Consider the following 115,343-nt stretch of genomic DNA (forward strand, 5'->3'; position numbering starts at 1 on the left):
GTGAAAATAACGATGGCTTGCAGCATGAACACGAGTCCGAGTGTAATCATTTGCAGTGAAGCATAGCCGTTAACCTCATTGACGAATTGCGGCAGCAAAGCTAGAAAAAACAAGGAGACTTTAGGATTCAGCATACTCATGAAGATGCCTTTCTTATATAAAGAGGCATACGCCAGCTCATCGGCGGTGCCGAGCGCGAGGGCAGATTGCTTTTGCCGAAAAGCTTTATAGGCTAAATAGAGCAAATAGGCGGCGCCGGCATATTTCACGACGGCAAAGGCAGTCGCCGATTGGTAGACGATAGCGGAGATGCCGAGAGCGGCGGCGGAAATATGGGCGAAGAGGCCGGTGCATAGCCCGAGCGTTGTAATAATTCCTGCTTTTTTACCACGGGCAATGCTTTGGGTGAGCACATACAAATTGTCTGGTCCCGGCATTAGGGTCAGCAGCACCGCAACGCCCAGAAACGATATAAGGGAAGCCCATTCCAAGGTCAACACATCCTGTTCTATCAAAAAGTGACTTACTTCCTTTAGTATACTAGGAATAGAGTCCCTATCTCAAACTATACGCTTTAATAGAGTCAGCCACGTGCCAAGCTCCAAGAAATAATAAAGGCAAATAGGGCGTTTCATGATAGTATGGGGACAGCATCAAAGAGCTAATAACCATCTTAATAAAGCGATTAAGCCAGAATTGAAAATTCGGAGGAATGTGGAATGAATCATTCGTCAAATACGCAGTGGCTGGATTGGGTCAAACGGGTTCAAGCCCTTGCCCAGAACGGGCTTGCCTACTCGGAAAATGCTTTCGATATCGAGCGCTATGAGGAGCTTCGCGCAATTTCTGTGGATATGCTCGCATACGCCACTGGCATAGAGCGGGAACAGCTAAGGCATACTTTTGCCAGCGATACGGGTTATGCGACGCCGAAGGTCGGCATTCGCGGCGTTGTTTTTCAGGAGAATCGCGTGCTAATGATTAAGGAGAAGCAGGATCAGGCATGGGCGCTGCCGGGAGGCTGGGCGGATGTAGGCATTTCTCCTTCCGAGGTGGCGGTGAAGGAAATTTGGGAGGAATCCGGCTATAAGGTCAAGCCCAAGCGGCTGCTGGCGGTGTTGGACAAAAAGAAGCATGAGCATCCGCCGGATATTTATCATATTTATGATCTGTTTATTGAATGTGAGATCATTGGCGGAGAAGCCGCGATTGGACCGGAGACGACCGATGTAGGCTTTTTCTCAGAGGATGCGCTTCCTCTGTTATCGGTGCAGCGCAATACCGAGCGGCAAATTAGAATGATGTTTGAATTTTTGAAGCAGCCGAATAAAACGGTCATATTGGATTAGTAGGGGATATACGCGAAAGCGGGCTTGCGAGTAGAGCCACAGCTATCGGTCTGCTAACGACTCTATCCCGCCTCCAATACCGCCGGATACCCTCTTTATTTTTTAATCCAAAGCTTAGAAAAATCCAGCCAGCCGAAGGAGTCGATAGCCAGACCCTGAAGGGCTAGCGGCAGCTGCGTCTGGAACCTCGAATGGTAAAGATACAGCAGCCAGTTGTCCTGCCGCAGCCCTTGCTCGGCTTCCGCTACAATTTGGGAGCGCTCGGCTGCGGAAGGGAGGCTGACGTAGCGGGCGAGGATGCTCCGCAGCTGCGCTTGCTGCTCCGTCGTCAGAAAATGCTGCAAATTGCTGTCTTCATTATAGAAAAGCCGAAGCAGGCCGACTTCTGTATCATTTTCCAGTATCTCAGTTGCCAGCATCAAATGAGCAGCTTGCGCGAGCTTTTGTGGCGAGACCTCTGCAATGACATAAGGATTAAGCTTCAGGCGAAGGCCAATGGCAGCTGCTCGCTGCTGCAGCCAAAGCATGTCCTGCTGCTCAACAGGCCTGCCGTGATGATACAGCTTAATGACTTCTCCGGCATAGCCGCTATCCCGCAGCAGCGCCTCTGCATCAGCAAGCGAGCCAGATTCATAGGAAGCCAGCTCGCTGCTAGCGACAAGAAAGCTGTTTGCGGGCACGGCACGATTTCCTCCGAGCTCCGCAATAAGCAGCTTGCGGTCAAGCAGCAGCCGCAGCGCTTGGCGGAAAGAGGAGTGATGCTGGATGCCCGGAATGTTGAAGTTGAAAATTAAATAACGGCAGCCATCAAGCAAGGAATCCATCGCTCTATTATTTTCCGCAGCATGATCTCCGGATGCGGCATCCATATGCGGCAAGGAAAATTGCCGCTCCCTCGGGGCATCTGAAGGAATATGCCAAATTTCCACAAGGTCAAGCCAGGCCCGCTCGCGAAAATAGTGGTCAAAGGCTTCAAGCCGCAGCACCTGCGCCGCATTTTCCACCAGCTTGAAGGCCCCTGTCCCAAGCAGCTTCTGCTCGGAAAATGCCACATCATGCGGCAAGATCGACATAGTCGCGCAGCTGAGAAAATGCAGCAGAAACGGGTTTGGCTGCCGCAGCCTGAACACTAGACAATAATCGCTGACGATCTCAATGTCGGCAATATCCTCGTATTGCCAGCAGGAGGGAGAATTTACCTCACGCAAACGCTCCAGTGTGAACCGCACATCCTCCGCTGTTAGGAGCAGTCCATGATGGAATCGGACTCCTTTGCGCAAATAAAAGGTCCATGCCGTGTAGTCGTCATTGCTTTCCCAAGCATGAGCAAGCGAAGGAAGGAAGCGCTGCGCCGCCGAATCAAAGTCGATCAGGCGGCTGTAGAGCTGCTCAAGCAGAAACACCTCGGTAACGGTAAAAGCAAAAGCCGGGTCGAAGATGCCGAGCTTTCTCGTCACGGTCACCCGAAGCACATCAAGATTAGCGGCACCAGCCTGCTCCAGCTGGAAGCCCATACGATTTTCAAGCATGGCGCGCAGCTTGTCGCGCAAGGCAGAAGGCAGCTCATGGCTGGAGATGAAATCAATAGCCTCCTTCATTTTCCCCTTCGCCAGCAGCTCGTTAAAATGCTCCGTCAGCACATCCTCCAGCCCGCGGATAACCGTTAATTGCGAAATATGACCGCGCCCCACCCCTGCGCTCCATGCGACAAAGCCTTCCTCCACCAGCCTGCGCAGTACAAGCTTGACGTTGCGAGGCGTACAGTTCAGCACCTCCGTCAGCTCGCTGATCGTAATCGGTATCGTTGTGCCTTTATGCTGTTTGCCAGGCAGCGATAACAGCAGGCTAATATAATGCTCCTTATGTTTCATGTTTTAACCGTCCTTTGCTCAGGCTGGCGCAAGCGCTGCCCATAAAAGGTGAAATTTTAATTTCAATCTTACTCTTTTTATTCTCGTTTTCCCAGCTAAAATTAAGTCTACATAGAGAGGGGAGAACCATCATGTTTATGCAGCTTGATCGCAATATTAAAATTCGGATTTTGACGACCTTCTTGACCCGCTGCGTAGAGGCGATGATTTTGCCGTTTATGGCGATTTATTTTACCCAGCGGCTGGGGGCGGGGATTGCGGGTCTGCTGCTGCTCATTAATTTGCTCGTGCAGATTACAGCGAGCCTATATGGTGGCTATATGGCAGATCGTTATGGACGCAAAAAGGTAATGGCAATCGCCCAATTCATCCGCTTTATTTCCGTGCTTGTCATGACGCTTGCCAATTCGCCCTTTCTTGATTCCACTTGGCTGACCTTCTCCATGATGCTGCTGCTTAGTCTTTGCAATGGCATGTTCAATCCAGCGGCTGAGGCTATGCTGATTGACGTCAGCACGAAGGAAAATCGCGCTTTTATTTATAGCATTAACTTCTGGGCGATCAATTTGTCGATTTCGATTGGCGCGCCAATCGGGGGCTTTCTGTTTGCGACGCATCGGATGGAGCTATTCATCATTATGGGACTGGCGAGTCTGGCTACCCTGCTGCTTACATTATTTTTAATTCGGGAAACCCATTTTCCAGATGCGGAAAGCCGGCTGCAATATAGCAGTAATGGCCCTATTCGCAATATGGTGCTGAATTACAAGCTGGTGGCGCAGGACAAGCTGTTTATTATTTATAGTGTCAGCGGAATGCTCATTCGCTCGCTGGAAATTCACTTATACAACTACATTAGCGTCCGCCTGCAAAAAGAGTTCGAGCCTCAGCAGCTATCCATGCTGGACAATTTTACTTTTGACCTGACAGGTATTAGACTTGTCAGTCTGCTGCAGGTAGAGAACACGCTCATCATCGTCTGCCTAGCGATTTGGGCAGCCAGCTTTGTCCGCCGGTATCGCCCGGCACGAGTGATGTATATTGGCGTTATTTTGTACACGCTTGGCTTTACGGTCGTCGGCTTCAGCAATTCCGTATGGCTACTGCTCATATCCATGCTGGGAGCGACGGTAGGGGAGCTTATGTTTACCCCGATTAGACAAGCTTATTTGGCTGGTATTGTGAAGGATCATGCGCGAAGCTCGTATTTAGCGGTGAATGGCCTGCTGGGGCAGTTCGCTGGCGCCTTCGGCGCTATTGGCATTAGTCTTGGTGCTGTGCTTCACTCCAGCTATATGGCAATGATTATATTCGTAATGGGCATGACCGGGCTGCTGCTGACGTATTATGTATTTCAGCGGTTGGCACCAGGGGAGTCGCGTCGGCAAGGTTCAGCACCTATGGCAGCGAAGATTTAGAAGGGAATAGCTGTTGTAAGCGAAGAATATAGAGGAGGTTGTATGGCATGAGTAAAAAACAATGGGCTGGCGCGATGCCGGCCGTACAATTCAGAGTAGCAAGACCGACGAACCAATTGGCTGAGGTGGCCGCTTTTTATGAACAGGGACTTGGTCTGCAACGAATTGGCTCCTTCGAGGGGCACGCTGGGTACGACGGGATGATGTTCGGCCTGCCGGGGGTGGACTACCATTTGGAGTTTACGCAGCATGTCTCGGGGGCGCCGCTTGCAACACCATCCGAGGATAATCTGCTAGTGTTTTACATGGAGGAGCGCGAGCAGCAGCTATTGATCGCCAAGCGGCTATTGGAGCTGGGCTACCCTGAGGTGGAGCCGGAAAACCCTTACTGGAAGCAAAAAGGCATCACCATCGCCGATCCCGACGGCTATCGTATCGTGCTGCAAAATTCGTCTGGACTGAGCTAATTGCGGACTAATGGAAGGTTGAACGAAAGAAACGGGATTTGGAAAACTCAAAAAAGAAAACCGCACTAAAGCTTTGCTTACTTGTCTAGGAACTGACCCCATAACGTGAGACAAATCAAAACACCTTTAAGTTGAAATGACGAGTGTTGTAAAATACTTGTACAACTTGGAGGTGTTTTTTACGTGGGGACAAGGGTCAGCTATCCAGTAGAGGTGAAAATGAAGGCAATCGAATTGCGATTAGCCGGGGTTCCTGTAAAAGAGGTTATGGAGCAGTTGAACATCATGAATTACACGCAGCTAAAGGTGTGGATGAAATGGTATAAGCAGGGCGAAGCCCATCGACTGGAGCAGCCTGTGGGCAAGCAGTATAGCTATGGGAAAGGGCCTAAATATGATTCAGAGGCAGCAAGGCTGGAAACGGAGAATCGCTTTCTAAGGCAACAAATTGAACTTTTAAAAAAGTACAACACCATGAAAAGGAGTGGGTTGTCCCAGAAATCATAATCGCCTTCATCGAGACTTCCAAGTCACAAATGAGTATTCAAGGCTTATGTGAACTCTTGGGCGTCTCAAGAGCAAGCTATTATCGTTGGAGAAAGCAGCCTGTGAACAAGAGCGATGAGCGTCTTACAGAACGTATTCGGACACTCTGCGTGGAACACAAGTTTCGCTATGGCTATCGTAAAATTACGGCTAGTTTGAGTGAGGAGACCCCTGTCAATCATAAAGCGGTTCAGCGTATCATGCAGCGAGAAGGCTTGCAATGCAAGGTGAAAGTCAAGAAGCGTAAACAAACAGGGGCACCTACCTATGTCGCGGATCATCTGCTCAAACGTCAGTTCAAAGCAGACAAGCCCTTACAAAAGTTAGTTACAGATATTACCTACTTGCCATATGGACCTAAAATGCTGTATCTTTCTAGCATTCTCGATTTATTTAATGGTGAGGTTATTGCTGCAACGATTGGAGATACCCAAGACACAGCGTTTGTCCTGGATACCTTAAGCCAGCTTCCAACTTTGCCAGAAGATTGTATGCTACACAGTGATCAGGGCTCTGTGTATACCTCCGCCGCCTATCAACAAACGGTAAAAGGAAAAGGCATTACCATGAGCATGTCCCGTAAAGGAACGCCCGCTGATAATGCCTGCATCGAATCGTTTCATGCCACCCTCAAGTGCGAAACGTTCTATCTCGACCGATTGACCTGTACAACGACGGCAATCGTTGTACAGACGGTCACAGACTACATTGATTATTATAACAACATTCGTATTCAAACGAAACTAAATAACCAGTCGCCTAGTAAGTACCGGCAACTGGCTGTTTAGTTAAGGTGTTTTGATCCTTGTCTCAAAAACGGGGGTCAGTTCCCTATGGGTGAGCAGAGCTTTTTTTATAGATGAATCAAGATAGTTCTCGCCGCCTGAGTTTCCCCGAAAGACAAGTATTCAAATATGCTGTTAAAGTTGAAAACTTAAAATAAAGGAGATATACTATCATTAATTGATAGTAAAATATATCAATTGATAATTATTCTATCTCATATTTCTCGTTGCTGAGCCAGTATGGCTAGGGCGTGTAGGCAAACTGGGGATAACCTGCTGCAACCTGTCTAACGTTTCTCTGGGCTCCATCTATGTTGTGCAGGGATTCAACACATAAAGAAAGGAATGATGAAGATGAAAGACAAAATTTCTATTCCCCACCCCCCAACGTATGGTCCGCTAGGCAATTTACCCTTGATTGACGTAAATTCGCCCACCTTATCCCTTGGAGCTTTGGCAGAAAAATACGGGCCTATTTTCAAATTTACTGCACCGGGGCTATCGAGTTTAATTGTTTCAGGCCATGAGCTCGTGGCTGAGGTGTGCGATGTGACTCGATTTGATAAATATGTATACAACGAGCTGCAGAACGTTCGCGCCTTCGGCGGTGACGGGTTGTTTACAAGCTGGACGCATGAGCCGAACTGGAAAAAAGCGCACAACATCCTGCTGCCCACGTTCAGCAAGCAGGCGATGAAGGGATATCACTCTATGATGATAGACATCGCCGATCAGCTAATGCTCAAGTGGGCACGGCTAAACCCTCAGGATACGATTGATGTAGCCGATGATATGACGCGATTGACGCTGGATACGATTGGACTGTGCGGCTTCAATTACCGCTTTAACAGCTTTTACCGGGAGGATCATGCCCCCTTTGTCAAAAGCATGGTTCGCGCTTTGAACGAAGCGATGCTCAGAGGCTCGCGGATGAAAATTCAAAATATGTTGATGGTCAAAACAAAACGTCGTTTTGAAGAGGACATTCAGACGATGTTTACGCTGGTGGATAAAATCATTGCCGAACGAAAGGCAGGCTCGGAGCCGGGACAGACGGATTTATTGGCACGCATGCTGGAAGGCAAGGACCCGGAGAGCGGAGAAATGCTGGATAACGAAAACATTCGTTATCAGATCATTACCTTTCTGATTGCAGGTCATGAAACGACGAGCGGTCTGCTATCCTTTGCGATTTATTTCCTGCTGAAGCATCCGGAAGTGCTTACGAAGGCTCAGAAAGAAGTAGACCGCGTGCTGACAAGTAAAGCTCCGCAATATGAGGAGGTTCTCCAGCTTAACTACATCCGTCTCATATTAAATGAATCACTGCGGCTGTGGCCGACTGCTCCAGGGTTTGACGTTTATGCCAGAGAGGACACGAGCATTGGCGGGAAGTATCCCATCCCCAAGGGACAAAGTCTCAGTGTGCTATTGCCTCAGCTTCACCGTGATCCGGCTGCATGGGGAGAGGATGCAGAGCTTTTCCGGCCTGAGCGGTTTGAGGATATGTCCAAGGTTCCTCATCATGCTTACAAGCCTTTTGGAAATGGCGAACGCGCCTGCATCGGCATGCAGTTTGCCCTCTATGAAGCCACATTAGTACTAGGTATGGTACTGAAGCAATTCGACTTGCTCGATTACGACAACTACACATTGGACGTTAAGCAGACTCTGACGCTGAAGCCCGGTGATTTCCGAATTCGAGTGAAGCACCGTCAGCAGGTATCCACCAGTGTAACCGTAGGAATAACAGGAGTATCGGAAACAAAACCTGAGGCCTCTCCATTTAGTGCTGCGGATAAGGTTGTGCCAGGTATAGTCGAAACACCGAACGGCAAGGGACAGCTGCTTGTATTATATGGCTCAAATCTGGGCGCAGCGGAGAGCATTGCCCGTCAGATCACAAGTACGGCTCTTGGTTACGGCATCCAAAGTGAAACAGCTCCACTTAATGAATGGAGTGGACGACTGCAAGGACAAGGCATCGTCATTATCGTTACGGCTTCATACAATGGCAAGGCTCCTTACAATGCGTCGGCATTTGTAGAATGGCTGAAGGGGGCCGGAATAGATGAGGGGCAAGCTGTCCGATATGCGGTATTAGGCTGCGGAGACCGCTCCTGGTCGGGAACGTACCAGAGCATTCCACGCTTTATAGATGAGAAGCTGGATGCCATCGGCGCGGAAAGAGTTGTATCCCGGGGTGAGGTTGATGCAGGGGACGATGTGGAGCAGCAGGTTAAGGAGTGGCTGGCTGTGATGTGGCGGGCGGTTACGGAAGCGCTGGGTTTAGAGGTAAATCAGATCGAGACTGCCCATCCAAGCTCGCTTCAGCTCCAATTTGTTGAAGGACCGCCGCGAGTTCCATATGGGAAAACCTATCAAGCCGCCTATGCGACTGTTCAAAATAATCGCGAGCTGCAAGCCTCGGAAAGTGGACGCAGTACTCGCCACATCGAAATTCTCCTTCCCGAAGGCATCAGCTATCAAGAGGGTGATCACATCGGCGTGCTGCCTCTTAATGGGGATATAAATGTAGACCGCATTTTGAAGCGGTTTGGCATGGACGGCAGCGAAATGATTTGCTTAAGCACCGAAGGTACACATCTGACCCATCTGCCTCTTGAGCGATCCGTCAATGTACGTGAGTTGCTTCAATCCTGTGTGGAAATTCAGCTGCCCGTTACTCGTGCCCAGCTACAGGAGCTGGCTGTTCATACGGTCTGCCCGCCGCATCGCCGTGAGCTGGAGGCCATGATGGAGGATGAGCGCTACACGCTGCATATATTAGGCAATCGAGTAACGATGCTGGAGCTGCTCGAACAATATGCTGCCTGCGAGCTTCCTTTTGTCAGGCTGCTGGAATTGCTGCCTCCATTGAAGCCGAGGTATTACTCTATATCCAGTTCTCCGCTGCTCCATCCGAGAGAGGCTAGTATTACGGTAGGCGTCGTTAAGGATCAGGCATGGAACGGCAAAGGAGAATATGCAGGAGTTGCTTCTAATTATTTGGCAGAGCGTGCACCAGGCGACCGTGTTCTCCTATTTGTACAGACGCCGGAATCTGGATTTAGACTGCCTGAGAAGGCAGCTGTGCCAATAATCATGATCGGGCCTGGGACAGGAGTTGCTCCGTTCAGAGGATTTTTGCAGGCTAGATATGCTTTGAAAAAGCAAGGGGTGACGCTCGGAGAAGCCCATCTGTTCTATGGGTGCAGAAGCGAGATGGATTTCCTGTACCGAGCTGAGCTGATGCAGTTCGAGCAGGAGGGTATTGTTAAGCTGCACACCGCTTTCTCGCGCGAGGCTAGCGAACCGAAAGCCTACGTACAGGATTTAATGAAGCAGGTTTCTTCCTCGCTGATGAATCTCATGGAACAAGGCGCCAAAATATATGTGTGTGGCGACGGCAGCCGGATGGCTCCTGCGGTAGAGAAAACATTAAAGGCTGCTTATATGGAAAGGTATGGAGCAACAGCAGAAGCAGGTGACCGCTGGCTCCAGCAGCTAGAGCAGGACAGTCGGTATGTAAAGGATGTATGGGCTGGAAATTCCAAGCCTACAGTGTCATAACACACGGCGGCAGGCTGTAAAGACAATTGAAGGCGAATGCCGAAATGTTATCCCTAGAGATAATGCTGCAGCAAGCTGTATCTCCGGGGAGACATTTCAGCCGTGATAAGGCTATCCTTTAGAAGGAGGCAGGCTCAATTGTGAAACGGTCAATTGCATTCGCGGTTATGCTATAATTTCATGGTAATCCCCTGCTATTTGATTGGAAGGGGAATCAATTATAGAATAATACTCTCCAAGGAGTGTAATAAAATGAGAACAGAAATGTCATCAATCAAGCAAACGAGGCTTAACTCCATTCTGGATGAAGCGACCAAGCTGCTTATTGAGAAGCCAAATGCGTCGATGAATGAAATTGCAGATTCGGCAGGAATCGGAATCGCTACGCTGCATCGATATGTGGAAAGCAGAGAGCAATTGATGATTTATTTGGGTCTGCGTGCAATCGAGGTTGTTAATGAAACGATGCGCGGTATTCCAATGGATGAGGAGCATTATGAAAACTATATCCCCATGCTCATTGAAGCGCTCATTCCATTGGGGGACAAGCTGCACTTCATTGCCCACGATTCAACCATTAATTATAACGAGGAAATTATTGGGGCAGATCAGAAGCTGAGGGAACCTGTGCTGCATATCATCGGCTTGTTGCAGCAAAAAGGTTATTTTCGCCATGATGTAGACAAAAACTGGATTGTGAATGTCCTGTATTCACTCCTTTTTCTAGCGTGGCAGCAAGTGGTGAGCGGGGACATTGCCAGAAAATCCGCAGCGGCACTGGTCGTGGATACCTTTTATCATGGCTTTAAAACCCCATGATGGACACTAGCGCAGCCAAGCACAGCAAAACGGCCCGCTGTGCTATTCTTTTGGTAATGTATGGATATTGGGAGTGTCCTAATAAATAGTGATTTAATTATACTATTTTTAGGGTAAATGTTAATGTGAGGAATCCTTGGAAAAAGAGAATTTAAAGTTTACTGGGTATTTTTCCCTAAAAACTAAAGTTTTCTCTCACGAAATCCGAAGTTAATTATAAGGTGGAATTCCTTGTTATTGGAAGGATGCGTGTGAAGATGAATAACAAGAACATTGTGCAATATTTTTATGAGCATCAATTTCTCCCGGCGCTGAACCAGAAAATGACTGCGATCGAAGAGGAGCTTCAGCGTCATCAGGAGCAGTGGATCAATCAGTTTCTGGAAACCTTTAAGCGTATATGCCTACGAATTAGGGAAATGCAGGACTTGGATCAAAAAGGGCCGATTTCGCTCATCCATTTTTGCTTGCTGCGCAGGTCGATGATGGATCATTCCTGTTATTTCATTGAAGCTTATTCGGAAAGATGGTACGAAAATTCGACACCGCTGTTTGAGGAATATGATGCCGCTTGGCTATATCGTTCGCTGCCGGCATTTATTCAGGAAATGACCGAATCGTACGAAGGATTTGGGGAATCCGCCAAGTCTACAGAGTTTGAAGCGATGATGCAGAAAGCAGTGGGTTGTTATCATTTATTTGCGGTTGCCTTGCTGCGGGCAGCTATGCCGGAAGCAGTTATGCTGGAGGAATATAAGTCCATTAAGCGAGAGCTTGCTTTGCGTATCAGCATTGGTGAATATACAGATCTGAGCGAGGATGTGCTGGTCGATTATCAAGGCTTACAGGATGTAAAGGAAATTCGCAGGCGGCTGGAGGAGAGAAGGGCGAGCAGCAGCGCTTATGGGTGCTACCGCAATCTGATACTGCCCCAAGTGCGGGCGGAATCAAGTGACCTGCGATATGCGGATTTCAGCGGCAGCCATTTGCAGGGCAGTCATTTTCAACGCTGTGATTTAATGGGGACAAGATGGAACGGCTGCCTGGCACCTGAGTCGGATTTTCGTTATTCGTCGCTGCCGGAAGCGGATTTTCGCCATGCTGATTTGCGCGGAGCCGTGTTTGATTTTGTGAGCGGCCGTGAGCCGAGAGACCGTCTTAGAACGGGGCTGATGGGTGTGCGCTTCGATCATGCCGATTTGGAAGGGGCGAGCTTCATCGGGGCGAACTTCGGCAGGACCAGCTTTGAAGGAGCAAACCTGCAGCATGCGTTATTCCCCCGTCAAATAAAAGACCGCTACAGCTTTTCAGAGGAACAGATTCATAGCATACGGTGGGTTGATTAAAGCGAGCACTGGGGGGAATTTATAGGCGAACAGAAACAACCAAAGTCTTGAGGCGCAGTGTGTGCGCCCTGAGACTTTTTTTTATGGAGAGTCGTCCTCGAAGGCTAATGCTTTTACCATTATAACATGCGGAATCCCGTCCTCCATGAATAGGTCTGAGACGGTCTGATAGCCCAGCTTATGGTAAAAGCCCTCTGCTTGCTGCTGCCCATGCAGTTTAAACTGCGTATAACCGAGCCCCTTTGCTATGTCCTCCAACGCATGAACGATTACGTTGCCAAGCCCAAATTTCCGATAAGCGGGCAACAGACAGATGCGCTCAAGCTTAGCGAAACCATCTACTGCTCTTAAACGCCCAGTTCCGACCGGTTTTTCGTTATAATACACTAAAATATGCTGCACGCGATCCTTCAGCGCTTCATAATCGTCGAATTCGTCAAATTCATCCTGCAACGGTGTGCCTTGCTCTTCGACGAAAACGAGCTGCCGGATATGCAAAGCTATAGTTAATTCTGCTTGTGTTTGTATCTTGCTAGAATACAACGCCCTCAGTCCTTTTCTATTTAGATAAATGTGGTAGCAATAAAGCTATTTAATAGTATAAATGAAATCATCAATGAAAGACATTCCTCGTGAAATTTGATACAGGAAAAAACGCAAATATTAATGCGGCCTGCGGTCACCTTTCTTGCGCGTCAGGTGTTATAGAGAGTATAAGAACCAAGAAGGAGGTGCTAGCATCACATCGCAACATAATCCATTGGAGGCATCGGAGCTGGAACGGCTGATCACTGCTGTTCAGGCAGGGGAGACGGGGCTTTACGCTGCGGTCGTACAAGCGTTTCAGCAGCCGCTTTACCATTATTGCTTGCGGCTGCTGGCGAGTCGGCAGGACGCAGAGGATGCGGTGCAGGATATTTTTGTAAAAGCGTATGAGGCGATAGAGGGCTACACGCCCAAGGTGCATTTTTCGGCTTGGCTGTACCGCATTGCCTATCATCACTGTCTTAACTTGCTGCGAAGGCAGCGTCTGCAAAAACAGTGGCTGCGTTTGTTTCGGCCAAGCGAAATGACAGCAGCGAGCGCAGAAGAGGAAATGAACAATCGCCTGTATACGCCAGCGCTGGCGGCGGCTCTCGCTAAATTGTCGCTGGAGGAGCGTAATTTGCTTATTTTGCGAGTGTTCGAGGAGAAATCGTATGCGGAGCTTGGGGTAATTATGGGGAAAAGTCCAGATGCGCTGAAAAAGAGAATGAGCCGCATGAAGCAAAGGATCAAACAGCAGCTGCTTGAGAAGGGGGAAGAGGCATGGAGCGAATCGACTTCGATCATGAATACGACGATATAACGAGCAGAGCCGCAGCAAATGGAAGGCTTCCAGCTATCAATGTGACTGAAGCTGTGATGGAGCGAATTTCACAGGGAGCCGCAGCAGGAAGGAAGGGGCGAGGAGCCCTCCGGCGTCCTGTAATGAAGCGCACAACTGCTTTCAGCGGAGCGCTTATGCTGCTGCTCTTGCTATCGGTAAGTGCCTATGCGGCAAGCCAGTATATTGAAATTCGCAATGCGGCTGGCGAAATTAAGGTGCAGACGGTCGAGGAAAAAACGCAGCAACCGAGCAGCGTGGAAAGAGCAGAGAACGAGGCGTACCACAACTATTTGTACAAGGCCCAAAATTTTGCGAAGCCGGGCGAGATGGTTGCTTTTTATGTAAAAGGGAAGGCGGATCGTGTGCTTTACACCTATAAAGAAAAACCGTTAGAGGCTTATGCGGCCTTTGTGCAGGAGGCCAATCGGACGGGCGCGCAGCTGCTGCCCCAGAAGCTGAATGGCTATAGCTTTGTTTCTGGAAAAGTAGCTCCTTATCTGCCCTCTTCCGATGCTGACAAGCAGACGGCGGCCTATAAGCAGGTGCTGCTTGAGCTGAAGGAGCAGGCCGCTGCCGGAGCAGATGGAAAGCAGCTATTCATGAAGGCTGTTCCATGGAATAAATCGGACATGGTAAGCGCGATCTATACCAAGGGGCATTATAAGTCGGAATTAACCAAAAATCTTTTGCATGGCGGTGATTTATACTTATCGTTGCCTGCCGATCAAAATGCCGAGAAGCTCAAGGTAGAGGGAATAGAAGTAATATATAATAAGCGAACTAGCGAGAGGCTCAACTATCATTATACTGAGTGGTACGACGAGAATCAGGACGCTTTTTATAGGCTTACAGACCTTGGGAATAAGCATTTAACAAAAGCTGAGCTGCTTACGCTGGCTGGCGAATGGATTAAGGTGCTTAAATAGGCGTTGGCTTAGCAGCCGAGCATTTCCTTTAAATCAGCGGTTTCTGCTGGCAGGGCGACCTGGAAGCTCAATCCGCTGGTTTAACAAATTTCTCCTCCTCAGGTTAATAATCTTTCATCTAGCCCATTTGGTTGCATCATTTATCCTATAATAGTAACTTACCCCATGCTCCAGAGGGGATGGCTCGATGATAAGGGGCTGCGAAGAATTAGCGGTACTTTTCTCGTCGCAGTCTCTAACAACTAGAAGGAGGACAAAAATGCAGTTCAAAAAACGAATATTGGCTTCATGGATGGCGATGTCGCTTTTTATAGGCGCAGCTAATCCCTTCTCTAACGCTGTTATAGCCGGCAAGGTTCCACAGCCTGTACTCGGCAGCGATTTTGAAGACGGCAGCTTGCAGGGCTGGAAAGCCAGAATCGGACATGAGAAGCTTAGCCTCAGCAAGCAGGAGGCGAACACCGGCAGCGGGAGCATGCTGGTAGAGGGGCGAACGCGTACCTATAATGGCCCGATGCTCGATCTTGGGAAGAAGTTGCCCCCTAATAAAGAATATGAAATAACGGCTTATATTAAGCTGAAGGAACAGCCGGCCAAGGATATAACGATGCAATTAACCGTTTATAAAAATTCGGGAGCGGCAAGCTGGAGCCCGCTGAAGCAAATGACAATCAAGAAGGAGGAATGGCAGCAGTGGCATGAGCTCAAGGGAACGTTTCTTCATGGAGACACCCCGTCCGAGCTGAAGCTGTATCTGGAAACGCCCTACATAACGGATGATACGATGGATACGACAGCTTTTTATGTGGATGATGTATCTATATCGGTTATTTCCGACATGGCGATAGAAAACCATATTCCGGCCATAAAGGAGGTTTATAAAGACGATTTCACAATTGGAGCGGCGGTATATCCGTGGCAAATGGAAGGCATCTATGGGGAACTGCTCAAAAAGCATTTTAACAGCTTAACCGCAACCTACGAGATGAAGCCAAAGTTTCTGGCGCCCAAGCAGGGGCAATACGCGTTTGCGGCAGCGGATCGTTACGTCCGCTTCGCTGAGGCGAATGATATGGTGGTGCGCGGTCATGCGCTTATCTGGCATACCGATGCGGCGGAATGGATGTATTGGGACAATAATGGCAAGCCGGCTAGCCGAACGCTAGCGCTCTATCGGATGAAGCATTACATCGAGAAGGTTATGAAGCGCTACAAGGGCAAAGTGTATGCGTGGGATGTCGTCAATGAGGCGATTGCGGATACAGGCGGCGATAACAATGGGCTTCGAAAAACGTCATGGTATAAAACGATAGGGCCGGATTACATTGAAAAGGCGTTTGAATTTGCGCGTGCTGCCGATCCATCGGCCAAGCTATATTACAATGACTATGGGACAGAAACGCCGCAAAAGCGGCAGCACATTTATCGGCTGCTCAAGCATCTTAAGAGCAAGGGGCTTATTGATGGCGTAGGGCTGCAATCCCATTATAAGCTGGAGTCGCCTTCGACGCAGGAAATTGAGAAAACGATCAAGCTGTATGCGGGACTTGGTTTGGACATTCAAATTACGGAGCTGGACATCGACACCCGGATCAGCTTCGGTACCGCATTGCCGGAGGCGATTGCCGTGCAGCAGGCATACCGTTACAAGGAGCTGCTGGGGCTTTACAAAGCATACAGCAATTCGATCTCTACTGTGACCTTCTGGGGTGTTCAGGATGAGAAGACGTACAACAATCAGGCGCTGTTATTTGATACGGAGCTGCAAGCAAAGCCCGCTTATTGGGGAGTAGCGGATTCGTCGCAGCTGCCGTCAGACCCGCAAAGCCGGACAGTTGCTTTAAGAGCCTCGCCAAACGTGCAGCAGTCCGTGGATCAAATATGGGATCAGGCGGTGTCCTCCCAGCTCACGCAGACGGGAAGCGAGAAGTCGAGCTTCAAAACGTTATGGGACGGGACAAATTTGTATGTACAGGTCATTGCAGCCGATAAAACAAGCGATGATGCTGATCAGGTGGAGCTGTATGTACAGGAGTATGGGCAGGAGGGCAGCGATAATGTAGCAGAAGTAAGACGGCTGAGCTTTCCTCGTCTGAATCATCAGAAGGGCAGTTATTCTTATGTAACCAGAGCGCTCTCCACCGGTTATATAGTAGAAACGGTCATCCCTTGGAAAGCGATCAAGGGGGCAAATGGACGGGAGATTGGATTTGAAGTGAAAATCATAGATGGAACGTCCGGCGCAAGCAAGCCCATCTATTGGAACGACAGTGCTTGGCCGAGCGATTCAGTGAGCAAGCTGGGAGCGTTATGGCTGGCTGATATGCCAAAATAAGGCCTGTTTGGCAATAGTGTGAGCGGCAGAGGGTGCTCTTAACCGGCAGATAGACTGCGGCGAACACCTTTGCCATGGCTTTTGAGCTTGGTGATGAGAGTTGGTCTATAGCGGCCAAGTATAAAACGGATGACAAAATAGCCAAGTAAAGAAAACACAATGCTGTTCACGATGGAGCCGATAAGAAAATTCATGCCCAGATGGCCGAAGGAAGCAAAATGCCCTGCCTTATGTGCAAGCTGCGGCGCAGCGGCATTGACCGTGTGGGCGGGATGATCGGTGGCAGGAGCCCCGATGAGGCGGTTCAGCCAAAAGCCGACCTTGTAATTCAAATAAAACAGTCCTGGCCAAATAAAGGACCCAATCGCCGAAAAAATAACGCAGGCGGCCAGATTGCCGCGAAGCAGCCGAGTCAGCAGCAGGGAGATTGGCAGTCCGACGATAAAAATTGGAAACCAGCAGTGTAGAAAGCCAAGCACGCTGCCAAGCGCAACAACATGGTCGCTTTTTTTTATACGGAGCAGGCGCAAGCAATAATATTTGAATTTCCGCAACAATTTTGTTCTCACGGTGAACGGCTCCCAGCTGTATATGATGAATGTATCATATCATATTCGCGGGGTGGAACAAAGGCTGCTACAGCTTGTTTCCGCTGTGTTTTCGTCAATAAGAGACAAAAAGCAAAGCAACGAAAAACAAGCCTCTGCATCCGCTGTAGCAGCGAGAACAGAGGCTTGTTTATACGATACGCAATTATAAGTTTCATTCTTATAATCAGCTTTTATTTGTAATAGGACGTTGTGAGCGGAACGAATACAGCTCCATCCTGCTTGGCATCGGCATAAACATACAGCTGGTTGGCTCCGCCGATGTCCACTTCAACCGTGACGAGCCCATCGGCTACGTTAATTTCCGTCGTTTTCAAAATCGTATCGGTATCTGTGTCCTTCACCGTCAGCTTGCCGAGGTCCTGACCAACAGCTGCGATTTGAAGGTACAGCTTTTGGTACTTTTTCTTAGGCTCCAAAATGAAAGAGCTTGAACGGGCGCCTTCTGCGTTATCGAATAGCGCTTCCTTGTAATCTTTACCGTTATAGGTCGTTTGCGCAGTATCCTTCGTGCGGTACATATTGGACGTCATGGAGCTTGAGATTGCAACGCCCTCTACCTTTTCCCCGAGCTGAATCAATTGCGATTTGCTGTCATAGTCAACCGCAACGCCAAGCGCATCGGAAATGGATCTTACCGGAAGGTAGGTTGTGCCTTTATAGCTAATTGGAACAACTGTATTATTGCTGCCGTCCCGGAGCTGCACCGGCTTGCCATCTACCTTGAAAGAAATATCTTTATTCAAATAAGCTTTAATTTCTTGAAGTTTTGTAGCTCCATAAGCACCTGTTGCCATGCTTGCAACAATCGTTGTGCCAAGAATTACAGCTATCGTAAGCTTTTTCAAAATAGGCCACTCTCCCGTTCTGGTTTGGAAAATGATAGTTCGCATAATTTAAGCTTGGAAATGCTTACCCTATTATAGGCGCGCTGTAACAGAGGGACAAGCTTAATGGGACTATTTTACTCTAAAAATAAGTCTCTAGAAATGGATTTGTTTTTGAAACGCGTTGCGTACATGCCACGTACAAGGAAGGAGAATTGTGGTTAATAGGAATAATAACGGAACATGATAAGGAGGAGACATATGTCAGGTGTTTGGATTCAGCACTCGGTTATTTTTAGCTTGAAGCATGCGGAGGGCTCGGAGGAAGAGCAGCGTTTTCTGGAGGATGGACGAACGATTTTGAGTGCGATCCCGGTCGTTCGCGATTTTCAGGTGTATTTGCAGGTAAGCCCTAAAAACGATTATCGCTTTGGCTTCTCTATGGTATTCGAAAGCAACGAAGATTACGAAGCCTATAATGCACATCCGCTGCATGTGAAGTTTGTCGAGGAGCGCTGGCTTACAGAAGTAGAGAAATTTCTGGAAATTGATTATCAGAAACACGTCACGGTCGTTTAGAAGGAGGAGACAACGTTGGAGTTGCTGTTGGAATATGGTTGGGTATTAGTGGTCTTGGTTGTGCTGGAGGGCTTGCTGGCAGCGGATAATGCGCTTGTGCTAGCTGTAATGGTTAAACATCTTGATGAGAAAAGTCGGAAGAAGGCGCTGTTTTACGGGTTGTTCGGCGCATTTATTTTCCGCCTAGCCTCCTTGTTCGTTATCTCGCTGCTTGTGAATGTATGGCAAATTCAGGCACTTGGAGCGCTGTACCTCTTATTTATTTCAATAAGCAATATTATTAAATTTTTACGAAAGTCTAAAGAGGCTGAAGAGGAAGAGGAGACGGAGGAGCAGAAGGAGAAGAAAAACTCCAAGGCTGGCTTCTGGTGGACGGTTCTGAAGGTCGAAATTGCAGATATTGCCTTCGCCATTGATTCCATTCTAGCAGCGGTAGCTCTGGCCGTCGCTCTGCCTCCGAGTGGTCTTAAGCAAATCGGCGGCATGGACGGCGGACAGTTTATCGTTATTTTCCTCGGCGGCTTTATCGGGCTTGTCATTATGCGTTTCGCAGCGAACTATTTCGTGAAGCTGCTGCATTCCCGTCCAGCGCTTGAGCTGACTGCGTTCGTTATCGTGGGCTGGGTCGGCGTCAAGCTGGCTGTTCACACGATGGCGCACCCATCCATTCACTGGCTGTCGCATGATTTTGTAGAAGGCTCTTTATGGAAAGCGACCTTCTATATCGTACTCGTTCTGATCGCTGTAGTTGGCTGGATCTTGTCTGGCCGCAGCAAGGTGGAGGGCGAGCATGGAGATGGTGCGGGCAAAGCCCCAAATCTGGATAAGCATATGGGTTAAGCAAGGCAAATAGAATGACCAAATAAAAGAACAAAGGGAGCCATCCACACAGCTTAGTGCTGCGTAGATGGCTCCTTTTTGCTGATGCAGTTAGGGCATTAAGAGAAGGAAAAGCTAACGATTTCCTCCACCATTACGTATAAGGTGGTAGACGGAGCAGTCGTAATAATGAGATAGGAGGCAGTGTAATCGCTAAATTGCCCGCTAAAGCTGCTGCCAGCCGTTGTATTAACCGTGATCGAATTGCCTTTGTTCTCGCTGAGTACGGTGGAGAGAGGGCTTCCGGGAATAATATGCTTGGCCGTGGATTCGATAGCCATCAACGGTCCCTCCTTTATAAGAATATAAAAAATATAAGAAAAAAGGATCGCAAAGTCGTCAGTCCTTATATAACGGGATTTTCATGCACGTAAATAATGTTGACGAAGAAAATGCGCAGTTCATACAAAAAATTATCCTGCTCAAACGAGACGAGAATATAATCATTTCCAACTCGATTCAGCGTTCCGATGACGGCAAGCTGAAAATAACCATTGGTCATGACGGTAACCTCTTTGCCAATCAAGGGAATTAAATCACCTGAAAGCGTAGTAGCCATGAGCTCCTTTCCTCCTTTTCCGCTTTGCAGAGGGGATAGGGCAAAGCCGCTTCTGAAGCCTTGGCCTCAGCTCAGGGCTTCTATATTCGTAATGTGAGCCAGCGGAATAATCATAGTCGACTGGGCAGAGGTGGTGAAGATGGCAAGCGTCTGCTCCAGACTGAGCACCGTTCCGGCAAAGCCTGTCGGCTGGCCGGCAGTCATGACGGTAATAAGTGTACCGGCATCGAGGAAGCCGGTAAGCACAGCGAGCAGCTCGGTGAAATCAACATTTCCCGAGGTGCCGGGAGGACCCTGGGGGCCGGCTGGCCCTGGAGCTCCGGCCGGTCCTTGCGCTCCGGCGGCACCCGGCGCGCCAGCCGGGCCTGCCGGACCGGGGATGCCGGCCGGTCCGGCTTCGCCCTGCACACCCGGCGGCCCTGGATCGCCGGGCAGGCCCTGCGCGCCGGGAGCGCCAGCGGGCCCGGCGGCTCCGGCAGGGCCCGCAGGCCCCGCGATGCCGGCGGGGCCTGCAAGGCCGATTGCGCCCGGCGCGCCTTGCTCGCCGGGCACCCCAGGCTCGCCGCGTGCGCCCGGCGAGCCTGCTGCGCCTTGCGGTCCGGCTGGCCCGGACGCACCGGCGATGCCCTGGGCCCCGGGTTCCCCACGCGGCCCGGCAGGCCCGCGAAAGCCGCGCGAGCCGATGCAGCCGTAAGAAATGCGCGGCTTATTGCCTCCTTGCGACTGCGCCGGCCTAAAGCGATAAACCTTGCAATGCTTATGAAAACGTCGGCGGGCAGAGCATCCGAGGGAAGGGCGGGCCAGCCTGCGACGCTTTTTACGTATTTGTTTGCAGGGGGACGGCTTTGGACGCAATCTTTTCCTGGTTTTACGACGCTTGCGGCGTTTAACGGCCTGGGATGTCAGCTTGCTCCTGTGCGGAGGAGGCTTAAGTAAGGAAAGCATGGCGTATCCTCCCATTTTTTATTTGAAATATAGGAAAGCAAAAGGTTACCCTTTTTCTATATTTCTTAAAATGAAACGCGTCGCATTGACTAAGGAATGCGACAGTTGTTTCACCTTGCTATATATGTATCCGCTAATTAAGCAGATGGGACTAGGTAGCTCCCTATTTTTGCGCACAATTTGACAATTGCCTGTCATGGATTGCCGAGCGGGCTAGAAAGGCATATAATGAAAACGGCAAACATCGTACTTTTTCGTACAAATATGAACATTAGGGGAGGCTGTACCTGTGAAGAAAATTAAGGTGCTTCAACAAATTGTAGATGCTGGTGTTGTCGCTGTGCTTCGTGCGGATTCGCCGGAGGAAGTTGTAGAAATGTCCCGTCATGCGATCAAAGGCGGTATTAAAGCGATTGAAATTACGCTGACCGTACCGTTTGCGCTTCGAGCAATCGAGCAGCTTAGCAAGGAATATTCGGTGGATGCGGACCCGCAATCGGATCAATTCGCTATTATTGGAGTGGGAACGGTGCTTGATCCTGAATCGGCGCGCGCGGCGATTATGAGCGGTGCGGAATTTGTCGTTTCCCCAGCACTTAACCCTGATACAATAAAGCTATGCCATCGTTATGCCATTCCAGTTATGCCGGGAACGATGACCGTCAATGAAATTCAGCATGCGCTGGAGCTAGGTGTCGATGTCGTGAAGCTGTTCCCTGGCAATCTGTATTCGCCAAGCGTTATTCCTTCGATTAAAGGACCTTTGCCGCAGGCAAATGTAATGCCGACGGGCGGCGTGTCGCTGGACAATCTCGGCGAGTGGGTTAAGGCAGGAGCAGTGGCTGTTGGCATTGGCTCCGACTTGACGAAGGAAGCCGTGAAGGTTGGCGATTATTCTTTAATCGAAGCGAAAGCGCGCGCTTATATCGAAGCTTACCGCAGCGCCAAGCGCTAAACTTCACCTCTCGCAACTGCCGTTTAATGAAAGCGCATTAGTGAAAGCGGCGGAAGGCTGTCTTTTCTAGGCGATTGGCACCCTAACTTAAGCAATTGGGAGGCTTTTCGCTCATATGGATGGCGAAAGCCGTTTGCGTTTGTTAAAGTAGGAGTAGGTTGTTCAAGATTTTGAAGGAGGCTACTTAAAAGATGGAATATCGGATTGAGAAGGACACAATGGGTGAAATTCAGGTTCCTGCGGACAAACTGTGGGGCGCTCAAACGCAGCGCAGCTTGCAAAACTTCAAAATCAGCGGAGAGCGGATGCCAATTGAGGTCGTTCATGCGATGGCTATTATCAAAAAAGCCGCAGCAATCGCCAATGAAAAGCTCGGTGTGCTGGATGCTGAGAAATCCGCCGCTATCGGTGAAGCGGTAGATGAAATTTTGACAGGGCGCTGGGATGAGCATTTCCCGCTCGTCGTTTGGCAGACAGGCAGCGGAACACAAACGAATATGAACGTCAATGAGGTTGTAGCGTTTCGCGCCAATCAGCTGCTTGAGGAGCGCGGAAGCGCCGTTCGCATTCATCCGAATGATGATGTCAACCGCTCCCAAAGCTCGAATGATACATTCCCGGCAGCGCTGCATATTGCTGGCGTAGTAGCAGTGGAGCAGCGTCTGATTCCAGCTATTGATGTGCTGACGAGAACGCTTCAGGACAAGGCGGAGCGTTTCAATGATATTGTGAAGATTGGTCGTACGCATTTGCAGGACGCTACTCCGATTACCCTTGGTCAAGAAATTAGCGGCTGGTACGCGATGCTGACTAAGACGCGCAAAATGATCGTGCAAAGCGTTGACGAAATGCGCGAGCTGGCGCTTGGCGGTACAGCGGTAGGCACAGGTCTTAATGCCCATCCGGATTTTGCAGTTCAGGTAGCGGAGGAAGTAACGACGCTTACTGGCAAAACGTTTATTACGGCTGAAAATAAATTCCACTCGCTGACGAGCCACGACCAAATCGTCTATACGCACGGGGCTGTTAAAGCGCTGGCGGCTGATTTGATGAAAATCGCCAATGACGTTAGATGGCTGGCAAGCGGCCCGCGCTGCGGCATTGGTGAAATCTCGATTCCTGAAAATGAACCGGGCAGCTCGATTATGCCGGGTAAAGTAAATCCAACGCAAAGCGAAGCGATTACGATGGCGGTGTGCCAAGTCATCGGCAACGATGCGACGATTGCATTTGCGGCGAGTCAGGGCAATTTTGAGCTTAACGTGTTTAAGCCTGTTATTATCTACAACTTCCTGCAATCCGTTGCTTTAATGGCGGATGGCATGATTTCCTTCAATGACAACTGTGCGGTTGGCATTGAGCCGAACGAAGCTGCAATCAAGCGTAACCTCGATCAATCGCTCATGCTCGTAACCGCGCTTAATCCGCATATTGGCTACGAGAATGCAGCAGCCATTGCGAAAAACGCGCATAAAAAAGGGCTGACGCTGAAGGAATCGGCAATTGCCAGCGGCCTCCTGACGTCCGAGCAGTTCGATGAGTTCGTGAAGCCGGAAGCGATGATCGGCAAACGCTAAGCGGAGTATCAGCAGCACTAGCTCCACTAACTTAGTTTGTTATACAAGGAAAATCGAATAAGTATAGAAAAGAGCCTTTGGTGTCCTAAGAAGTTTGGGATATCAGAGGCTCTTTTTTATTTCTTTATCCGGAAAAAAAACAAGCTGACTGAACATATGTTTATATCTGTGACAAGCATATGATCAAACAAAGAAGATTTTTAGCGAAATATTAAGATAATATATTCATTTCCACAGCAAAATGTTAAGGTAGTGTAAATTTAGATGACAATTAAAGATAGCTTAACAATATTTTTCGGCCAAAACGTTTACAATAGCTCTGCTCTACTTTATATTAAATATTAAATAGAGATAAAAAGATTCCTTTTTTTCATTGATTTATGTTTATATGAAATTTTGATAAGGAGTTGATTGATGGGAAATGCACAAAAAGTAATTTTATTGTGGATTTTTCGTATATTCACCCGGTTTATTGCACAAAACGACAGCTAGAATCGACAAAATGGTATTAATGTCATGTATATGTGAGGAAAAAGAACTATCTATGAAATTGATCTAGGAAAAAAGGAGAGATTGTCTATGAGACGAAAGTTTCAGGCGTTCAAGCGGCCAGTCAGCCTGTTTTTGGCTTCCATTTTGCTGGTAGGAACGGTATTGGGTGGTTTTGGCGCACCTGTACAAGCGGCCGTAAGCAATGACAATATTGTGATTTCGCAAGTGTATGGGGGCGGCGGCAACGGCGGCGCACCAATCAAACAGGACTTTATAGAATTGTACAATCCAACCGATTCACCGATTTCCCTTGCAGGCTGGAGCGTGCAGTATACTTCGGCTACAGGAGCTTTCACAACGAATATTCACAATTTGAGCGGCACGATTGCGGCTAAAGGCTATTTCCTTATTCAAGAGGCGGCGGGAGCAAGCACAACGGCTGCTGATCTTGAATCGCCGGATGCTATTGGTACGCTTAGTATGGGCGGTACTGCTGGTAAAGTAAGACTGCTAAATGCAAGCAGCGCGGTAGTAGATCTAGTTGCCTACGGTTCGACGGCGACGGGCGGAGAAGGTGCGCCGACTGGCGACCTGGGCGCTGCATTAGCGGCTATCCGCAAGGCGCTGAATCCAGGAGATCGGGCGCTTGATACGGATAATAACAATGCAGATTTCACAGTAGCTGCTCCAAGCCCGAGAAATTCTTCTTATGGCGCAGTTGCAAGCGTTTCGGCTAGCCCGGCTGGAGGAGAGGTTCCCGCAGGGACGTATGTAACCTTGTCTACAGCAACAGTTGGCTACAGCGTTTATTACAGCGTCTACAGCCCGGATGCTCCAGTTGCTCCGGAAAATTTTACAGCCTATGCTTCGCCTATCGAAGTTACAGCTCCAATGACGCTTCATGCGTATGTGAAAAATACAGAAGGCACGATTAGCGGCCTGACTGAGTTCTCTTATACACTCGCTAACCTTACACCCGTTGCCATTGCAGATGTGCGCAGCGCAGCGGTAGGCTCGAAGGTTGTCACGCAAGGGACTGTTTCCCACCGTACAGAGTCTGGCGGCAAAGTGAATCTGTTTGTTCAGGATGCCGATTCTGCAGTCGTTGTTAGAGGGACTGATTCGGGTGCACAGCCAGGAGATGACGTTGAGGTTTATGGTCAAACGTCGCTTTACAATGGCTTGCTGCAATTGGATACCGATCTGGTAACTGGCGGCTATGTCACAATCAATGGACAAAGTGGAATTCCCGCGCCGACCGTCATTACTTCGACGTCTTTCGGTACGAGTGACGCACTGCGGAATCAATCGGAAGGCCGTTTGGTACAAATTAATGATGTAACCATTAAGCGCGCGGCAAGCGGCGTATTCTATGCAACAGATGCGGCCAGCAGCCAGGAGATTGCGATTTATTCCTCCGATACGGCATTTGCGCTGAACAAAACCTTTGAGCAAGTGACAGGCGTTATGACTTATTACACAGGCGTAGGCCTTGAGCTTGTTCCAAGAAGCTCGTCCGACATCGTGGAGCGCAAGCTTTCCGTTATAGCGAGCATTCCTTCTGGCGGTATCGCGACGGGTGGAACGGTAGAGCTTAGCACGCTAATGAGTGGCGGAGTGATTCATTTTACGACGGATGGATCAACACCGACATCTGCAAGTCCAGTATACAGCGCTCCAATAACGATTAATGCTGATACAACGATTAAAGCAATCGTAATAGCAGGTGCTGATACGAGCTCCGTATACACCTTCGAATATACGGTGCTGCAAAATACAGACGGTATTAAAATCCATACGATTCAGGGCAAAACTCATCGTTCCATTTATGAAAATGTAGCGGTAACCAACGTTTCCGGTATCGTTACATCGGCAAGCACGAACAGCTTCTACATGCAGGAGCCAGATAGCAGCATGGATAACGATCCTGCTACCTCCGAAGCGATTCAAGTGTATAAAGCGGCACATGGCGCTCAAGTAGGAGATGCGGTAACGGTAGATGGCACAGTTGTCGAGTATGGCACGAGCCCTGCTCTAACGGTTACACAAATTACTGCTACTAATGTTACGCGGGGACTTCCTTCGCAGCCCTTGCCTGCTCCAATTGTACTTGGTACCAATGGACGTATCGTTCCTACAGCAATTGATACCGACAGCTTCGGCGCATTCAATCCTGATGGCGATGCAATTGATTTCTTCGAAAGCCTTGAAGGCATGCGCATCCAGTTGAATGATGCCCTTATTACTGGCCCGTATGCGAACTCGGTTACGCCAGTTACCTTCGATAATGGCGCTAACAATCCAATTAAAACAGATGCAGGCGGCATTGTACTTACAGGAGACGGAGTGCTTCCTTTCGAAAGCAGCCTGAACCCGCAAAAAATGTATATCGCAGCAAAACCGGCTGGGCAGGACATTAAGACTGGCGATCAGTTTAATGCTCCGATTACAGGCGTGTTGAATTATACGAGCAATTTGTTCAAGCTCATTCCGGATGGCGCTTTGCCGGCTATTACTTATTCATCGCGTACGCAAGGTGTTGCGACTACTGTTGCAGCTGATGATAAGCTGACAATTGCTACATTCAATGTAGAAAACTTCAGCAGCAGCCAGACAACCAAGGCTGCAAAAATCGGCGGTATTATCGTAGACAATCTTAAAAAACCGGACATTATTGGACTTATGGAGGTTCAAGACAATAATGGTGAAACCAACAATGGCGTAACGGATGCAAGCCAAAGCTTCCAGACGCTAATCAACGCTGTTGTTGCTAAAGGCGGTCCAACTTATGCTTACACGGACATTGCTCCTGTAGACGGAATGGACGGCGGGGCTCCAGGCGGTAACATCCGCGTAGGGTTCTTGTATAATACAGCCCGTGTGACGCTTGCCGCAGGAACGAAGGGCGATTCGACAACGGCGGTACAAGTGAAGGGCGACGGCACTCTGTCTGTGAATCCGGGACGGATTAGCCCGACAGATACAGCCTTTAATGCTTCGCGCAAGCCGCTTGCTGCAGAATTTAACTTCCAAGGCAAACGCGTTGTAGTAGTGGCCAATCACTTTAATTCCAAAGGCGGAGACGGCATTCCTTGGGGAACGATTCAGCCGGTTATCCGCAGCAGTGAAACGCAGCGTGCGCTGCAAGCTGGAATCGTAAATTCCTTCGTGTCACAGCTTGTAGCTAGTGATCCTAATGTTAACGTTGCGGTATTGGGCGATTTGAATGACTTCCAGTTCTCGAAGACGCTTGATATTTTGAAGAAGGATGTTCTGACTAATCTGGTAGACGAAATGCCGGAAAAGGATCGTTACTCTTATATTTATGATGGCAACTCCCAGACGCTTGACCATATTCTCGTCAATGATGCTCTGACAGACTATTCGGCTATTGAAGTGGTGCACGTCAATGCTGACTTTACGGATTCCATGGGACGCGTCAGCGACCATGATCCATTGCTTGCTCAGCTTGATCTTGGCAGCAAGCCGGTTGTTGGCAATGACAATTTCTCATTGCGTGTCCTGCATACGAATGATACGCATGCGCATCTCGACAATATGGCTCGCCGCGTGACGGCAATCAACAGCCTGCGCGACGACAACACGCTTCTGCTTGATGCAGGCGATGTATTCTCGGGTACGCTCTATTTTAACCAATTCCATGGACTTGCTGATCTGTGGTTTATGAACAAATTGAAATATGATGCTATGACCTTCGGCAATCACGAGTTTGATAAAGATGCAGCAACGCTTGCGGCATTCATTAATGGCGCAGAATTCCCATTCGTTGCAGCAAATGTGAATTTTAGCGGTGAAGCTGAGCTTGGCAGCAAATTCGTTAACAGCATTCCTCAAGTGGATGGCGCAGCGAATGATGCTACAATTTACCCAGCTATCATTAAAGAAGTGGATGGCGAGAAGGTTGGTATTTTCGGCCTGACGACGCCGGATACAGCATTGCTTGCTTCCCCGGGCAAAGTCGTATTCAACGATGTGAAGGCAAGCGCAGAAGCGACAGTTGCGCAGCTTGAATCGCTCGGTATTAATAAAATTATTGCTTTGTCCCATATCGGTTATACCGAGGATCAGAAGCTTGCGGCTGAGGTGGATGGCATTGACATTATTGTCGGCGGCCACTCGCATACGCAATTAAATGAACCTTTTGTATACCGTAAAAATCTAAATGCAGATCCAACGCTTATCGTTCAAACAGGCGAGTATGGCGTGAATCTGGGCCAACTGGATGTTAAATTTAATGCGGCAGGCAAGCTGACCTCATGGGATGGCAAGCTTGTGAATGTAGATCAGCAGGTTAACTCGCAATATGTATTTGCAGCAGACCCGACTGCCGCAGCCAAGGTGGCGGAGTTTAATGCTCCTCTTACTGAGCTGAAGAAAACGGTAGTAGGCAAAACGGACGTGGCGTTAGACGGCCTTCGCAAAAACGTTCGCAGACAGGAAACGAATCTTGGTAACCTGATTGCAGACGGCATGCTGGACAAGGTGAAAAATAGCCCATTAATCGACAAAACAGGCATTGCCGGATATGTAACGATTCAAAATGCAGGCGGCATCCGCGATTCGATTCCGGCAGGCGATATTACGCTTGGTCATTTGCTGACGGTTATGCCTTTCGGCAACAATCTGACAGCGCTGAAAATGACAGGGCGCGAAATCATAGCTGCGCTCGAAAATGGTGTCAGCGGCTCCACGCCAGTTAGCGAGGAAGGCAGATTCCCGCAAGTGGCAGGCATGAAATTTTACTATGATATGACGAAGCAGCCGGAGATTTATAACTCGGTATTAGGTCAAATTACTACGTCAGGTGAGCGTATACTGAAGGTTCAAGTGCTGAATGACAAGGGCAAATATGTTGATATCGATGAAGATGCTTATTATATCGTAGCAACGAATTCTTTCATGGCAAATGGCGGCGACTTCTACCTGTCCATGAAGGCGGCGAAGGATGCTGGACGCTTCTACGAGCTGAACTTTGTAGATTATGAAGTGTTCAATGAATACTTGAGTAAGGTAGGTACGGTAAACATTGGAGTAGAGGGCCGTATTACCGATGTGCAGAACGCATTTGATTTGCGCGTTCTTCATACGAACGATACCCATGCACACTTGGACAATGCGCCGCGTCGAGTTAACGCCGCGACGAGTCTGAAGAGTGAGAAGGAAAATGCATTGCTGCTTGATGCTGGTGATGTATTCTCGGGTACGCTGTATTTCAATCAATTTAAAGGACTTGCCGATCTTTGGTTTATGAATGAAATGAAATATGATGCCATGACGTTCGGCAATCATGAGTTTGACAAGGATGCAGCAACGCTTGCGGCATTCATCAGAGGGGCAAACTTCCCATTTGTCAGCTCGAACGTTAACTTCAGCGGCGAAGCAGAGCTTGATGCTTTGTTCAATGATGATATTGTGTACTCCTCGTCTTCTGATGATAATAAGGCGGAAATTCATAAGGCAATTATTAAGCAATTCGGCGGTGAAGAGGTAGGTATCGTTGGATTAACAACACCAGATACGGCACTGCTTGCTTCTCCAGGACAGGTAAGATTTGAGGATTATGTTGATAGCACGCGTTCAACGGTTGCAGCGCTTGAGCAGAAAGGAGTCAACAAAATCATCGTACTGTCCCACTTGGGCTATGGCGAGGATCTTAAGCTGGCAGCGGCAGTTGAGGGCATAGACATTATCGTCGGAGGCCACTCGCATACACAGCTGAATGAGCCGACTGTTTATAAGAAGACGGCGGAGGCAGCTTCTACCCTGATCGTGCAAACGGGAGAATACGGCGTATATCTGGGCAAGCTGGATGCGATCTTTGACGCGCAAGGCGAGCTTGTCGTATGGAATGGCGAGCTGGTGAATGTAGATGAGAAGATTGGCTCGAATTATAAATTTACGGCTCTTCCTGAGCACACGGCTAAGCTGGAGGGGTTTAAGGCGCCAATCGCGGAGCTTCAGAAGACGGTTGTCGGCAAATCGAATGTTGCACTCGATGGTCTTCGCAAAAATGTGCGCAGACAGGAAACGAATCTTGGTAACCTGATTGCAGACGGTATGCTGGACAAGGTGAAAAATAGTCCATTAATCGACAAATCGGGCATCGCCGGTTTTGTAACCATTCAAAATGCAGGCGGCATCCGTGATTCCATCCCTGCTGGCGACATTACACTAGGCCATTTGCTGACGGTTATGCCTTTTGGCAACAATCTGACGGCACTGAAAATGACTGGTGCGGAAATCACTGCTGCTCTTGAAAATGGCGTCAGCGGATCTACGCCGACGACGGAAGAAGGCAGATTCCCGCAAGTTGCGGGCATGCGTTATACGTTCGATTCCACGAAGAAGCCTGAAATCTACAACTCGGTTACGGGTGTTGTGACACAACAGGGCGAGCGAATCGTAAAAGTAGAAGTGCTGAATGAGCAAGGCGAATATGTAGCGCTTGATCCAAATGCGTATTACATTGTAGCAACGAATTCCTTCATGGCAAATGGCGGCGATTTCTATCTGTCGATGAAAGCAGCAAAGGATGCTGGCCGCTTCTATGAACTGAACTTTGTAGACTATGAAGTGTTCAATGAATATTTAGCGAAAATCGGTACAGTAGATATCGGCATTCAAGGCAGAATTACCGATTTGCTAGGCTCCGGTAACCCGGGCACAGGAACGCCAGGAACGAGCAATCCGGGAACGAGCACGCCTAGCCCGAGCCCGACACCTTCCGTGTCTCCGAGTCCAAGTCCAGAGCCAAGCCCAACACCAACCTCAGCTCCGCTGAAGGATGTAACGGGACACTGGGCAGAGCAGTCGATTAAGCAAGCGGTAGAGCAAGGCATTGTAAAAGGCTTCACTGACGGTACATTCCGTCCAGAGGCAAACGCGACTCGCGCTGAGTTTGTCACGATGGTTAGTCGTGCATTCAAGCTTGGAGACGCAACGTCGGTGCCGAATTTCCGCGATGCGGATACGATTCCGGTATGGGCACGCTCCTTCGTAGCGCAGCTGTCGGAAGCAGGACTCATTAGCGGTTATGCGGACAATACGTTCCGTCCAAGCAATCCATTGACCCGTATTGAAATGACGGCGATTATGGTTCGTGCGCTAGGTCTTCCAATTGACACGGCGGCAACGGTAGTTTTTGCCGATGCGAGTGAAATTCCAGCTTGGGCAGTTCCTTATGTGGCTGCGGCAGCCAAAGCAGGTATTGTACAAGGAGCGAACAATAGGTTCAATCCGAGTGCGAATGCGACAAGAGCAGAGGTTGTTACCTTACTGCTGAACGCTACGAAATATGCAGAAGCAAGCAAATAAGTAAAAGGCATTTTAATGAAAAATGAAATAAGCGAGGCCGTCCCCAGGCAGTATTTACACTGCATTGGGACGGCCTTTGTTTTGTTTAAAGGGCGGCTGCTGCATATATGCGAGCTATTTGCTCGCTAGGCTGGCGGCTGCATAAACCGCCATGATAGCAAATTACATGCTGGATGGGGTAATCTGCGAGTGCTTTGAGTGATTGCAGCGCCATTTTATAATCGAGTGTGGCAGCAGGAATAGGAGGTGCTAGCTTGCCATTTTCTACAATAAGCGCATCTCCGGCTATTAAGGTTTGGCTCGCGTGATGGTACAAGCTGACATGTCCGGGTGTGTGTCCCGGCGTATGAATAACGCTGATGCCGCCGCATATATCAAGCTTATCGCCGCTTAGCAGCTGCGCTGTTACATTGGCGTGGGGCGGATGCTCAAGCATTTTTCGAAAAGCTGCGCGGAATGCAGCGGGTGTCTCCGGAGGAAACATGAGGTCTAGGCTCGCGAGCGCCTCATCGGTTATTTTAATCAGACGCTTGCGTCCTTCAATGTAGGGCTTCTCGATGTCGCTGCTCCACACTTGCGGAGCATGATTAGCCTGCTCGATAACAGCGGGCAGACTGCCAATATGATCGATATCTTGATGCGTAAGTACGATGTCGGTTATATGTTCGAGAAGAACGCCTTCTTGTGCTGCGGCCTCCTGAAGTAAAGGAAGCTGCCCGGGATGGGCAGTGTCTATAAGGATTTGGTGATTTTGATCCCAAATAAGGGTAGGGTGAATCGTTGTGGATTTTCCCATAATGACGGCTGTAATCTCAAGCATGGCAATGCCTTTTGCAAGCAGCATATGATCCCTCCGATGAGCATCAGCTCAAATTGTGCTTGGCCAAGCATGTCTATCATAAGGGATAAATAAATCAGTGTAAATAATAAAATATTATATTATAACACATAAAAATATTTTTGTCAATATTAAATTGGGGTAAATGCCTTGGCGGGGTGGAGCGGCGCGGATTATGATATGATAGTTGAAAAGGGCGGCTTTTCTAAGCGATCTGTTGCAGGAAAAGCTAGCTTGGCACAACTATCTCTGATGTAAAGTAGGTTATTGCGATGCATTTATTATCAGTCGAACATATTACGAAAAGCTACGGGGAAAAAATGCTGTTCGAGGACGTTACCTTCGGTCTTGAGGATGGCGACAAAATTGGCATTATCGGCGTCAATGGGACGGGCAAATCGACGTTTCTCAAAGTGATTGCCGGACTTGAGCCAGCAGATGCGGGCAACATTTCTATAGGGAATCGGGTAACGATTCGCATGCTGTCGCAGGACCCGGTGTTTGCGCCGGGAGAAACGGCGCTTGAGCATGTGCTAGGCGGCGATTCGCCGCAGCAGCGTGCTGTGCGCGAGCATGTGGAGGCGCTTGAAGCGCTTGAGCTTCATCCAAGTGACGAGGCGCTCCAGCAAAGGCTGATCAAAGCGAACCAGCGGATGGATGAATGGGATGCTTGGACGCTGGAGAGTGAGGCGAAGATTGCGCTCGCAAAGCTGGGCATTCTTCATTTTGACGAGAAGGTTGAGACGCTTTCCGGTGGGCAGCGCAAGCGGGTAGCGATGGCGGCAGCGCTGCTCCAGCCTTCGGATATTTTGATTTTGGACGAGCCGACGAACCATATCGACAATGATTCGGTCGCTTGGCTGGAAGGCATGCTGCAAAAGCGCAAAGGCGCACTGCTTATGATTACCCATGATCGGTATTTCCTCGATCGGGTCAGTAATCGGGTCATTGAGCTGGACGGCGGACGTGCATATTTCTATGAAGCGAACTACAGCCGTTTTCTAGAGCTTAAGCTGGAGCGGGAAGAACGCGAGGCGGCAACAGAAAGCAAACGCAAAAATCTGCTGCGCAGCGAGCTGGCCTGGATCAGGCGTGGAGCCAAGGCGAGAACGACGAAGCAGAAGGCGAGAATTGATCGCTTTGAGGATTTGAAGGCACAGGCGCCTAAGCAAAGTGCGGGGAAAATGGATGTATCGGTCGCCTCCACCCGCCTTGGACGTAAAATCGTCGAGCTTGAAAAGGTGACGAAGCGCTTTGGCGAGCGGACGCTCATTCGTGATTTCAGCTATATTGCCGTACCAGAGGACCGGGTAGGCATAATCGGACGCAATGGCAGCGGCAAGTCGACGCTGCTGAAGCTGATTGAGGGCAGGCTGCAGCCGGATGAAGGCACAGTTGAGCTGGGCCTCACTGTTAATCTCGGCTGGTTCTCGCAGGAGCATGAAGAGATGGATGAGTCGCTGCGCGTGATTGAATTTATCCGCGAAGGTGCGGAGCAGGTGAAGACGGCGGATGGCTCGCTCATTTCCGCAGGACAAATGCTGGAGCGGTTTTTGTTCCCTCCGGCGATGCAATGGAGTCCGATCAGCAAGCTGTCAGGCGGTGAGAAGCGCCGACTCCAATTGCTTCGCGTGCTGATGAAGGCGCCGAACGTGCTGCTGCTCGATGAGCCGACGAATGATTTGGATATCTCGACCTTGGCTGTATTGGAAGATTATTTGGATGATTTTCCGGGCGTCGTATTTGTCGTATCTCATGATCGCTACTTTCTTGACCGTACAGTTGATAAAATTTTGTCCTTTGAGGATGGCGTCATTACGCAGCATACAGGCAACTATAGCGAATATCAGGAGTTTTTAGAAAAGCATGGCTCGGCGGCCAGCGCAGCGTCAACGCTGGGAGGAGCCTCGGCGGGTGGAAATGCGAAGAATGCTGGGACAGGCACGGGGATAGCTGCTGGAAGCGGGGGTGCAGCGGGCGAATCGAATGCAAAAGCCGGAACGGGCGGCAGCAAGGAACGGGCGCTCAAAATGTCCTACAAGGATCAAAAGGATTTTGAGCAAATTGACGGCTGGATTGAGCAGGCTGAAAATGATATTGCGCACATTGTGCAGCGCATGGAGGAATCCGGCAGTGATTCGGTGCTGATTCAGCAGCTATCGGAGGAGCAGCAGCAGTTGGAAGAAAAGCTGGAGCAGCTTATGGAGCGCTGGACGGAGCTTAATGAGCTCGCGGAGCAAATTGCCGCTCAGAAGAAGGGTTAAGGTTAATGGGGCCTAGAAAACAGGAGAGGGAGATGGAGATGTTTTCAGAAGTACGCAACATTTATTGCATTGGACGGAATTATCGTTTGCATGCATTGGAGCTGGGCAATGAGGTGCCTGAATCGCCGATGGTATTTACAAAGCCGACTCATTCGCTTGTACCGATGGATGGCCATGTTGTGGAGCTGCCGGGTAATCAAGGCGAGGTTCATTTCGAGCTGGAGCTGGTGCTGCGGGTTGGCAGGACGCTTGAGCCTGGCATGGACGCTGACACATGTATTGATGGCCTGGCACTGGGACTTGATATGACGCTTCGCGATGTGCAAAGCAAAATCAAAGCGAAAGGCCAGCCATGGCTGCCGGCCAAAGGCTTCAAAGGCTCCGCCCCCCTTGGCGCATGGCTGCCGTACCCTGGTTCGGAAGAGCTCAAGGCCCATGATTTTGCGCTGCTCCGCAATGATGAAGAAGTACAACATGGCAATTCGGCCGATATGCTGTTTGATATTGGAACGCTGCTTCGGCACATTAACGACAACTACGGGCTTGGGCCGGGCGATCTCATTTTTACGGGGACGCCAGCTGGTGTAGCTGCATTGCAGGATGGTGACAAGCTTTCGGCAATATGGCAAGGCAAAGAAGTAGCTAGCTGTACGATTAAGCTCGTATAATCGGATTATAACAACCAAAAAGCCCTCAAACCCGCGCGAGTCGCAGAGTTTGAAGGCTTTTTTGCGTTGCAGCCTTTTCTTTAGAAAGACTAAAATTAATCATTAAAGGCTTTCAGCATCCATACATGCTTCTCAAGCGAGGTATGGATCGCAAGCAGCATATCGGCTGTCGTCTCATCATTCGCTTCTTGGGCAATTGACATGCCAGCTTTCAGCTCTCCAATTATGGTTGAGAAGTCGGAAATTAGGGACTCTACCATAACAGTAGCTGTTTCTTTGCCTGTGGCATCTTTGATAGAAGCTGTCTCCATATATTCTTTCATCGTGGCGACTGGCTTGCCTTCCAGTGCGAGCAGGCGCTCAGCCAACTCATCGACATTTAAAGCGGCCTCTTCATAAAACTCTTGGAACTTCACATGCAGGGTGAAAAATTGCGAGCCCTTCACGTACCAGTGGAAATTGTGCAATTTAATATAGAGGACACTCCAGTTAGCGATTTGTTTGTTTAATACCTCATGTGTTTTGTTCATTATCGTTCATCCTTTCGTTTCCTGAGTTTAGGTTTCTGCAAGGGAAGTTTGCTAAGTTTAATATCAAAGGTGAAAAGCTGATCGCATAATTTATAATTATTACTTATTTATAATTATTACAAATAACGAGCGCTTTGTCAAGCTTGCCTCCCTGTATTCATCCGATAACATACTATAAACGTCCGAGCTTTATTTTAAACAGGCAGTGCTATTTTATGCGTTTCATTGTCTTTTTAACCACAGGCGGTAACCGCCATAGGATGTGGCGAAAAAGGCGGCGTATACGCCTGCGAATAATGCGAAGCTCGCCCAGTCTTTAAACATATTTTGTCCCATATAGGCAAATAACAGCATGAACGGAATTTTACCAAGTGCTGATGCAATGGCATAAGGAAGCAGCCGAACAGAAGCAACAGCAGGATAAACATTGACGACCATATGCGGAATGATCGGTATTAAACGTGCTGTCAAAATCGTAAGAAATGGTCTTTTTTCCATCGTTGCCTGAAGCTTGTCCAGTTGGTTGAACTTACGAAGGAAGGCTCGCCCTTGCTCTTGAAAGAGATAGCGCGCCAGCAGAAATACGATGATGGCAGCAAGTGAGGCGGCAAGCCAGCTAATGAATGCCCCAAGCAACGGACCGTACATAAAACCGAGCAGGGCAATCATGAGCTTAAATGGAACGACGGGAACGAGCACGAGGAATAGCGCGACAAGAAAGACGATAAAGACAGATGGCGTGTCATTTTGCAGCCAATCGAGCAGATTGTTTTTGTATATAAAAACGGTGACAAGCAATAAAGCGTAAATAATGGCAGAAACCCATCTAAGCATAACGATCTCCTTTAGCATGTCCTTGGCGGTACTTCTTTAATCTTAGCGGTTTCATGCAGGCTGGCGCAACAAAGGATAGTGTGCAGATTCCAGTACTACGCAAACTTGGTACTAGCTGTATGCTAACCATTCGCTAAAATAAGGGGAAAAGGCTATAGAGCGAAAAAGGGGGAAGCAGTCGTTGAAAGAGAGAGAGTGGAGTACCATTATTTTAGCTGCGATACTTATTAGCTTTCCAATTATGTTCTTTACTTGGATCATTTATGCTATTGTGATGCTGTCAACAGGCTCGAAATTATATGGTGTATTAGTCATTGCGGCTTCTGCGCTTATTAGTATCTTTTATTTGCTAGCTTATATTGATGTCTTGAAAGCTAAGGTTTTCTGGTCATTGTGCGGTTCAGCAATCTTAGTCATTGCAATAACCTTTGTGCTCGGATGGCGCTATGAACAATACGTAGAGAAGCTGAAAATCGTCGATGATCAAGCGATAAATATGAGGGATTATGAACCTTTCCGAGAAGGAACGAAGACGGTATCCCTGCAAGAGCCGGCATCGCTCAAAATCCGCAGTAAGCTGCCGCATTTGGATGGCTCAACCGCCCTATATCCGATGTATGCGGCATTCGTTCAGGCGGTATACAAGCAAAAAGAATATCCCTACTATGGGCAGGATAGCGAGGTTCAGGTGAACGGTACAGAGGATGCCTATAATCGCTTAATTAAAGGCGAGGCTGATCTTATTTTTGCACCTGCACCGTCCAAGGATCAGGAAGCGCAGGCAAAAGCGGCTGGAGTGGAGCTTACGATGACGCCGATTGGCTATGAGGCTTTTATCTTTTTTGTAAACAGCCGCAATGAGATACAAGATTTGACGCTGGAGCAGATTAAGGGCATTTACGCAGGGGAACTCACGAACTGGAAGCAGTTTGGGGGCGCGGATGAGAAAATTCGGCCATTCCAGCGCAGAGAGAACAGCGGAAGCCAGACGATGCTGCAAAAAATCATGAAGGATAAGCAACTGATGGAGCCTGCGAAAGAGGATGTTAATTCCGGGATGGGTGATATCATTAAACAAACTGCAAGCTACCGCAATTATAAAAATGCAATCGGCTTTTCGTTCCTTTTCTACGCCACCGAAATGGTACATGAGCAGCAGATCCATTTACTGAAAATAAACGGCGTGGAGGCGAACCGCGCGAACGTTAGAAACGGGACATATCCTCTTACGGCGAAATTTTATGCAATAACCGCAGGTACTGACAACCTTAAAGTACAGCCGTTTATTGACTGGATTTTATCGCCGCAGGGGCAGTATTTAATAGAAAAAACGGGGTATATCCCGCTTAAGTCGTAGTAGGTGTTTTAAAATGAATGGGCATTGCTACGGCTCAGAAGGCCGTTTTATATTTTAGTTTAAGGGGTTACTATCGCCGTGAAGATAAAATTTGTTGGACACAGCAGCAGCTATTTCAACCGAATCGTTGCTTTGGGAAAGGCTTTGGACTCAGGAGTCGCTAATACGTTGTTCATCCCCATTTCGACGGGTTTTTTAGGATGATAACGGATCTCCTGTCCGCTTATAGCCTGAAATCGGATCAAAATCCAAAATAGCGGCATCTCAGTCCTTGAAACATAAAAGTGTGTGCCCCAAGCTTCGAGGGCTTCGGTATTTGAATCGGTATCTCCAAACGCAAAAAAAAGGTACAACCCGCACTTTTCAGCGAGGTTGTACCTTTTCTATAATCTATGAGCCTTTGAACGTAATGTGCTCGGTAGCATTGCCTTTATCATCAGCTCTGATTAATTACCGTGAAAGGAAACCATGCCATCCTTTATTTAGGGAAAGTGAGCTTAAGCATGCACCGCAGCGGCATGTGCTTGGGCTTCCAGGTAACGCTCGGCGTCGAGCGCTGCCATACAGCCGCTACCAGCAGCCGTAATCGCTTGGCGATACTGGCGATCCTGCACGTCGCCACAGGCGAAGACGCCTGGTATGTTCGTCTCGGACGTTCCGGGCTTCACAATAATATAGCCTTGATCGTCAGTGTCGATTTGACCGCCAAGGAAGCCTGTGTTCGGCGTATGCCCGATCGTAATAAATACGCCGTCCGCCTCAATCAGCTCTTCCTCACCGGTTTCATTGTTGCGCACTTTAAGTCCTTGAAGACCAGTATCTCCGGCTGCTACCTCAAGCGGGGTGCGGTCGAGGCTCCAGGAGATTTTGTCATTGTCGCGAGCGCGATCCTGCATGATTTTCGAAGCGCGCAGCTCGGAGCGGCGGTTAACGACCGTTACTTCCGACGCGAAGCGAGTTAGGAACACCGATTCCTCCATAGCGGAGTCGCCGCCGCCGACAACGAGAATTTTTTTGCCGCGGAAAAAGAAACCATCGCAGGTTGCGCATGTGCTGACGCCGCGTCCAATGTTTTCTTGCTCGCCGGGAATACCGAGATATTTTGCCGAAGCGCCAGTAGAAATAATAACGGATTCAGCTTGCAGCTCGCCGATTCCTTCCACATCGAGTGTATAAGGACGTTTACTGAAATCTACGCTTTTCACAGAGCCCGTCCGGAACGTAGCGCCGAAGCGCTGTGCTTGCTTGCGCATATTGGACATCAGCTCGCTGCCGAGAATGCCGTCAGGGAAGCCGGGGAAATTTTCAATTTCGGTCGTCGTCGTCAACTGGCCGCCTGGCTGCCAGCCTTCAATAACGAGCGGCTCCATGTTGGCGCGAGCCAAATAAATAGCAGCGGTTAGTCCCGCAGGTCCAGTACCGATAATAATTGTTTTATGCATAAATAATTGCCTCCATTCGATAACCTCTGATCATCATTTCTAGTTTAAAATTATTACAATTAACGGGTACTGTCAAACATGTTCATCTTAAATTCATCTATATGTATTATGGTAGGGTAAAGTCGAACCGCAGGGGAGAGCCGCATGCCAAAAATATTAGTTGTAGATGACGATCCAAACATTCGTGAGCTGGTCAGCATTTTGCTGCGCCGCGAAGGTTTTCAAATTATAGAAGCGCAGGATGGACAGGAGGCGCTAGAGCTGCTTGAGACGGTGCTGCCGGATTTAGCCGTTATTGATGTCATGATGCCGCGCATGGATGGCTGGGCCTTATGCGAAACGCTGCGCGCATCGTATGATATGCCGCTGCTGCTGCTGACCGCTAAAGGAGAAACGGCGAATAAAGTAAAAGGCTTCGGCCTTGGGGCGGATGATTATATGGTAAAGCCATTTGAGCCGCTAGAGCTGGCAGTACGCATTAAAGCTTTGCTCAAGCGCTACCGTATCGCGACTTCACAGACCGTGGAGCTGGGGCGGCTGACGCTTAATTTGAGTGAATTTCATGTCACGATGGCTGGCAAACGGCTGCTGCTGCCGCCTAAAGAGTTTGAGCTGTTGTTCAAGCTGGCAAGCTACCCGGACAAAACATTTTCAAGGGAGCATTTGATCGAGCAAATATGGGGCATGAACTATGAAGGGGATGAGCGGACGGTGGATGTACATATCAAACGGCTGCGCGAGCGCTTTACCGAGGAAGAAGCGGGCATCCGAATCGTCACGATTCGCGGGCTTGGTTATCGAATGGAGGAGCTTGAATGATTCGCAGCCTGTATGTCCGCGTGACCTTGACGTTTCTCGTCATTGTGGTCATCAGCATGGGTATTGCTTATTGGATGGCGGATCAAATGTTCACAAGGGATTTAAGCGGACAGTTTCCTAAGCTGTTGGATCTCTCGATTGTACGGATGGAACAGCTTTATGCCGCTTCCGAGCCAAAGTCCTTGAGTATCTTCATTAAACAGGTTGCAGAAATGCAAAATATAGCGATTGTAGCCATAGACCGTAGTGGAGAAGTCATTGTGGCGGGCAAGACCAGCGCGGAAATTACACAGCTTCTAACGCCAGAGGTGATTGATAATGCTTTGGCCGGTCAGCTGCAAATGCTGCCAAGCCAAGCTGAGGGCGAGAGCAACGGGCCGTCCTCGCCACCAGCTTTAGGGCGCAAAGCTGTGCTTGGCGAAAGGGAGTGGGCGATTTTCGTTCGGCCCGATCGCATTCCGGAAATTCGCAGCTTCCAGCGCAACACCTACACCATATTGATTACGCTGCTTGTCGCCGGCTGCATTCTAATTCCGATTGCTGCACGTTATTTGGTCAAGCCGCTCAAAATGATGACCGAAGCGACGAAGCGCATCGCCACCGGAGATTTCTCTGTGCAGCTTCCGCTGCAGCGCCGGGATGAGCTTGGTCATTTGGCAGACAGCATCAATCGCATGACATTAGGCTTGTCGCAGCTGGAGACGATGCGGCAGGATTTTGTATCGAATGTCTCCCACGAAATACAATCGCCGCTGACCTCAATCGGCGGCTTCGCTGAGGTGCTGCGCAGTGAGCAGCTGACCGATGAGGAGCGCAACCGATACGTCGACATTATTAAGCAGGAGAGCAGCCGCTTGTCCCGGCTGAGCGAGAATTTGCTTAAGCTCGCTTCGCTGGACTCGAAGCAGCATCCCTTTGAGCCGCGAGCGATCAGGCTCGACCGCCAGCTTCGCAATGTCGTGCTTTCATGTGAGCCGCAGTGGATGGCGAAGCAGCTCACGGTTGAGCTGCTGATGGAGGAGACGGTCATCGTCGCGGATGAGGATCAGCTGAGTCAGGTTTGGAATAATTTGCTAGCGAACAGCATGAAGTTTACACCGGATAATGGGCATATCCGTATTACGCTATCTGAGGAAGAGGGCTGTGCGACCGTACGTATTGCCGATAGCGGCAGCGGTATTGCCCCCGCTGATCAGGAACGGGTATTCGAGCGTTTTTATAAAGCGGATGCGGCGCGTGACCGAGTGAAAGGCGGCAGCGGGCTAGGGCTGTCCATTGTGAAGAAAATCGTCGATATTCACGAAGGCCGGATTGAAATCGAATCCAGCGTCTTAGCAGGCGCAGGCAATGGGGTGCCATCCGGCACGACGATTCGGGTTATGCTGCCGCTTCGTTTGGCGCAGCTGCAAGCGGCTCCGGCTGGCAGCGGTGAAAAAGACATGGACTAGCTGGAAACAGAAGCCAAGACAAGGTATGATGGGGAGAGCTATACACGAACAAAATGTGAAAGATGGAGGCGGCGACGTATGGGACAGAAGGTACGCAAGGCGATTATCCCTGCAGGCGGACTTGGCACAAGATTTTTGCCCGCAACGAAGGCGCAGCCTAAGGAAATGCTGCCGATTATAGATAAGCCGGCGATTCAATATATTGTGGAAGAAGCGGTACAGTCGGGCATCGACAGCATCGTTATTGTGAGCGGCCGTCATAAGCGGGCAATCGAGGACCATTTTGACAAGTCGGTTGAGCTTGAGGGAGAGCTAGAGGAGCGCGGCAATGAGGAAATGCTCAAGGTTGTAAAAGAAATTTCGCAGCTTGCCGACATTTATTATGTTCGGCAGAAGGAACCGCTCGGTCTCGGGCATGCGGTGCTGTGCGCGCAGCGTTTTATTGGCGACGAGCCATTCGCGGTGCTGCTTGGGGACGACATTCTGACGTCCGAGCCGCCATGCCTGAAGCAAATGATTGATCGTTATGAGCAGTATGCCACCTCAGTCGTAGCACTTATGGAGGTTCCGTGGAATCAGACGCATAAATATGGCATTGCCGATATTCGCGACGAAGCGGGACATATTCGTGAGCTAATCGAGAAGCCGCTTCCCGGACAAGCACCTTCGAATTGGGCTGTTGTGGGCCGCTATGTGCTGGAGCCGGCTATTTTCGATCTTTTGTCGAAGGCGGAGCCGGGCAAGGCAGGGGAAATTCAGTTAACGGACAGTCTGCAGCGGTTGAACGAGCTGTCGCCGATCATTGGGCACCGTTTTACAGGCAAGCGCCATGATGTGGGGGATAAGCTTGGCTTTGTTCAAGCGACGATTGATTTTGCGCTGGAGCGTGAAGATTTGCGGGAGGACGTTCGGCGCTATGTGCTGGAGCGCCTGGCTGCCTATTCGCATAGCTAGTCTGTATGAGGCGAGGATGTATTTTTGTGTCATTTTAGTAAATTAATTTCCTGCTCATCTTTTTTTAAGGTTATTTTCATAAAGCGGTTTTATACTAACACTACATTAAGTAGTTATAACAAGGTGTGAGGTAGTCGTGGGAACAAGTGACATTCAGACAAAAGGGCTGGAGCGCTTTTTTGGCCCGTTGGAGGCAAGGATTATGACCATCCTGTGGTCGCAGCCTGATAGCTACATCAAGGATGTACAGCATAAGCTCGATCAGGACAAGCCATTAAATTTCAACACCGTTATGACCGTCATGAATCGTCTTGTGGACAAGGGGCTGTTGGTGAAGTCATCAGGCAAGCCGGCGAAATATGCGCCTGTGCACACGCAAGAGCAATTTCTGAGCATTCAGTCGCGCGAGCTTCTTGAAGATCTTGGCCCGCTCGTCGTCAACTATATGTTCGATGCGATGGAAGAGGCCGATGAAGAGCTGCTGGACAAGCTGGAGCAAAAAATCAAATCGCTTAAAGAGGGCAGGCGCCATGAGCTGGAGTCTTAGATCGAAATGGACGTTTGGCTTTTGCCTGATGCTGATTGGATTTACTCTGCTGCAAATGGGCATGTATGCGGCGCATACGCTGCTTGGCTGGGAGAAGGCTGCGTTTAATGTATTTGAATTATGCGAAAGCCTGATCAAGCGTTACAGCCTGCTGCTCCTTGGCTACATGATGAAGCTTGCTGTCTTTGGGACGTTCGTCCATCTGTTGTACGTAACGGTGAAGCAGTGGCTGGGTGTACGAGCCGCAAAGCGTAAAATGACTATTTTACAGCATGACGCCTTATCGGATGAGCTGAATGCGATTTATTTTGCAGGCAGCAAGGCAATCATGGTCGTATCACATCCAGAGCCGATTGCGCTGACGCTTGGTTTTCTACGACCCAAAATCATTTTATCCACGGGCCTTCTCAATCTGCTTGACAAGGAGGAGCTTGAGGCGGTGATCGAGCATGAGCACTTTCATTATCGCAATCGCGACCCGCTGATGATTTTGATATTGCAGGTCGGGGCAACAGTATTGTGGTATATGCCGATTTTACGCTGGGGGGTCGAGCAGTATAAAACGACCCGCGAGCTGTTAGCCGACCATTTCGCTTTGCAGCGGCAGGTGAGCGAGCATAGTCTCGGCGGCGCCCTGCTCAAGCTGGTGAAATATAGTCGTGGAGAACGCAGCGCTCGGAGCTTTGTTCATGCTTCCTTTGCCGACCATACCATTAATTATCGGTTAATTAGGCTGCTCAATCCCGAATCGCAGGAGCTTAGCATGCGTTGTCCGTTACTGGCGTTGTTACTATCTATACTGACCTTTGGTTCACTCTCGGCTATGTATCTATCTATTATGATTTAGGAAATAAAGCTTTACGCTTTCTGCCATTTGGATATACAGGTTTTATGCGAAGCGCACAACTCCCCATAAGGAAAGGCGCGCTTCGCCTTTATATAATCCACAACACTACATTATGTAGTTTTAAAAACAAAGGAGGACTTTTAGATGAAGAAGAGAAATGTTGTGATTGGTGCAGTTGCTGCGGTGGTATTGTTAGGAGGTGCAGGTGCGTATGCAATGTATGATTCGTTCACAGGCAACAACAAGGAAATTAAGAGTGTAATAGGCACGGAATCAACGGCTGCGAGTTCTGCATCAGGCACGAATAGCGCAGATTCTAGTTCCACAAATAGTACGAATGGTACGGAGACGGCTGCTGCTGCTGGAGCTGTAGCAGATGTAAACGGGGTGTGGACGATTGATTCCACCTCTAATGTGTATTTCTCGGTTACGACCTCCCGTGAGACGGTTAACTTTGAAGTAAATGGCGTAACGGGAACATGGAATGTAGATACGGCGGATGCGGCAGCTAATGCGGCAGATGCGAGTCTGGATATGAACGTTCTTGATTCTGGCAATGGACAGCGCGACGGCCATGTGAAAGAAGCGGATTTTCTCGATGTGGCCAACTTCCCAAGCTCCACGTTCAAAGCTACCAAGTTTGAGGCGCTGCCAGCGGAAGTGAAGGACGGAGAAACATTCCCGCTTATTATGACTGGCGACTTGACAATTAAAGGGATTACGAAGGAGGTTACCTTTACAGGACAAGCGGCATACAGCGGCGGCAAGCTGAATGTGGAGAGTGAGACGGTCGTCACGTTTGAGGAGTTTGGTATGAAGAACCCGCATAATGTGGTGATGGATACTGAAAATGACGTTACCGTGCAGCTGCGCCTTACTCTATCGCAAAGCGCTTAATATGCGAATAGCGAGCCGCTAATTCGTTCCCTTTTAAAGCAAGAGCAAGGCTTAGGCCTTGTTCTTGCTTTTTTATGGAGCATAGAGAAAACGCAGCAAGGGGTCAAGTCCATTATTGGATTTGATATGGAAATATGTACGTACAAGTTGGCGGTATGCTATACTTATGCAATTAATAGGAGTTTTTAATTGACCTTTCTGCAAGTACACTCGCACAAAAAAAGTTGGACGGAAAACATTACGTTTTTCCGCCCAACTTTTTATTTTAGGGACTTATTGGACAGCCCCTTTCCCTCGTAGCTAGTCAGCGATGTTCTAGACAAATAAAGGACGGTAATTAGGAGTATGGGCAGCTCATATCAGTGAAATTATTGTTTATCATTTTTGGGTTTAAAGTGTAATCCGGTAAGAAATGATAGTTGTAAGGATACTACTATAGCGACAGCTAATATGAGCTGAATGTCATCTGATAGATTTATTAATGAACCTATGATTAGAAAGAGAATGACAGAAATAACTATTGAAACTAAACTCGCTAGAAATGCATATTTCATTGAATTCCCTCCTGAAATTAATGAGGTGTAGAGGAGGTGTAGAGATTTCTCTCTACACCTTTTTATTACCAAGAAATTTCAGTTACATAATCTAGCGTTTCAGTAGTCGTTCCTGGTGTGACCGCTAAGCCAATACTAGGAAACACTGAAACTCCTACTGTACCTAATAGAACCCGATGTCCATAACGGAACAAAAGATTAGATTTTCCGGATTTTTTTTGTGTATATACTACTTGATTAAATGAACCTTTTGTTAAATTAGCAGTCCCGATTAAATCAAAGGATGCTGCAACTCCTGCTCCTATATCATGGTTTGAAGGTGTAGTTGAAGAAGTGCAAGTCCATCCGTTTTGACCAAATAAATTGCACGTTTCATTGTTATGTTGTCTGATGCTTCCTCCAGAAGTAGGGAGGTAGAATTCATTAGTAACGGGGTAACCTACAGACATTTTATCAGTAAAGTGAAGTAATGGTTTAACCAGCCATTGAAAAGAACCGAGAATATATATTTTTTTACTGCCTGGAACATCGCTCGTCATTTCCAAAGCAACCCCGAATATTGAGATATCTTGATCTTTTATAAGTGCGCGAGCAGTAAAATCATTAGTGTTTTGGCCTTCACTTTCGAGACTATATAGTTTTGGGGCGGTATTAGAGATTTTTCTCGCATTGTTATCAATAAGCATCCTTAAAGTATTTTTGTCGAAAAATGGAATTTCTTCTGAGGTTAGCCCCATCTCATTAATGATATAGAACAGTTCTTTTTCAGTCAAACTTGAATTATCTGTTGGCGTGTTTGTCATCTCACTTGCTGCAACGGGAAAACTTGAGGTTAGTAATATACCCAACATTAACACTAATACTAGTATTTTTTTCAATTTTCAGCCTCCATATTTTATCTTTTTTATATTGAATGCTGGCCAGCAATTCAAACGAAAGAAACTAGTGGAATCTGTTCAATAGAAATGTAGCAAAATTCTTTGTTGCTCATATTTAAAAACCATATCATCCAAATTATATCAAAATAATTCTAAATGTCAAAAAACGTAAGTCTCACTAAAATAAAATTCCGTTTTCTTTATCATATTCAACAAATGATTAATCTTTATCTTCTTTCTAGCTAATAAATTTATAAATTTTATTATATGTACATGTGGATTTTTTAAAATATAAAATTAAATATATTTTTAAAATAACTGAAGAAGAAAAAAAGATTAAGTGAGTTGTTTGATATTTTTAACTTGTTTTTCTTGTTTCACGCTGTGTGGGCTCTGGTAATAAAAGATGCTGATAAGAAAAAAGCTATTAATTTTTGCTAGAATTATTTGATATTTATAGCTAGGATAGAGAGAGGGGCATGTAAGATCTCCCCATTCAATAGTGAGCTTATTAATTTTTTTTATTTCCCATCATTTAAAAATGGAGATCATTTACTATTTCATATAGAATAGAGGGAAGGAAGATTAAAGTTTGATTGCGTCAGGAGATGAGCACAGGTGCATTGCCAACATTGCGGAAATAAATATGAGCCTAGTGCCGTATATTGCAGCAAATGCGGGAAACCGCTGCTTCAGGACGCGCAGGCAAATGAGCAGACGCAGGCTGTTGTCATTCAAGAGCATGAATTATTCGTTCGGGAGGCAAGCGCCTCACTAGTGCCAGAGCAAGCGCCAGTACGAAACAGAAGAGCCCGTACCGGGGCTGGGCGTAAGTTTATTATTGCGCTCGTGCCGGTCGTCGTATTTATTACAACGTCTGCTGGTGTTTTTTCTTATTACATATATGAAAGCGATTTGAATGATCATGTCGCCGAATGGCATGAGCAAGCGAAGCAGAGAGCTTGGGGAGGCAAATATCACGAAGCGATGCTCCAGCTTGAGAAGGCGGCGAAGGTGCGTCCAGCCTACGGTGTTCTTCAGGAGGATATGGATATTGTCAACGAGGCGGTTGCTATCGAAAATAAAATCAACAGCCTGGCCAGCGAACTGGACAATGGAGCTTTGACGGAGGCAGCACCGCTAGTGAAGCAACTAAATACGTTGCTTGCAGGCCGGGAAGAGCAGATTTTTTCACCACTGCGCGAGGCGTTCGCCGATTTAAATGTTAGAATGGTCGTTGTACAGGTGCAAAATGAGCTGGACCAAATTAACTCGTTGGATGCTTTGACGGTGAAGCTTAATACGGTTAATGGTTTAGGCGGCGAAGAAGCGGTAGCTGTACGCAAGCAGATCGTGGACAAAATCGCGATTGTATGCCAACAGCAAACGAAGGAGCTGCTTCAGAAAAAAAGCTTTTCTGAGGCGATCGCCACCGTAGAGAAGGGAATGGCCTATGCCCCGGAGGATAAGAACTTGACGAAGCTGCTTGAAAGCATTCATGCGGAGAAGCAGGCTTTTGAGAAGGCGGAGCAGGAAAGAATTGAGCGTGCCATGCAGAAAGCGGCCGAAGAGGATTTGCTTAACCAGACGGCAGCCGCCCAGGTCGTTAAGGTGGATACGAGCTTTGATGAAACGGGCAGCTTCAAAATTCATGCCTTGCTCAAAAATGCTGCCACCCGGCCCATTTATTCCGTTGAAATCCAGTATTCGGTGCGCGGCAAGGATAAGCAGATTTTGAAGAAGGGCACGTCTATCGCTATGCCTAACTATATAGAGCCTAACGAATCCTTTACTTTCGACGCAACTGTGGAAGGCATTGAAGAGGCCGATGCTACTGTCGTTATCGATCATGTTACATGGTATTTGGACTAGGAGAAGATATTCATGAGAAAAGGAACTTGGCTTAGCCTTATATTGTCTGTTGCTTTTCTGCTTATGGGGGCGGGAGCGGTCGTATTCATCCGTTCCGAAATTCCCAAGCAGCTCAGCGGCAAGCCGCTGCTTGCCGTGTCAGAAGCGCGCTCGGAGAAAACCGGCAAGCCGCTTAAAGACGTCATATATGAAACCCAGAAGCTGGTCGTGATGATTGAAAGCAGCAATGGCAAGCAGGGCTCAGGCTTTTTGTACAATAATCAAGGTGACCTAATTACCAATGCACATGTCGTTTCCGGCGTTCATAAGGTGAAGATCCATACGTCTGATGCAAGGGAGCTTGATGGCGAAGTCATTGGCATCAGCAAGGAGACAGATATCGCGGTTGTCCGCGTCCCGGCACTGGTTGGCGAGAAGCCGCTTAAGATGGTTCGCAATAAAAAAGCGGAGATTGGCGATGAAGTGATGGCGATTGGCAGTCCGCTTGGTTTTCAAAATACAGTAACGACAGGCATCATTAGCGGCTTAGGCCGTAATTTTACAATCGAACCGTATTCGTATAAGGATTTGTATCAAATTTCTGCGCCCATTGCGCCGGGAAACAGCGGAGGTCCTTTAGTCAGAAGAGAGACAGGCGAAGTGCTCGGTATTAATTCAGCAGGCATTGAGCAAGGTTCGATCGGATTTAGCATTCCGATCGTCAATGTGCTGGCGACAGTGGAGGCATGGTCGTCGAAGCCAATGGGGGTGCTGCCCGAGCAGGAGGGCACGAACGGCAATGGCATGGAAAAGCAGGAAGCGACAATGAGTGAATATGCCAGCTACTTGGTTACTCATTTTTATGACAGCCTGAACAATGCCGATTATGTATATGCCTATTCCTTGCTGGGCGGCAGCTGGAAAGAGGGCAAAAGCTATGACGAATTTCGTGAAGGCTATATGCCAACGCGCAATGTCGTCATCGACGATATGCATGTAACGGTCAATAACGATAAGCAAGCGACTGTGACGGCGATTATTTCAGTGGATGAGAGAGTAAGCGGCAAAAACAAGCTGAGCAAATATCAGGTCATCTACGAGGTCGGCTATGAGAACGACCAGCTCAAGCTGATAACCGGCAGAGGCAAGGTGATTGAGCAGGCCGCGCATGAAAAGGAACAGCACTAACGCTTATTGCAGAGAAAGCCAGCAAACCGATTAAGGGGTGCTGGTTTTTTATTTTAAAAGGCCATATGTAAAAAATCTATTTGATATTTTACATATACCTAAATAAACTGAATATTCGGAAGTGTTCGACTTTAAAAGTCATACTTGTTTTAATATAAGTGTAAATATAATCAATTAATAGGCATTTTAAAAACATATTTACAAAAAAAAGATAAAAATGATAAGGTATAAATAGGATATCCTGAAATGAGCAATATTCTGTATTTGACAAATAAAAGAGATAGGTGTGATATCTAAATGAGACAAAAGTTACTTAGTATTATGTTTGGTATGATATTATTATGTGTATTAATTGCCCCTATTGCATCTGCAAACAGTAGCTCCTTTTCTTTTGATTTGACTTTCCGAGTAGTAGATGGTGCAGCTAATGGGAAATATCATAAATTAAGTAAAGGTAATTTGAGTATTAGTGGAACGGTAACTCCTTATGATAATCCAAATGGAGCTCCTGCTAAAATAAACCAAATTTCTATAGCAGTATATAAAAAATCAGGTACTTATGTTGGAACTGCCAATGTTACTCCAGTTGCGAAGTTGAATACTTCAACATCTTTTAGTCAAAGTTTAGGTACTCAGAGCGCTGAAACTGAATATTATTTGTTTATCTCAAGACTAGAAGATGATGGATGGGATCTTAGCGGACAAGGAACATTAGTGACGAATTAACCTTTTGGGAAAATACTAAAGGTGATGTATATTCCTTTTAATGGAGCATACATCGCCTTTGGATTTTTTATGAATAACTAAAAATATTATATATTAGGAGGGAAATGATGATTAATGAAAATAATATATATCTTAAATTGATCGCAATATTGATTTTAATTATTTCTCTTTTATACTTGAAATTCAAAAAAAAATCCTCGTTAACATATATGACTCTATTTTTAATTTTCTATGTCTACATGATTAATGTTTTTAAATTGACGTTTCTGCCTATACCTATTGATCCGAGGGCTATAGCGGCAATGAAAGGAGATACTGTTCAATTTTTTTATAATTTAAACTATATTCCTTTTAGAGCGTTTGATAAAAATATGCTGCTTAATATTATTCTTTTAGTCCCCTATGGATTTTTTATTCGATATTTAACTCACAAAGGAAATATTTTGATTCATGCTGTTTTTTGGGGTTTGTTTTTTGAAGCAACACAAATATTGATTTCATTCGCAACAAATTTTAACTATAGGACGATAGATATTGATGATGCTATTGCGAACTTCTTAGGTGTTTTATTAGGTTATGCTATTCATCTTATTTTTAGTGTAGTTTCATATAAGGTTCTAAATAAAACTTTAAATAAAAATAGTTTTTTAGAGCATATTTTTCAAGTCTCTAAATTAACCCTACGAAAATGACATGCTAAAGCTTATTTTTCGAAAATAGGAAGGGGTGCAGCAAGTATATTTCTTGAATTGCTGCACAAAATAGTCCGGGCACGGATAGCCGACGCTAGCAGCGATGTCGGCTATTTTGCTGCTTGTAGTGGCAGTAGCAGCTGTGCTTTATTCAGCCGAATCTGATGGACGTAGTCATTGAAGCAGATACCGGTTGCTTTGCGGAACAATTGCCCAAGATAGAAGGGAGGGAGGGAGAGACGTTTTACTGGCAATTCCTTTCATTGTCACCTGCTCCTGATAATGTGAGGCCACATACTCTTTGACAAAAGCCATTATACTACCGTTGGCAGGAACTTCAGATGAGATAGATACTAGAATCCTTGAACTCGATTCCATGTTAGAAGATCAATTGATTTTGATAATTGCTGTGCATATTGTGATGATTTGGATAAATATAACGGGGGATATATCGCGTATCATGTTGAGCATTTTGCACCGAAAGAAAAATTCGAACATTTAAAATATACCTATGATAATCTACGATATAGTTGTTCCTACTGTAATATATTTAAATCGAACAAATGGGTAGGCAAAACTTCAAACAAGTGTACTGAAGTTCTTTGTGATTATTTTGACCTCTTTATAAAAGATGAAGAGAGATAATTTTTACGGGGCACTCTTATATTTCAAAAGGTTTGAGAGAGGTGACAAGAGCAGTCTTACGCATTTGCGTAGGACTGCTCTTGTTGTATACAGATACTCATAGACTTAGTTAAGAGCGCGTCACATCGGAAATGTCAGCTAAATCCTCATCGCTTTGGCGGCCAGTAGGAGAGTAGATCAGTTCCAGAGCTACGGCGTCATTGCGCTGAAGCGGGAAATTGAGCAGCGTAGAAGGTATAACTCTGCCATTCAGTCGGAGCAGATAGCTGATGTTGCCGCCGATTGGAATGCCGCTGATTGAAGTAATTTGTCCGTTGAAGCCAAAGCGGACGACTCCGGTCGCCAGCAGCGCCTGATAAATGGTCATGCCAATGCGATGGATCACTCGGTAAGCCTGAGTGACATTAGGGAACGTCCGTCCTCCGTTAATAACGACCGTTACTGTCCCTTGCGGTCCCGGTGGGAAAGGGATAGGTATCGGCAGCGGAATCGGGAGCGGAAACGGCCCCGGCGGAAACGGCCCAGGCCCCGGCGGAAACGGCCCAGGCCCCGGCGGGAATGGCCCAGGCCCCGGCGGAAACGGTCCTGGCCCCGGCGGGAATGGCCCAGGCCCCGGCGGAAACGGCCCTGGTCCCGGCGGGAATGGCCCAGGCCCCGGCGGAAACGGCCCCGGCCCCGGCGGAAACGGTCCTGGCCCCGGCGGGAACGGTCCTGGCCCCGGCGGGAACGGTCCTGGCCCCGGCGGGAATAATCCCGGGCCTCCAGGCATCAGCATGCGCGGGCCGCCGCAGCCGCAGTCTTGCCCTGCGCGGGAAGATGGAGATGGCGGGATATGAATCTGCACTTGCCCATTGGTGAAACCGTAAGTATCGTTCATGCGATAGGTCAGACTCCTTTGCACGTCGAGTTAGGCATTTAACTATCCTTCTTCATGTTATGCGGCGAATGCCTATTCTTGTGCATAGTTTTACACAAAAGCCCGAAAACAAAAAAACGGAGCCTCCGCATGGAGACCCCGCTTTAAACAATAAGCTGTATTATTTAACAGCTGCTTCGTAACGTTTGCCAACCTCAGCCCAGTTTACAACATTCCAGAACGCTGCAATGTAGTCAGGGCGTTTGTTTTGGTAGTTCAGGTAGTAAGCATGCTCCCAAACGTCCAGACCAAGAAGCGGCGTTTCGCCTTCCATGATCGGGCTGTCTTGGTTCGGCAGGCTGGAAACTTTCAGCTTGCCGTCTTTTGTCAGGGAAAGCCATGCCCAGCCGCTGCCGAAACGAGTAGCGCCAGCTTTTGCAAATTCAGCTTTGAATGTATCGAAGCCGCCCAGCTCGCTGTCAATCGCAGCAGCTAGTGCGCCAGTTGGAGCGCCGCCAGCGTCAGGACCGATTGTTTCCCAGAACAGGCTGTGGTTAGCATGTCCACCGCCATTGTTGCGAACCGCTGTACGGATCGCTTCAGGCACGCTTGCCAAATCGCCAATCAAATCTTCAATAGATTTGCCTTGCAGCTCAGGGGCAGATTCCAAAGCAGCGTTCAGGTTTGTTACATAAGCGTTGTGGTGACGGTCGTGATGGATTTCCATCGTCAGAGCGTCGATGTGGGGCTCAAGAGCGTTATTCGCATACGGAAGTGCTGGTAATTGATGTGCCATAATATAAACAGCCTCCTAAAATTGGATTATGTAAATTACTCTTCTTATTATCCCTTATCCGACCACATAAATCAACATTGATGTTTCAAAAGTCGGATTTTAATAGATAAGGTAGACCCCAATAGCATGACAATTAGTTAATGTAATTATGCATAAGCGGGAGAAAATCCGATCAAATGAGCGAAAAAGGGTCAAAACTTAATGTAAGCGCTTAATATAAAGCGTTTTCAGTCATAATTCGCTAAATCCTTAGATTTTTTTTAGCAAATTTAAAAATTTTGTGAAGGAAAACGACAGAAGATGTAGTATAATGATTAAATTGCAACACAATGACATGGTATAGAGGTGTGTATCGATAATGAATGTTCGTTCCTTCCAATTATCAGATTACAGGTTGCTAACGGCTCTTCTTGCGGAAGTATTAACTGAAGAATGTTACGAGCAAACAATGGAAGCTTTTGCACGTCAATTGTCATGGGATAGCGAGCTTGTTCTCGTCGCTCTCTATGAGTCGGAAGTTGTAGGTGTCATTATTGGTACGATTGATAATAACACGGGCTACTATTATCGTGTTGCGGTCCATGCGGACCATCAGCGTCAAGGAATTGGCAAAGCACTTATTGAGTCATTGCGCCTAAGATTCCAACAGCGCCAAGTAAAGAAAATTTTAATTACAGCTGATGAGCACAATGAAGCCGTTTTGCCGCTTTATGAATCGCTGGGCTATGTGTCCAAGGATTTTTTCCGCTCTTTTCAACAGCTAAGTATTATAGCAGGTTAGGACAAGCCTCTGGCTGTCCAATAACCGTTTGCAGGGCATATCTGCATCGCCATTGCTTTTGGCGGTGGGGTATGCTTTTCTATTTCAAATATAAGAATATATAAGTTTCACACCTGTAAGAAGGAGAACAATATGGAATCTTATCAGCATTGCGTCATCAAGAGCTTCAAGCACGATGGAAGCATTCATCGCTGCTGGGAGCATAATTGGCTTATTCCGGCACATCTGCTCCTTCCGCAGCACGCTGCACTTGGGTTTATGGTGACGATCAACTTTGAGACACCTATTGTGGAAGCCAGCGGCAAGGTTTGGATGAGCGAGGTGCCTGCGGTTTCTTTTTTTCTGCCAGGACAGTGGTATAATGTGGTTGCACTGCTTGAGGAGGGCGGTATTCGTTACTATTGCAATCTCACTTCTCCATATACTTGGAACAATACGCTGCTCACCTATATTGATTACGATTTGGATGTCATTCGTCTGCCGGATGGCAGCCGCCGAGTGGTGGATGAGGATGAATATGAGCTGCATAATGCAAAGTACGGCTATCCAAGAGATGTGCAGGAGCATGTGCTGGAGGGGCTGAATAAGCTGCTTTTGCAAATGGATGAGCAGGAGCCTCCCTTCCATGATGAAGTGATTATTGCTTATTATGAAGCATGGCGCAAAAGCTTATAAGGCGGAGGCGGTTAAGGAATGGACAGATTTTCATTTGACGGCGGCGGCAGCAGCGAAGCTGAAGAACGGCGGCGGCTTGGGGCAGCTAAACGCCCAGGCTGGTCGAAGGAGCTTTGGGAATGGGTGAAAACCGTTGGCATATCGTTCATTATCGTTGCAGTGCTGCATCTGTTTGTGTTTAATCTTTCTACCGTAGAAGGACATTCCATGGAGCCAACCTTGCAGGAGAAGGAATGGCTGTTTGTAAATAAATTCATATATTTGATCGGTGCGCCAAAAATCGGAGATGTCGTTATATTGCAGGACCCTTCAGCTTTTGGCAAAGAGCAGGAGCTGCTCGTAAAACGCGTCGTCGGCTTGCCGGGAGACCGAATTGAAATTTCGAACAAGCAATTGTATCGTAATGGCGAGCTTGTGGACGAACCGTATATTGATACGAATATTGAGGATTTGGACATCATGCCGCTAACTGTTGAGGCAGGCAGCTATTATGTGATGGGGGACAACCGTCATGCGCGGGCGAGCAAGGACAGCCGAATGTTTGGAACGGTTCCCATTGCAGCGATTGAGGGCAAGGCGCAGTTTATCGTATGGCCGTACAAACAAATAAAGCCGTTATAGATTTAGCTACAGCAAGGCTAGGCATAGGGATGGGACAACGCCGCGTCAAACAATAGGCTGAAGCTTGTGGGAGGTGAACGGATGGAGGAACGGGCATATTATGCTGCATTGAAAAAAGAAATGAAAGCCGCCGCGCTCAGCCTTGGCATCGACAAAATAGGCATCGCCTCTGCCGATCCGTTCATCACCTTGAAGCAACGGCTGATTTCGCACCGCGAGCTGGGCTATGAATCTGGATTCGAAGAGCCGGATATTGATAAGCGTACCAATCCGGCGCTGTTGTTTGACCAGCCCCAGTCGATTATCGCCATTGCGATCGCTTACCCATCCAAGCTCCATCGGCCTCCTCAATCGGAGCCGGGAGCCAGAAGAGGCATTTTGTCCCGTTCAGCTTGGGGAGAGGACTACCATAAGGTGCTGCGCAATAGACTAGGGCGGCTTGAAGCTTGGCTTTCAGAGCGTGTACCGGGCTTTCGCGCTGAAAGCATGGTCGATACTGGGGCTTTATCGGATCGAGCCGTTGCCGAGCGGGCAGGACTAGGCTGGAGCGCCAAAAACTGCTCGATATTGTCCGAGGACCTTGGCTCGTGGATCTACCTTGGGGAAATGATTACAAATTTGCCGCTGGAGCCGGATGAGTCCGTGACTGATGGCTGCGGCGAATGCACGAAATGCATTGACGCTTGCCCGACGGACGCGCTCGTTGGTCCTGGTCAGCTTAATTCGAGCCGCTGTATTTCATTTATTACGCAAACGAAAGGTTTTGTAGAAGACGGCTACATGCGAAAAATCGGCAATCGTCTGTACGGCTGCGATACTTGCCAGACCGTATGTCCAGTAAATCGAGGCAAAAACTGGACGCATCAGCCGGAGCTCCAGCCCGATCATGAGCTGGTTAAGCCGCTGCTTACACCATTGCTGACAATGGGCAATAAAGAATTTCAACGTCTATATGCGAGCAGTTCTTCTGCTTGGCGGGGGAAAAAGCCGATTCAGCGCAATGCGGTTATTGCGCTGGGCAATTTTAAGGAGCGGAGCGCAGTGCCGGATCTCATTCAAGTGCTGCGGCACGATGTGCGCCCGGTTATGCGGGGAACCGCGGCATGGTCACTGGGCCGTATCGGCGGCGCAGAAGCAGAGGAAGCGATTCAGCAGGCATTACTGCAAGAAGCGGATGATGACGCGCGGCGCTATATGGAGCAGGCGATACTGTCACTAACAGAAGGTGTCGATACAGCACCTCGTTAATCCAGCAGCAGCCTGCACTTGCCGGCTGCTGGAATTGGGAAAGTCATTTGCGCTTCCAACGTTTGCGAATGTCAGGTTTACATGCTATTATAGGGGTCATTGTAGACAAGTTTAAGTCGGGAAAGGGTCAGGTGATTTGCTTTTTATGTGGAGTTACATTATTCCGATTGTGACATTAATCGTGGGGGCAGTCGGTGGATTTTTTATCGGCGTATTCTATTTACGCAAACAGCTAGAGAAAATGCAGAGCGATCCAGAGATGATTCAAAAAATGGCAAAACAAATGGGCTATAATCTGAACAAGCAGCAGATGACTCGTGCCCAAAACATGATGAAAAACCAGCACCAGAATATGAACAAAAATCAGAAGATGCCGCGCAGATAAAGGCATAAGCTTCTGATTGGCGAAAAGAGGGTGGTCCGCATGGCGGGAAAGAAAGATTACGTCAACTCTAAAGTCAGTCAGAACCGGGAGCAGATCGAATTTCATGTGAAGGAAATTTTGAAGCTCGTGGGCGAGAATGTGGAAAGGGAAGGGCTGCTGGAGACGCCTGCACGCGTCACCCGCATGTATGAAGAAATTTTTGCAGGCTATGAGGTTGATCCGAGCGAGGTGCTAGGCGTTACGTTCGATGAACAGCATGAAGAGCTGGTTATTGTAAAAGATATTATTTATTACAGCCAGTGCGAGCATCATATGGCGCCATTTTTCGGCAAAGCACATATTGGTTATATTCCAAGCGGCAAAATTGCCGGCCTCAGTAAGCTCGCTCGCCTAGTAGAAGCTGTTACAAGGCGCTTGCAAGTACAGGAGCGGATAACGAGCCAAATCGCAGATATTTTAGACAAGGAATTGCAGCCGCATGGCGTTATGGTCGTCGTTGAGGGCGAGCATTTGTGCATGTGCTCCCGCGGGGTGAAGAAGCCTGGCAGCATGACGGTGACGTCGGCTGTGCGCGGCGAGTTCCGTTCTAATCCGGCTTTACGTTCCGAATTTTTAGCCTTGCTCAAGTCCTAATTTTTACGTAGTAGCTATTGGATAAGGGAGACCGCTCCACAAGCTAGTGTGCATCATGCACCAGCTTGTGGAGCGGTCTTTTTTGAAATATAAGAATTTATAAGTTTCACACTTATACTCCGCTTATATTTCTAGGGCAAAGCTCTTCGCACGTCCTAGTAGGACGATGAAATCGTTTTTGCTTGTATGTCAAGTAAGACGAGCAGTGAACTGAAAGCGCCTTCAATTCTGAAGCTGTTTGAACGATTCTCCTCGAAAAAGGAAGGACTTAAGTAGGGGTTGTACGAAAAAAACGCCAAAAAAGTCATTAAAGTGACAGTAAAGAAGTCATTTAAAGGACTAGTGCCACCTGAATTTAATCCTATAAAATGGTAATAGACCCTCATATTCGTTTTTACAGTGGGGAGGGCGACGGAATAGGAGCAGAAGGGAGGAGAGAACAAGGACAAGGGCAAATACGAAGCGGATGGCAGTGAAAATGATGAGAGGAGTTGTTGGTTTTGAGTAAAAACCGCAAAATGCGGATCAAATGGATGCTCGTTCAGACACTTGCAATCGCACTGCTATTAGGCAGTTTGCCATTGCAGCCAGTCTCGAGCGTTCAGGCGGCAGGCAATTATAATTATGCCGAGGCGTTGCAGAAAGCGATTTATTTTTATGAAGCGCAGCGTTCGGGGGTCCTTCCTGAAACGAACCGTGTCGAATGGCGGGGCGATTCCGGTTTGCTCGACGGAGCTGATAATGGCGTCGATTTGACAGGCGGCTGGTATGATGCTGGGGACCATGTGAAATTTGGGCTTCCGATGGCTTTTTCAGCAACTATGCTGGCTTGGTCGGTTTATGAATATAAGGAAGGCTATGAGCAGGCTGGCCAATTGAACGAAATTTTGGACAATTTGAAATGGGCCACCGATTATTTTGTTAAAGCGCACACAGCGCCTAATGAGCTTTGGGGGCAGGTTGGAGGCGGCAACATAGATCATGCTTGGTGGGGACCTGCGGAAGTGATGCAAATGGCGCGTCCTTCTTTCAAAATCACGGAAACATGCCGTGGCTCGGACCTGGCAGGAGAGACGGCGGCGGCGCTCGCTTCCTCCTCTATCGTGTTTAAAGAATCAGATCCAGCCTATTCCGCACTGTTGCTCAAGCATGCGAAGGAGCTTTATAGCTTTGCAGACAACTTCCGGGGCAAATATTCGGATTGCATTACCGATGTTGCTTCCTTCTACAATTCGTGGAGCGGTTATATGGATGAGCTGACTTGGGCCGCAACCTGGCTGTATATGGCAACAGAGGATAACACCTATTTGAATAAAGCGATTCAATCAGCTTATGACTGGGACAAGGACAGCTCAAGCAACTCTTGGGCTTACAAATGGACAATCGGCTGGGATGACAAACGTTATGGCGCCCAATTGCTCCTCGCCCGGATTACATCAGAGCTTGGAAGGCCGGAGGCCAGTGATTTTATCGCCTCGACTGAGCGCAATTTGAACTATTGGACCGTTGGTACTAACGGATCGCGAATTACGTATTCGCCTGGCGGCTTGGCATGGCTGGATGCATGGGGCTCCCTGCGTTATGCGGCTAATGCTTCTTTCCTGGCATTTGTATATTCCGATTTTGTAGCGGACCCGGTCAAAAAAGCGCGCTATAACGATTTTGCCGTTAGCCAGATTAAATATATGCTAGGCGACAATCCGCGCAACAGCAGCTACGTAGTCGGTTATGGCGTCAATGCACCGGAGCACCCGCATCATCGTACGTCACACGGCTCATGGTCAGATAGCTCGGGCAATCCAACCTCGCATCGTCATATCCTTTATGGCGCATTGGTAGGGGGGCCTAATGCTTCGGATCAATATACGGATTCTATTGATGACTATGTGAGCAACGAAGTAGCGACGGACTACAATGCAGGCTTTACGGCTTCACTTGCAAAAATGAATTTGCTGTATGGTGCAGGCCAACAGCCGCTTGCGAACTTCCCGCCAGCTGAAACGAAGGAAGATGAAATGTTTGTAGAAGCGCAAGTAAGCCAGTCCAGCTCCAATTTTACTGAAATTAAAGCATTCATAAATAATAAATCGGCATGGCCTGCTCGTATGGGAGACAAATTATCCTTCCGCTACTTCCTTGATTTAAGTGAGGTATATGCGGCCGGCTACACTGCAGCTAACGTAAGTGTTACTGCCAACTATAATCAAGGCGCAACGGTTAGCTTGAAGCCGTTTGACGAGGCAAACCATATTTATTATGTACTGGCAGACTTTACAGGCACGAAAATCTATCCAGGCGGACAACCGCATTTCCGCAAGGAAATTCAAATCCGTATTTCCGCTCCTCAAGGAGCATGGAATCCGGCTAATGATTATTCGTATGCAGGGCTTTCATCAAGCCAGGCAGTAAAGACAGCTAAAATTCCGGTGTACGATGCTGGAGCGCTCGTGTTCGGTCAGACGCCGGCTGGAGGCGGTGTAACACCAACTCCAACGCCTTCTGCTACACCAACGCCGACACCAACACCAACAACAACGCCGAGTCCTACACCGACACCGTCGACGACGCCAACGCCGACACCAACAGTGACGCCAAGTCCAACGCCAACTCCGGCAGGCGGCTTGAAGGTGCAATACCGTGCAGCGGATACGAATGCTACGAACAATGCGATGATGCCGCAGTTTGAAATTTTCAACAACGGTTCAAGCGCTGTAGCTTTGAATACGCTTAAGCTTCGCTATTACTTCACAGCTGATGGCACGCAGTCGCATCAGTTCTGGAGCGATTATGCACAAGTAGGCAGCAGCAATGTGCAGGGTGCTTTCGTGACCATGAGCTCGCAAGCAGCAACGGCAGATACGTATTTGGAGCTCAGCTTCACTGCAGCAGCAGGCTCCATTAGTGCAGGTGGCAGCAGTGGGCTAATTCAAGGCCGTATTTCCAAAACAGACTGGTCGAATCTGAACGAGGCGAATGATTATTCGTTCGATGCAACAAAAACAACATTCGTCGATTGGAGCAAGGTGACGCTTTACCAGAATGGAACACTCGTATGGGGAATCGAACCATAATAGCAGTCGCAAGTCGTTATTCCAAATTGGGGAGGTAAAATGAAATGAAACCGATTTTCACATTGAAAGCTTCGAAAAAGGTGACGGGACTCGTCTTGTCTACAACGCTGCTCGTTACGCTGTCCACCGGACTTTGGGGATCTACTCCAAAAGTATCCGTAGCTGCTGCGGCAGCAGTCAGCATGGAGGAGTCGCGCTTCCTGCAAATGTACGACCAAATCAAAAATCCGTCGAACGGTTATTTTTCACCGGAAGGCATCCCTTATCACTCCATTGAAACGCTAGTTAGCGAAGCGCCGGATTACGGTCATATGGGTACTTCAGAGGCTTACAGCTACTGGCTGTGGCTGGAGACACTATATGGTCACTACACGCAGGACTGGAGCCATTTGGAAGCGGCCTGGGACAATATGGAGAAGTACATCATTCCGGTTAATGAAGGAGACGGCAAGGAAGAACAGCCAACAATGAGCTACTACAATCCGAATAGCCCAGCGACGTATGCGGATGAAAAGCCGTTCCCGGATCAATATCCGGTGCAGCTTTCCGGCAAATATACAGCGGGAAAAGACCCGCTTGATGCCGAGCTGAAGGCGACGTACGGCAACAACCAGACTTATTTGATGCATTGGCTGATTGACGTTGATAATTGGTACAATTATGGAAATCTTCTTAATCCGAATCATACGTCTACTTACGTCAATACGTTCCAGCGCGGCGAGCAGGAGTCGGTGTGGGAGGCAATCCCGCATCCTTCCCAGGACGATAAAACCTTTGGCAAAACAGGTGAAGGCTTTATGACCCTGTTCACGAAGGAAAATCAGGCGCCTGCGAAGCAGTGGCGCTATACGAATGCGACGGATGCGGACGGCCGTGCTGTACAAGTGATGTACTGGGCGAAGGAGCTTGGCTACAACAATCCCGTCTATTTGAATAAAGCGAAAAAGATGGGCGATTATCTCCGTTACGGTATGTACGATAAATATTTCCAAAAGATAGGAAGTGCAAGCAACGGTGCTCCAACTCCGGGAACGGGCAAAGACTCCAGCTCCTATTTAATGGCATGGTATACGTCATGGGGCGGCGGCTTGGAGCAAGGTTCTGGAAATTGGGCTTGGCGTATCGGCGCAAGCCACGCGCATCAGGCTTACCAAAATCCGGTTGCCGCATATGCTCTATCATCACAGGATGGCGGACTTATCCCAGCATCTGCGACGGCGCAGACGGACTGGAATGCATCGCTTAAACGTCAGCTTGAATTTTATACATGGCTGCAATCGTCTGAAGGCGCAATGGGCGGTGGTGCAACAAACAGCTGGAATGGTCAATACTCCGCTTATCCGGCAGGCGTTAGCAAATTCTATGGCATGGCTTATGATGAGGCTCCGGTTTATCATGATCCGGATTCGAACACTTGGTTTGGCTTCCAGGTATGGCCGCTTGAGCGTGTAGCTGAGTTGTATTACATTTTGGCTGAAAATGGCGACCTTAGCTCGGAAAATTTCCAAATGGCTAAAACCGTTATCCAGAAGTGGGTAGCTTGGACGTTGGATTATGTATTTGTCGATGAGCGTCCGGTCACGGATGCTGACGGCTACTATTTAAATGCGCAAGGACAGCGTATACTGGGCGGCAGCAATGTGAATGTAGCTACTGTAGCTGCACCAGGCGAGTTCTGGATTCCTGGAGGCCAAGAGTGGAGTGGTCAGCCGGATACATGGAATGGATTCGGCTCTTATACAGGCAACCCGACCTACCATGCGACTACGCTCAATCCGAGTCAGGACGTTGGCGCGCTCGGCACTTATGTTAAAGCACTCACGTTCTTCGCCGCGGGTACGCAGGCTGAGACGGGAAGCCTCACTCCGCTTGGAGCGGAAGCGAAGGAAATGGCTTCCAAGCTTCTTGACACGGCTTGGACCTACAACGATGGCGTTGGTATCGTCACAGAGGAGCAACGCGCAGATTACAACCGTTTCTTCACGAAGGAAATTTACTTCCCAGGCGGCTGGACGGGTACGTTTGGCCAAGGCAACGCGCTTCCAGGCAGCGGTGCAGTGGCGTCCGATCCGGCTAAAGGCGGCAATGGCGTCTATATCGGCTATGCTGATTTGCGTCCGTTGATCAAGCAGGACCCGCAATGGTCGTACTTATCCAATCTGTATAACACGTCGTGGAACAACACGACGCAAACATGGGATAATGGCGTACCGACGTTTAAATACCACCGTTTCTGGTCTCAGGTAGATATTGCAACGGCTTATGCTGAGTATGACCGTTTGCTGGGCACAACGTCAGCTCCAACCGTTCCTGGCGCTCCGGCGACACTGACAGGAACAGCTGGAAATGCACAGGCCAGCTTGAGCTGGAGCACGACTCCTGGCGCAACAAGCTATAATGTGAAGCGTGCTGCGACAACTGGAGGGCCATACACGACGATTGCGACTGCCGTTAGCGGCACAAGCTATAGCGACACGAGTGTCACGAATGGCATAACCTACTATTATGTGGTGAGCGCTGTCAATGCAGTAGGCGAATCCGTTAATTCAGTACAGGTGTCGGTAACGCCTCAGGCACCGGGCTCGGTCGTACCTGGAGCATTCGTCTTGACGGGAACCGCAGGCAATGCATCAGCGGCACTTTCCTGGACAGCAGCAAGTGGAGCGGACTTCTATAATGTTGAGCGCTCCTCGGGAGGCGGCGTTTTTGCCCCTGTTGCAACTGGCCTGACAACAACGACGTATACGGATGCTACGGTTGTGAATGGAACCACTTATACGTACCGAATTGTCGCTGAAAATGCTGCTGGCACAAAGCTTTCCAATACGGTAGCCGTAACGCCTGTCGCGCCACCAGTTGGCGGCAATCTTAAGGTCCAGTATAGAGCGGCAGATACGAATGCAACGAACAATGCGATGATGGCGCACTTTAATATTTTGAACGAGGGCACGACTGCGGTGGACTTGAGCACGCTGAAAATCCGCTATTACTTCACGGCCGATGGCACGCAGCAGCATAGCTTCTGGAGTGACTATGCACAAGTGGGCAGCAGCAATGTGCAGGCCTCCTTCGTGACAATGAGCTCGCCGACTGCAACAGCTGATACGTATTTAGAAATCAGCTTCACAGCCGCAGCAGGCTCCATTGCAGGGGGCGGATCGAGCGGACTAATTCAGACGCGCGTCTCCAAAAATGATTGGTCCAACTTGAATGAGGCCAATGACTATTCCTTCGATGCGACCAACACCTCGCTCGTCGATTGGAATAAAGTGACGCTTTACCAAAACGGCACGCTTGTATGGGGCATTGAGCCTTAGAAAATACAGCAGTGCGTAGGCAAGCTAGCAGTTAGAATAAGAGGAAGAGGAGCCGTGCTGGGTGAATATGCCTTGCGCGGCCCTCTTTTTCTGTATGGGGGAACCTCATTAGAAAAGGAGAAAATATTGTTTTAATATCCATAATTTGATAAGATTAAATTGGAAAAGATTTGGAAGGAAGCGATGCATTGTAGCGATAGACGGCTTGTGCGAACCAGGCCGCTGAAATAAACATTTCAAAGCGCAAAGGAGGGTGTTAATTATGTATCGCCTTCTCGTGGTAGATGATGAAGCTTATGCTCTGAAAAGTATCATGGAGACGATAAATTGGAATTCGCTAGGGATAAGTGACGTGTACGGAGCGATGGATGTTGAGGAGGCAAGGCTTATTTTTTGCACCCAGCGGATTGATGTAGTCATCTGCGATATTGAAATGCCGGGTGAAAATGGGCTGGAGCTGCTTGAATGGCTAAACCAGGAGCAATTTTCGGCCAGCGTCATTTTTGTTTCGGGGCATAACCGCTTCGAATATGTTCAGGCGGCGCTGCGTGCAGGCTGCTTTGATTATATTCTTAAGCCAGCCAGACATGAGCTGCTGCTGGAAACGGTAGCTCGTTCGCTGCGCAAGCTGGAGCAGGATCGAGAGCATAATTTGCTGAAGCGGCGGATGGGCAAGTTTGAAAAGGTGCTGCGCCATCACAAGCAGGAGCTTATCGAGCGCTTCTGGAACGATGTGCTGGACCCCGCTGGAAAAATGCCTAATAATGAAGCGCTGCTTAGCCAGCTTTCATTGATGGAGCCGGATGCGGCAGAGAGCGGCGAGTTTATGCTCGTGCTCGTTAGCATCTCCGGCTGGAAAGCACGCTTTGGCATAAAGGATGAAGAAATTTTAGAGTATGCGGTTATGAACCGCGCGGAGGAGACCGTTTTGGAAAATTGGCCGGGCGCTGTGCTCAAGAGCCGAAATGGCGAGCTGTTTATCGTCGTCTACCATGCGCAGGAGCAGGGGAGAAGCATTGCCGAGCTGCGCAAACGATGCTTGGGGCTGGTCGAGGATTGCGGGGTTTATTTTTACAGCCGTGTAAAATGCTATATCAGCTTGCCTGGAGCTCTCTGCACGCTCAGGAGCCGCAGCGCCTCCTTGCTTCAGCTGGAGCGGCAGTGCGCGGGCGATATGAAGGACATTTGGGTTGAGGGCGAGCAAGCGCTTCAAATGCCGGAGCAGCTGCTTGGTCGCAAGGAGTGGCCAGCGGAAATTGCCTTGCTGCTGCAAAAGGGCCGCCATGCGGAGCTATATCAGTCGGTCGATGAATGGTTCGCTTCTTATGACAGGGAATATCCCTTATCCAAAGAAGATTTGAAAGCGCTCTATTATCATTTGCTCTCTTCGCTCTATCAATCTTTTAATCAGTGCGGCATTTCAATTGGATACGTGATTGATGCGATTAGTGTTAAACGTGGGGGAAGTGGGCCATGCACAAAATCGCTTGCCCATTTGCGTTTGTGGACGAGGCAGGTCATTGAGATGGCGCTTGAGCATGCGGCGAGTCAGCAGGAAAGCGAGCCGACTGTCGTGGAACAAATCGAGCAATATGTAAAGTCGCGAATGTCAGAGGAGGTCAGCCGAGAGGAAATCGCCTCGCTGCTGCATTTTAACCCTGCGTATTTATCCCGTTTGTTCAAAAAGGAGACAGGCTTGTCCCTAACGGATTATATCGTAAGCCAGCGTATGGAATACGCGAAGAAGCTGCTCAGCGAATCGGATCTTAAGGTGAGCGATGTGGCCGAAATTACGGGCTATAGCAATTTTTCCTATTTTTCGCGGCTGTTCAAAAAGCAGGAAGGGTATTCGCCGATCGAGTTTCGCAAACGCTACAAGGGTGAAGCGGGGAGTTAAGCCGCAGTGACGGTTCAAAGAAGAATGGTGAGAAAAAATGCCCCGCTGCTGGAAAAGCTCCAGTATGCGGGGCATTTGCTATGCGGCATGCCGCTTTGTTTAAGCGCTGGCTGCTGCGGGATCATTAGCAGCGAGCACCTGCTGATTAACCTGACTGAGGAAAAGTGCAGCGCGCTGAATGTATTCGCTCGGATGCTCCCGAAACAGCATTTCATGCTGTCCCTGCTGCACAATCCACGAGCGGGACAATGGATTCGTCTGTTTGCCTGCAATATGCTCTGCCGTCGTATAGGGCGACTTCACATCCTGCGTGCCATGAATAATATAAATCGGAATATCGTAGCTCGTATTCATCATTTGCTCGGCAGGTACAGAATCAATGCCGACACCTGTCCAAAGCGGAAGCAGCGCCCCGATTAAGGTTTCAGAGGGGAAGCGTGGCAAGCTGACAACCTGACTGACATTGCTGAACAGTGAATCAGCGCTTGGCACGAACAGGCTGTCTAGGATCATGCCGTCAATATTCTTGGATTGCAGCGCAGCTTGCAGCGCGGTTCCTGCCCCCATAGAGAAGCCCCAGACAATGACTTCCTTGGAGCCTTGCTCCTTCACATATTGAACGGCCGCGAGCAGCTGCTGGGATTCTTCCAGACCACCGGTTGCTGCGGTTTTGTCAGTAGCGGAGGCGTAACCGTAATCAAAAAGCATAACATTATAGTGAAGACCATTAAGCAGCTTCGTTAAATCATACATCGGTACCCATGTCTCTTCGCGGTTGGCGCCGTAGCCGTGGCTGAACACGATTGTGCGTGTGGCCGGCTCGTTATTTGCATCATCACTGTAGGCAGGCACGTACCAGCCGCTGACATTGGTTTTGCCGCTAATGCTCGGAATGAGCACATCCTCGTAATCAAGTCCGATTGCAGCCTTCGGGTTGGAGGTAAGCGGTGCGACGTAAGGATAGGCGAGCATCCAAGCTACGTAGGCATGGAAGATAACGACAACGATCATGCACAGCGCTAGCAGTGAGGCAATAAGAGCAACCAATGCGTGCAACCTCCTGGTTTTTGCGCTCGGGCGAGGTAGTTGGAGCTTATCCAGAGAAGGAAAGGGATGCAGTCCCTGAGGGAAGGTTCCCTCCATTGAAACAGATGTCATCATAGTTGTGCTCATACCCTTCTCCTCCTCTCGAACCATGTAAACGCTTCTCATTTCTAGTACTTTAATCGTATGCGGAGCGGGAGTGCCTGTCAATTGATGTCGACGTATTGTTAAGGTGTTGTAATGCTTTTGTAATCAAGCGAACTTTTCTTTACGATTAAGCCTTCCATGAGTTATACTGTGTGAGAATGAGTTTCACTTAATGAAACGAGGGAGGTGTGGCACATCATGGCGGAGGAAGGGAAATCAACCGTACGCGCAGTTGAACGAGCGCTGGATATTTTGATCTGTTTTACAGCGGGAAAGGATCTGGTTATGACGGAAATCGCCGAGCGGACAGGGCTCCATAAGAGCACGGTCCATCGGATGCTGGCCACCCTTGAAGATAAAGGCTTTATCGAGCGTGACCTGGTGACGGAGCGCTACCGACTAGGTATGCGGGTGTGGGAGCTGTCCGCCCATTTATCTCGGACGGATGATCCAGCGGTCATTTGGCAGCCGGAGATGGAGCGTCTGCGCGATAAGCTGGGCGAGACCGTCAGCATTTACGTGCGCGACGGCTCGGAGCGGATTCGTATTCAGGCGGTGCAGAGCAATCAGCCCGTGCGCCGGGTAGCGCCAATCGGAGCGAGGCTGCCGCTTTACGCTGGGGCTTCAAGCAAGGTGCTGATCGCTTATGCCGATCCGCTCGTGCAGGAAGAGATTTTCGGTGATCCATCGTGGATGTTTACGATTGATCTGGATCAATATAAGCAGCAGCTTGCTGATATTACGGAGCAGGGCTATGCAACGAGCTTTGAGGAGCGGGAGCCAGGCGCCGCTGCATTCTCCGCGCCGATATTTGGACGGGAAGGCAAGCTTGTCGCCGCCTTATCCGTATCGGGGCCGGCAAGTCGCATGACGATGGATAAAATGCGCGATGCCGCTCCTATTTTGCTGGAAGCTTCCAAGCGGATGAGTACGATGATGAGATAGCGCACAGTAGAACAGGGCAAAAGTATGCTCTTATGCTCGTATGCTGAACGCAAAACAGAAAAGCAGCGCCTGCTTCACTTGAGGGAAAGTGAAGCAGGCGCTGCTTTTTTATGCCGTTCGGATGTTAAAAGAAAATATAATGTTGGACTGATAACGTCCAATTAAGCTGACAGCCAGTTTAACATCTTGGATGTTCTGCTGGCAGAAGCGCATCATCAGCAAGATTTATGGCATTAATAGGGAAAAATGATGCCTAATCCTTCTGGATATATGATACGCTCTTCCTATTCCAAGTTTTCTTACCTGATTAAATAATATAGAAATATTGGGGGCGATCATATTGTTGCTATTATCCGAGCGTTTGCCATTAGCAGCGAGTTTGTATCCTGAGGCACCAGCGCTTATGCGTCACGGCCATATTATAAGCTATGGGGAGCTTCATCGCATGGCTGAAAGGCTCGGTTACGCCCTGTATGCCGAGGGTCTCCGGCCGGGTGATCGCTTTGCGCTTTTCGGGGATCCAGATCCCAAGCTCGTCTTGGCGTTCTATGCAGCAGTTGGGATCGGAGCTATACCGCTCGTGCCGTCCCCTTTACTGACTGTATCCGAACTCATAGCCATATTTCAAGATGCAGAGCCGCATATGGTTTTTCATGACAGGCGCCATACCGAAACCATTATCGACACGATAAAGCATCTTCCGAATTGTCCAAAACGATTCACAACAGACGAAGAAAGTCTGATTTCAAATTCGCTAGCTGCGCTTTTAAAGCAAGAGCACGCAGCCCCTTCAAATAGCTATTCCAATCGAAGTGCCGATGATACGGCAGTGCTGATTTATACGGGCGGAACGACTGGCCGGCCAAAAGGGGTGATGCATTCACATCGCGGCATGGCTGCTTGGAATCTGCTTACGCCTTCCGCGGGCTTCGGTCATGATCTCGGACGACGTGTGCTAGTGCTCAATCTATCGCATCTTGTTGGTCAATTCCAACTGTGGGCGAACATGGCTGCCGGAGGTTGTCTAGTATTTCTAGACGAATACCCTGCGGACGTACACCGCATTATGGAGGCTGTTGAACGTGATCGCATTACGCAACTCAGCACGGTTGGCCAACTGCTTCGTGATCTTACCTGCGAGGCGTCCATCGCGGGTAGGAAATTGGAAAGCCTAACGCTGATTGGCTGTGGAGGGTCCGTTATTTCCCCAGATACACTTCGGAATGCGGTATCGCAATTCCCGGGAGCTTTGATTGTCAATAACTACTCGCAAGCGGAATGCGGAATGTCCATAAGCCGCCTTTTTCCCGCCCAGCATATAGAAAATCCCGTTCGCCTACAATCGGTAGGCCGCCCTGCCGACCTCGCTGACCAAGGCGAGCAAGACTTCGAAGTTCGGATATTAGGCATGGATGGGCGTGAGGCGCAGACGGGCGAGGCCGGGGAAATCGTTGTTCGAGGCGCTCAGACAATGTTAGGGTATTGGCGACAGTTGGAGGTCTCCGTCGAGACTATGCCCGATGGCTGGGTCCGAACCGGGGATGTCGGTTGTCTGGATGAGGAGGGCTACCTTTATGTGTTAGATCGCCTGAAGGATATGGTTATCGTAAACGGCTCCAATGTGTTCTGTTCCGAGGTAGAACAGGTCATCGCGACTCATGAGGCGGTATTCGACGCGGCTGTACTGGGCGCTCCTTTTGCCGACGAAGGCGAGGCCCTCGTCGCTTTTATCGTATTGCGGGACGGCTGCAGCTTGGACCTGACACGACTGAGGGCGTTTTGCGAGCCTCACCTCGCCCGTTACAAGTTGCCGACCCTTCTGTACATTGTGGAGACTTTGCCCCGAACGGCCGTAGATAAAGTAGACAAAAAGCGGCTGCGCGAGCAACTGACCTTTTCTATACCCAAAGGGGCAGTTTAATACATTATTTTCTGCTGACATCGGAAATAATAGAGGGAGGAGGTTTGTAAATGACGTATGTGGAAATTTTGATCCGAACCATTGTTGCAGTGGGACTGCTGCTGCTCATTCCCCGCATTCTAGGCAAGCAGACTCTTTCTAATATGACGTTTAACGATTTTGTAACGAGTATTACGCTGGGCTCCCTAGCAGCGAACTTGGCGTTTAATGCCACCTTGAAGCCCTCCTACATCGTGCTGTCTCTGGTTGTGATAACAACTATGTCCTTCCTGCTTTCTCTGCTCGCTCTCAAAAGCCGAAAAATGCGCAGCTGGATCTCAGGCTCGCCCACTGTACTGATAGAAAACGGTAAAGTTATGGAAGCCAACATGAAGAAAATTCGCTATACGCTGGATTCGCTGAATCAAGCGCTAAGGGAAAGAGGCGTTTTTAATATTGAAGAGGTGGATTATGCCTTGCTCGAAGATAATGGAAGAATTTCTATTCTGAAAAAGGATGCGTACCGGCTTGTCACGAAGCAGGATATGGGGCTGCCGCAGCAAGCGCAGGCTTTTCCTGTAGAGCTAATTATGGACGGCGCGGTGATGGAAGATAATTTGAAGCTGCATGGGTTGACCCGGGAGTGGCTTGAGAAGATGCTGAGGCAGAAGCATGGGGGGAAAGCGCTGGTTGACGTGTTCTATGCGGTAAGGGGAACACAGCAGCAGTTGGTTTTCGATTTTTACAACGATGGTATTGAGCAGCCGCTGGATCAGGAGTAGCGAAGTGATAGGTGCAGACAGCGAATAGGGGAGTCCGAAAAACAAAAAGCAGCGAATCTCCTATCATTGGAGAATCGCTGCTTTTTTGAATTGCTGCTTATTACATATTAGCAATCATTTGACGAAGCACGGTTTGCAAAATACCGCCATTACGGTAGTAGTCTACATCAACCATGGAGTCCAGACGAACGATCGCTTGGAAGTCGAAGGCTGTACCGTCTTCGCGAGTTGCCGTTACAGTAACCGTCTCGCCCGCTGTTACATCATTGGACAGTCCAGTAATATCGAACGTTTCACGACCTGTAATGCCAAGGGATTTCCAGCTGTGGCCTTCTTGGAATTGCAGTGGCAATACGCCCATGCCTACGAGGTTGGAGCGGTGAATACGCTCGAAGCTTTCAGCAATTACGGCTTTTACGCCGAGTAGGAATGTACCTTTAGCTGCCCAGTCACGGGAGCTGCCTGTACCGTATTCTTTACCAGCGATAACGACAAGGTTTTTGCCGGATTTTTGATACTTCATGGAAGCATCGTAGATCGACATAACTTCGTCATTCGGCAGGTAAGTCGTTACGCCGCCCTCAGTGCCCGGAGCCACTTGGTTACGGATACGAATGTTGGCGAATGTACCGCGCATCATGACTTCGTGGTTACCGCGACGTGAGCCGTACGAGTTGAAATCTTCTCTTTTTACGCCATTTTCGATCAAATATTCGCCGCCTGGGCTATCTGCTTTAATGTTGCCGGCAGGGGAGATATGGTCAGTTGTAACCGAGTCGCCCATAAGTGCAAGTACATTTGCAGATTTGATGTCAGCAATGTCGTTAAGCTCCGTACCAAGGTTCTCAAAGAACGGCGGGTTTTGGATGTAAGTGGATTTTGGATCCCACTCGTAGCTTTCGCCTTCTGGTACGTCGATTGCGTTCCAACGCTCATTTTGCGTAAATACATTTTCATATTTATCACGGAACATTTGCGGATTAAGGGCAGCCGCAGTTGCTTCCTGAATTTCTTGCGATGTTGGCCAAATATCCTTCAAGTAAATCGGGTTGTTGTCTTTGTCATAGCCGATTGCATCTTTGGATAGGTCGATGTTGACCGTTCCTGCAAGCGCATAGGCAACAACAAGCGGAGGCGAAGCCAAGTAGTTCGCTTTCACCTGAGCATGAACACGACCTTCAAAGTTACGGTTACCCGACAATACAGCTGCTACCGTCATGTCGTTGTCAGCAATAGCTTGGCCTACTTCATCAGGAAGCGGGCCGGAATTGCCGATACAAGTCGCGCAGCCATAACCTGCAACGTGGAAGCCAAGTGCTTCAAGCGGCTCCAGCAGGTTCGCTTTCTTCAAATATTCCGTAACGACGAGCGAGCCCGGCGTCAGGGAGCTTTTCACATAAGCAGGCTTAGTCAGTCCGAGAGCTACTGCTTTCTTCGCTACAAGGCCTGCGCCCAGCATAACGCTTGGGTTGGAGGTGTTCGTACAGCTTGTGATAGCTGCGATAACTACCGCGCCAGTGCCCATTTTCGAAGCTTCGCCGTTCGGATGTTTCACATCAACAAGCTGCTCGATCTTCTCATCCGTCATGCCGTATCCGCCTTTATCAATCGGCGTGCGGATGATGTTGTTAAACTCTTCTTTCATTGCTGTCAGCTCAACGCGGTCTTGAGGACGCTTAGGACCAGCAAGGGAAGGAACAACAGTCGACATATCAAGCTCGATCACATCGGAGAAGACAGGATCTGGCGTCTCGTCCGTGCGGAACATATCCTGTGCTTTATAGTAAGCTTCAACCAGAGCGATCTGCTCTTCAGTACGGCCAGTTGCACGCATGAAGTTAAGCGTCTCGCTGTCGACTGGGAAGAAGCCAACAGTTGCGCCGTACTCAGGAGCCATGTTGGCAACTGTTGCACGGTCAGCAAGGCTGATGTTGGATAGACCTGGACCGAAATACTCAACGAATTTGCCGACAACGCCTTTTTTACGAAGAATTTGCGTAACAGTCAGGGCAAGGTCAGTCGCCGTAGCACCTTCTGCCAAGCTGCCAGTCAATTTGAAGCCGATAACTTCAGGTGTTACAAAATAAAGCGGTTGGCCCAGCATGCCCGCTTCAGCCTCGATACCGCCAACGCCCCAGCCGACTACGCCAAGACCGTTGATCATTGTTGTATGGGAATCTGTACCTACGAGGGAATCCGGGAAAACAACCGTCTCGCCATCGACGACTTTTGTAGCAGCTACAGATGCAAGATACTCAAGGTTAACTTGGTGAACGATACCTGTTCCCGGCGGTACAGCGCGGAAGTTATCGAATGCCGTTTGTGCCCAGCGCAGGAAGCGGTAACGCTCCTCATTACGCTCAAATTCTACCTTCGTGTTGTATTCAAGCGCGTCTGCGTTGCCGAATGCGTCAACCATGATCGAGTGGTCGATTACGAGGTCAACCGGAACGAGCGGATTGATTTTTTTAGGGTCGCCGCCTGCACGTTTAACGGTGTCACGCATAGCTGCCAAATCGACTACAACGGGAACGCCAGTGAAATCCTGCAAAACGATTCGAGCAGGAATAAATGGAATTTCTTTGTCCTCGCGTCCATCTGCCCATGATGTCAGTTGTTTGACATGCTCAGGCGTAATCGCACGGCCGTCAAATTGACGAACAGCAGCCTCAAGCAATACTTTGATGGAGAAAGGCAGCTTGGAAATTTTTCCAAGACCTTGCTCTTCCAGGCCGGACAAACGGTAATACGCAAAGGATTTGCCGTTTACGTCAAGCGAGGTGCGAACGGAGTAATGATTTTGTTGAGACATGGTTCAAGTTCCTCCTTAGATGGCTTTACTTTTGATAAAGAAAAGGAAACATTTTTAGAGTGTGTTTCGCTCTGTGAAACACGATTTCAAATTCGCTATACGTCTAGTATATCGCTAAATAGGGGCTCTCGTAAAGTCCAATTGTACCCGCTTTCGCGAATATTGGCGCCCAGTTTAGGCATTTAGGCTGATGGACGAATGTAACATCTATCGGCATCGCTTGTTTTATCCTAATAATGGATTATTATGCGAGCTTTTGACAGAGCCTCATGTTTGGCGAGATGTGAACATATAAATAAAAGGATTAGGCGCTCCGCACCCTTGCCTGGCGTCTGGCGCAGCACGTGCGGATTAAAAGCTTGCTATTTAGGAGGGAAAGCCGATGTCTTTGCGATCAGACAAAAAAATGGCAAGCCGCCGTGCAGGCAAGCAAGAGCGGCAGCCGCTGCTGAATCTGTCCGCCTCTCAGAAGCGGCCCGTGCAGCAGAACGCTCAAGCAGAAACGACGAGTGGCGGAGCGAAGCAGCACAAGCGGCAGAAGCTGGAGCCAGCCGCCGCAGAGCAATCCCGAATAGCTGCGTCCTCCATGACCTCGCTCATGCGTTCAGGCGATTTTCCGATACCTTCAGGAGAGGAAGCCCGGGGCTGGAAGCCTGCCGTGCATCAGTATGTAAGCCTGTATAATCAGGCGGAAACCGAGCAGCATGCGGCAGCGGTAGACGGCTTCGTCGCAGACAAGGAGCATTGCGGCAGGCTCCGCGGACGACTGAATCGGCTGCGCGAGCGGGATTTGCTGCGCGGCGTCTTGCCCTCGCGCAGCGAAACGAAGGCGGAGCTTGTCAGGGTGCAGGAGTCTGGAGCCGAAGCTTCCGTGCTCATTCGGCTGCATATTAAGCGGCAGATTGAGCATAGAGGTATGCGTTATATTGAAGAACGGAAAGAAGAGGAGCGGCTATGGCTGGCCGCTGCTGGCGAACGCTGGCATATCGTTCGCATTGAGCCGATCATTGCGGAGCGGCGGCCGCGCTTCGAGCTTTCTTTTCAGGATCAGCAACTGGATGGAGGGGAAGAGCAGCAGCTAGAAGAGGAGAAATTCCGGCTTCGCTCCGTGCCCTACTTAAATTATGACCTGTTTGCGGCCTTTCAACCCCAAGCTGTCCGTGCGCTGTATCGGCGCGATTTGGCCGCCGCTTACGCTGACCGTTGGTGGAATGAACCAAACCCTGCATATGAGGAGTTCGAGGTCAACTGTACGAACTACATCTCCCAGTCGGTCTTTGCAGGCAATGCCCCGATGAATTATACTGGTAACAGGGGAAGCGGCTGGTGGTATAGAGGCCGTAACGGAGGCAGGGAATGGTGGAGCTACAGCTGGTCGGTGTCAAATGCGCTGACGAACTATTTATCCACTCCCCGGCAGTCAGGTCTTCGGGCCAGAGTCGTTGACTCGGCTGAAGAGCTCCAGCTTGGAGATGTCATCACTTATGATTGGAACGGCGACAACCGTTTTCAGCACAGCACAATCGTAACAGCTTTCGATGCAGCGGGTATGCCGCTTGTTAATGCGAATACTGTGCCTAGCCGTCATCGCTACTGGGACTACCGCGATTCTTATGCCTGGACGGAACAGACCAGGTACCGTTTTTTTCATATTGAGGATCAATTATAAGTTATTATTTATTATTTTACCGGAGGATATGCGATGGGGACGAAAGTAAACGTAGCACTTGTATACGGAGGAAAATCAGGCGAGCATGAAGTTTCGCTGCAAACTGCATTCGCAGTAATGGGAGAATTTGATTACGATAAATACGCAATTACCCCCTTCTATATTACAAAGCAGGGCGAGTGGAGAGTTGGCGGCAAGCTTGTAAGCAAGCCGCAAACCGCCAGCGAGCTTCGCCTTGCAGCAGGCGCTTCCGGAGCGGGCTTCCCGCTTGCTCCGCTGTTTGCCGGCTTAGATGCATCAGCTACAGCGGCAGCTGGAGCAACGGCTATTGATGTTGTATTCCCGCTGCTGCATGGCACTTTTGGCGAGGATGGCACGATTCAGGGCTTGTTCGAAATGGCAAACATTCCGTATGTTGGCGCAGGCGTACTGGCTTCAGCGGTAGGCATGGACAAGGTGACGATGAAAAAGGTATTTGCGCAGGAAGGGCTGCCGCAATGCGTGTTCCGTTACTTCAATCGTACGCAGTGGGAGAAGGATGCTGCCTTTTTTGTAATGGAATGTGAAGTAGCCCTTGGATACCCATGCTTTGTTAAGCCGGCTAATCTGGGCTCCAGCGTCGGCATTTCCAAGGCGCGCAACCGCGAGGAGCTGATGGAAGCCGTCAATTATGCCTTCAAGTATGACCGTAAAGTAATCGTTGAGGAATTTGTCGATGCGAGAGAAATTGAGGTTGCAGTGCTTGGAAATGACGAGCCTAAAGCTTCTGTACCAGGCGAGATCATTGCTTCTAATGAATTTTACGACTATAAGGCCAAGTATGTAGATGGCAAATCGGTCATGCAAATTCCAGCAGAGCTTTCGGCGGAAATTTCAGAGACAGTTAGGGATATGGCGATTCGCGCCTTTTTGTCCATTGATGGAGCAGGCCTTTCCCGCGTAGATTTCTTCATGCGCAAGTCGGATGGTCAGCTGTTTATTAATGAGGTTAATACGCTGCCAGGCTTTACGCCTTTCAGCATGTACCCGCTTATGTGGAAAGAAACGGGCATGCCTTACCGCGAGCTGCTGGATAAGTTGATTGAGCTGGCCCTAAGAAGGCATAGCGAGAAGCAAAAAATCAATTTTGGAGCAAGTGAAGCGTAACTGAGGCTTAGGGGAATAACTTGAGAGAAAGGAGGGTAATCATGGGATTTTCAACCGAATTTAATTCTGTATGCAAATTCAAGTCGGAGCAGGAGCTTCATGAATTGCTTGAATACGGCAAGGGCAAGATGGTAAAGAGCGGATTTCGCGTATATCCTACGGGCCAGAAGGTCATTGCGTATACGACGAACAATGAGGCCATTGCCATAGTCCGCATCCTCGCTTCGATCGCAGAGATTAATTTTCAAGGCGAAGAAGTGACCGAAGTGGAGATGGAGCTTGTGAGAAAGCTGACAGAAGAAGAGGCTAAAGTGCAGACTGCACTCGCTTACGAAATGTTTTTTGGCGAGCGTGAATAGCAAATGCTGGTAAGGTTCGGGTTTGTAGCCATGAGCATGCTGCTGGAAAACGCTTCGCCTTCGCGAACGATGACGTTTGCAAATTTTACGAAGCTTGCCGACCGCGAAGCGGCTTTGCGCAAGCTTGAACGGATTGCTGAGGACAATTTGCGCAGTACACTGCGGATGCTGAAGCATGCCAAGGCGAGCGATATTCAGATGTATCGTTTCTCCTCCAAGCTGATCCCGCTGGCAACCCATCAGGGTTTAGCTGATTGGGATGCTTATCCGCCCCTGCGTGAAGCTTTTCGTGATATTGGTGATTTTGTTCGGAAAAATCGGATGAGGGTTTCGTTTCACCCTGACCATTTTTGCGTATTTAGTACCCCGCGGGCTGAGGTGCTGGAAAGCTCTATACGGGACATGGAATATCATGTTCGTATGCTGGAGGAAATGGGACTGCCGGAGTCAGTCAAGTGCAACATACATATTGGCGGTGCCTATGGCGATAAGATGGTCGCAGGAGCACGCTTTATCCGGCAGTTTCAGGCACTCCCTGAGCGCTATCGACATCGCGTTACGCTAGAGAACGACGATAAGACGTTCAATGCGGTCGAGACGCTGGAGGCGGCTCAGGCTGTGCAAGTGCCGATGGTGCTTGACGTGCATCACCATCAGGTGAATGATGGCGGTGTTTCCTTGGACAAGCTGTGCAGCAGCCTGTGGCCGCAAATCGCCGAGACGTGGCTGCTTGAGGAGCAGCGGCTGAATAGCGAAGCGGCTGCTGCGGCAAATACGGCAGCAGGTAAGGGCGATGCGGACGAAATTAGCCTGCCGCCGAAAATCCATTTTTCCAGTCCGAAGGAAGGGCCTAATCCACGCAGTCATGCTGATTATTTGAATGCGGACGATTTGCTGCTGTTTTTGCGGAAGGTGGCGGCGGTGACGCCGCAGCTTGACTGCATGCTCGAAGCGAAGCTCAAGGATAAGGCGCTGCTGGCGCTCATGGATGACTTCCGCATGCTGGCGGATAGGGGCGAAGGTGTTCGGATCGTGGACGAAGGCAGTATTGAAGTAACCGAGCTATAGGCTTTACACAAGCATGCAGCACCGTCAGCTAACGTTGGCGGTGCTCTTCTACTAGGAATGAAAAGTGACGGTGTAGGGGAACATGTAACGCATCATGATTGAACAGAAGGCGGTGACAACAGTGTTTGAATGGATTGCACTCGTATTATTAGGGATGGCAGCGGCGATGTTCGGAAGCATCGTCGGTCTGGGCGGTGGTATTATTATCGTGCCAGCCCTAATGTATTTGGGGCCATCACTTATAGGCGCTCCAATCGACCATGGGACAGCGGTTGGCACCTCGCTTACGATGCTCATTGTAACAGCGCTTGCCTCGACGCTATCCTACGCAAAGCGCAAAATCGTCGATTATCGCAGCGCCTGGCTGCTGTTCACGACAAGCGGTCCGGCTGCAATGCTTGGAGCGGCTATGACAGGGCTTTTGAAAGGCGCCGCTTTTAATTTGTCCTTTGGCATTTTTATGCTGCTTATATCCGCATTATTGATCGTGCGAAATTATTTGAAACCGGTTGCGCGGGAGTGGCCGGTGCAGAGGACGATGATGGATGCAGCTGGCGAGCAGCATACGTATGGCTATGCGATTTGGCCGATGCTTGTTATCGGGCTTGGTGTGGGCATCATTTCCGGATTGTTTGGCATCGGCGGGGGCTCCTTGTTCGTTCCGCTAATGGTGCTGCTGTTCCGTTTTCCGCCGCATGCGGCAACCGCTACGTCGATGTTAGTCATTTTTTTATCGTCCATATTAGGCAGTGCCACGCATGTGTGGCTGGGGGAGATCAACTGGTGGATTTTACTTGCACTTATTCCGGGCGCTTGGGTTGGCGGGAGGCTGGGGGCATATATCGCGGGCAGGATGAGCGGCAATGGGCTGCTATGGCTGCTGCGGATTACCCTGCTCATTCTGGCCTGCCAATTGGTCTATGAAGGCATTAGGCAGCTGTAGTTTTTTTGAGCTCTAGCAAAAAGACAGGAACGCATATTGATTTATAAGCGTAATAATAGATAATGTTAATAGTTAAACTTATTAAAGAGAGTTGGGTGATGCACCGTGAGTGATCAGCGTGAACCTTTAGTTGTAAGCGGCAAAAGCTTCACTGCGGTTGCGATCAATTGCGCGGCCAAAGCGGGCGAATGGATCAAGACAAAACTAGGAAATTATAATAGACTGGATACGAAATTTTCTTCGCATGATTTAGTAACAGAAGTAGATAAGGGCTCGGAGCAGCTTATTAAAAAGCTGGTTCTGACTCATTTTCCTCATCATTCTTTTTTGGGGGAAGAGGGGGTCGAGCCTGGACCTGAGGCTTCAGCACAGGCACTCGCGGACAAGAGCGAGGCGGAATATTTATGGATTGTCGATCCGATTGATGGAACAACGAACTTCGTTCATGGTTTTCCTTTTTTTGTCGTATCTATTGCGCTTGCTTATAAAGGTGAAGTTATTGTTGGGGTTGTATATGACCCGATGAGGGACGAGCTATTCCTTGCTGAGAAGGGGAAGGGCGCCTATGTATCCGGCAAGCGGATGCAGGTGTCGAAGGAAGAAACACTCAGCAGCAGCTTGATCGCCACGGGCTTCCCGGCAGATCATCTTTATGCGCTGCCGCTGAATTTGAAAGGCATTCAGGCGCTTGCGCCGCAGGTGCGCAATCTACGCTCGTCAGGCTCGGCTGCGCTTCATATGGCTTATGTAGCAGCAGGGCGCCTTACAGGCTTCTGGGAAATTGGGCTGAATAGCTGGGATTTGGCAGCAGGCTCGCTGCTTGTACAGGAGTCGGGCGGCATCGTCACAGATACGCAGGGCAATGGCTACCATCTCGGGGTTCGAAATGTAGCAGCTTCGAATGGGCTGATGCATAAGCCGTTTTTGAAGGCATTGGCAGATGCTGAGGCAGTGGAGTAGCAGGGGATACAATGGACGTGCTTGAGTAGTCGTCAGTTAAATTAATAAGCAGCAAAGAAGCAGCCTACAGCAGGCTGCTTCTTTGCTGTTTATAATGAAACTTTATGCAGTACTGATGGTTTAAGTGGGTTAAGAGATCGTAGGCGAAGTGCATCGAGTGTCCGATTGATCGTATTACCCTTGCTTCTTAAGCGCAACAATTTCAGCTTCTGATAAACCGGAAGCCGCAGCAATAACGGAAATTTCAACGCTGAGTGCTAAAAGCTTCTGGGCAACTTCTAGCGCTTTTTTTCGCTCGCCTTTAAGGACCCCACGTGCTTCTCCACGTACTTCTCCGCGTGCTTCTCCTTCAGCAAGCGCTCCCTCAATCATAGATGCCTCATCATGTAGAAATTTCTGCCTGGCTTCATATAATCTGCGAGCTTCAACATCCTGGCTAAGAAACTCTAGTGTAGTCATCGCCTTTTTTAATTCAGGTTCGTTCATTGTTAGCGCCTCGCAATTGAATTTAAGCGTACCCTTAAGGAATAGCAGCCAATTGACTAGACTGCCATGCTCAACGGGCACTGCACGATCATCCAGCTTTGGAAGCCAAGTTATGCTATTTGCGCAATTGAATTTGCTGAATACGGTGCTGAGCATCCTTTTGCAGGATCAGCATCGCCCGCCGCTTCGTCGGCAAAATATTGTCGTACAAATTGACGGCATTGATTTCCTTCCAGATCGTTGCTGCTGTCTCGACAGCTTCTTCATCCGTAAGGCTGGCATAGCGGTGGAAGTAAGAGTCCTTGTTTTTAAAAGCGGTATGCCGCAGCATGAGGAAGCGTTCGACATACCAGCGCTCGATGAATGTTTCTGGCGCATCGACAAAAATCGAGAAGTCGAAAAAATCGCTTACAAAAGAATGTGCTTCTTTGCTGACCTGCAAAACATTAATCCCTTCGACAATCAGCACATCCGGCTGTTCGACAAGCTGATATTGCCCGGGAATAATATCATAGGTCAAATGAGAATAGATCGGCGCTTTCACATGTGGATTGCCCGATTTTATTTGCCCCATAAAATCCATCAGCATCTTGACCGCATAGCTTTCAGGAAACCCTTTACGCTTCATCAGCCCGCGTTCCTCCAGTACCCGCTTAGGGTAGAGGAAGCCGTCTGTCGTAACGAGATCGACCTTGCGGCCGCTCCCATGCATGGAAAGCAGCCGCTGCAGCAGCCGTGCTGTCGTGCTTTTGCCTACGGCTACGCTGCCTGCTATGCCCAGGACAAACGGTACTTTAGGTGCCTCCATATGGAGAAAAGCAGCTGAAGCCTGCCTTAGCCGCTCAGCAGCTTCGATATGCAGGTTCAGCAGATGGGTAAGCGGCAAATAAATCGCCTCTACCTCCTCAAGCGACACTTGGTCATTGAGGCCCTTCAGTTCACTCAGTTCTTCCTCTGTGAGCGGCAGTGGGGTATGATCACGGAGTGCCGACCAAGCGGCGCGGTCAAATTCCATATATGGGTTCATCAACATGTCCCTTTCTATTACAGAAGGCATTGGGCTGACCTCTCTTAAAGCTTGCTGAAGGCGTGCTCCGCCGCCGCAATGGTCGCATGAATGTCTTCATCGGTATGGGCGATGGTCAGAAACCACGCTTCATATTTGGAGGGAGCCAAATTAATGCCCTGATCGAGCATTAGCTTAAAGAAGCGCCCGAATAGCTCGCCGTCCGTATCCTGCGCTTCATCGTAATTTGTAACGGGATGATTGCAAAAATGGGCCGAAAATGATCCGCGAATTTGATTAATCGTGAACGCAAAGCCATTTTTATGTGCTGCCGCTTTCAGTCCGTCTGCCAGTTGTCTAGCAAGCCGATCCATACGCTCATAAATGCCAGGCGTCTTCAACACTTCGAGACAGGCGATACCTGCGGAGATGGAGGCTGGATTGCCAGCCATCGTTCCCGCCTGATAAGCAGGGCCGAGCGGTGCGACCTGCTCCATAATGCTGCGGCGCCCGCCATAAGCGCCAATCGGCAGCCCGCCGCCGATAATTTTGCCAAGCGCCGTAAGATCCGGCTCAATAGCGGCTTGATCAGGGAAGGCAGCGAACGTTTGCGAGGAGCCGTAATGGAAGCGGAATGCGCTGATGACTTCATCGTAAATGACAAGCGCTCCTGCCTCACGAGTCAGAGCGCATAGCTGCTCCAAATAGCCTTCATGCGGCATGACCATGCCAAAATTACCAACTATTGGCTCGACCATAACGGCAGCCGTCTCGTGACCGAAGCGTTCAAGCGCCTGCTTCAAGGCCGGAATATCGTTGAAAGGCACCGTAATGACCTCTTGGGCGATGCTTATTGGTACGCCAGCGCTGTCTGGTATGCCAAGTGTTGAAGGGCCTGAGCCTGCCGCTACGAGCACTAGATCCGAATGTCCATGGTAGCAGCCGGCGAATTTAATAATTTTGCTGCGTTTCGTAAACGCCCGTGCGACGCGAATGGTCGTCATCACCGCCTCGGTGCCGGAGTTGACGAAGCGCACCTTATCCATAGAGGGAATAGCGTCCTTCAGCATGCGTGCCAAATGAACCTCAAGCTCGGTTGGCGTACCATACAAAACGCCATTTTGCGCGGCGCGAACAATCGCTTCGGTTATATGCGGATGGGCATGTCCAGTAATAATGGGACCGTACGCCGCCAAATAATCAATATAGCGATTGTCGTCGACATCCCAGAAATAGGCGCCCTCGGCACGTTTCATAAATACGGGTGCACCGCCGCCAACTCCTTTGAACGAACGGGAAGGGCTGTTGACGCCGCCTACAATATGCTCAAGCGCATCGGCATATAGCGCCTCGGAGCGTGGTCTTTGAATCGTCATAACGATAATTCCCCCTTGAAAAATAGTGCAGCATCCCGCCTGGAAGGCAAGATTGCCAGCCTAAATATGTAACATCAAAACGTCCTCATTCCGCTTGGAATGAGGACGACGAACATCAATCTCGATCTGCTGTCAAGCAGCTCATTACTCATTTAACTTATGGGGAGGGAGTGACCGTTGCTCCAGCACTGCTGCTGGCCTCGGCGCCGTCAGCACCAGGTGATGCCTCAGGCGAAGCGAGTGTGTCGTCGCTTTCCAGCAGCGTGTCGACATAGGCCTTAAGCTGATCCTCATTGCGTACGCCAAGCACAGAAGCGCCGCCAACCTCTTCATCAGCGATCATATCCATCGGCGGAACCTGTGCGGTTCCAGCGACATGGCTGTCAACGCCAAGCTGTCCGAGCTTGAGCATATCTGTGGTCGTTAAATTCGTTTCAATATAAGGAGAGACGCTCTCCAATATTTCCTTCATTTTGAGAATGTTCCAACCCGATTGCAGCTCCTTGGCAAGAGCCTGCAAAAATTTGCGCTGACGCTCGGTACGTGTGAAGTCGCTCATTGCATCATGGCGGAAGCGTACATATTGCAGCGCTTTGTCGCCATCCAGCAGCTGAACGCCTTTTTTCAAATCAATATCGTAACGGTTGCCGTCGGCATTGTCGGTATAACGCATATCCTTCTCGACATCAATCGTGATGCCGCCCATTGTATCAATTAAAGATTTAAAGCCCTCAAAGTCTGTGTAAACATAATACTGAATATCGAGTCCCAGCAAGTCGCTGACCGTCTTCATTGCCAGCTCAGGCTTGCCAAGCGTGATAGCCGTATTAATCCTTCCCCGTCCATGTCCTTCAATCTTGACATAAGTATCGCGAAGGATCGACAAGAGATGGGCCCTCTTTGTAGTTGGATCTATAGATAGTACAAGCATAGAGTCCGAACGTGGAATTTGTCCTTCATCCATGCCACGTGCATCGCCGCCCAGCAGCAAAATGTTGACGCGTTCCGTTCCTTCCCATTTAGGAGCTTCAAGCCCAGTGTCCTCAAATTGGGAAAATCTTGATTCCTCTTTCGGTTTATTGAAATCTGACGTAGCATTATAAACGCCATAAATCCAGTAACCTGCATAAGCAACGCCAATACCCAGCAGAATAAGGACAATGGTCAGAATCCATTTCCACGTTTTTGATAGCTTAGCTTTCTTCGGCCTTTTTTCCATTATGCTAGTAATGCCCCTTTCAAAATGTCACAGTACCCCGTCTTCCATTCATTCCCCTTGACTGCCATTGTAAAACGTTTCTCTAATAGCATTTACGTGCCCTGCCATCTGCTGTATGATTACATATTGTAAAATTATAATTCGGAAGGACATACGGAAGCAAGTTTTATCAAAATATAGGATAATGAAGTGTGATGACCGTGAATCATCGCTCTTTTTGCAAACGGGGGATTAGCGTAATTTCCCGGGGAATGTCGACCGTATTAACGGAGAGGAGCTAGACGAACCAATGCTGGCAATAGATGTTAAGGATCTGCGCAAGCAGTTTAATGTGCAAAAAAACCGGGAAGGGCTGTCCGGGGCGCTGAAGGACCTGTTTAAACGCGAATATACGGAGGTTACAGCCGTAAAGGATATTTCTTTTCAAATCCCGCAAGGCGAAATCTGTGGCTACATCGGTGAAAATGGCGCAGGCAAATCGACAACCATTAAAATGCTGACGGGCATTTTAGTACCAACGTCCGGCGATTTGCGTGTCAACGGTTACGTTCCCTACAAGGACCGCGAAAAGTTTGTCGCTGAAATCGGAGTCGTCTTCGGACAGCGTTCGCAGCTATGGTGGGATATTGGGGTTATTGAGTCGTTTCAATTGCTGCGTAAAGTGTATCGTGTATCGGAGGCCGATTTTCGCAAGCGGCTGAACAATTTGATTGAGCGGCTTGATCTTGGCGATTTGCTCAACCGTCCTGTCCGCAAGCTGAGCCTTGGTCAGCGGATGCGCTGCGAGCTTGTCGCTTCGCTGCTGCACAATCCGTCGATTTTATTTTTGGATGAGCCGACGATCGGGCTTGATATTATCGTCAAAACCGAAATTCGTGAATTTCTAAAGGATTTGAACCGCGAGGAAGGTACGACGATTTTGCTCACGACCCATGATTTGCAGGATATCGAGGCGCTATGCTCACGTGTCATTATGCTGGATGATGGTCGCATTATTTATGACGGCGGTCTGGAGGACTTGAAAAATCGCTGGAGCAAGGGACGCGAAATTCACTTCGAATTCAGCTCCCAGACGAAGCTGGAGACGCTCCAAGCCTTGACTGGCGAGTTAGATGTAACTTGGAAAATGGACAATGATCTGACGGCAACGATGTGGCTGCCGCATGCAATCAACGTTTCTGATGCACTGTCCAAGGTCGTAGGCGGTGCGGCCATTCAAGATATTAAAATCGTGGAGACGAACACGGATGAGATCGTTCGTGAAATTTACCGCTCCGGCTCGGCTAGCACAGATTCAGAGCAGCAGGCAGCGCTGAAGGAGACGACGGTCTCATGATGGGCGCTTATCTGGATTTTATTCGCATCCGTTTTATTACGATGCTGGCATACCGCGTTAATTATTACAGTGGTATTGTTATTTATGCGATTAACATCGGGGCGTATTATTTTTTGTGGAAGGCGATTTTCGGAGAGCAGCAGGAGCTGGCAGGCTTTACCGTCGCCCAGATGACGACGTATGTCGCAGTATCATGGATGGCGAGGGCATTTTATTTTAACAATCTCGACCGTGAAATTGCCAATGACATTCGGGATGGCAGCGTTGCTACCCAAATGACAAGGCCGTATTCCTATTTGCTCGTAAAAATGATGCAGGGCTTCGGTGAAGGCTTATTCCGCCTGCTCCTGTTTATGATTCCGGGCATGATTATCGTCTGCCTGATTTTTCCCGTTACGCTGCCGACTGATCCGATGACGTGGATGATTTATTTAGTCATGCTGCTGTTCAGCTTTCTCATCAACTCGCAAATCAACATTTTAACAGGGCTGTTTGCCTTCTTCGTTGAAAATAATGAGGGCATGATGCGGATGAAACGCGTAATGGTCGATTTATTTTCCGGCGTTGTCGTGCCGATTGCTTTTTTTCCGGGCTGGCTCGCAGTTGTTATGAAATGGCTGCCGTTTCAAGCCATCACGTATTTGCCAAGCTCTGTATTTACAGGCAGGACGCCGGGCAGTGAAATTGCCGGGGTGTTTGGCCTGCAAGTAGTATGGTTCGTCGTGCTGCTTGTGCCAATTTGGTTCACATGGCGGGCGGCGCGCAAGCGGCTGTTCGTGCAAGGAGGTTAAGGCAGGCATGCTGTACGCACAATTATTTTGGGAATATATTAAAAACTACGCGAAGACGCGGCTGACCTACCGAATGGATTTTTGGATTGAAATTTTGTCCGATATGATGTTCCAGTTCATGAACCTGATCTTCATTCTAATTGTTTTTCGACATACCCCATCGCTTGGCGGCTGGTCGGAGGCAGAGGTCGTGTTCGTCTATGGCTTCTTCATGATTCCATACGGCATTTTCAGCACCTTCTTCAGCATCTGGAATTTCAGTGAGCGGTATATTGTCAAAGGGGAAATGGACCGGATTTTGACGCGTCCGGCACATAATTTGTTTCAGGTGCTGCTCGAAAACGTCGATCCTCCTTCCCTGATTGGCTCCGTCGTCGGCGCAATTATTATGTTCGTATGCTGGGGAGAGCTGGGCTTGCCGTTCCATATCATGGACATTGTGCTGCTGGCGGTATTCGTGATTGGAGCTGTACTGGTGTATGCAGGGATATATACGGCTTTGTCGGCGATATCCTTCTACTCGGATGCTCCGACCGGCATTGTGCCGCTCATATACAATATTCAAAACTACGGGCGTTACCCGGTTAACATTTACAATAAAATGATTCGTTTTGTGCTGACCTGGCTGCTGCCTTTCGCATTCGTCGGTGTCATTCCTGCTTCGTATTTCCTCGAAAAGAAAGCGGATGACCTGTCGCAGCTCGCGCTGCTGACCCCGGTTGTAGGCCTTGTGTTCTTCACGCTCGGCTTGCTGCTTTGGAACCATGGAGTAAAGCGTTATCGCGGTGCGGGCTCATAACGAATAGATGAATACACGCGGCGGGGAGGGATTCCCCGCCGTTTCAATGTATGCTGTGAGTGTCCAATACACCGGGTATGATTTAAAATATAAGCAGCTACAAGTTTCACCCTTATAATTTGCTTACATAGAAAAACGGGAACGGGAGGTTGAACATATGTCTACGATAGAAGTGGGACAAGCGGTGCCGAATTTTAAGCTTCCAGCATCAGATGGGACGCAGGTGAGCCTTAGCAATTATTTAGGCAAAAAGGTTGTGCTTTATTTTTATCCAAAGGATAATACGCCGACCTGCACGGATCAGGCTTGTGATTTTCGCGATGCTTATCCAGGGATGGTTGATCGTGATGCGGTTGTCATTGGCATTAGTCCTGACAGCGTGAAGTCGCATGAGAAGTTTATTGCGAAGAAGGAGCTGCCGTTTCTGCTGCTCGCCGATGAGGAGCATCAGGTGTGCGAGCTGTTCGGTGTGTGGCAGCTTAAGAAGCTGTACGGCAGGGAATATATGGGCGTCGTACGCTCGACCTTTCTAATTGACACTGAGGGCAAGCTAGCGCGCGAATGGCGCAAGGTAAAGGTGAAGGGGCATGTGGAGCAGGTTGTGGAGGCTCTTAAAGAAATTTAAAATATAGCCATATATAACAGTGCTAGAGTCGGTGGCGCGCAGCAGGAGCTTTATCCTGTTTGCGCGCCACTGTTCATTCATAGCGCCGCTACATTTTCCCATTTGCTGCGTCTATAATAGAGGGAGGCTTGTTGAACGGATTGCAGGCTTTGCTAACGTGTAGATTTAAGTGTAAAGGTAAGCGAATGAAAAGAAGGGGTTGGCATGGCATGATTGGCATAAAAGGAAAGAAGATAGCAGGTTGGTTGAGTCGATACACAGTAGCGCGCAGCGCTCTGATCGGCATTACTGCCGTATCGGTGCTTGCTGGTGCTGGAGGCGCAGCGGCAGCCGCTCAGTCAAGTAGCAGGACAGAGCATGTGCAGCCGGCAAGCAGCAAGGCGGTCGCAGTAGTCGTCAATGGCAAGGCTGTGGAATGGAATGTGCAGCCGCTTATCCAAGACGGCACGACGTTCGTTCCGCTTCGTGAGGCGGGCAAGGCTGCCGCAGGCCGTATTGAATGGGATGGGAAGACGCAAACCGCAACCATTAAAGTAAATGGAGACGTCATCGTGCATCAGGCGGGAACGTCCGTGGTCACGGTGGACGGGCTGGCAATGAACATGTCCGCTTCTTCCCTGAATATTAATGGAACGCTCATGCTTCCGCTGCGGTCAGTTACGGATGCGCTCAAAGCCTCGTTGCAGCTGTCGCAGACGAAGGAGCTTCTGACGATTCGGATTCAGACAGATGCGGTAACGAAATATGGCAAAGCGGATGCAGCGGTTGACGATTATTTGAAGGGCGCAGGCTTCTCGGGCATGGCGCTTGTCGCGAAGGACGGCGAGGTGCTGCTTCGCAAAGGCTATGGCTTTTCTGGCACGAATAAATTAAATCGCCCAGACGCCAAGTCGCGTATCGCCTCCATTACAAAATCGTTCACAGCGGCATCCATTATGCAATTGGTCGAGCAAGGGAAGCTTAGCTTAAGCGACCCGGTGTCTAAATACGTGACGGGCATTCCGCGCGGCGATGATATAACGATTCATATGCTGCTATCGCATACGTCAGGGCTTCCATCCGAGTTTACGCGAAGCGGCGACGTCACCATTGAGCAGACGATTGCAGAGCTTCGAACGAAGCAGCTGAAATATGAGCCAGGCACGACTTATTTATATAGCAATAATGGCTACGTGCTGCTGGCCTATGTACTGGAGCAATTGTCTGGGGAAAGCTACGCTGATTACGTAAATGAGCATTTTCTCACTCCGCTGGGCATGAAAAATTCGGGGACGGCTACGCCAGCAACCCCGACCATACAGGGCTATATTTTGCAGAAAAATAACGAATGGGCCGCCGCTCCTTATTATGTGTCACAGTCGGGTACAGGAACGCTGTATTCAACCGTCGATGATTTGCTCAAATGGGATACGGCGCTGCGGGCGGGCAAGGTCGTAAGCGAGCAGTCGCTTGAAGCGATGTATACGCCGCATTCGGATAAAAATTACGGCTACGGCTGGATTGCGATAAACCTGAACGGCGAGAAGGGCGTCTTCCATAATGGCAGCGGCAGCGGCTATGCGACGGGTATGCTGCGTAATTTGGACAGTGGAAGGACGGTTATTTTGCTCGGCAACCATGCGGGCATGGATATGACGAAGCTGCTGCAGCAGGTGCATAAGCTGGCGGCAGAGCAATAATTTTAAGGTTGTGAGGGTCACTGCTTGCTTGAGCATTTCCTGCTCGGCAACGGTGGCTGTTTTATTTCTAGGACTCATATGCGCCAAGCCGCCAAAGGACGTCGATAGCCGTTTCACCATGTACTTGATCGAAAAAGCTTGCCCCTGCGCTAACTCCCCCTCACTGCTTTAATACATATAATCCCAAAAGGTATTTTAATAACAACACCTATTTCTTATCGGAAAATCTAGCCCGAAGGTGCTAAATGAATGGTTCAAAACAACCATTTTTGTCCAATATTTTGAAAGTGCGCTGTTTGCTGTGGTATTATACAAGAAAATAAGAACATATGATCTGTTTTGCGAAAGGGAGACCACAATGATGGATATGATCAAGCCGCCAGCTGAGCTATTATTTGAAGCAGAGCTGCGGGCGCTGCGTGAAGAGGATACAGGAAAACGTCCGCCTGAGTGGCTGCTGTCTCCAGCTTATGTGCGAGACTTTATAATCGGCAGAGAGAAGCCGGCTATTTTAGAGGGCAAGGAAGTGGAGATTACCCGCAAGTTTTACGGAAATGATGTGCTGATCGAACGTGCGGTTGTTACTTTGGCAGGAAACCGCGGGCTTATGCTCGTTGGAGACCCTGGTACAGCTAAGACGATGCTCAGCGAGCTGTTGTCAGCGGCGATATCTGGGACGAGCCTGAATACGATTCAAGGCACCGCCGGAACGACGGAGGATATGATCAAATATTCTTGGAATTATGCGATGCTGCTGGACAAAGGCCCGTCCGAGGCCGCGCTTGTGCCAGCACCTTTATATAACGGAATGAAGCAGGGCATTATGACCCGCTTTGAAGAAATTACCCGCTGCCCAGCGGAAGCGCAGGACAGCTTGATTAGCATTTTGAGCGACAAGGTGATGAGTATTCCTGAGCTGGATGGCGGCGTATTGTTCGCGAAGCCGGGCTTCAACGTCATCGCCACGGCGAATATTCGCGATAAAGGCGTCAACGAAATGAGCGGTGCCTTGAAGCGCCGATTTAACTTCGAGACCATTAAGCCTGTCAGCAGCATGAAGATGGAAGCGAAAATTATTGAAAATGGGGCCCGCAGCCTGCTCCTGCATAGCGGCGTTGATGCCGAAATCGACCTGAATGTGGTTGAGCTGCTGGCGACGACTTTTATGGAGCTGCGCTCTGGCATTACGCGCGAAGGCTTCAAAATCGACACCCCAGCAGCCTCAATGAGCACAGCCGAAGCGGTATCTGTCTATGCTCAAAGCGCCATGACCTCCTATTATTATGAAAATAAAGCGATTTCGCTGGATCGGCTCGTACAAAATATGCTCGGAACGATTGCCAAGGAAAATGAGAAGGACTTGTCCATCCTGAAAACCTATTTCTCCAAGGTCGTCAAGGAACGCTCCAAGGAAGATGCGATATGGAAGGACTATTACGAGGAAAGAAAATGGATTGGATAACGAGCGAGACTGACAAGAAGCTGTCGTCCTTATTTCATCGGCAGGTGTTCAACCTGAGCAGCAGCGCGGTTTATTTTCCGATTCGCCATCATAGTCCGGCATGTTCCTTTCATCTGCTTAAGCTGATTAAACAATATAAGCCGAACATTATTTTAATTGAAGGGCCTGCGAGCGGCACTCCGCTCATTCCGGTGCTTGCCGATGAGGCGACGGAGACGCCTGTCAGCTTGTATTGTACGTATGAGGATGAACAGGGCGGAAGATCTGCTTGCTATTATCCGCTGCTAAGCTATTCCCCCGAGTATGTGGCGATGAAAGAAGCGGCACGTCTTGGCGTGCCTGCGATGTTCATTGATTTGGATTATAGTCCTGAAGCTAGAGCGGAGGCTGAAAAACAGGAGAAGTCGATACAGGATGAAACGCTGCTTGCCAGCTCCGATTTTATTAATCGTTTATGCCGTAAAATGAACTGCCGCAGCTTTGATGAGCTGTGGGAGAAGCTGTTCGAAATCGAAGGACAAGCAGCAACGACAGAAGCTTTTGTGCAAAATGTGTTTACTTACTGCGCGTTATCTCGCATGTGTTATTCGAAGGAGCAACTGCTCGCCTCTGGCGATTTGGCGAGAGAGGCCTATATGAGAGAGCGTATTATGCAGGCTGCGTCTGAGTACGAGCGTGTTCTTGTCATTACAGGGGGATTTCACACGTACGGATTGCTGGAGGCGGCAAGCTTGGACATGCCAGTAAGTGAGAGGCAGCAGGAGAGAAGCGGTGAAGTCATTCATCGACAGCTGTATCCGATGGTCTACACCTTTGAAGAAGCGGATCGCTTGAATGGATATGCGAGCGGGATGCCTTATGTGAATTATTATGAGCTTGTTTGGAATAAGCTCCTGCACAATAAAGCAGAGCCCTATAACCAGACAGCGCTCGCCTTATTATCCGAGCTGATGCGCAAGCTTCGCAAAGGACATGAAGAGGTATCGACGAGCGACGCTATTGAGGCATACAGCATGATTCAAGGGCTCGCAGGGCTGCGCGGCAAAAGAGAAGGCGGAGTTTACGAGCTGCTAGATGCCGCGCTCTCCTCCTTCGTAAAAGGGGAGCGGACGCTGGCAACGGACAAGCCGCTTGAAGAGCTGGGCTTGCTTCTAACTGGTGACAAAATCGGCATTGTCGCTCCTAATTCGTTTACGGTGCCGATTGTGGAGGATTTTAAAAATCGCTGCTCCGCTTCAAGGCTTCACATTAAGACGACAGGCAAGCACAAGAAGGTGCTTGATCTATATGCCAAGGCGGAGCATCGCCAGCTTAGCCAATTGCTGCAATGCGCGAGCTTCCTCGTTCCGGATTTTGCGGTGCGTGAGTCTGGCCCGGATTGGGCTAGCAATCGGCATATGAATTTGGTTCGTGAAACGTGGACCTACGCTTATTCTTCCCGCATTGAGGCGAGATTGATTGAAAATTCGCTATATGGTGGAACCATTAAGGAGGCGGCAGCCCGCAAAATCGGGGAACGGATGCAGGAGCTTCCCGATCATCATAGCGGAGAAATCGCGAATGCGCTGCTACAGGCACTGCTTATGGGCTTGCAGGATACCGCGAGGCGACTATATGAGCAGGTGCAGGCTGCTTTGCGCAAAGACGGTAATTTTTTGTCGTTGTGCCAGACGCTTACGGTGCTCAATCGGTTGCGACAGCATGGCAGACTGCTGGGACTTGCTGCGGACGAACGGCTGCCGCTGCTCGTAGCAGAGGCTTATAACAATGCGGTAGATAAGCTGCCGGGGCTTTCAGCTATCCATGAGGATGAGCATCCAGCCATTATAGAAGGGCTTAAGCTGCTGGCCATGCTGGCGGAATCGTCTGAGGAGCATTTTCAGAATGCTGCATTTAGAGGGCACTTGAGTGAGCTCCTGTCAGATCGAAGACTCTCTCCTCAATTGGAGGGAGTGGTCATAGCGATATTAGCAGGGCTTGGAGACCGTACGCGTGAGGAGATGGTTGAGCGCGCCAGAAGCTACGTGCGGGGAACGCCTGAGCAGGCCAAGCAGACGGCAAAATATTTGCAAGGGATGTTTGCCGTAGCCCGCGATGCTTTTTTATATGATGATCTGCTGCTCGGCGAATTGAACTACTTAATCGAAGAGCTGCCGAGTGAAGATTTTATTGCGATGGTGCCGGAGCTGCGGCTCGCTTTCACCTACTTTACACCAATGGAAACATCGCTTATTGCAGAGCGGGTTGCTGCACTGCATCAAGCAGAGCCGGGAGAGCTGGAGCGTCCGCCTATTGATGAGCAGACGCTCGTGCAAGCCAAGGCGCTGGATGAAGCCATTCGGAAGGAGTTCGCCGCATGGAGGCTGATATGAACAGGCATGATGAACGAAGTAAGCTGGAGCACGACTATGAGCATGAGCATGAGGAAATAGGGCAGGCCTCGCATGCTCTCTCCGCTTCCAGCGGCCGCACGTCAGCCGAGGCTTTAAATCGCTGGCGGCTTATTCTAGGCGAGGCTGCCGAGGAAGGCTTATGCGAAGCTGAAGGCTATTCGGCTGAACATTTTTCATATACGGAAATGGATGAGCTGCTTGCCTATTTGTATGATCGCGAATATGGGGAGGAGCAGGGGTACAGGAAAACAGGCGGGCGGGGAGCCTCCGCGCTTACCGTTCCCAAGTGGCTGCATAAGGTGCGTGAGCTGTTTCCGAAGCAGACGGTGGAGATATTGGAGAAGCAGGCGCTCGACCGTTATGGGCTGACCGAGCTGCTGACAGATAAGAAGCTGCTGCAATCGCTGGAGCCTAATATGAATTTGCTCAAAAACATCCTGCAATTCAAAGGACGGATGAAGGGCGATGTACTAAGAAGTGCTAAGGAGATCGTTCGTGCGGTAGTGGAAGATTTGCGCCAGAAGCTCGAATCACAGGCGAAAGCGAGCATACTCGGCAAGCGCAGCCGCTACGCTAGCAGCTCCGTGAAGTCACTGCGCAATTTGAATGTTAAGAAAACCATCTCAAGAAATTTGAAAAACTATGATCGCAAAAAAAACCGCTTCGTCATCGACCGTCTTTATTTCGACGGCAATGTGCAGCCGCATAACAAGTGGAACATTATTATTGGCGTGGATGAGAGCGGTAGCATGCTGGACTCGGTCATTTACAGCTCGGTTATGGCGAGTATTTTTTATAAGCTGAATGCCCTGCGAACGCACTTATTTATTTTTGATACTCAGGTTGTCGATTTAACGAGCAGGCTGGAGGACCCCGTGGACTTGTTGATGAACGTTCAACTGGGCGGCGGCACGCATATCGCCAAAGCGCTGCGCTATGGTGAGACACTCATTGAAAACCCAGGCAAAACGATTTACATTTTGGTCAGCGATTTGGAGGAGGGCTACCCGATCCAGCATATGTATAAGGCTTGCAAGGATATTTTGGACGCAGGCTGCAAGCTGCTCGTGCTGACCGCACTCGATTTTAACGGGGACTCTGTTTATAACAAGCATGCGGCTCAGACGCTCACCAATATGGGAGCTCATGTCGCGGCGATTACACCAAATGAGCTGGCCGATTGGATCGGCGATATTATAACTTAATTTTTGGGAGGACTAACATAATGATAACGGAAAACCGCGAAATTGAAGCCTTGGTTGAAAGGTTTGCAGAAGCACTCTCCCAGGAGTATTCGAAAAATACGGACCGCAGCGCAAGCATCATTGATTATGTGATGGGCAAAGCAGAAGAGTTCCCGGATTTGCTGCCTGATTCGATGCAATATGCCTACCGTTCAATGGATCTGTTTGAGAAGCTTGCGAAGAAGGATGACGGCGATGTGTTTTTTCGTGCGGGTGCGCTCATGCTGCGAATGGGGCTCAATGCTAGCCGAAGCTATTATTGGCAGGGGTATAGCCTTAATATCTGCATGGGGGCCGAGCATTATGCTCTAGGACTGGCGGGAAAAAGCAAAGCGGGAAGCCAGCGCTTGCAGGCGCTGCTGCCACGAATGGAGAAAATACATAAATTTGCCGGAGATAAGGCGATTATAGATGAGCTGAAAAGCAGAGTTAGCAAGTGCAATTTTGGCAAAAAGGAGGGTGGAGATACAGGCATTATTATAAATACGCTGCTGCTTCTAAAGCTGTACTTCCTGCTTGATGATTCGTCGACCCATCAATTTAACAGCCAAAGACTGGCAAGCGAGTTTCCCGAAATACTGCAAGCGGTGCTGGCTGAACATACGGAGCAGCTGCGCGAGCTGCTGAATGCTGCGGTGAGGCAGCTCCTTGCAGCGTCCTTCAAATCAAAGGAGAACCAGTCCGTTCGGGAGCTAAGTGTGGATTTTATAAAGAGCCAACGTGAGAAAACGATTGCGGCTCGTTATCCCGATCTCCAACTAAAGGAGAACGGGGAAGTTACCCGTATTCAATTTAATCAGACATTGACCCAAATTCATAGCGCTTTGTTATATGTGATAAACATTAAAGGCGGCAAGCAGCAATTTCTCGATGAGCCGGGAGACATAGGCCAATTGCTGCTTGATGCAGTCAGAACGCTGCATGAAGTTTATCCGCTTGAAGTCCGCTATCATCTGCTTGTTATTGATAGACGTGCCAAAAATTCGGACGAGCTGCTGGAGGGCATTATTCCATTGAATGAGCCCTATGAGTTAATTGAAAGGGTAAGTGGCGAGCTCAATAGCTATATGGTGCCGTGGAATGCGCTGCAAAGCTACGTGCTTAGTGCGCCGGACAAGGCTTTGCGTGCTTATGAAATTTTACGTTCGGCGTATTACAAAGCGTATTTGCACAAGGTGCTCACAGATGGCGGGATCGCATTGCCGACAGAAGCGGGCACACTTACACAAGCGGTATTCGCGGTATTGAGGGGGCAATCGGAGGGAGGACGTCATGGTCTGTTTCTCGCCCGTTATTTAGAAGGGGAAACCTCCTTTGAGGATTATTGGAAGGATGAAACAAATCGCTCATTGTTCGATCCGAGGAACCGGGACAGCAAACGCAGAAGCCTGCTCATAGCTGTAAGCTTCTTGCCTCCCGAATCGCCCTATATAAGACGGCTGGCTATTCTAATTACAAGACCAGAATGCGATGCTCTGGCTCTCGTGTCGGAAATGTACAATTCCTATACGTTCAGTGGGCAAAGGCTGCTGGAGCTGTATGGGGACGATTCTGAGGTAGACCGTGAGCGCCTGCTTTCGGGACTGCTGATGCTTAATGGCATGAGAGATTATTACTACCGTTCCATGCCGCAAAGCGAATATCGCTCCATTATTAAAAATAATTTAACGGATTCACTGAAGCAATATAAAAATTTGCCTACCGATTCCCGGCTTACGGTGCTCGATATTGCCTTTGAGGATCGCGATGCTTTGACGCTTGAACAGCTGACGGAAGCAATCCGGGCGGGACTGCTGGATTCTTCTAAGAAGGCGAGCGGGGCTGCGCTGGCTGAATTCAGCCGAGTGCCGGACAAAACGTTATATTTAACGCTTTATCGCACCGAGAAGAAAGCAGCGATTAAAGAGCTGGTGATGGACGCTCTGCGCAGCGTGGAGGGGAGCAAGGAAGCTTACGAGCAATTGCTTTCATCGGAAAAAAGTGAGGACTGGCGCACGCTGATTCAAATTTTGCTGGATACGGCTGATTTAAGTCCTGTGCATGCCCATGCTGCTCTTGCCGAGCAAGCCGATGCCAAAAAAACAGCGCGTCTCAGCTGGCTGTCTGTGAAGGATTTGCCTGATTTAATGGATTTGGAGGGGCAGCAGGTAGATGACCGAATCAAGTCGTATTTGATGCTTCAATCGCTTGATCATACGACGGCACCGAATGAGCGGCTCAATGAACTGCGCTCTTATGTAGATAGCGGTTCGCTTGCCCATTTTGCAGCGGAGCTCATTCAGCTGTGGATTCAAAGCGGGGCGCCTGCGAAGGAAAAATGGGTGCTGTATGTTGGCGCATTGTTTGGCGACCGCCGGCTTATACAAATTTTAGTTCCACAAATTAAGGAGTGGACGGAAAATAGTCGCGGTGCGATGGCAGCGGAAGCGGTTAAAGCTCTATCCTATTTGAAGGAGCCTGCCGCATTAATGGCTATCGACAAAATCAAACGGACTGTAAAAAACAAGCAGGTGAAGGGCGCGGCGGAAGAGGCTTTGCAGCTGGCAGCGGAAAATCAAGGGCTTACGCCGGAGCAGCTTGAAGACCGCCTAGTCACGTCACTTGGTTTTGACGATAAAGGTGTTCAGCAATTCAGCTACGGCGAGCGTACCTTCCAGGTGAAGGTGAACCGTAATCTGGAGGTTGTCGTCATCAATGAAGAGACGGGCAAACCGCTGAAAAGCTTGCCTGCACCGGGGCAAAAGGATAATGCGGAGCTGGCAGCGAAAGCGAAGGCCGCTTTTACGCTGCTCAAAAAGGATTTAAAAGCAATGGTCGGCATCCAAGCGCAGCGGCTGGAGGAGTCGTTGTCCAAGCAGCGGCTGTGGACGGCCGAGGAATGGACAGCACTATTCGTGGGCAATATCGTCATGCAGAAGTTTGCCGTAGGTCTCATTTGGGGCGTGTATGAGCAGGGTGACCTGACGGATACGTTCCGTTATATGGAGGATGGCACCTTTAATACGGTAGACGAAGATGAATACGAGCTTGCTGAGGGTGCGAAAGTTGGTTTGATTCATCCGCTTGAGCTGGATCAGGAAACACTAGAGGGCTGGAAAGCCCAACTGGATGATTATGAAATCAAGCAGCCCTTTGAGCAGTTGAATCGCCAAATTCATCTCTTGGCAGATGGAAGCCAGCAAAGCACGGAATACGAGGAGCTGCCCAGTTCGGAGCTTTCGCCTACAGCTTTCCCTAAAGCGCTTGAGAAATTTGGCTGGTACAAAGGTCAGGCTCAGGATGGCGGCTGGTATAGCGAGCTGTATAAGGACTATGGTGATTTTCTTGCTGAGCTGCGTTTCAGCGGGACTAGCATTACCTATTACGAAGGACTGGAAGACGTTACGCTTGAGCTGCTGCAATTCCATGCGAATGAAAAAGGCCAATATAGCTACTACAGTGATATTCCAGCACTAGCTTTGGGCAAAATTCCGGGTCGTGTATTCAGTGAGACGATCTATGATATTTTGCGGGCTTCAGGACGCTAGCATGTCAGCAGCCGCATTTGAAAAGAGCTTCGAGCAGTTTGCCAAGCTATGCACCGAGGATTATTTGGTTCGACATTCGAACAAGGGCTTATATAATCGGGCGTTAAAGGATATCGGCAAAGGCACTGATGTCAAATATGCTTGGGGAGCCTCCTCCGTTAGCTGTGAGATAAGTGATGGAACGATCTGCACACTGGAAAATACGCTGAATAATTGGAAATGTACGTGTCCATCCGAAAGCCTATGCAAGCATGTGCTAATTGCCATTTTATTTTACGCTGAGCAATTGCCGTCTTCTTCCGCTGAAGATAAAGGAGAGGGAGAAGGCGGCGAAGAGCAACAGCTGGCTGGAAACGCTGATCGCTTTAATTGGCTGCTTGCGGCAGAGCTTGCTCCACTCCTTAAACCGTTTAATGTTTCCCTTGTGGAGGAGGTGCTGTTTCGGCTGCGCTACCCGGAAGAGCTGGAGGTGACAGAAAATGCGCTTCTTACGGTCTGTCTCAAGCTTCAAGGAGCTGAGGTTTCTTTCACTGAGGAAGCAAATCCTTCTAAGGCGCTTTGCAAAATAAAGGAGAGGTCAGGCGAGCTGTTGAAGCTGGAAGCCTTGTTGCGTTACCGCGCTTTAAAGGAGCTGGATGATCAGGAGGCACTGCGCGGCAAGGTGTATAAGGTCTCTTTTTCGTTAAATACCGTAAGGGAATGCAAAGAGCTGCTTACTGCGATGCTGCGGACGGGACTTGCCCGTCTTCCCCAGTCGTACATGGCACAGCTGGAGACGCTGGCTATCACAGCACGCAGTGGCCAGCTGCCGGACGTGGAGCGCGGCTTGCGCGGTATTCAGGGGGAGCTTGCGCTGTTTTTCAACAGGCATGTGCGATTTTCCATGCAAGAGCTGCTGGATCGCGTCACCAAGCTGTATCTTGCTTTAGAGCTGCTTGAACGGGAGACGCTTCCTGCTGCTCAGAAGGAGCAGCTCATCGGGGCCTTTCGCAGCAAATATTATGCGCTGCCCAAGCTCCGCCTGTACGGTCTCGGCGCCGATCCGTGGGAGACGCGTTCAGGTTATAGGGGCATCACTTATTATATGTACGGACTTGATGATCAGCAGGTATACACCTACAGTGATGCTCGCGCGGTGTATTACGAAGGCAGTGAATTTTCATTTGCCAAGCATTATGCCAGCTATTCGCCTTGGCTTGCGAGCTTGACGATGCGCCAGTTTGCGGGAGAAGAGCTGGTGTTCGAGCACATTAAAGTGAACGAGGAGCGCAGAATATCCTCAGGCGAGGGAGCGAGCCTTACGCTTGTTGCCCGGCAGTCCATTAATGCCATTAATGTGGGGCCGCTCACCTCGGATTTGCCAGCTTTGCGGCAGGCTGGAGTGGGGCAGCCGACCTTATTTTCAGATGCAAAGGAACGGCTTGTCTTAATTAAGCTGGCGCGAATGACAGGAAATCGGTTCGATAAAAGCTCGCAGAGCCTCATACTCGAAGTAGAGGATGAAGCAGGCGAGCAGTTGGAGCTGGTTCTTCCTTATCAAACGGATTGGGAAAAAACCGTTAAACGTTTGGAAGCTGGTTACGGTGCCGCATCGCTGGAACAGTTTTATGCATTTGTGCGTATAGAGGGCGGTCAGGCTTATCCGATTAGCTTCTTGCATAATACGAAGTTGATCAGCTTAAAGCTGGATATGTAGGGCAAATAAGCAATTGGCAAAAGGAGCGGCAGGAATGGCTTTAGAGCAGGTTTACGATAGCTTGCAGCGGCTGCGCAGCTGGTTTGAGGAGCTGCTGCTTCGCGGGACCGCACAGCTTGCCTTGAAGGATATTGAATGGCTGGAGCGGGAGGCGGAGGAGGCTGTTCGACTGCAAATGGAATTTCTATCTGCATTGTTGCAGCAAGTGGCAGCCGAAGGGCGCAAAATCGTGCTGGGAGGCGGAGAGGAGCAGCACTTCCTCTTTCATAGCTCCCGTCTGTACCAGTACGTTCAGCTGGCTGGGCAAAGGTAAGCAGCTTTTATATAGAAACTCTGACGCTGATTTACTAGGGCGTCTTTGAGCATGTAAAAAAAGAAGAAATCGGACAATGCGGCGAGGCGCAGGTCGGTTTCTTCTTTTTTTTGCAATAATAATAGAATGATGGCCTAGTCTGCAAGCGGGATGAGAATAGTGAATTGCGGATTCGGAGCATAGGGGTCACGGCTCATTGGATAAAGCTCCAAATGCGTCAGGCCATCGGAAAGCGGCTTATGCCCGTTCTGCTTGATCCAGTTATATACGTATTTGTAGGATTCCTCTATGTTTTCGTTCGCATGATGATCGTATATGGCATAGGTCAGATGAGGGATAGAAAAACTGTACATGCCTTCGGGTACACAGCCTACAGCCTCTGCCTGAACGGCCGCATAATGAGTAAAGCCCGTGCTAGTCATGTGATAAGAAAGCCCGAGCAGCTGATTGCGCTTCCTTACATGATTAATCTCCGTCACACGCTGCTGTAGTTGCTTCTGTACCTCTTTAATTCCGCCTGCCGCCGCTTCGGCAAAGGTGCCTTCCCATTTCAGTCCTACGACGTGAAAAGCTTCACGCTCTTTAAGGACCACCTCTTTCAAAACGTTCATTCTAATCCCTCCTGTGCTGGATTATTTGCCATTCGAGCGTAATCGGCTGTCGCCATCCTTTGGCGGCAACCTTCCGTTACCCGTAGAAATATAGAGAAGGTACGGTGAAATCATGTACTTTCTTTCCTAATATTCCAAGCAAAAATTGTAAGTAGAATGCTTACATTTTCCTAAACCGTTGCACGTCAACTGCCGATTTTCCATAATGTTCAGCCGTTTAGAAACTACTCTATTAGTTCTCTATAAAGAGGGGATTTCCTTTTGCATTTATGGAAAAATGAAGGTCTAAATCGAGAGAAGCATGGCGACAATAAATGCTAGAGAAGACTTTTGAGAGGAAGGAAGGGTGACTAATGATGATTCATTCAAAATATCAAACGATCGCTCAGCAGGAGGATACGGATATATGGCAAGAGCTGCCGCAGGTGCTAATACATCGTATGCTTCAGCGTGTGGAAGGCGTTCTGCTAGGCAAGAGAGAATTGGTCAGGCAAATGTTTACCGCGTTGCTGGCAGGTGGGCATGTGCTGCTTGAGGATAAGCCGGGGGTCGGCAAAACCGTGCTTGCAGAAGCCTGTGCTCGTGTCATTGGCGGGGAGTTCAAGCGCATTCAGTTCACATCGGACATGCTGCCTTCGGATGTGCTCGGCGGAGCGGTATGGGATGCGGCTAGAGGCGAGCTGAAGTATGTAACCGGCCCAATCATGGGCAATGTCGTGCTGGCGGATGAAATTAACCGTGCTTCTCCCCGCACGCAATCTGCCTTGCTTGAAGCGATGGAGGAGCGGCGGATTACGGTGGATGGAGAGACAAGGTCGCTCCCGTCGCCGTTTATGCTGATTGCTACGCAAAATCCGCTGCGTTTTGAAGGGACGAGCAGGCTGCCGGAGGCACAGCTCGACCGTTTTATGATGCGGCTGTCTATCGGGTATCCCGAGCCGCAGTTTGAGCAGCAATTGCTGGAGCAATATGCTGATGGGCAGCGGCAAGAGCCTCATAAAATCAGGCCCGTGCTTATGCCGGAGGAATGGCTGAGGATGCAGCGGGAAGTGCGCTTGGCCCACGTGCATCCTGCTCTGATTGAATACATGGTGCAGGTGGCGGACGCTTCGCGGAAAATGCCTGAGCTGTCGCTTGCGATGAGCCCGCGTGCCGGCAGGGACTGGTTGAGAGCGGCGCAGGCCTTAGCTTATTTAGAAGGCAGAGGTTATGTGCTGCCAGATGATTTGCTAGCGACAGGCGAAGCGGTGCTGACGCATCGGCTGGAGGTTTATCCAGGAGCGCCGGGGCGGATGACAGCAGCGCAGCTTGTACAGCAGCTGCTGCACACTACACCGCTGCCAGCCGCCGTGCTGCCGCAGGCTGCAGGAGGGCGGCGCTAATGGCGGTTTCCAGTGCGGATTACGAGGCTGTAAAGATTGAGCAAGGAAAAGCTGCGGAGGGGCAAGCGAAAGCAGCGAGTAATGAGCAAGCAGATGAGGAGCTTGAGCACGGAAGGCAGAGGCTTGGCCGGACGCGGTGGGGAGCATGGCTGATCCTGCTCGTGGGATGGAGTACTGCTCTAGCGGCTGTTATTCAGCGGGGGCTGGCAGTGGAGTGGTTTATGCTTGCTGTGCTTGGCTGCATCCTGCTGCTTAGCGCAGGATTGCCTTGGCTCGCTATTCAAGGACTAAAGGTGAGCCGTCAGCTTGACGAAGACAAGATTCGCGATGGGGAAGGGGTTGGGGTGCAGCTCATGCTGGGCCGAGCTTATCCTATTCCTTTCGTTTGGCTGGCGCTTGAAGATACGATGGTCAATGGGAGTACGGCGAAGCAGGAGCGAGTCTCCTACCGCTATGCGGCGCAGCTCCATTTTGAAACGGAATTGGCGCTTAGTTACAGAGCGCAGCTTATTCGGCGCGGGGAGCACAGCTTTGAGGCAGTTACCGTTAGAGTAAGCGATTATTTAGGATTAACGGCAGTGAGCCGAACGTTTGCTTGCCGCAGCGAGCTGCTTGCAGTTCCTGCGCTGCCAGAGGCTGTAGCGGCTCCGGGTACGGCGGCGCTTCGGGGCAGCGGTCTTGCAGCAGTTATTAGGCTGGAGCCGGGCAAGCTAGAGGCTCAGGAAGCAGGCTCAGGGCGTGAGTCGTCTGAGCATCAGCATGCGGGCAAACAGGCAGGAATTGGTCCAGAGATGCGGCCTTACCGGGAAGGGGATTCGCTGCGCCATATCAATTGGAGGGTAGCTGCGCGTGGTCGCGGGCTGCACACGAAGGAGCACGGCACAGCGCTTCATCGCCCACTGGTGCTCATGGCGATTGACAACACGGAAAGCGCTTATGACAGCGACGAAAGGTTTTTCGATGCCTGTGCCGGTTGGGCTGCCGGTGTACTGGAGCAGGATCATAGGGCGGGAAACCGGGTGCAGCTCATTGCTGGTCAGGCGGTCATAGACGATGGCGCGGCGGGGGCAAAAGCAGAAGCAGGGGCAAAAGCAAAAGCAGGAGCAGGCTTGAAAGCATCAGCAAAACGGCCATCTGTATTGGCACAGCCAGATAGCGGATCAGGAATGCCTTCGGGAGCGGAAGGGGATGAGCGGCAGGAGAAGGAGGCAGGAAGCTCGGTGAACGCAGAGCTTAATGCTGCATGGCTGGATATGGGGGAAAATAGGAACTATAGCACAACTGAAAGTATGCAAGCGGTGCTGGAGCAGCTTGCACGGCTGAGGCTGGTGCAAAATGGCCGGTTTGTGGCAAGGGTAAGCCGGGAGCTTGAACAAATGCCTAGAGGCAGCATATTGCGCTGCTTTACCGCCGATTGGCGCAATAGCGCAAGCTGGGGGCAGCTGGCCTCTCGAGCAGCGGAGCAGGGCTGCCAAGTGCTGCTGTATATGCTGATAAGACAAAGCACGCCTACCTTTGCAATGCGTGAGCAGCAGAAATGGCTGGAGAGCTTCGGTGTCCGCATCTATTGGCTGACATATCCGGAACGGATGAATGAACAGCCGCAGCTAACGAAGGGAAGGATTCGTTATGGCGATATTTAATGCACAGGGGGAGCCGACATTCGGCTATCGCATATGGACGAGCTTGCTGCTGTTCGGCCTGCTTGCCGAGTGGATGCTTCCATGGTCGGAGGCTGGCAGCCATTATTATATTTATGTGGCTCAGCCTTTAATTGTATTTGTTGGCTGTATTGCTATAGCGGGCTTGCTGCGCGCACCCTGGTATATCATGCTTGTCGTTTATATGGCTATTGGCATAACAAGCATGATGCGTTTGCATAAAGGCTCGAATGAGGGGCCGCTGGAGTGGGCATTCGGCTTTGCCAGCCGTTTTACTGAGGAAGTGAGTGGACTAGTCGGGATAGGAGCAGCATGGAGCATGTCAACAGAGCTACAGGCGCTGCTGCTGTTTACCGGCTTTGCGCTGCTCGTTCCCGCGCTACAGGCTTTAATTTGGCTGCGCCAGTTAGGGCTGGCTTTGGCAGGTATAACGGCGGGGTATTTGATTTTGCTGCATGCATGGCTTGGCATGGATGTGCTGTATGCGCTGCTGCGCGTGACGGTGGAGGGTATGCTGCTTGGAGCGCTAGTCATGTTCGCACGGATGAGAAGGCTGCACGGAGAAGAGGAGCAGGAGGAAGCGCAAACAGCAACCTATCGTTGGTTGACCTCCGCTTTCGTTGTTGTGGGGCTGTGTTTGGCTGCCGGACTTCTGTTCTCTGGAGGGAAATCCGTTGCAAAAAGTCCCGCAGCTTGGACGGAGCCGCTAACCGCAAGGCTGGGGCAGTATGTGCTTGGCCTAGAGCATGGCAATCCGAGGGCTGCATTGGCTTCTTCAGATACTCTAGGCAGCTTCGCTTCCATGGGCTATGGATTTGATGACAGCACATTAGGCGCGCCGTTAAAGCAGGATGAACGGATGGTTTTTACAGGGCTGTCTCCTGTGCGCACATATTGGCGCGGGGAGACGAAAGCCTTTTATACCGGGAAAGGGTGGCAGGAAACGGAGCAGCATTTGACGCTGCTGCCTATTCAGAATGGTGGAGAGCGTGTTGTGTCCGCCAATGGCGAGGCGGAAGAGGTCGTTGGACGGGTAGCGCTGGAGGCAGAGACAGCCGTCAGCCCAGAGCGAGTCGTCATTCAAACGGTGCTTCTTAAACAGGCGGAGCGTGGCTTCCCGCTTTTTATGGGCGGAACGTCAGGCACATTGCTGGATATAACCTCCTCGGAGCCAAAAAGAAAGCTGAACACTTATTTGAAAAATGAAGCGTCGGGCACGCTGTACGCCCCATCAGATAAGGTGCTAATAGATAGGTATACCATTCAGACGCTGCTACCCGTGATGGATGAGGCTGCCTTGCGCAGTGGCGGTTTGCAGGCGGGAGAGAAGGAAGCACTGGCCGAATATTTACAGCTGCCGGAATCGCTGCCAAGCCGTGTTGCTGCACTGGCAGCCGAGGTATCGGGGGGCGGATTAACGAGCCGCTATGATCAGGTGAAGGCGGTTGAAACATATTTGCGAAACGGCTACACCTATTCAGCTGAAAATAGTACAGTTCCTAAAGGCGGAGCAGATTTCGTGGACGATTTTTTATTTAAACAGCATGAAGGGTATTGCGTGCATTTTTCCAGTGCAATGGTCATTATGCTTCGTACACAAGGCATACCAGCTAGATGGGTGAAGGGCTTTGCGCCCGGCACCGTGTCTTCGGAGCAGCCAGATGCGCGAAATGCTGCCGCCCATGCAGGAGTAAAGCTGACTGCCTATGAGGTGAAAAGCAAGGATGCCCATGCTTGGGTGGAAGTGTACTTCCCAGGCGCAGGCTGGGTGCCTTTTGATCCGACGCCGGGGTATGGCGGCGAGGGAACAGCCGCGGGAGCGGCGCTCGCGGGCTTGGCCGGCGGCACAGCCGGCAGTGCGGAGGCAGGCGAAGGGGCCGCCGGAGCTTTTGCCAGCGCTGCTGCGCGCCCGATAGGGCAGCGCGCGCAAGCGCTGGCTGTGGCGGCGGCTGAGCAGGCCGCCACGGCTCTCGCGCAAGGGGCGAATGCCCTTGCGCGTGCGGCGCTTGGCGCCGCCGAGGCAGCGGCGGGGGCGACGCCCGCCGCTAAAGGCGCCGCAGGCGCGGCTGCGCTGGCGCTGGCAGCCGTGCTCTGCGCTGCGGCGCAGCACAGGCGGCTGCGCCTGCGGCTGGCGCTGCGCCGCTACAGCGCCGCCTCCCGCGGCGGGACGCCGGAGCGCGGCAGCGCCGGCGTCCAAAGGCAGTTTGCCGCAGTATCGGCGGCAATCTGGCCACAGCTGGACCGCTGCGTAGCCAAAAGGCAGCCGCAGCAAACAGCAAGGCAATACGCAGCAGCGCAAGCCGCTCTGCTGCCCGCCTCTCAGGCCGAAGCCTTGCAGCGCTTCGTCACCTGGGATGACGCCGCCCGCTATGGGCAGCGGCGTGCCTGGCAAGCGCCGCTGCCGGAGGAGCTATCGGCAGCGGTCGCCCTGCTATGCACCCGCAGGCATTCCGCGCGGCGCACATAACCATGGGGAGCAAGCCAGCTCTATCGGCTTGCTCCCCATCTCCAAACAAGCAAGCAGTCCGCCAAATGCGACTGCTTCCCTTTGTAATCTCCATCCATTCCAGTTGCTGAAAGATGCGCTTCAGGTACGTGATAAATATTCAAAGTAACGCAGTAGCCTTAAAAGGGACCTTCCGCCAAGGCAGGTTCTTTTTATCTTGTTCGATCCTTTGATCATGGCATCAATATGTCATATTAATCCCTTTTTTATCCATAAGAGGTGCTTCTCCTTTAAAAAAAGCGGATAATCGTCGCTCAGCCTTGACTCGCTCAAAGCGCCTTATATATAATTACTACATTAATTGAGGGAGGCTCGGTAATGAACAAGCCAAATGAAATCATCATTGTTCTGGACTTCGGAGGACAATACAATCAGCTAATCGCACGCCGCATTCGTGATTTGGGCGTATACAGCGAATTGCTGCCATTTAACACATCGGTTGAGCGCATTCGTGAAATTCAGCCGAAAGGGATTGTGTTCTCAGGAGGTCCAGCTAGCGTATACGAAACGGACTCGCCGCTTGTTGACCCGGCAATCTACGATTTGGGAATTCCGATCTTTGGCATTTGCTACGGCATGCAGCTGATGTCGCATCAATTGCAAGGTAAAGTAGAGCGCGCTGGCAAACGGGAATATGGTAAAGCAGAGGTTGATTTTACACCGGACAGCCGTTTGACTCAGGGCCTAGATGCTTCTCAAACTGTATGGATGAGCCACAGCGACCTCGTAGTCGAGCCGCCAGCAGGCTTCGTCGTTGATGGAAGCACGGAGCATGCTCCAATTGCGGCAATGAGCAACCCGGACAAGCATTTCTATGCGGTGCAATTCCATCCGGAGGTTCGTCACTCTGTATTCGGCAATGAAATGATTCGCAACTTCCTCTACAACATTTGCGACTGTGACGGCAACTGGACGATGGAGAGCTTCATCGAGGATACCGTTCGTGATATTCGCGATCAGGTTGGCGACAAGAAGGTGCTATGCGCCCTTTCTGGCGGCGTAGATTCCTCTGTTGTTGCGATTTTGCTGCACAAGGCGATCGGCGATCAGCTTACTTGTATGTTTATTGACCACGGCTTGCTCCGTAAGGATGAAGCAGAAGGCGTTATGGAGACGTTCGTGGGCAAATTCGATATGAAGGTTCTTAAAATCGACGCGAAGGAACGCTTCATGGGCAAGCTTGCCGGAGTGGATGATCCTGAGCAAAAACGTAAAATCATCGGCAACGAGTTTATTTACGTATTCCAAGAAGAGTCTGACAAATTGGATGACTTTGAATTTTTGGCGCAAGGCACGCTGTATACGGATATCGTAGAGAGCGGTACAGCTACAGCCCAAACGATCAAATCCCACCACAATGTCGGCGGTCTGCCGGAAGACATTAAGTTCAAGCTTGTAGAGCCGCTTAAAGCGCTATTCAAGGATGAGGTTCGTAAAGTCGGCTCCGAGTGCGGCTTGCCAGATGCGATCGTATGGCGTCAGCCGTTCCCAGGTCCAGGTCTTGCGATTCGTGTGCTTGGCGAAGTAACGGAAGAGAAGCTGACGATCGTACGCGAGTCGGATGCGATTCTTCGCGATGAAATTGCCAAGGCTGGTCTTGACCGCGAAATTTGGCAGTACTTCACTGCGCTTCCGAATATGAAGAGCGTAGGCGTTATGGGCGATGCCCGCACGTATTCCTACACGGTAGGTATCCGCGCTGTTACTTCCATCGACGGAATGACAGCAGACTGGGCACGTATCCCTTGGGACGTATTGGAGAAAATCTCCGTTCGTATCGTCAACGAAGTGGACAATGTTAACCGTATCGTTTATGACGTAACTTCGAAACCGCCAGCTACGATTGAGTGGGAATAATTGTGGTGGATCAATGTCATCAAATCGTCTGTATCCTTGATTGATATAGGGTTGCAACGGTCTTGCTATTGAATTTCCACTCACAACTGCGACAATAGAGTGCTAAAATTTCTCTCTTTTATTTGCGTTTTTTAGCGAATAGAAGGGAGTTTTTTTGTGACCAAATGAAAGAACTCAATTGAACGAAGAGCCATAAAATCTTTTGACTGCTACTTTTTAGGATTGGGAGAGATTGGAAGAGGAGAGGGCAATGGCAGCCTACAAGTGAAGTTGAGGGTAGCGAGGGGCGTCCAGCAGTGTCTACAAGACTTTCTGGACAGCCCCTCTTCGTATTATCAGGTCAATCAGATATTGCTGGTTGGCCTATTTTCACAGTCACCCCTGCATAATGGCTGCTTGTCAGCCGTTTATGCTTGGGAACGGTCATTCAGACTTAAGGGAATCACGATCTCGACCTGTGTGCCCCAACCGGGCTTGGAGCGGATCACCAGAGAGGAGGAGGTTCCGAATTGCAGATGTAGCCGCTTATAGGTGTTGGACAAGCCGATATGGCTGTTCTGGCTGTCATCGGAGCTGTCCAGTGAGCAGCGCAGCTTGCTCCTGATCTGATTCAGGCGATTGGGAGCCATGCCTGTTCCGTTGTCGGTTACGCTCAGTACCAGTTGCCCGCCCCTGGCGCGAATTTTGATCCGAATGATTCCGGTTCCCTTTTTGTTCTTGATGCCGTGATACAGCGCATTCTCGACAAGTGGCTGAAGCAGCAGCTTGGTCACATAGTAATGCAGAACCGTTTCGTACACATCCCATACAACGCTGAATTTATCGCCATAGCGATATTTGAGAATCTCGATATAGCTGCGCGTATATTTCAGCTCGTCCTCCAGCGGAATCAACCGAGCTTGAACATCCAGTGAAAACTTCAATATATCTCCCAAATGTTCTAGCATGGCATTCGCTTCGTTAGGCTTGCCCGTTAGCTTAAGCACCTTCCAATAAATGGTTTGAATCGTATTGAGCAGAAAATGCGGATTCATTTGTGACTGCAACGCCTTAAGCTCAATGACTTCGTAACGATATTTCCGCTCGGAAAGCTGCACGGACAAATAGTTGTTTTCAACAAATGTTTTGAGCACGTTTTGGATAATGTAATGATACACATCCGACGGTTTTTTTTCGATTTTGGAGACGACGCCTCCCTTCTGTGCGGACTGGATAATGTTCAATATCATTTTAACATTGTCATAATTTTTGCGGGTCAGTACATAAGCGAGCACAGCGCCAATCAGGAAGCAAGCCGCGAGTAGAGAGAAGGTGAGCTTGGCCAGAGAATTCGGCACCTTGTACAGGCTTTTCTCCGCAATTACGGTGACGAAGCTCCAGTGGTACGAATCGGACTGAACTCTGGATATAAGATTGGAGCCTGCAGCTAAAGGCAAGGTGAAGATGGTGAGCTCGCTTGCAGCCACCTCTTCGATCTGTTTGTCCGTCAGAGGCGCTGATTGAGCACTGCTGATTATAAGCTGTCGGTTTGCGTCAAGTACATAAAATTGCTGCTCGGGCAGCTTCTTCAACTGCTCCAACTTCTTATTGATGTAATCTGTCGAAATGTTCATAATCAGAATGCCGTCATTGCCCGATGGCTGTCCAAGGCTAAGTCGGCGGTAGAATGTAATGACCTCCTTAGAGGGCTCAAATGAATATTCCTTGATGGCGCGCGGCTCCGCCCACATCGATTCATGCTCATGGTTCTCAAGCGAACGTTGCCAAGCGCTGTCGTAGGATTGCTCCAGATAATCAACGCCATAGTTGCTGTTGTAAAATCGACCGTAGTCGTTTGGTATATACATATATATCGAATGGATGTACGGTCTTGTAATGGCCGGTACATTCACAAATTGCCGCAGGGTATCAAACAGTGTCAAATCGCCAAACGACAGACTCGGCTCCTTCAGAATATGACTCAGGTTCTGCTTGATGACCGGATTCGAGAAATACAAGGAAACGGCGTCCAGCTCATTAAAAATCAAATTAAAGGTGTCAATCGTCTGGTGGAGTGAATTGGAATTGTTTAAAATAATAGTATCTTTAATCTGGGTTTTGATAATTAAATGAAACAAGCCGCCTAGCACTAAAATCGGTATAAACATGGGCAGAATAACAGCAATGAAGTTTTTTACAAAAAAAGTGTGTACCGTTTTCACCCTTTATTCGACCCTCCAGTCTCGTGGCGGCTTGCCATAATATTTATGAAAGGCGCGGGTGAAATTTTTGGAATTGGTATATCCAACCATCTCGCTTACCTGATAAATTTTGTAGCGCAAATCCTCCAGCAGTTCCTTAGCCATCTCCATTCGCCGGGCCAACAGCAGCTCGGAATAATTGTGACCGGTCTTGTCCTTAATAAATTTGCTGAGATATTGCGGTGTCATAAAAACCTGTTCCGCGGCCTCCTCCAGACTAGCAGTGGCGAGGTTTCTCTGGATATATTGACGGACGGTCGTTACAACCTTGTGCTCTCCTGTGTTTTCCGTCCTATGGACATTAGAAGCTTTCAGCTCCTCATTCAATTTTTGAAACGTATCCACCAGCTCATCGTATCTGGTAGGCTTAACAATATAATTTTTAACTCCATACAGAAGCGCCTTCTGAGCATATTCGAATTCCCGATGTCCACTCAAAAATACGATTTTGACCGGTAAGCGCTTACTAAATATTTCGTGGGCCAGATCCAGTCCGTCCATAACAGGCATAAGAATATCGCTTAAAATCACATCAATATGCTCTGACTCCAGTATGGCAAGAGCATCAACGCCGTTTTCCGCCTCTCCAGCAATTTCAAATCCGATTTCTCGCCACGGGAAATAGTTGCGAAGCCCGAGCCTGGTTTCCCTTTCATCATCTACGAGCAGAAGTCTGTGCATGTCATCCCCCCGTGTTAACAAAATGGACAAATATCTTTCACATTTTCAGTATAGCTTGCACCGGTGTATAACTCCATAGCCGTATCGCAATAAATTAAGGATGGATATATTTTCGTAATTAATGATACCTTTCTTGAAATGGATGCTTCAAACTGCATAAGTACGGATGCCCTATCGTAACTGAAACGCCTATAGATCGCAAAATGTAAGTGCTATCATGGAATGGAGCCGACAATATGTATTCTCTAGGGGGGGAAACAATGGGCATCAAGTTTGGATGTCACGGTTACACATGGCAGTTGTCTTATGAGACACAATCGGATAATTTGCCACATATTATGAATGTTATCGCAGCCGGAGGCTTCAAAGGACTGGATACGCAAGTTGTGATGCTGGGCCGATTCGACAACTCGCCTCAATTTTTGAAGGAGGAGTTGCACAAGAGGGGGCTTGACCTTGCGGCCTTGACCTTGTCACTGAAGTGGACGGGCAGTGAGGAAAGCGACGAGGAGCGGGAAACGGCAGATTATTATATTAATTATCTGAAGCATTTTCCTCATGCCTTGCTCAATATCGTGCAGATGCCCGGAAACAATCGAGAGCAATTGCAGCGAAGACAGCGCGATCTGCTCCGTTGTGTCAACGAGATCGGCAGAAGGGCAGCGGAGCAGGGGGTAGTCGCTTCGTTCCATCCCAATTCGCCGCCAGGCTCCTTGTTCCGCACGGGCGAGGATTACAAGGTGATGTTCGATGGACTGAACAGCACGGTTATCGGCTATACGCCGGATGCTGGCCATATCGCATGCGGCGGTATGGATGTGGCAGAGGTATTCGAGCAATACAGACCGTTTATCCGGCATGTGCACTTCAAGGACGCATCCGCGAGCCATGTGTGGGAATCGATGGGTGAGGGCATCATTGATTTCCCTCGGATTGTTAAGCATTTGCACGATACGGGCTACAATGGCTGGATCATGGTGGAAGAGGAATCGGCGAAGGCGGTGGCGGATCCGGACGGAGCCATGATGATGAATAGTCGTTATGTGACAGAAAGCTTGCTTCCTTATACGAAATAAAAAAACATCTGAAGAAAGAAGGGTTACCCATCAAACCTAGGGTCGTATTGACGGAACCAACGTGGCCAGCTCCTTATGCTAAGCTGAAGGAGCATTGTGATGTGCGGGTATGGGAGGGCGGGGGAACGATTCCGCGGGAGGTGCTGCTGGAATGGGCTGCAGATGCTGAAGGTATATTAAGTGTCGGGCATACGATTTCAGTGGACGAGACATTATTGAAAGCGGCACCAAAGCTGCGTGCTCTGGCACAGGTAGGCAAGGGCTATGACAATATTGATGTTGCCGCCTGTACGGCAAGAGGCATTCCATTCGGCAATACGCCGGGCGTGCTGGCCGATGCGACCGCGGATCTGGTATTCGGCATTATGCTGTCGGCGATGCGCAGAATCCATGAGGGCTGGCAACTAGTCAAGGCGGGTCAGTGGCAGGAAGTGATGGGCAGCGATCTGTATGGCAAAACGCTTGGCATCGCGGGCATGGGCGATATTGGCACCGCGGTGGCTAGAAGGGCGCGGGCAAGCGGCATGAATATTATCTATTGTAATCGAAAGCGCAGCCCGCATGAGGCGCAACTGGAGGCCAGACATGTCAGTCTTGACGAGCTGCTGAAGCAGTCGGATTGTGTCGTGGTGCTTGTGCCACTGACCAGCGATAGTAAAGGCATGTTTGGCAAGGAGCAATTTGATCGTATGAAGCCATCGGCTTATTTTGTAAACGCTTCACGAGGAGCGCTGGTGCAGACATCTGCACTATACGAGGCTTTGCGAGAGAACAAGATCGCATATGCTGCACTGGATGTGACTGACCCGGAACCACTGCCGGGAGATCATCCTTTACTGGATTTACCCAATGTGCTGGTAACCCCGCATATTGGCAGCGCAACCTTGGAGACACGTACACGCATGGCGATGCTGGCGGTAGACAATTTGTTGTGCGGAATTGCAGGGCAGCCAATGCCATCCTGTGTCAATCCATCATTCTATTCAAATCGATCATAGTAAACAATAGGGGGAGATCAAATGTTCAATTTTCATAAATCCATGATAGCGGGAATGATCTTGCTGCTGAGTACTACGCTTCTGCTGTCCGCATGCTCCGGCTCGAATACGGAAGGCAAAAACGGAAGCAATGGCTCCGAAACGACCGGAGACAAAGAAGTGACGCTGCGTTTCTCCTGGTGGGGAGGCGAGAGCCGGCATCAGGCCACGCTGGAGGCAATCAAGATGTATATGGACGAGCATCCGAATGTTACCATTGAAGCGGAATACGGTACTTTCGACGGTTATTACCAGAAGCTTCAGACGCAGCTTTCCGGCGGAGCGGCTCCGGATCTGATCCAGCTTGATTATTTGTGGATTAATGATCTGGTCAGTCAAGGCGATTTGTTCGTGGATTTGAATACGCTGGGAGATACCATTGATTTGAGCGAATTCGACGAGCAATTCCTGAAGGATTGGGCGATTATCAATGGCAAGCTGCAAGGCCTGCCTACCGGAATCAATGCATTGACAGCGATTACGAACAAAACGTTTATGGAGCGTGAAGGGCTGCCGACTGACATAGATTGGACCTGGGAGCAGGTGCTGGAGGAGGGCGAAAAGCTGCATCAGAATAACGCAGATTACTATTTTATTAATTCCGATCTGGCTACGCTCACGGAGAAGATTGTACCGTCCTATCACAGTCAATTGACAGGCCGATATTTAGTAAACAACGATTATTCTCTGGGCTTCGATCAGCAATCCATGACCCAGACGTTCGCTTTCCTACATTCCTTGTTTGAACGCGGCGTTTTGCAGCCGCTTGGAGAAAGTGCATTGTACAATGCCAAGACAGAGCAAAATCCGAAGTGGATTAACGGCCAAACAGCGATGACAATTGCCAATGTTACGGATATTCCGAAGCATCGCGGGACAGCAGTTGGTTTCGACATTGCAACTACGCTGTTCCCGATCAAGGATAATGCAGTTTCCTCTGGTCTTAATGCAAGACCGTCACAATTGATCGGCATTAACCAAAATTCCAAAAATATCGAAGAAGCGGCAAAATTCCTGGATTGGTTCTTCACGAACGAGCAAGCGACGCTGACACTGGGCGTGGAGCGCTCCATCCCGGTCAGACCGACTGCGAAGAAGCTGCTCCTTGATCATAACGGGCTGGATCAGGTTGTTGCGGGAGCTCTGGATACTGCGCTTGCTCATCAGGATGCCGCTCCGAGCTATATCAATAATAATCAAGAGTTGCTTAAAATTTCCAATGAAGTCGTTGAGAAGGTAGCATTCGGCAAGGTTTCTCCGGAAGCGGGTGCCAAAGAAATGGTGGAAAGATATGAGTCCAAGCTGAAAGAAATCGAGGCGGCAACCAAAAAATAATGAAATAAGGTGGTACACATGATTCGTTCAACAAGCATTTTCAAACGTTCGGAGAACAGGCAATGGGCAGGTCTGTTGTATGTCTTGCCATTCATTATCGGTATGCTTGTGTTCAAGCTGTATCCTTTTATGTCTTCATTCTATTATTCGTTTACCGATTTTAGTTTGTTGAGAAAAGAAACGTTTATTGGTCTGTCCAACTACGTCTACATGTTCACCAAGGACCCGCTGTTTTTTCCGTCCTTGAAGGCAACCTTCTTGTATGTGTTGCTTTCGGTACCTGGAAAGCTTGGTTTTGCACTGATCATTGCCGTTATTCTGAACATGAAGCTGAAGTTTATTTCATTGTATCGCACGATCTACTATCTCCCGTCTATTCTTGGCGGGAGTGTAGCCATCGCGGTTCTGTGGCGCTCGATGTTCACTGTTGACGGAATTGTTAATCAATTTCTGATTTCCATCGGTATTCCGGCTGTGAACTGGTTTGGCATTCCTTCGCTGGCAATAATGTCGATCAGCTTGCTGACGATCTGGCAATTCGGTTCATCGATGGTTCTGTTTCTGGCCGGGCTGAAGCAAATCCCGAAGGATATGTACGAAGCCGGAACAATTGATGGCGCTTCCAAGCTGAGGATGTTCTTCAGCATTACGTTCCCTCTGCTGACGCCTATTCTGTTTTTTAACCTTATTATGCAGACAGTTAATGCCTTCCAGGAGTTTACGGCTGCTTTTCTGATTACGAACGGCGGACCTTTGAACAGTACCTATTTGTTTGGACTGAAGCTGTATCAGGATGCGTTCCAATTTTCCAAAATGGGTTATGCCTCGGCGTTGTCCTGGATATTATTTATCTGCATCATGCTGTTTACGATTATTGCTTTTAAATCGCAGAAATATTGGACTCATTATGAAGATGGGGGCAAATTTTGATGACTATGCGGATACGTATAAGCAGAATGGGCAGAATCGTATTTTTGACGGTTTTTGGCGCCATCCTGATATATCCGATTTTGTGGATGCTCAGCGCCTCTTTCAAGCCTATGCATGAAATTTTCTCAACGGTAAGCTTGCTTTCGTCTCAATTCCAAATCAACTCCTACATTAACGGCTGGAAGGGCACAGGGCAGTTCGGATTCAGCACCTTCTTCTTCAACTCATTGCTGATGGTGGTACCTACGGTTATCGCCACTGTTATATCCAGTCTGCTTGTGGCTTACGGCTTTGCGCGTTTTCGGTTCCCGGGCAAAAATATGTTGTTTTCCTTAATGATTGCTACGTTGATGCTGCCTAATGCGGTCATTATTATCCCGAGTTACCTGCTATTCCGTAGCTTTGGCTGGTTGGATTCGTACTGGCCGTTTATTATTCCGGCGGCGTTTGCCACGTATCCCTTTTTTATCTTTATGATGGT

The 115,343-nt window shown here is 49.3% G+C and carries 91 protein-coding genes (2 of these 91 cut by a window edge); 66 read left to right on the forward strand and 25 right to left on the reverse strand.

Annotated elements, in window-relative coordinates; translation table 11 throughout:
- On the reverse strand, window positions 1-491 hold the 5' portion of the coding sequence (locus tag V5J77_RS03590; protein WP_338556530.1) for a LysE family translocator. 133 nt of this gene lie to the left of the window's left edge; only the first 491 of its 624 coding nucleotides appear in the window; the start codon lies at window positions 489-491; its stop codon lies off the left edge, out of view.
- Window positions 492-719: 228 nt separating this feature from the next.
- Between V5J77_RS03590 and V5J77_RS03595 the strand changes: the two genes are divergently transcribed.
- Entirely contained in the window at window positions 720-1,349 is a 630-nt protein-coding gene (locus V5J77_RS03595; protein WP_338554424.1) for an NUDIX hydrolase, read from the forward strand.
- A gap of 95 nt (window positions 1,350-1,444) precedes the next feature.
- Here V5J77_RS03595 and V5J77_RS03600 read toward each other — a convergent pair whose 3' ends face one another.
- Complete coding sequence (locus tag V5J77_RS03600) at window positions 1,445-3,220, reverse strand: ABC transporter substrate-binding protein (RefSeq protein WP_338554425.1); 1,776 nt, start codon at window positions 3,218-3,220, stop codon at window positions 1,445-1,447.
- A 131-nt stretch (window positions 3,221-3,351) separates the two neighbouring features.
- On the opposite strand from V5J77_RS03600, the gene V5J77_RS03605 reads away from it, so the two are divergent.
- The 6 genes from V5J77_RS03605 to V5J77_RS03630 all read left to right on the forward strand — a co-directional run bounded on the left by V5J77_RS03605 (window position 3,352) and on the right by V5J77_RS03630 (window position 12,174).
- Entirely contained in the window at window positions 3,352-4,638 is a 1,287-nt protein-coding gene (locus V5J77_RS03605; protein ID WP_338554426.1) for an MFS transporter, read from the forward strand.
- Window positions 4,639-4,685: 47 nt separating this feature from the next.
- Complete coding sequence (locus V5J77_RS03610; RefSeq protein ID WP_338554427.1) at window positions 4,686-5,105, forward strand: VOC family protein; 420 nt, start codon at window positions 4,686-4,688, stop codon at window positions 5,103-5,105.
- A 183-nt stretch (window positions 5,106-5,288) separates the two neighbouring features.
- Window positions 5,289-6,439, forward strand: a protein-coding gene (locus V5J77_RS03615) for an IS3 family transposase (RefSeq protein ID WP_338552184.1) whose coding sequence is annotated in 2 segments (ribosomal slippage) — window positions 5,289-5,562 and window positions 5,562-6,439 — 1,152 coding nt in all. Because the reading frame shifts where the segments join, the coding sequence is not laid out codon by codon here.
- A 351-nt stretch (window positions 6,440-6,790) separates the two neighbouring features.
- On the forward strand, window positions 6,791-10,009 hold the full coding sequence (locus V5J77_RS03620) for a cytochrome P450 (protein WP_338554428.1): 3,219 nt from the start codon (window positions 6,791-6,793) through the stop codon (window positions 10,007-10,009).
- 252 nt (window positions 10,010-10,261) lie between these two features.
- Window positions 10,262-10,828, forward strand: a complete 567-nt coding sequence (locus tag V5J77_RS03625) for a TetR/AcrR family transcriptional regulator (RefSeq protein ID WP_338554429.1) — start codon at window positions 10,262-10,264, stop codon at window positions 10,826-10,828.
- Between the two features lie 257 nt (window positions 10,829-11,085).
- The gene (locus V5J77_RS03630; RefSeq protein WP_338554430.1) at window positions 11,086-12,174 is read left to right on the forward strand and encodes a pentapeptide repeat-containing protein; all 1,089 of its coding nucleotides are present in this window, start codon (window positions 11,086-11,088) and stop codon (window positions 12,172-12,174) included.
- An 81-nt stretch (window positions 12,175-12,255) separates the two neighbouring features.
- Here the strand turns inward: V5J77_RS03630 and V5J77_RS03635 are convergent, their stop codons facing one another.
- The gene (locus V5J77_RS03635) at window positions 12,256-12,717 is read right to left on the reverse strand and encodes a GNAT family N-acetyltransferase (RefSeq protein ID WP_338554431.1); all 462 of its coding nucleotides are present in this window, start codon (window positions 12,715-12,717) and stop codon (window positions 12,256-12,258) included.
- A 217-nt stretch (window positions 12,718-12,934) separates the two neighbouring features.
- Between V5J77_RS03635 and V5J77_RS03640 the strand changes: the two genes are divergently transcribed.
- The 3 genes from V5J77_RS03640 (at window position 12,935) to V5J77_RS03650 (ending at window position 16,804) form a co-directional block, all read left to right on the forward strand.
- The gene (locus V5J77_RS03640; protein WP_338554432.1) at window positions 12,935-13,522 is read left to right on the forward strand and encodes an RNA polymerase sigma factor; all 588 of its coding nucleotides are present in this window, start codon (window positions 12,935-12,937) and stop codon (window positions 13,520-13,522) included.
- Complete coding sequence (locus tag V5J77_RS03645) at window positions 13,483-14,469, forward strand: hypothetical protein (RefSeq protein ID WP_338554434.1); 987 nt, start codon at window positions 13,483-13,485, stop codon at window positions 14,467-14,469. Before V5J77_RS03640 ends, V5J77_RS03645 begins: the two co-directional genes overlap by 40 nt.
- A gap of 259 nt (window positions 14,470-14,728) precedes the next feature.
- Window positions 14,729-16,804 carry an endo-1,4-beta-xylanase gene (locus V5J77_RS03650; RefSeq protein WP_338554435.1) on the forward strand — a complete coding sequence of 692 codons (2,076 nt, stop codon included), beginning with the start codon at window positions 14,729-14,731 and terminating at the stop codon, window positions 16,802-16,804.
- Window positions 16,805-16,842: 38 nt separating this feature from the next.
- Here the strand turns inward: V5J77_RS03650 and V5J77_RS03655 are convergent, their stop codons facing one another.
- Window positions 16,843-17,373 carry a DUF2062 domain-containing protein gene (locus V5J77_RS03655; protein ID WP_338554437.1) on the reverse strand — a complete coding sequence of 177 codons (531 nt, stop codon included), beginning with the start codon at window positions 17,371-17,373 and terminating at the stop codon, window positions 16,843-16,845.
- Window positions 17,374-17,585: 212 nt separating this feature from the next.
- Entirely contained in the window at window positions 17,586-18,260 is a 675-nt protein-coding gene (locus V5J77_RS03660) for a stalk domain-containing protein (protein ID WP_338554439.1), read from the reverse strand.
- A 240-nt stretch (window positions 18,261-18,500) separates the two neighbouring features.
- Here V5J77_RS03660 and V5J77_RS03665 point away from each other — a divergent pair, with 240 nt between their 5' ends.
- Both V5J77_RS03665 and V5J77_RS03670 read left to right on the forward strand, forming a co-directional pair.
- The gene (locus tag V5J77_RS03665; protein ID WP_338554440.1) at window positions 18,501-18,818 is read left to right on the forward strand and encodes a Dabb family protein; all 318 of its coding nucleotides are present in this window, start codon (window positions 18,501-18,503) and stop codon (window positions 18,816-18,818) included.
- A 15-nt stretch (window positions 18,819-18,833) separates the two neighbouring features.
- Complete coding sequence (locus V5J77_RS03670) at window positions 18,834-19,658, forward strand: TerC family protein (protein ID WP_338554441.1); 825 nt, start codon at window positions 18,834-18,836, stop codon at window positions 19,656-19,658.
- Between the two features lie 98 nt (window positions 19,659-19,756).
- Here the strand turns inward: V5J77_RS03670 and V5J77_RS03675 are convergent, their stop codons facing one another.
- From V5J77_RS03675 to V5J77_RS03685, 3 genes are all read right to left on the reverse strand, one after another.
- Complete coding sequence (locus V5J77_RS03675) at window positions 19,757-19,978, reverse strand: DUF2642 domain-containing protein (protein ID WP_338554442.1); 222 nt, start codon at window positions 19,976-19,978, stop codon at window positions 19,757-19,759.
- Between the two features lie 65 nt (window positions 19,979-20,043).
- The gene (locus V5J77_RS03680; RefSeq protein ID WP_338554444.1) at window positions 20,044-20,256 is read right to left on the reverse strand and encodes a hypothetical protein; all 213 of its coding nucleotides are present in this window, start codon (window positions 20,254-20,256) and stop codon (window positions 20,044-20,046) included.
- A 66-nt stretch (window positions 20,257-20,322) separates the two neighbouring features.
- A complete protein-coding gene (locus V5J77_RS03685; protein WP_338554446.1) occupies window positions 20,323-20,502 on the reverse strand; it encodes a hypothetical protein in 180 nt (59 codons plus the stop codon).
- A gap of 988 nt (window positions 20,503-21,490) precedes the next feature.
- Here V5J77_RS03685 and V5J77_RS03690 point away from each other — a divergent pair.
- From V5J77_RS03690 to V5J77_RS03700, 3 genes are all read left to right on the forward strand, one after another.
- On the forward strand, window positions 21,491-22,156 hold the full coding sequence (locus V5J77_RS03690; RefSeq protein WP_338554447.1) for a bifunctional 2-keto-4-hydroxyglutarate aldolase/2-keto-3-deoxy-6-phosphogluconate aldolase: 666 nt from the start codon (window positions 21,491-21,493) through the stop codon (window positions 22,154-22,156).
- Between the two features lie 191 nt (window positions 22,157-22,347).
- A complete protein-coding gene (fumC, locus tag V5J77_RS03695; protein WP_338554448.1) occupies window positions 22,348-23,733 on the forward strand; it encodes a class II fumarate hydratase in 1,386 nt (461 codons plus the stop codon).
- Window positions 23,734-24,312: 579 nt separating this feature from the next.
- Complete coding sequence (locus V5J77_RS03700; protein ID WP_338554449.1) at window positions 24,313-31,560, forward strand: 5'-nucleotidase C-terminal domain-containing protein; 7,248 nt, start codon at window positions 24,313-24,315, stop codon at window positions 31,558-31,560.
- A gap of 85 nt (window positions 31,561-31,645) precedes the next feature.
- On the opposite strand, the gene V5J77_RS03705 is transcribed toward V5J77_RS03700, so the two are convergent.
- Entirely contained in the window at window positions 31,646-32,404 is a 759-nt protein-coding gene (locus V5J77_RS03705; RefSeq protein WP_338554450.1) for an MBL fold metallo-hydrolase, read from the reverse strand.
- A gap of 266 nt (window positions 32,405-32,670) precedes the next feature.
- On the opposite strand from V5J77_RS03705, the gene V5J77_RS03710 reads away from it, so the two are divergent.
- Window positions 32,671-34,662, forward strand: coding sequence for an ABC-F family ATP-binding cassette domain-containing protein (locus tag V5J77_RS03710; RefSeq protein ID WP_338554451.1), 1,992 nt, complete (start codon window positions 32,671-32,673; stop codon window positions 34,660-34,662).
- Between the two features lie 5 nt (window positions 34,663-34,667).
- Window positions 34,668-35,330, forward strand: a complete 663-nt coding sequence (locus V5J77_RS03715) for a fumarylacetoacetate hydrolase family protein (RefSeq protein ID WP_338554452.1) — start codon at window positions 34,668-34,670, stop codon at window positions 35,328-35,330.
- 95 nt (window positions 35,331-35,425) lie between these two features.
- Here the strand turns inward: V5J77_RS03715 and V5J77_RS03720 are convergent, their stop codons facing one another.
- Window positions 35,426-35,863 (reverse strand): Dps family protein, encoded by a 438-nt coding sequence (locus tag V5J77_RS03720; RefSeq protein WP_338556532.1) that lies wholly within the window; start codon window positions 35,861-35,863, stop codon window positions 35,426-35,428.
- Window positions 35,864-36,082: 219 nt separating this feature from the next.
- A complete protein-coding gene (locus tag V5J77_RS03725) occupies window positions 36,083-36,694 on the reverse strand; it encodes a VTT domain-containing protein (RefSeq protein WP_338554453.1) in 612 nt (203 codons plus the stop codon).
- Window positions 36,695-36,875: 181 nt separating this feature from the next.
- Between V5J77_RS03725 and V5J77_RS03730 the strand changes: the two genes are divergently transcribed.
- Window positions 36,876-38,051 carry a substrate-binding domain-containing protein gene (locus V5J77_RS03730; RefSeq protein ID WP_338554454.1) on the forward strand — a complete coding sequence of 392 codons (1,176 nt, stop codon included), beginning with the start codon at window positions 36,876-36,878 and terminating at the stop codon, window positions 38,049-38,051.
- Between the two features lie 497 nt (window positions 38,052-38,548).
- On the opposite strand, the gene trxB is transcribed toward V5J77_RS03730, so the two are convergent.
- Window positions 38,549-39,493, reverse strand: a complete 945-nt coding sequence (gene trxB / locus V5J77_RS03735) for a thioredoxin-disulfide reductase (protein ID WP_338554455.1) — start codon at window positions 39,491-39,493, stop codon at window positions 38,549-38,551.
- Window positions 39,494-39,637: 144 nt separating this feature from the next.
- Between trxB and V5J77_RS03740 the strand changes: the two genes are divergently transcribed.
- From V5J77_RS03740 to V5J77_RS03765, 6 genes are all read left to right on the forward strand, one after another.
- Complete coding sequence (locus V5J77_RS03740; RefSeq protein ID WP_338554456.1) at window positions 39,638-40,312, forward strand: response regulator transcription factor; 675 nt, start codon at window positions 39,638-39,640, stop codon at window positions 40,310-40,312.
- Complete coding sequence (locus tag V5J77_RS03745; RefSeq protein WP_338554457.1) at window positions 40,309-41,760, forward strand: HAMP domain-containing sensor histidine kinase; 1,452 nt, start codon at window positions 40,309-40,311, stop codon at window positions 41,758-41,760. The genes V5J77_RS03740 and V5J77_RS03745 overlap by 4 nt, the downstream gene beginning before the upstream one ends.
- Before the next feature lie 78 nt (window positions 41,761-41,838).
- A complete protein-coding gene (gene galU / locus V5J77_RS03750; RefSeq protein ID WP_338554458.1) occupies window positions 41,839-42,714 on the forward strand; it encodes a UTP--glucose-1-phosphate uridylyltransferase GalU in 876 nt (291 codons plus the stop codon).
- Window positions 42,715-42,916: 202 nt separating this feature from the next.
- On the forward strand, window positions 42,917-43,261 hold the full coding sequence (locus V5J77_RS03755; RefSeq protein ID WP_338554459.1) for a BlaI/MecI/CopY family transcriptional regulator: 345 nt from the start codon (window positions 42,917-42,919) through the stop codon (window positions 43,259-43,261).
- Window positions 43,245-44,108 carry a M56 family metallopeptidase gene (locus V5J77_RS03760; RefSeq protein ID WP_338554460.1) on the forward strand — a complete coding sequence of 288 codons (864 nt, stop codon included), beginning with the start codon at window positions 43,245-43,247 and terminating at the stop codon, window positions 44,106-44,108. Before V5J77_RS03755 ends, V5J77_RS03760 begins: the two co-directional genes overlap by 17 nt.
- 144 nt (window positions 44,109-44,252) lie before the next feature.
- Complete coding sequence (locus V5J77_RS03765) at window positions 44,253-45,005, forward strand: YceI family protein (RefSeq protein ID WP_338554461.1); 753 nt, start codon at window positions 44,253-44,255, stop codon at window positions 45,003-45,005.
- Between the two features lie 368 nt (window positions 45,006-45,373).
- Here V5J77_RS03765 and V5J77_RS03770 read toward each other — a convergent pair whose 3' ends face one another.
- Entirely contained in the window at window positions 45,374-45,559 is a 186-nt protein-coding gene (locus V5J77_RS03770) for a hypothetical protein (protein WP_338554462.1), read from the reverse strand.
- Between the two features lie 65 nt (window positions 45,560-45,624).
- On the reverse strand, window positions 45,625-46,437 hold the full coding sequence (locus V5J77_RS03775) for a hypothetical protein (protein WP_338554463.1): 813 nt from the start codon (window positions 46,435-46,437) through the stop codon (window positions 45,625-45,627).
- A 618-nt stretch (window positions 46,438-47,055) separates the two neighbouring features.
- On the opposite strand from V5J77_RS03775, the gene V5J77_RS03780 reads away from it, so the two are divergent.
- The 4 genes from V5J77_RS03780 to V5J77_RS03795 all read left to right on the forward strand — a co-directional run bounded on the left by V5J77_RS03780 (window position 47,056) and on the right by V5J77_RS03795 (window position 50,894).
- Window positions 47,056-48,309 carry a zinc ribbon domain-containing protein gene (locus V5J77_RS03780; RefSeq protein WP_338554464.1) on the forward strand — a complete coding sequence of 418 codons (1,254 nt, stop codon included), beginning with the start codon at window positions 47,056-47,058 and terminating at the stop codon, window positions 48,307-48,309.
- Between the two features lie 12 nt (window positions 48,310-48,321).
- On the forward strand, window positions 48,322-49,476 hold the full coding sequence (locus V5J77_RS03785) for a trypsin-like peptidase domain-containing protein (protein ID WP_338554465.1): 1,155 nt from the start codon (window positions 48,322-48,324) through the stop codon (window positions 49,474-49,476).
- 297 nt (window positions 49,477-49,773) lie between these two features.
- Entirely contained in the window at window positions 49,774-50,202 is a 429-nt protein-coding gene (locus V5J77_RS03790; protein WP_338554466.1) for a hypothetical protein, read from the forward strand.
- A gap of 104 nt (window positions 50,203-50,306) precedes the next feature.
- Window positions 50,307-50,894 (forward strand): VanZ family protein, encoded by a 588-nt coding sequence (locus V5J77_RS03795; protein ID WP_338554467.1) that lies wholly within the window; start codon window positions 50,307-50,309, stop codon window positions 50,892-50,894.
- A gap of 754 nt (window positions 50,895-51,648) precedes the next feature.
- On the opposite strand, the gene V5J77_RS03800 is transcribed toward V5J77_RS03795, so the two are convergent.
- Both V5J77_RS03800 and V5J77_RS03805 read right to left on the reverse strand, forming a co-directional pair.
- On the reverse strand, window positions 51,649-52,416 hold the full coding sequence (locus V5J77_RS03800) for a hypothetical protein (protein WP_338554468.1): 768 nt from the start codon (window positions 52,414-52,416) through the stop codon (window positions 51,649-51,651).
- A 160-nt stretch (window positions 52,417-52,576) separates the two neighbouring features.
- On the reverse strand, window positions 52,577-53,191 hold the full coding sequence (locus V5J77_RS03805; protein WP_338554469.1) for a superoxide dismutase: 615 nt from the start codon (window positions 53,189-53,191) through the stop codon (window positions 52,577-52,579).
- 358 nt (window positions 53,192-53,549) lie between these two features.
- On the opposite strand from V5J77_RS03805, the gene V5J77_RS03810 reads away from it, so the two are divergent.
- From V5J77_RS03810 to V5J77_RS03850, 9 genes are all read left to right on the forward strand, one after another.
- On the forward strand, window positions 53,550-53,972 hold the full coding sequence (locus V5J77_RS03810) for a GNAT family N-acetyltransferase (RefSeq protein WP_338554470.1): 423 nt from the start codon (window positions 53,550-53,552) through the stop codon (window positions 53,970-53,972).
- A 132-nt stretch (window positions 53,973-54,104) separates the two neighbouring features.
- Window positions 54,105-54,647, forward strand: coding sequence for a DUF402 domain-containing protein (locus V5J77_RS03815; protein WP_338554471.1), 543 nt, complete (start codon window positions 54,105-54,107; stop codon window positions 54,645-54,647).
- Window positions 54,648-54,665: 18 nt separating this feature from the next.
- Window positions 54,666-55,268 carry a signal peptidase I gene (lepB, locus tag V5J77_RS03820; RefSeq protein ID WP_338554472.1) on the forward strand — a complete coding sequence of 201 codons (603 nt, stop codon included), beginning with the start codon at window positions 54,666-54,668 and terminating at the stop codon, window positions 55,266-55,268.
- 81 nt (window positions 55,269-55,349) lie between these two features.
- Window positions 55,350-56,516, forward strand: coding sequence for a tRNA epoxyqueuosine(34) reductase QueG (queG, locus tag V5J77_RS03825; RefSeq protein ID WP_338554473.1), 1,167 nt, complete (start codon window positions 55,350-55,352; stop codon window positions 56,514-56,516).
- Window positions 56,517-56,661: 145 nt separating this feature from the next.
- A complete protein-coding gene (locus V5J77_RS03830; RefSeq protein WP_338554474.1) occupies window positions 56,662-56,901 on the forward strand; it encodes a YneF family protein in 240 nt (79 codons plus the stop codon).
- A 39-nt stretch (window positions 56,902-56,940) separates the two neighbouring features.
- Window positions 56,941-57,534 carry a GTP cyclohydrolase I FolE gene (gene folE / locus V5J77_RS03835; RefSeq protein ID WP_338554475.1) on the forward strand — a complete coding sequence of 198 codons (594 nt, stop codon included), beginning with the start codon at window positions 56,941-56,943 and terminating at the stop codon, window positions 57,532-57,534.
- Between the two features lie 518 nt (window positions 57,535-58,052).
- Window positions 58,053-60,605 (forward strand): glycoside hydrolase family 9 protein, encoded by a 2,553-nt coding sequence (locus V5J77_RS03840; protein ID WP_338556534.1) that lies wholly within the window; start codon window positions 58,053-58,055, stop codon window positions 60,603-60,605.
- Window positions 60,606-60,649: 44 nt separating this feature from the next.
- Window positions 60,650-63,922: a glycoside hydrolase family 48 protein gene (locus V5J77_RS03845; protein WP_338554476.1), complete on the forward strand. Its 3,273-nt coding sequence runs from the start codon at window positions 60,650-60,652 to the stop codon at window positions 63,920-63,922.
- A 262-nt stretch (window positions 63,923-64,184) separates the two neighbouring features.
- Window positions 64,185-65,819 (forward strand): response regulator, encoded by a 1,635-nt coding sequence (locus tag V5J77_RS03850; protein WP_338554477.1) that lies wholly within the window; start codon window positions 64,185-64,187, stop codon window positions 65,817-65,819.
- A 99-nt stretch (window positions 65,820-65,918) separates the two neighbouring features.
- Here V5J77_RS03850 and V5J77_RS03855 read toward each other — a convergent pair whose 3' ends face one another.
- Window positions 65,919-66,866: an alpha/beta fold hydrolase gene (locus tag V5J77_RS03855; protein WP_338554478.1), complete on the reverse strand. Its 948-nt coding sequence runs from the start codon at window positions 66,864-66,866 to the stop codon at window positions 65,919-65,921.
- Window positions 66,867-67,208: 342 nt separating this feature from the next.
- On the opposite strand from V5J77_RS03855, the gene V5J77_RS03860 reads away from it, so the two are divergent.
- From V5J77_RS03860 to V5J77_RS03870, 3 genes are all read left to right on the forward strand, one after another.
- Window positions 67,209-67,955 carry an IclR family transcriptional regulator gene (locus V5J77_RS03860; protein WP_338554479.1) on the forward strand — a complete coding sequence of 249 codons (747 nt, stop codon included), beginning with the start codon at window positions 67,209-67,211 and terminating at the stop codon, window positions 67,953-67,955.
- Window positions 67,956-68,295: 340 nt separating this feature from the next.
- Complete coding sequence (locus V5J77_RS03865) at window positions 68,296-69,876, forward strand: class I adenylate-forming enzyme family protein (RefSeq protein ID WP_338554480.1); 1,581 nt, start codon at window positions 68,296-68,298, stop codon at window positions 69,874-69,876.
- A 50-nt stretch (window positions 69,877-69,926) separates the two neighbouring features.
- Window positions 69,927-70,637, forward strand: a complete 711-nt coding sequence (locus V5J77_RS03870) for a DUF421 domain-containing protein (protein ID WP_338554481.1) — start codon at window positions 69,927-69,929, stop codon at window positions 70,635-70,637.
- Between the two features lie 100 nt (window positions 70,638-70,737).
- Here the strand turns inward: V5J77_RS03870 and acnA are convergent, their stop codons facing one another.
- Window positions 70,738-73,449 (reverse strand): aconitate hydratase AcnA, encoded by a 2,712-nt coding sequence (acnA, locus tag V5J77_RS03875; RefSeq protein WP_338554482.1) that lies wholly within the window; start codon window positions 73,447-73,449, stop codon window positions 70,738-70,740.
- 382 nt (window positions 73,450-73,831) lie between these two features.
- Here acnA and V5J77_RS03880 point away from each other — a divergent pair, with 382 nt between their 5' ends.
- From V5J77_RS03880 to V5J77_RS03905, 6 genes are all read left to right on the forward strand, one after another.
- Window positions 73,832-75,118 carry an amidase domain-containing protein gene (locus V5J77_RS03880; protein WP_338554483.1) on the forward strand — a complete coding sequence of 429 codons (1,287 nt, stop codon included), beginning with the start codon at window positions 73,832-73,834 and terminating at the stop codon, window positions 75,116-75,118.
- 33 nt (window positions 75,119-75,151) lie between these two features.
- Window positions 75,152-76,264, forward strand: coding sequence for a D-alanine--D-alanine ligase (locus V5J77_RS03885; RefSeq protein WP_338554484.1), 1,113 nt, complete (start codon window positions 75,152-75,154; stop codon window positions 76,262-76,264).
- A gap of 41 nt (window positions 76,265-76,305) precedes the next feature.
- The gene (locus V5J77_RS03890) at window positions 76,306-76,623 is read left to right on the forward strand and encodes a hypothetical protein (RefSeq protein WP_046232147.1); all 318 of its coding nucleotides are present in this window, start codon (window positions 76,306-76,308) and stop codon (window positions 76,621-76,623) included.
- Between the two features lie 3 nt (window positions 76,624-76,626).
- A complete protein-coding gene (gene uvsE / locus V5J77_RS03895) occupies window positions 76,627-77,691 on the forward strand; it encodes a UV DNA damage repair endonuclease UvsE (RefSeq protein WP_338554485.1) in 1,065 nt (354 codons plus the stop codon).
- A gap of 94 nt (window positions 77,692-77,785) precedes the next feature.
- Complete coding sequence (locus tag V5J77_RS03900; RefSeq protein WP_338554486.1) at window positions 77,786-78,634, forward strand: sulfite exporter TauE/SafE family protein; 849 nt, start codon at window positions 77,786-77,788, stop codon at window positions 78,632-78,634.
- A gap of 105 nt (window positions 78,635-78,739) precedes the next feature.
- The gene (locus V5J77_RS03905) at window positions 78,740-79,594 is read left to right on the forward strand and encodes an inositol monophosphatase family protein (RefSeq protein ID WP_338554487.1); all 855 of its coding nucleotides are present in this window, start codon (window positions 78,740-78,742) and stop codon (window positions 79,592-79,594) included.
- Between the two features lie 174 nt (window positions 79,595-79,768).
- Here the strand turns inward: V5J77_RS03905 and V5J77_RS03910 are convergent, their stop codons facing one another.
- The 4 genes from V5J77_RS03910 to V5J77_RS03925 form a co-directional block, all read right to left on the reverse strand.
- Window positions 79,769-80,161 (reverse strand): Rpn family recombination-promoting nuclease/putative transposase, encoded by a 393-nt coding sequence (locus V5J77_RS03910; RefSeq protein WP_338554488.1) that lies wholly within the window; start codon window positions 80,159-80,161, stop codon window positions 79,769-79,771.
- A 34-nt stretch (window positions 80,162-80,195) separates the two neighbouring features.
- On the reverse strand, window positions 80,196-81,107 hold the full coding sequence (gene coaA / locus V5J77_RS03915; protein ID WP_338554489.1) for a type I pantothenate kinase: 912 nt from the start codon (window positions 81,105-81,107) through the stop codon (window positions 80,196-80,198).
- 44 nt (window positions 81,108-81,151) lie between these two features.
- Window positions 81,152-82,462 (reverse strand): glutamate-1-semialdehyde 2,1-aminomutase, encoded by a 1,311-nt coding sequence (locus tag V5J77_RS03920; protein WP_338554490.1) that lies wholly within the window; start codon window positions 82,460-82,462, stop codon window positions 81,152-81,154.
- A 157-nt stretch (window positions 82,463-82,619) separates the two neighbouring features.
- On the reverse strand, window positions 82,620-83,681 hold the full coding sequence (locus V5J77_RS03925; protein ID WP_338554491.1) for an LCP family protein: 1,062 nt from the start codon (window positions 83,679-83,681) through the stop codon (window positions 82,620-82,622).
- A gap of 289 nt (window positions 83,682-83,970) precedes the next feature.
- Here V5J77_RS03925 and V5J77_RS03930 point away from each other — a divergent pair, with 289 nt between their 5' ends.
- The 11 genes from V5J77_RS03930 to V5J77_RS03980 all read left to right on the forward strand — a co-directional run bounded on the left by V5J77_RS03930 (window position 83,971) and on the right by V5J77_RS03980 (window position 99,546).
- The gene (locus tag V5J77_RS03930) at window positions 83,971-85,017 is read left to right on the forward strand and encodes an ABC transporter ATP-binding protein (protein ID WP_338554492.1); all 1,047 of its coding nucleotides are present in this window, start codon (window positions 83,971-83,973) and stop codon (window positions 85,015-85,017) included.
- Window positions 85,014-85,808: an ABC-2 family transporter protein gene (locus tag V5J77_RS03935; RefSeq protein ID WP_338554493.1), complete on the forward strand. Its 795-nt coding sequence runs from the start codon at window positions 85,014-85,016 to the stop codon at window positions 85,806-85,808. The genes V5J77_RS03930 and V5J77_RS03935 overlap by 4 nt, the downstream gene beginning before the upstream one ends.
- A gap of 7 nt (window positions 85,809-85,815) precedes the next feature.
- Window positions 85,816-86,607: an ABC-2 family transporter protein gene (locus V5J77_RS03940; RefSeq protein WP_338554494.1), complete on the forward strand. Its 792-nt coding sequence runs from the start codon at window positions 85,816-85,818 to the stop codon at window positions 86,605-86,607.
- A gap of 157 nt (window positions 86,608-86,764) precedes the next feature.
- Complete coding sequence (gene bcp, locus V5J77_RS03945) at window positions 86,765-87,232, forward strand: thioredoxin-dependent thiol peroxidase (RefSeq protein ID WP_338554495.1); 468 nt, start codon at window positions 86,765-86,767, stop codon at window positions 87,230-87,232.
- A gap of 209 nt (window positions 87,233-87,441) precedes the next feature.
- On the forward strand, window positions 87,442-88,911 hold the full coding sequence (locus V5J77_RS03950; RefSeq protein ID WP_338554496.1) for a serine hydrolase: 1,470 nt from the start codon (window positions 87,442-87,444) through the stop codon (window positions 88,909-88,911).
- Between the two features lie 361 nt (window positions 88,912-89,272).
- On the forward strand, window positions 89,273-90,373 hold the full coding sequence (locus tag V5J77_RS03955) for an AAA family ATPase (RefSeq protein ID WP_338556536.1): 1,101 nt from the start codon (window positions 89,273-89,275) through the stop codon (window positions 90,371-90,373).
- Window positions 90,361-92,745 carry a DUF5682 family protein gene (locus V5J77_RS03960; RefSeq protein WP_338554497.1) on the forward strand — a complete coding sequence of 795 codons (2,385 nt, stop codon included), beginning with the start codon at window positions 90,361-90,363 and terminating at the stop codon, window positions 92,743-92,745. Before V5J77_RS03955 ends, V5J77_RS03960 begins: the two co-directional genes overlap by 13 nt.
- Complete coding sequence (locus tag V5J77_RS03965; protein WP_338554498.1) at window positions 92,742-93,971, forward strand: VWA domain-containing protein; 1,230 nt, start codon at window positions 92,742-92,744, stop codon at window positions 93,969-93,971. Before V5J77_RS03960 ends, V5J77_RS03965 begins: the two co-directional genes overlap by 4 nt.
- A 20-nt stretch (window positions 93,972-93,991) precedes the next feature.
- Window positions 93,992-97,537: a DUF4132 domain-containing protein gene (locus V5J77_RS03970; RefSeq protein ID WP_338554499.1), complete on the forward strand. Its 3,546-nt coding sequence runs from the start codon at window positions 93,992-93,994 to the stop codon at window positions 97,535-97,537.
- Window position 97,538: 1 nt separating this feature from the next.
- Window positions 97,539-99,233 (forward strand): hypothetical protein, encoded by a 1,695-nt coding sequence (locus V5J77_RS03975; protein WP_338554500.1) that lies wholly within the window; start codon window positions 97,539-97,541, stop codon window positions 99,231-99,233.
- 34 nt (window positions 99,234-99,267) lie between these two features.
- Window positions 99,268-99,546 carry a hypothetical protein gene (locus V5J77_RS03980; protein ID WP_338554501.1) on the forward strand — a complete coding sequence of 93 codons (279 nt, stop codon included), beginning with the start codon at window positions 99,268-99,270 and terminating at the stop codon, window positions 99,544-99,546.
- A 134-nt stretch (window positions 99,547-99,680) separates the two neighbouring features.
- Here V5J77_RS03980 and V5J77_RS03985 read toward each other — a convergent pair whose 3' ends face one another.
- Window positions 99,681-100,157, reverse strand: a complete 477-nt coding sequence (locus V5J77_RS03985; protein ID WP_338554502.1) for a GyrI-like domain-containing protein — start codon at window positions 100,155-100,157, stop codon at window positions 99,681-99,683.
- Window positions 100,158-100,510: 353 nt separating this feature from the next.
- Between V5J77_RS03985 and V5J77_RS03990 the strand changes: the two genes are divergently transcribed.
- From V5J77_RS03990 to guaA, 4 genes are all read left to right on the forward strand, one after another.
- A complete protein-coding gene (locus V5J77_RS03990) occupies window positions 100,511-101,539 on the forward strand; it encodes a MoxR family ATPase (protein WP_338554503.1) in 1,029 nt (342 codons plus the stop codon).
- Window positions 101,539-103,182 carry a DUF58 domain-containing protein gene (locus tag V5J77_RS03995; RefSeq protein ID WP_338554504.1) on the forward strand — a complete coding sequence of 548 codons (1,644 nt, stop codon included), beginning with the start codon at window positions 101,539-101,541 and terminating at the stop codon, window positions 103,180-103,182. The genes V5J77_RS03990 and V5J77_RS03995 overlap by 1 nt, the downstream gene beginning before the upstream one ends.
- Window positions 103,169-105,667: a transglutaminase-like domain-containing protein gene (locus V5J77_RS04000; RefSeq protein ID WP_338554505.1), complete on the forward strand. Its 2,499-nt coding sequence runs from the start codon at window positions 103,169-103,171 to the stop codon at window positions 105,665-105,667. Before V5J77_RS03995 ends, V5J77_RS04000 begins: the two co-directional genes overlap by 14 nt.
- 357 nt (window positions 105,668-106,024) lie before the next feature.
- The gene (gene guaA / locus V5J77_RS04005; RefSeq protein ID WP_338554506.1) at window positions 106,025-107,563 is read left to right on the forward strand and encodes a glutamine-hydrolyzing GMP synthase; all 1,539 of its coding nucleotides are present in this window, start codon (window positions 106,025-106,027) and stop codon (window positions 107,561-107,563) included.
- 407 nt (window positions 107,564-107,970) lie between these two features.
- Here guaA and V5J77_RS04010 read toward each other — a convergent pair whose 3' ends face one another.
- Together V5J77_RS04010 and V5J77_RS04015 are read right to left on the reverse strand one after the other, a co-directional pair.
- The gene (locus tag V5J77_RS04010; protein ID WP_338554507.1) at window positions 107,971-109,764 is read right to left on the reverse strand and encodes a histidine kinase; all 1,794 of its coding nucleotides are present in this window, start codon (window positions 109,762-109,764) and stop codon (window positions 107,971-107,973) included.
- Between the two features lie 3 nt (window positions 109,765-109,767).
- The gene (locus V5J77_RS04015) at window positions 109,768-110,484 is read right to left on the reverse strand and encodes a response regulator (protein ID WP_338554508.1); all 717 of its coding nucleotides are present in this window, start codon (window positions 110,482-110,484) and stop codon (window positions 109,768-109,770) included.
- Between the two features lie 260 nt (window positions 110,485-110,744).
- Here V5J77_RS04015 and V5J77_RS04020 point away from each other — a divergent pair, with 260 nt between their 5' ends.
- The 5 genes from V5J77_RS04020 to V5J77_RS04040 form a co-directional block, all read left to right on the forward strand.
- Window positions 110,745-111,560 (forward strand): sugar phosphate isomerase/epimerase, encoded by an 816-nt coding sequence (locus V5J77_RS04020; protein ID WP_338554509.1) that lies wholly within the window; start codon window positions 110,745-110,747, stop codon window positions 111,558-111,560.
- Between the two features lie 101 nt (window positions 111,561-111,661).
- Window positions 111,662-112,558, forward strand: coding sequence for a D-glycerate dehydrogenase (locus V5J77_RS04025; RefSeq protein WP_338554510.1), 897 nt, complete (start codon window positions 111,662-111,664; stop codon window positions 112,556-112,558).
- Between the two features lie 21 nt (window positions 112,559-112,579).
- Entirely contained in the window at window positions 112,580-113,932 is a 1,353-nt protein-coding gene (locus V5J77_RS04030) for an extracellular solute-binding protein (RefSeq protein WP_338554511.1), read from the forward strand.
- An 18-nt stretch (window positions 113,933-113,950) separates the two neighbouring features.
- A complete protein-coding gene (locus V5J77_RS04035) occupies window positions 113,951-114,862 on the forward strand; it encodes a sugar ABC transporter permease (protein WP_338554512.1) in 912 nt (303 codons plus the stop codon).
- A protein-coding gene (locus V5J77_RS04040) for a carbohydrate ABC transporter permease (protein WP_338554513.1) crosses the window boundary here: on the forward strand, window positions 114,862-115,343 show its 5' portion. The gene runs 361 nt beyond the window's last position; only the first 482 of its 843 coding nucleotides appear in the window; it begins with the start codon at window positions 114,862-114,864; its stop codon lies off the right edge, out of view. Before V5J77_RS04035 ends, V5J77_RS04040 begins: the two co-directional genes overlap by 1 nt.

It is taken from the genome of Paenibacillus sp. KS-LC4 (assembly GCF_036894955.1).
Taxonomy (GTDB): Bacteria; Bacillota; Bacilli; order Paenibacillales; family Paenibacillaceae; genus Pristimantibacillus.

Bases quoted from the DNA above. Each gene is read 5' to 3' on its own strand.
- V5J77_RS03960 (WP_338554497.1), top strand. From the start codon at position 90,361: ATGGATTGGATAACGAGCGAGACTGACAAGAAGCTGTCGTCCTTATTT.
- V5J77_RS04000 (WP_338554505.1), top strand. From the start codon at position 103,169: ATGGCGATATTTAATGCACAGGGGGAGCCGACATTCGGCTATCGCATA.
- V5J77_RS03990 (WP_338554503.1), top strand. From the start codon at position 100,511: ATGATGATTCATTCAAAATATCAAACGATCGCTCAGCAGGAGGATACG.
- V5J77_RS03985 (WP_338554502.1), bottom strand. From the start codon at position 100,157: ATGAACGTTTTGAAAGAGGTGGTCCTTAAAGAGCGTGAAGCTTTTCAC.
- V5J77_RS03845 (WP_338554476.1), top strand. From the start codon at position 60,650: ATGAAACCGATTTTCACATTGAAAGCTTCGAAAAAGGTGACGGGACTC.
- V5J77_RS03600 (WP_338554425.1), bottom strand. From the start codon at position 3,220: ATGAAACATAAGGAGCATTATATTAGCCTGCTGTTATCGCTGCCTGGC.
- fumC (WP_338554448.1), top strand. From the start codon at position 22,348: ATGGAATATCGGATTGAGAAGGACACAATGGGTGAAATTCAGGTTCCT.
- queG (WP_338554473.1), top strand. From the start codon at position 55,350: ATGGAGGAACGGGCATATTATGCTGCATTGAAAAAAGAAATGAAAGCC.
- galU (WP_338554458.1), top strand. From the start codon at position 41,839: ATGGGACAGAAGGTACGCAAGGCGATTATCCCTGCAGGCGGACTTGGC.
- V5J77_RS03920 (WP_338554490.1), bottom strand. From the start codon at position 82,462: ATGACGATTCAAAGACCACGCTCCGAGGCGCTATATGCCGATGCGCTT.
- V5J77_RS03935 (WP_338554493.1), top strand. From the start codon at position 85,014: ATGATGGGCGCTTATCTGGATTTTATTCGCATCCGTTTTATTACGATG.
- V5J77_RS03940 (WP_338554494.1), top strand. From the start codon at position 85,816: ATGCTGTACGCACAATTATTTTGGGAATATATTAAAAACTACGCGAAG.
- V5J77_RS03675 (WP_338554442.1), bottom strand. From the start codon at position 19,978: ATGGCTATCGAATCCACGGCCAAGCATATTATTCCCGGAAGCCCTCTC.
- V5J77_RS03840 (WP_338556534.1), top strand. From the start codon at position 58,053: ATGCGGATCAAATGGATGCTCGTTCAGACACTTGCAATCGCACTGCTA.
- V5J77_RS03880 (WP_338554483.1), top strand. From the start codon at position 73,832: ATGTCTTTGCGATCAGACAAAAAAATGGCAAGCCGCCGTGCAGGCAAG.
- V5J77_RS03680 (WP_338554444.1), bottom strand. From the start codon at position 20,256: ATGGCTACTACGCTTTCAGGTGATTTAATTCCCTTGATTGGCAAAGAG.
- trxB (WP_338554455.1), bottom strand. From the start codon at position 39,493: ATGCATAAAACAATTATTATCGGTACTGGACCTGCGGGACTAACCGCT.
- V5J77_RS03740 (WP_338554456.1), top strand. From the start codon at position 39,638: ATGCCAAAAATATTAGTTGTAGATGACGATCCAAACATTCGTGAGCTG.
- V5J77_RS03800 (WP_338554468.1), bottom strand. From the start codon at position 52,416: ATGAACGATACTTACGGTTTCACCAATGGGCAAGTGCAGATTCATATC.
- acnA (WP_338554482.1), bottom strand. From the start codon at position 73,449: ATGTCTCAACAAAATCATTACTCCGTTCGCACCTCGCTTGACGTAAAC.
- V5J77_RS03860 (WP_338554479.1), top strand. From the start codon at position 67,209: ATGGCGGAGGAAGGGAAATCAACCGTACGCGCAGTTGAACGAGCGCTG.
- V5J77_RS03785 (WP_338554465.1), top strand. From the start codon at position 48,322: ATGAGAAAAGGAACTTGGCTTAGCCTTATATTGTCTGTTGCTTTTCTG.
- V5J77_RS03870 (WP_338554481.1), top strand. From the start codon at position 69,927: ATGACGTATGTGGAAATTTTGATCCGAACCATTGTTGCAGTGGGACTG.
- V5J77_RS03705 (WP_338554450.1), bottom strand. From the start codon at position 32,404: ATGCTGCTTGCAAAAGGCATTGCCATGCTTGAGATTACAGCCGTCATT.
- bcp (WP_338554495.1), top strand. From the start codon at position 86,765: ATGTCTACGATAGAAGTGGGACAAGCGGTGCCGAATTTTAAGCTTCCA.
- V5J77_RS03975 (WP_338554500.1), top strand. From the start codon at position 97,539: ATGTCAGCAGCCGCATTTGAAAAGAGCTTCGAGCAGTTTGCCAAGCTA.
- V5J77_RS03770 (WP_338554462.1), bottom strand. From the start codon at position 45,559: ATGAAATATGCATTTCTAGCGAGTTTAGTTTCAATAGTTATTTCTGTC.
- guaA (WP_338554506.1), top strand. From the start codon at position 106,025: ATGAACAAGCCAAATGAAATCATCATTGTTCTGGACTTCGGAGGACAA.
- V5J77_RS03620 (WP_338554428.1), top strand. From the start codon at position 6,791: ATGAAAGACAAAATTTCTATTCCCCACCCCCCAACGTATGGTCCGCTA.
- V5J77_RS04015 (WP_338554508.1), bottom strand. From the start codon at position 110,484: ATGCACAGACTTCTGCTCGTAGATGATGAAAGGGAAACCAGGCTCGGG.
- V5J77_RS03755 (WP_338554459.1), top strand. From the start codon at position 42,917: ATGACCATCCTGTGGTCGCAGCCTGATAGCTACATCAAGGATGTACAG.
- V5J77_RS04020 (WP_338554509.1), top strand. From the start codon at position 110,745: ATGGGCATCAAGTTTGGATGTCACGGTTACACATGGCAGTTGTCTTAT.
- V5J77_RS03955 (WP_338556536.1), top strand. From the start codon at position 89,273: ATGGATATGATCAAGCCGCCAGCTGAGCTATTATTTGAAGCAGAGCTG.
- V5J77_RS03930 (WP_338554492.1), top strand. From the start codon at position 83,971: ATGCTGGCAATAGATGTTAAGGATCTGCGCAAGCAGTTTAATGTGCAA.
- V5J77_RS03890 (WP_046232147.1), top strand. From the start codon at position 76,306: ATGGGATTTTCAACCGAATTTAATTCTGTATGCAAATTCAAGTCGGAG.
- folE (WP_338554475.1), top strand. From the start codon at position 56,941: ATGGCGGGAAAGAAAGATTACGTCAACTCTAAAGTCAGTCAGAACCGG.
- V5J77_RS03950 (WP_338554496.1), top strand. From the start codon at position 87,442: ATGATTGGCATAAAAGGAAAGAAGATAGCAGGTTGGTTGAGTCGATAC.
- V5J77_RS03830 (WP_338554474.1), top strand. From the start codon at position 56,662: ATGTGGAGTTACATTATTCCGATTGTGACATTAATCGTGGGGGCAGTC.
- V5J77_RS03760 (WP_338554460.1), top strand. From the start codon at position 43,245: ATGAGCTGGAGTCTTAGATCGAAATGGACGTTTGGCTTTTGCCTGATG.
- V5J77_RS03595 (WP_338554424.1), top strand. From the start codon at position 720: ATGAATCATTCGTCAAATACGCAGTGGCTGGATTGGGTCAAACGGGTT.
- V5J77_RS04035 (WP_338554512.1), top strand. From the start codon at position 113,951: ATGATTCGTTCAACAAGCATTTTCAAACGTTCGGAGAACAGGCAATGG.
- V5J77_RS03645 (WP_338554434.1), top strand. From the start codon at position 13,483: ATGGAGCGAATCGACTTCGATCATGAATACGACGATATAACGAGCAGA.
- V5J77_RS03605 (WP_338554426.1), top strand. From the start codon at position 3,352: ATGTTTATGCAGCTTGATCGCAATATTAAAATTCGGATTTTGACGACC.
- V5J77_RS03810 (WP_338554470.1), top strand. From the start codon at position 53,550: ATGAATGTTCGTTCCTTCCAATTATCAGATTACAGGTTGCTAACGGCT.
- V5J77_RS03980 (WP_338554501.1), top strand. From the start codon at position 99,268: ATGGCTTTAGAGCAGGTTTACGATAGCTTGCAGCGGCTGCGCAGCTGG.
- V5J77_RS03700 (WP_338554449.1), top strand. From the start codon at position 24,313: ATGAGACGAAAGTTTCAGGCGTTCAAGCGGCCAGTCAGCCTGTTTTTG.
- uvsE (WP_338554485.1), top strand. From the start codon at position 76,627: ATGCTGGTAAGGTTCGGGTTTGTAGCCATGAGCATGCTGCTGGAAAAC.
- V5J77_RS03795 (WP_338554467.1), top strand. From the start codon at position 50,307: ATGATGATTAATGAAAATAATATATATCTTAAATTGATCGCAATATTG.
- V5J77_RS03815 (WP_338554471.1), top strand. From the start codon at position 54,105: ATGGAATCTTATCAGCATTGCGTCATCAAGAGCTTCAAGCACGATGGA.
- V5J77_RS03925 (WP_338554491.1), bottom strand. From the start codon at position 83,681: ATGGAAAAAAGGCCGAAGAAAGCTAAGCTATCAAAAACGTGGAAATGG.
- V5J77_RS03900 (WP_338554486.1), top strand. From the start codon at position 77,786: ATGATTGAACAGAAGGCGGTGACAACAGTGTTTGAATGGATTGCACTC.
- V5J77_RS03625 (WP_338554429.1), top strand. From the start codon at position 10,262: ATGAGAACAGAAATGTCATCAATCAAGCAAACGAGGCTTAACTCCATT.
- V5J77_RS03970 (WP_338554499.1), top strand. From the start codon at position 93,992: ATGATAACGGAAAACCGCGAAATTGAAGCCTTGGTTGAAAGGTTTGCA.
- V5J77_RS03630 (WP_338554430.1), top strand. From the start codon at position 11,086: ATGAATAACAAGAACATTGTGCAATATTTTTATGAGCATCAATTTCTC.
- V5J77_RS03850 (WP_338554477.1), top strand. From the start codon at position 64,185: ATGTATCGCCTTCTCGTGGTAGATGATGAAGCTTATGCTCTGAAAAGT.
- lepB (WP_338554472.1), top strand. From the start codon at position 54,666: ATGGACAGATTTTCATTTGACGGCGGCGGCAGCAGCGAAGCTGAAGAA.
- V5J77_RS03650 (WP_338554435.1), top strand. From the start codon at position 14,729: ATGCAGTTCAAAAAACGAATATTGGCTTCATGGATGGCGATGTCGCTT.
- V5J77_RS03715 (WP_338554452.1), top strand. From the start codon at position 34,668: ATGGGGCCTAGAAAACAGGAGAGGGAGATGGAGATGTTTTCAGAAGTA.
- V5J77_RS03710 (WP_338554451.1), top strand. From the start codon at position 32,671: ATGCATTTATTATCAGTCGAACATATTACGAAAAGCTACGGGGAAAAA.
- V5J77_RS03610 (WP_338554427.1), top strand. From the start codon at position 4,686: ATGAGTAAAAAACAATGGGCTGGCGCGATGCCGGCCGTACAATTCAGA.
- V5J77_RS04030 (WP_338554511.1), top strand. From the start codon at position 112,580: ATGTTCAATTTTCATAAATCCATGATAGCGGGAATGATCTTGCTGCTG.
- V5J77_RS03665 (WP_338554440.1), top strand. From the start codon at position 18,501: ATGTCAGGTGTTTGGATTCAGCACTCGGTTATTTTTAGCTTGAAGCAT.
- V5J77_RS03885 (WP_338554484.1), top strand. From the start codon at position 75,152: ATGGGGACGAAAGTAAACGTAGCACTTGTATACGGAGGAAAATCAGGC.
- V5J77_RS03765 (WP_338554461.1), top strand. From the start codon at position 44,253: ATGAAGAAGAGAAATGTTGTGATTGGTGCAGTTGCTGCGGTGGTATTG.
- V5J77_RS03725 (WP_338554453.1), bottom strand. From the start codon at position 36,694: ATGCTTAGATGGGTTTCTGCCATTATTTACGCTTTATTGCTTGTCACC.
- V5J77_RS03790 (WP_338554466.1), top strand. From the start codon at position 49,774: ATGAGACAAAAGTTACTTAGTATTATGTTTGGTATGATATTATTATGT.
- coaA (WP_338554489.1), bottom strand. From the start codon at position 81,107: ATGAACCCATATATGGAATTTGACCGCGCCGCTTGGTCGGCACTCCGT.
- V5J77_RS03965 (WP_338554498.1), top strand. From the start codon at position 92,742: ATGAACAGGCATGATGAACGAAGTAAGCTGGAGCACGACTATGAGCAT.
- V5J77_RS03805 (WP_338554469.1), bottom strand. From the start codon at position 53,191: ATGGCACATCAATTACCAGCACTTCCGTATGCGAATAACGCTCTTGAG.
- V5J77_RS03995 (WP_338554504.1), top strand. From the start codon at position 101,539: ATGGCGGTTTCCAGTGCGGATTACGAGGCTGTAAAGATTGAGCAAGGA.
- V5J77_RS03745 (WP_338554457.1), top strand. From the start codon at position 40,309: ATGATTCGCAGCCTGTATGTCCGCGTGACCTTGACGTTTCTCGTCATT.